This is a genomic window from Sinomonas gamaensis (assembly GCF_005876955.1).
In the GTDB taxonomy this organism is placed as follows: Bacteria; Actinomycetota; Actinomycetes; order Actinomycetales; family Micrococcaceae; genus Sinomonas; species Sinomonas gamaensis.
Genome location: NZ_SSCL01000001.1, coordinates 445414 through 539867, shown reverse-complemented (window position 1 = coordinate 539867; position 94454 = coordinate 445414). Strand labels below are relative to the sequence as shown.

The 94454-nt window shown below is 67.4% G+C and carries 90 protein-coding genes and 3 pseudogenes (1 of these 93 running past the window's edge); 50 read left to right on the top strand and 43 right to left on the bottom strand.

Features of this window, described 5'->3' with window-relative positions; all coding sequences use genetic code 11:
- The 5 genes and pseudogenes from E5679_RS02525 to E5679_RS02505 all read right to left on the bottom strand — a co-directional run.
- Window positions 1-124 (bottom strand): annotated as a pseudogene (locus E5679_RS02525) (pyridoxal 5'-phosphate synthase lyase subunit PdxS); the annotation flags it as partial.
- A 196-nt stretch (window positions 125-320) separates the two neighbouring features.
- Window positions 321-941 (bottom strand): phosphatidylinositol phosphate synthase, encoded by a 621-nt coding sequence (pgsA, locus tag E5679_RS02520; RefSeq protein WP_138413482.1) that lies wholly within the window; start codon window positions 939-941, stop codon window positions 321-323.
- Entirely contained in the window at window positions 931-1566 is a 636-nt protein-coding gene (locus tag E5679_RS02515; protein WP_249335908.1) for an HIT family protein, read from the bottom strand. The genes pgsA and E5679_RS02515 overlap by 11 nt, the downstream gene beginning before the upstream one ends.
- A 52-nt stretch (window positions 1567-1618) precedes the next feature.
- Window positions 1619-3640, bottom strand: coding sequence for a threonine--tRNA ligase (thrS, locus tag E5679_RS02510; RefSeq protein WP_138413481.1), 2022 nt, complete (start codon window positions 3638-3640; stop codon window positions 1619-1621).
- Window positions 3641-3740: 100 nt separating this feature from the next.
- A complete protein-coding gene (locus E5679_RS02505; protein ID WP_249335891.1) occupies window positions 3741-7172 on the bottom strand; it encodes a DNA polymerase III subunit alpha in 3432 nt (1143 codons plus the stop codon).
- Window positions 7173-7236: 64 nt separating this feature from the next.
- Here E5679_RS02505 and E5679_RS02500 point away from each other — a divergent pair, with 64 nt between their 5' ends.
- From E5679_RS02500 to E5679_RS02480, 5 genes are all read left to right on the top strand, one after another.
- Window positions 7237-7992, top strand: a complete 756-nt coding sequence (locus tag E5679_RS02500) for an SOS response-associated peptidase (RefSeq protein WP_338055878.1) — start codon at window positions 7237-7239, stop codon at window positions 7990-7992.
- A 10-nt stretch (window positions 7993-8002) separates the two neighbouring features.
- A complete protein-coding gene (locus E5679_RS02495) occupies window positions 8003-8413 on the top strand; it encodes a VOC family protein (RefSeq protein WP_138413478.1) in 411 nt (136 codons plus the stop codon).
- Window positions 8414-8502: 89 nt separating this feature from the next.
- On the top strand, window positions 8503-8763 hold the full coding sequence (locus E5679_RS02490) for a mycoredoxin (RefSeq protein ID WP_138413477.1): 261 nt from the start codon (window positions 8503-8505) through the stop codon (window positions 8761-8763).
- 108 nt (window positions 8764-8871) lie between these two features.
- Window positions 8872-9966 (top strand): S-(hydroxymethyl)mycothiol dehydrogenase, encoded by a 1095-nt coding sequence (locus E5679_RS02485; protein WP_138413476.1) that lies wholly within the window; start codon window positions 8872-8874, stop codon window positions 9964-9966.
- Window positions 9966-10595 carry an MBL fold metallo-hydrolase gene (locus tag E5679_RS02480; protein WP_138413475.1) on the top strand — a complete coding sequence of 210 codons (630 nt, stop codon included), beginning with the start codon at window positions 9966-9968 and terminating at the stop codon, window positions 10593-10595. Before E5679_RS02485 ends, E5679_RS02480 begins: the two co-directional genes overlap by 1 nt.
- Window positions 10596-10906: 311 nt before the next feature.
- On the opposite strand, the gene E5679_RS02470 is transcribed toward E5679_RS02480, so the two are convergent.
- Genes E5679_RS02470 through E5679_RS02455 form a run of 4 tightly spaced genes read right to left on the bottom strand, consistent with a single transcriptional unit; the run spans window position 10907 to window position 13555 of the window.
- Window positions 10907-11647 (bottom strand): lipoate--protein ligase family protein, encoded by a 741-nt coding sequence (locus E5679_RS02470; protein ID WP_420821029.1) that lies wholly within the window; start codon window positions 11645-11647, stop codon window positions 10907-10909.
- Window positions 11647-12483 (bottom strand): thioesterase family protein, encoded by an 837-nt coding sequence (locus tag E5679_RS02465; protein ID WP_138413473.1) that lies wholly within the window; start codon window positions 12481-12483, stop codon window positions 11647-11649. The genes E5679_RS02470 and E5679_RS02465 overlap by 1 nt, the downstream gene beginning before the upstream one ends.
- A complete protein-coding gene (locus E5679_RS02460; RefSeq protein WP_138413472.1) occupies window positions 12480-12977 on the bottom strand; it encodes a DedA family protein in 498 nt (165 codons plus the stop codon). Before E5679_RS02460 ends, E5679_RS02465 begins: the two co-directional genes overlap by 4 nt.
- Before the next feature lie 8 nt (window positions 12978-12985).
- Window positions 12986-13555 (bottom strand): hemerythrin domain-containing protein, encoded by a 570-nt coding sequence (locus tag E5679_RS02455; RefSeq protein ID WP_138413471.1) that lies wholly within the window; start codon window positions 13553-13555, stop codon window positions 12986-12988.
- Between the two features lie 112 nt (window positions 13556-13667).
- Here E5679_RS02455 and E5679_RS02450 point away from each other — a divergent pair, with 112 nt between their 5' ends.
- Entirely contained in the window at window positions 13668-14702 is a 1035-nt protein-coding gene (locus E5679_RS02450; RefSeq protein WP_138413470.1) for an NAD-dependent epimerase/dehydratase family protein, read from the top strand.
- Between the two features lie 3 nt (window positions 14703-14705).
- On the opposite strand, the gene E5679_RS02445 is transcribed toward E5679_RS02450, so the two are convergent.
- Window positions 14706-15779: an aromatic acid exporter family protein gene (locus E5679_RS02445; protein ID WP_138413469.1), complete on the bottom strand. Its 1074-nt coding sequence runs from the start codon at window positions 15777-15779 to the stop codon at window positions 14706-14708.
- Window positions 15780-16064: 285 nt separating this feature from the next.
- On the opposite strand from E5679_RS02445, the gene E5679_RS02440 reads away from it, so the two are divergent.
- Window positions 16065-16628, top strand: a complete 564-nt coding sequence (locus tag E5679_RS02440) for an AMIN-like domain-containing (lipo)protein (RefSeq protein ID WP_249335889.1) — start codon at window positions 16065-16067, stop codon at window positions 16626-16628.
- Between the two features lie 40 nt (window positions 16629-16668).
- Window positions 16669-18393 carry an alpha-amylase family protein gene (locus E5679_RS02435; protein ID WP_138413468.1) on the top strand — a complete coding sequence of 575 codons (1725 nt, stop codon included), beginning with the start codon at window positions 16669-16671 and terminating at the stop codon, window positions 18391-18393.
- A gap of 15 nt (window positions 18394-18408) precedes the next feature.
- On the opposite strand, the gene E5679_RS02430 is transcribed toward E5679_RS02435, so the two are convergent.
- Together E5679_RS02430 and E5679_RS02425 are read right to left on the bottom strand one after the other, a co-directional pair.
- The gene (locus E5679_RS02430; protein ID WP_138413467.1) at window positions 18409-20211 is read right to left on the bottom strand and encodes a glycoside hydrolase family 15 protein; all 1803 of its coding nucleotides are present in this window, start codon (window positions 20209-20211) and stop codon (window positions 18409-18411) included.
- 3 nt (window positions 20212-20214) lie between these two features.
- Complete coding sequence (locus E5679_RS02425) at window positions 20215-21264, bottom strand: glucose 1-dehydrogenase (RefSeq protein WP_138413466.1); 1050 nt, start codon at window positions 21262-21264, stop codon at window positions 20215-20217.
- 136 nt (window positions 21265-21400) lie between these two features.
- Here E5679_RS02425 and glgX point away from each other — a divergent pair, with 136 nt between their 5' ends.
- The 5 genes from glgX to E5679_RS02400 all read left to right on the top strand — a co-directional run bounded on the left by glgX (window position 21401) and on the right by E5679_RS02400 (window position 30060).
- Window positions 21401-23653: a glycogen debranching protein GlgX gene (gene glgX / locus E5679_RS02420; protein ID WP_138413465.1), complete on the top strand. Its 2253-nt coding sequence runs from the start codon at window positions 21401-21403 to the stop codon at window positions 23651-23653.
- A 20-nt stretch (window positions 23654-23673) separates the two neighbouring features.
- Entirely contained in the window at window positions 23674-25785 is a 2112-nt protein-coding gene (locus E5679_RS02415; protein WP_138413464.1) for an MDR family MFS transporter, read from the top strand.
- 82 nt (window positions 25786-25867) lie between these two features.
- The gene (locus E5679_RS02410) at window positions 25868-26479 is read left to right on the top strand and encodes a TetR/AcrR family transcriptional regulator (protein ID WP_212746896.1); all 612 of its coding nucleotides are present in this window, start codon (window positions 25868-25870) and stop codon (window positions 26477-26479) included.
- 144 nt (window positions 26480-26623) lie between these two features.
- Complete coding sequence (locus E5679_RS02405) at window positions 26624-27871, top strand: MFS transporter (RefSeq protein WP_138413463.1); 1248 nt, start codon at window positions 26624-26626, stop codon at window positions 27869-27871.
- A gap of 8 nt (window positions 27872-27879) precedes the next feature.
- Complete coding sequence (locus E5679_RS02400) at window positions 27880-30060, top strand: transglycosylase domain-containing protein (protein ID WP_138413462.1); 2181 nt, start codon at window positions 27880-27882, stop codon at window positions 30058-30060.
- Here the strand turns inward: E5679_RS02400 and E5679_RS02395 are convergent.
- Window positions 30047-32392: a family 78 glycoside hydrolase catalytic domain gene (locus E5679_RS02395; protein ID WP_338055877.1), complete on the bottom strand. Its 2346-nt coding sequence runs from the start codon at window positions 32390-32392 to the stop codon at window positions 30047-30049. The genes E5679_RS02400 and E5679_RS02395 overlap by 14 nt on opposite strands.
- A gap of 186 nt (window positions 32393-32578) precedes the next feature.
- Between E5679_RS02395 and E5679_RS02390 the strand changes: the two genes are divergently transcribed.
- Window positions 32579-33541 (top strand): NHL repeat-containing protein, encoded by a 963-nt coding sequence (locus tag E5679_RS02390; protein WP_249335888.1) that lies wholly within the window; start codon window positions 32579-32581, stop codon window positions 33539-33541.
- Between the two features lie 12 nt (window positions 33542-33553).
- On the opposite strand, the gene E5679_RS02385 is transcribed toward E5679_RS02390, so the two are convergent.
- The 3 genes from E5679_RS02385 to E5679_RS02375 form a co-directional block, all read right to left on the bottom strand.
- Window positions 33554-34183: a DUF2510 domain-containing protein gene (locus E5679_RS02385; protein WP_138413460.1), complete on the bottom strand. Its 630-nt coding sequence runs from the start codon at window positions 34181-34183 to the stop codon at window positions 33554-33556.
- 242 nt (window positions 34184-34425) lie between these two features.
- On the bottom strand, window positions 34426-34656 hold the full coding sequence (locus E5679_RS02380; RefSeq protein ID WP_138413459.1) for a hypothetical protein: 231 nt from the start codon (window positions 34654-34656) through the stop codon (window positions 34426-34428).
- Window position 34657: 1 nt separating this feature from the next.
- Complete coding sequence (locus E5679_RS02375) at window positions 34658-35980, bottom strand: PspC domain-containing protein (protein WP_138413458.1); 1323 nt, start codon at window positions 35978-35980, stop codon at window positions 34658-34660.
- A gap of 164 nt (window positions 35981-36144) precedes the next feature.
- Here E5679_RS02375 and E5679_RS02370 point away from each other — a divergent pair, with 164 nt between their 5' ends.
- Complete coding sequence (locus tag E5679_RS02370) at window positions 36145-36342, top strand: hypothetical protein (protein ID WP_138413457.1); 198 nt, start codon at window positions 36145-36147, stop codon at window positions 36340-36342.
- 3 nt (window positions 36343-36345) lie between these two features.
- Here the strand turns inward: E5679_RS02370 and E5679_RS02365 are convergent, their stop codons facing one another.
- Window positions 36346-36804 (bottom strand): hypothetical protein, encoded by a 459-nt coding sequence (locus E5679_RS02365; protein WP_249335887.1) that lies wholly within the window; start codon window positions 36802-36804, stop codon window positions 36346-36348.
- A 73-nt stretch (window positions 36805-36877) separates the two neighbouring features.
- Between E5679_RS02365 and E5679_RS20720 the strand changes: the two genes are divergently transcribed.
- Both E5679_RS20720 and E5679_RS02360 read left to right on the top strand, forming a co-directional pair.
- Window positions 36878-37102: a hypothetical protein gene (locus E5679_RS20720; RefSeq protein ID WP_171042214.1), complete on the top strand. Its 225-nt coding sequence runs from the start codon at window positions 36878-36880 to the stop codon at window positions 37100-37102.
- 164 nt (window positions 37103-37266) lie between these two features.
- Window positions 37267-37464 (top strand): hypothetical protein, encoded by a 198-nt coding sequence (locus E5679_RS02360; protein ID WP_138413456.1) that lies wholly within the window; start codon window positions 37267-37269, stop codon window positions 37462-37464.
- Between the two features lie 211 nt (window positions 37465-37675).
- On the opposite strand, the gene E5679_RS02355 is transcribed toward E5679_RS02360, so the two are convergent.
- From E5679_RS02355 to E5679_RS02345, 3 genes are all read right to left on the bottom strand, one after another.
- Window positions 37676-37897: a hypothetical protein gene (locus E5679_RS02355; RefSeq protein ID WP_138413455.1), complete on the bottom strand. Its 222-nt coding sequence runs from the start codon at window positions 37895-37897 to the stop codon at window positions 37676-37678.
- Window positions 37898-37987: 90 nt separating this feature from the next.
- Window positions 37988-38320, bottom strand: coding sequence for a branched-chain amino acid transporter permease (locus E5679_RS02350; RefSeq protein ID WP_138413454.1), 333 nt, complete (start codon window positions 38318-38320; stop codon window positions 37988-37990).
- Window positions 38313-39029 (bottom strand): AzlC family ABC transporter permease, encoded by a 717-nt coding sequence (locus E5679_RS02345; RefSeq protein ID WP_212746895.1) that lies wholly within the window; start codon window positions 39027-39029, stop codon window positions 38313-38315. Before E5679_RS02345 ends, E5679_RS02350 begins: the two co-directional genes overlap by 8 nt.
- A gap of 80 nt (window positions 39030-39109) precedes the next feature.
- On the opposite strand from E5679_RS02345, the gene E5679_RS02340 reads away from it, so the two are divergent.
- Window positions 39110-39550, top strand: coding sequence for an Lrp/AsnC family transcriptional regulator (locus E5679_RS02340; RefSeq protein WP_138413453.1), 441 nt, complete (start codon window positions 39110-39112; stop codon window positions 39548-39550).
- Window positions 39551-39620: 70 nt separating this feature from the next.
- Here E5679_RS02340 and E5679_RS02335 read toward each other — a convergent pair whose 3' ends face one another.
- The 5 genes from E5679_RS02335 to E5679_RS02315 all read right to left on the bottom strand — a co-directional run bounded on the left by E5679_RS02335 (window position 39621) and on the right by E5679_RS02315 (window position 44351).
- Window positions 39621-40091 (bottom strand): GyrI-like domain-containing protein, encoded by a 471-nt coding sequence (locus tag E5679_RS02335; RefSeq protein WP_138413452.1) that lies wholly within the window; start codon window positions 40089-40091, stop codon window positions 39621-39623.
- A 21-nt stretch (window positions 40092-40112) separates the two neighbouring features.
- Window positions 40113-41000: a diacylglycerol/lipid kinase family protein gene (locus tag E5679_RS02330; RefSeq protein ID WP_138413451.1), complete on the bottom strand. Its 888-nt coding sequence runs from the start codon at window positions 40998-41000 to the stop codon at window positions 40113-40115.
- 63 nt (window positions 41001-41063) lie between these two features.
- Window positions 41064-41999: a carbohydrate ABC transporter permease gene (locus E5679_RS02325; protein WP_138413450.1), complete on the bottom strand. Its 936-nt coding sequence runs from the start codon at window positions 41997-41999 to the stop codon at window positions 41064-41066.
- 2 nt (window positions 42000-42001) lie between these two features.
- A complete protein-coding gene (locus E5679_RS02320; RefSeq protein WP_138413449.1) occupies window positions 42002-43000 on the bottom strand; it encodes a carbohydrate ABC transporter permease in 999 nt (332 codons plus the stop codon).
- A gap of 61 nt (window positions 43001-43061) precedes the next feature.
- Window positions 43062-44351, bottom strand: coding sequence for an ABC transporter substrate-binding protein (locus E5679_RS02315; RefSeq protein ID WP_138413448.1), 1290 nt, complete (start codon window positions 44349-44351; stop codon window positions 43062-43064).
- Window positions 44352-44775: 424 nt separating this feature from the next.
- On the opposite strand from E5679_RS02315, the gene E5679_RS02310 reads away from it, so the two are divergent.
- The 10 genes from E5679_RS02310 (at window position 44776) to E5679_RS02265 (ending at window position 58451) form a co-directional block, all read left to right on the top strand.
- A complete protein-coding gene (locus E5679_RS02310) occupies window positions 44776-45786 on the top strand; it encodes a Gfo/Idh/MocA family protein (RefSeq protein ID WP_171042213.1) in 1011 nt (336 codons plus the stop codon).
- A gap of 47 nt (window positions 45787-45833) precedes the next feature.
- Window positions 45834-47489: an acyl CoA:acetate/3-ketoacid CoA transferase gene (locus E5679_RS02305; protein ID WP_138413527.1), complete on the top strand. Its 1656-nt coding sequence runs from the start codon at window positions 45834-45836 to the stop codon at window positions 47487-47489.
- A 49-nt stretch (window positions 47490-47538) separates the two neighbouring features.
- Entirely contained in the window at window positions 47539-49821 is a 2283-nt protein-coding gene (locus E5679_RS02300) for a GMC family oxidoreductase (RefSeq protein WP_171042212.1), read from the top strand.
- The gene (locus E5679_RS02295) at window positions 49818-50642 is read left to right on the top strand and encodes an enoyl-CoA hydratase/isomerase family protein (RefSeq protein WP_249335886.1); all 825 of its coding nucleotides are present in this window, start codon (window positions 49818-49820) and stop codon (window positions 50640-50642) included. Before E5679_RS02300 ends, E5679_RS02295 begins: the two co-directional genes overlap by 4 nt.
- 29 nt (window positions 50643-50671) lie before the next feature.
- Window positions 50672-52186, top strand: a complete 1515-nt coding sequence (locus tag E5679_RS02290; protein ID WP_138413445.1) for an aldehyde dehydrogenase family protein — start codon at window positions 50672-50674, stop codon at window positions 52184-52186.
- 13 nt (window positions 52187-52199) lie between these two features.
- Window positions 52200-53423 carry a glycoside hydrolase family 88 protein gene (locus E5679_RS02285; RefSeq protein ID WP_138413444.1) on the top strand — a complete coding sequence of 408 codons (1224 nt, stop codon included), beginning with the start codon at window positions 52200-52202 and terminating at the stop codon, window positions 53421-53423.
- Window positions 53423-55024, top strand: coding sequence for a GMC oxidoreductase (locus tag E5679_RS02280; protein WP_138413443.1), 1602 nt, complete (start codon window positions 53423-53425; stop codon window positions 55022-55024). The genes E5679_RS02285 and E5679_RS02280 overlap by 1 nt, the downstream gene beginning before the upstream one ends.
- Before the next feature lie 134 nt (window positions 55025-55158).
- Window positions 55159-56178, top strand: a complete 1020-nt coding sequence (locus tag E5679_RS02275; RefSeq protein WP_138413442.1) for a LacI family DNA-binding transcriptional regulator — start codon at window positions 55159-55161, stop codon at window positions 56176-56178.
- 190 nt (window positions 56179-56368) lie between these two features.
- Complete coding sequence (locus tag E5679_RS02270) at window positions 56369-57382, top strand: FUSC family protein (RefSeq protein ID WP_138413441.1); 1014 nt, start codon at window positions 56369-56371, stop codon at window positions 57380-57382.
- Between the two features lie 259 nt (window positions 57383-57641).
- Window positions 57642-58451, top strand: a complete 810-nt coding sequence (locus tag E5679_RS02265; RefSeq protein WP_249335885.1) for an aminoglycoside phosphotransferase family protein — start codon at window positions 57642-57644, stop codon at window positions 58449-58451.
- Window positions 58452-58503: 52 nt separating this feature from the next.
- Here the strand turns inward: E5679_RS02265 and E5679_RS02260 are convergent, their stop codons facing one another.
- Together E5679_RS02260 and E5679_RS02255 are read right to left on the bottom strand one after the other, a co-directional pair.
- On the bottom strand, window positions 58504-58944 hold the full coding sequence (locus E5679_RS02260) for a VOC family protein (protein ID WP_138413439.1): 441 nt from the start codon (window positions 58942-58944) through the stop codon (window positions 58504-58506).
- Window positions 58945-59064: 120 nt separating this feature from the next.
- On the bottom strand, window positions 59065-59328 hold the full coding sequence (locus E5679_RS02255) for a hypothetical protein (RefSeq protein WP_171042211.1): 264 nt from the start codon (window positions 59326-59328) through the stop codon (window positions 59065-59067).
- 391 nt (window positions 59329-59719) lie between these two features.
- Between E5679_RS02255 and E5679_RS02250 the strand changes: the two genes are divergently transcribed.
- The 5 genes from E5679_RS02250 to E5679_RS02230 all read left to right on the top strand — a co-directional run bounded on the left by E5679_RS02250 (window position 59720) and on the right by E5679_RS02230 (window position 63649).
- A complete protein-coding gene (locus E5679_RS02250; RefSeq protein WP_138413437.1) occupies window positions 59720-60151 on the top strand; it encodes an RbsD/FucU domain-containing protein in 432 nt (143 codons plus the stop codon).
- 496 nt (window positions 60152-60647) lie between these two features.
- The gene (locus E5679_RS21130; RefSeq protein WP_249335884.1) at window positions 60648-61022 is read left to right on the top strand and encodes an amidohydrolase family protein; all 375 of its coding nucleotides are present in this window, start codon (window positions 60648-60650) and stop codon (window positions 61020-61022) included.
- On the top strand, window positions 61022-62041 hold the full coding sequence (locus E5679_RS02240; RefSeq protein ID WP_138413436.1) for an aldo/keto reductase: 1020 nt from the start codon (window positions 61022-61024) through the stop codon (window positions 62039-62041). The genes E5679_RS21130 and E5679_RS02240 overlap by 1 nt, the downstream gene beginning before the upstream one ends.
- Complete coding sequence (locus tag E5679_RS02235; RefSeq protein ID WP_138413435.1) at window positions 62038-62913, top strand: fumarylacetoacetate hydrolase family protein; 876 nt, start codon at window positions 62038-62040, stop codon at window positions 62911-62913. The genes E5679_RS02240 and E5679_RS02235 overlap by 4 nt, the downstream gene beginning before the upstream one ends.
- The gene (locus E5679_RS02230) at window positions 62897-63649 is read left to right on the top strand and encodes an SDR family NAD(P)-dependent oxidoreductase (RefSeq protein ID WP_138413434.1); all 753 of its coding nucleotides are present in this window, start codon (window positions 62897-62899) and stop codon (window positions 63647-63649) included. The genes E5679_RS02235 and E5679_RS02230 overlap by 17 nt, the downstream gene beginning before the upstream one ends.
- Before the next feature lie 70 nt (window positions 63650-63719).
- On the opposite strand, the gene E5679_RS02225 is transcribed toward E5679_RS02230, so the two are convergent.
- The 4 genes from E5679_RS02225 to E5679_RS02210 all read right to left on the bottom strand — a co-directional run bounded on the left by E5679_RS02225 (window position 63720) and on the right by E5679_RS02210 (window position 69074).
- Window positions 63720-64928, bottom strand: coding sequence for a mandelate racemase/muconate lactonizing enzyme family protein (locus E5679_RS02225; protein ID WP_138413433.1), 1209 nt, complete (start codon window positions 64926-64928; stop codon window positions 63720-63722).
- Window positions 64929-64959: 31 nt separating this feature from the next.
- Window positions 64960-65964 (bottom strand): aldo/keto reductase family protein, encoded by a 1005-nt coding sequence (locus E5679_RS02220; RefSeq protein WP_138413432.1) that lies wholly within the window; start codon window positions 65962-65964, stop codon window positions 64960-64962.
- 200 nt (window positions 65965-66164) lie between these two features.
- Window positions 66165-67655, bottom strand: coding sequence for an FAD-dependent tricarballylate dehydrogenase TcuA (tcuA, locus tag E5679_RS02215; protein WP_138413431.1), 1491 nt, complete (start codon window positions 67653-67655; stop codon window positions 66165-66167).
- 36 nt (window positions 67656-67691) lie between these two features.
- The gene (locus E5679_RS02210; protein ID WP_138413430.1) at window positions 67692-69074 is read right to left on the bottom strand and encodes an MFS transporter; all 1383 of its coding nucleotides are present in this window, start codon (window positions 69072-69074) and stop codon (window positions 67692-67694) included.
- A 175-nt stretch (window positions 69075-69249) separates the two neighbouring features.
- Between E5679_RS02210 and E5679_RS02205 the strand changes: the two genes are divergently transcribed.
- Entirely contained in the window at window positions 69250-70173 is a 924-nt protein-coding gene (locus tag E5679_RS02205) for a LysR family transcriptional regulator (protein ID WP_212746894.1), read from the top strand.
- 168 nt (window positions 70174-70341) lie between these two features.
- Window positions 70342-70755 carry a VOC family protein gene (locus E5679_RS02200; RefSeq protein ID WP_138413429.1) on the top strand — a complete coding sequence of 138 codons (414 nt, stop codon included), beginning with the start codon at window positions 70342-70344 and terminating at the stop codon, window positions 70753-70755.
- A gap of 62 nt (window positions 70756-70817) precedes the next feature.
- Here the strand turns inward: E5679_RS02200 and E5679_RS02195 are convergent, their stop codons facing one another.
- Window positions 70818-71348 carry a hypothetical protein gene (locus tag E5679_RS02195; protein WP_138413428.1) on the bottom strand — a complete coding sequence of 177 codons (531 nt, stop codon included), beginning with the start codon at window positions 71346-71348 and terminating at the stop codon, window positions 70818-70820.
- A 307-nt stretch (window positions 71349-71655) separates the two neighbouring features.
- Here E5679_RS02195 and E5679_RS02190 point away from each other — a divergent pair, with 307 nt between their 5' ends.
- From E5679_RS02190 to E5679_RS02175, 4 genes are all read left to right on the top strand, one after another.
- Window positions 71656-72303, top strand: coding sequence for a bifunctional 4-hydroxy-2-oxoglutarate aldolase/2-dehydro-3-deoxy-phosphogluconate aldolase (locus E5679_RS02190; protein WP_138413427.1), 648 nt, complete (start codon window positions 71656-71658; stop codon window positions 72301-72303).
- Between the two features lie 56 nt (window positions 72304-72359).
- Complete coding sequence (locus E5679_RS02185; protein WP_138413426.1) at window positions 72360-73673, top strand: MFS transporter; 1314 nt, start codon at window positions 72360-72362, stop codon at window positions 73671-73673.
- Between the two features lie 10 nt (window positions 73674-73683).
- On the top strand, window positions 73684-74262 hold the full coding sequence (locus tag E5679_RS02180; RefSeq protein WP_138413425.1) for a P-loop nucleotide/nucleoside kinase family protein: 579 nt from the start codon (window positions 73684-73686) through the stop codon (window positions 74260-74262).
- A 105-nt stretch (window positions 74263-74367) separates the two neighbouring features.
- Entirely contained in the window at window positions 74368-75198 is an 831-nt protein-coding gene (locus tag E5679_RS02175) for a DeoR/GlpR family DNA-binding transcription regulator (RefSeq protein WP_249335883.1), read from the top strand.
- A 178-nt stretch (window positions 75199-75376) separates the two neighbouring features.
- Here the strand turns inward: E5679_RS02175 and E5679_RS02170 are convergent, their stop codons facing one another.
- Entirely contained in the window at window positions 75377-76282 is a 906-nt protein-coding gene (locus tag E5679_RS02170) for a sigma-70 family RNA polymerase sigma factor (RefSeq protein ID WP_138413424.1), read from the bottom strand.
- A gap of 85 nt (window positions 76283-76367) precedes the next feature.
- On the opposite strand from E5679_RS02170, the gene E5679_RS02165 reads away from it, so the two are divergent.
- Window positions 76368-77162, top strand: a complete 795-nt coding sequence (locus E5679_RS02165) for an SDR family oxidoreductase (protein WP_138413423.1) — start codon at window positions 76368-76370, stop codon at window positions 77160-77162.
- On the opposite strand, the gene E5679_RS20715 is transcribed toward E5679_RS02165, so the two are convergent.
- The 5 genes from E5679_RS20715 to E5679_RS02140 form a co-directional block, all read right to left on the bottom strand.
- On the bottom strand, window positions 77145-77408 hold the full coding sequence (locus E5679_RS20715; protein ID WP_171042210.1) for a hypothetical protein: 264 nt from the start codon (window positions 77406-77408) through the stop codon (window positions 77145-77147). The two genes, E5679_RS02165 and E5679_RS20715, sit on opposite strands and share 18 nt — an antisense overlap.
- Before the next feature lie 96 nt (window positions 77409-77504).
- Window positions 77505-78479, bottom strand: a complete 975-nt coding sequence (locus E5679_RS02155) for an NADP-dependent oxidoreductase (protein ID WP_212746893.1) — start codon at window positions 78477-78479, stop codon at window positions 77505-77507.
- 43 nt (window positions 78480-78522) lie between these two features.
- Entirely contained in the window at window positions 78523-78813 is a 291-nt protein-coding gene (locus tag E5679_RS02150; protein ID WP_138413422.1) for a hypothetical protein, read from the bottom strand.
- Window positions 78804-79622, bottom strand: coding sequence for an MFS transporter (locus E5679_RS02145; protein ID WP_138413421.1), 819 nt, complete (start codon window positions 79620-79622; stop codon window positions 78804-78806). The genes E5679_RS02150 and E5679_RS02145 overlap by 10 nt, the downstream gene beginning before the upstream one ends.
- Before the next feature lie 115 nt (window positions 79623-79737).
- Window positions 79738-80469, bottom strand: a complete 732-nt coding sequence (locus E5679_RS02140; RefSeq protein ID WP_138413420.1) for an HD domain-containing protein — start codon at window positions 80467-80469, stop codon at window positions 79738-79740.
- Between E5679_RS02140 and E5679_RS21505 the strand changes: the two are divergent.
- The 4 genes and pseudogenes from E5679_RS21505 to E5679_RS02125 form a co-directional block, all read left to right on the top strand.
- Window positions 80368-80877, top strand: a pseudogene (locus E5679_RS21505) (DJ-1/PfpI family protein); the annotation flags it as partial. The gene E5679_RS02140 and the pseudogene E5679_RS21505 overlap by 102 nt on opposite strands.
- 1 nt (window position 80878) lies before the next feature.
- A complete protein-coding gene (locus tag E5679_RS02135; protein WP_249335905.1) occupies window positions 80879-81592 on the top strand; it encodes a GlxA family transcriptional regulator in 714 nt (237 codons plus the stop codon).
- A gap of 109 nt (window positions 81593-81701) precedes the next feature.
- Entirely contained in the window at window positions 81702-81902 is a 201-nt protein-coding gene (locus E5679_RS02130; protein WP_138413419.1) for a hypothetical protein, read from the top strand.
- Between the two features lie 712 nt (window positions 81903-82614).
- A pseudogene (locus tag E5679_RS02125) lies at window positions 82615-82752 on the top strand (aldehyde dehydrogenase family protein); the annotation flags it as partial.
- 495 nt (window positions 82753-83247) lie between these two features.
- Here the strand turns inward: E5679_RS02125 and E5679_RS02120 are convergent.
- From E5679_RS02120 to E5679_RS02110, 3 genes are read right to left on the bottom strand one after another with little or no spacing between them, the layout of a single operon-like run.
- Window positions 83248-84729 (bottom strand): APC family permease, encoded by a 1482-nt coding sequence (locus E5679_RS02120; protein WP_138413418.1) that lies wholly within the window; start codon window positions 84727-84729, stop codon window positions 83248-83250.
- Between the two features lie 28 nt (window positions 84730-84757).
- Window positions 84758-86059 carry a flavin monoamine oxidase family protein gene (locus E5679_RS02115; RefSeq protein ID WP_138413417.1) on the bottom strand — a complete coding sequence of 434 codons (1302 nt, stop codon included), beginning with the start codon at window positions 86057-86059 and terminating at the stop codon, window positions 84758-84760.
- A 15-nt stretch (window positions 86060-86074) separates the two neighbouring features.
- A complete protein-coding gene (locus tag E5679_RS02110) occupies window positions 86075-86410 on the bottom strand; it encodes a cupin domain-containing protein (protein WP_138413416.1) in 336 nt (111 codons plus the stop codon).
- Between the two features lie 150 nt (window positions 86411-86560).
- Here E5679_RS02110 and E5679_RS02105 point away from each other — a divergent pair, with 150 nt between their 5' ends.
- Window positions 86561-87115: a TetR/AcrR family transcriptional regulator gene (locus E5679_RS02105; RefSeq protein ID WP_138413415.1), complete on the top strand. Its 555-nt coding sequence runs from the start codon at window positions 86561-86563 to the stop codon at window positions 87113-87115.
- Between the two features lie 94 nt (window positions 87116-87209).
- A complete protein-coding gene (locus E5679_RS02100) occupies window positions 87210-88634 on the top strand; it encodes an aldehyde dehydrogenase family protein (protein WP_420821028.1) in 1425 nt (474 codons plus the stop codon).
- A gap of 274 nt (window positions 88635-88908) precedes the next feature.
- Here the strand turns inward: E5679_RS02100 and E5679_RS21540 are convergent, their stop codons facing one another.
- Together E5679_RS21540 and E5679_RS02090 are read right to left on the bottom strand one after the other, a co-directional pair.
- A complete protein-coding gene (locus tag E5679_RS21540) occupies window positions 88909-89451 on the bottom strand; it encodes a HutD/Ves family protein (protein WP_171042209.1) in 543 nt (180 codons plus the stop codon).
- A gap of 5 nt (window positions 89452-89456) precedes the next feature.
- Window positions 89457-90746 carry an ammonium transporter gene (locus E5679_RS02090; RefSeq protein WP_138413413.1) on the bottom strand — a complete coding sequence of 430 codons (1290 nt, stop codon included), beginning with the start codon at window positions 90744-90746 and terminating at the stop codon, window positions 89457-89459.
- Between the two features lie 241 nt (window positions 90747-90987).
- Between E5679_RS02090 and glnT the strand changes: the two genes are divergently transcribed.
- The 4 genes in view from glnT to E5679_RS02070 are tightly spaced (at most 36 nt apart) and all read left to right on the top strand, a layout consistent with a single transcriptional unit that may run on beyond the window.
- On the top strand, window positions 90988-92355 hold the full coding sequence (gene glnT / locus E5679_RS02085) for a type III glutamate--ammonia ligase (protein WP_138413412.1): 1368 nt from the start codon (window positions 90988-90990) through the stop codon (window positions 92353-92355).
- Window positions 92356-92391: 36 nt separating this feature from the next.
- The gene (locus tag E5679_RS02080) at window positions 92392-93300 is read left to right on the top strand and encodes a class II glutamine amidotransferase domain-containing protein (protein WP_138413411.1); all 909 of its coding nucleotides are present in this window, start codon (window positions 92392-92394) and stop codon (window positions 93298-93300) included.
- A gap of 26 nt (window positions 93301-93326) precedes the next feature.
- Window positions 93327-94043 (top strand): GltB/FmdC/FwdC-like GXGXG domain-containing protein, encoded by a 717-nt coding sequence (locus tag E5679_RS02075; RefSeq protein WP_138413410.1) that lies wholly within the window; start codon window positions 93327-93329, stop codon window positions 94041-94043.
- A gap of 9 nt (window positions 94044-94052) precedes the next feature.
- Window positions 94053-94454, top strand: the beginning of a protein-coding gene (locus E5679_RS02070; protein ID WP_171042208.1) for an FMN-binding glutamate synthase family protein. It continues 975 nt past the right edge of the window; only the first 402 of its 1377 coding nucleotides appear in the window; its start codon is at window positions 94053-94055; its stop codon lies off the right edge, out of view.

Below are 94454 nucleotides of genomic sequence, written 5' to 3'. Positions count from 1 at the left end.
CGCGGATGTCCGCGGGGACGCGCTCGAGGGCCATCACGGCCACGGCGCCGGCGTCCTCGGCGATCTTCGCCTGCTCGACGTTGACGACGTCCATGATGACGCCGCCCTTGAGCATCTCCGCCATCCCGCGCTTGACGCGGTCACTGCCAGTGGTCGGAGCCGAGGAGTTTGCTTCAGTAGACACGTGCTCGTCTTTCTCTTGGCTACTCAAAGAGTGCTGAAAATCTTGGGGAGATGCCCAGTCTATCGCCGGAGAGGGCTCAATGTGACGGACCTCCCGACAGACTGCTCGCACGCGCGCTGGGCAGGTGCACAGCGAGTTAAACGGTCCCCGTCTCGGCTCTGGCCTGGTTGCGGACCGTCAGGACGCGCTGCACCACCGTCACGACGCTGGCCGCGGCGAGCACCGCAAGCGTCCAGAACAGGAAGGGCGTCGGCAGCCCGAGGCCGCAGAGGCCCGCGACCACAAGGACGGAAACCAGACGCTCCGCACGTTCGGCGATGCCGATATTCGCGTGGTAGCCGAGGGATTCAGCCTTAGCACGCGCATACGAGACCAGGTTGCCGAGCAGGATGCAGACGACGGCGAGGGCACCGATCGCTCCGTCATGCCCGCCGCCGTAGAACCAGAGAGCGAGGCCGAGGAAGATCGCATCGTCTTGGACCCGGTCAAGGGTGGAATCCAAGAAGCCGCCCCACCGCCCCTTGCGGTCCGTCAGACGGGCCATGATGCCGTCCATGACGTCCGAGAAGACGAAGAGCGTGATCGCCACGACGCCCCAGAAGAGTTGGCCGAGAGGGAACAGGATGAGCGCCGAGGCGCTGACCCCGGCTGTGCCGAGGAGCGTCACCGCGTCTGGGGACACGCCAAGCCGAAGGAGCACGCGGGCCAAGGGCGAGAACAGCCGGGTGAACAGCTCCCTTGCGTGTCTATTCAGCACGCGCGGCCTTCCCGCCGTCGCGCACGAGCCCTTGATCGCCGTCGCTCTCTTGATCGCCGTCGGCCGGCCACGCCTCGGCGAGGAGGCCGCGGGTCTCATCGAGGGTCTGCGTGATCTGCTTCGTCTGGGCGATGATGGGCAGGAAGTTCCCGTCGCCTCCCCAGCGGGGCACGATGTGCTGGTGCAGGTGCGCGGCAATCCCGGCGCCGCCGGCATTGCCCTGATTGATCCCCAGATTGAATCCCTGTGGACGCGACACCTGCCGGATGACCCTCATGGCGGTCTGCGTCATGGTGGCCATCTCCGTGGTCTCCTCGGGAGAGATGTCCGTGTAGTCCGCGACGTGGCGGTACGGGCAGATGAGAAGGTGCCCCGGGTTGTAGGGGTAGAGGTTGAGGATCGCAAAGCACGTCCTGCCCCGGTGCACGATGAGCGACTCCTCGTCGCTGCGGCTCGGGGCGGCGCAGAACGGGCAGGTCTCGTCCGTGTACTGGCCCTGACCGCCCTTGATGTACGCCATGCGGTGCGGAGTCCACAGGCGCCCGAAGGCGTCAGGGGTCCCGGGCAGCTCGAACGAATCCGTCACGTCATGGTCCGAGGCTTCGACATTGTCGGATGCTTCGATGCCCGCGGCCGGTTGCGCCCGCTCGCCCTCGGCGCCTGTGGAGTCCGCCACGTCAGAGCGCCCTCGTCCGGACGGCCTCGACGATCCGCTTCACGGCCTCGTCGACCGGCACGCCGTTGTCCTGGCTCCCGTCGCGGAATCGGAAGGACACGGCCCCGGCCTCGGCGTCCTCCCCGCCTGCGATCAGCACGAAGGGGACCTTGTCCTTGCTCGCCGTGCGGATCTTCTTCGGGAAGCGGTCGCTCGAGGCGTCCACCTCGGCACGGATCCCCTCCTTCTTGAGGCGATCCACGACGTCGTACAGGTAGTCGTTGAACGCCTCGGCGACCGGAATCGCGACCACCTGAACGGGAGCCAGCCATGCGGGGAAGGCCCCGGCGTAGTGCTCCGTGAGCACCCCCAGGAAGCGCTCGATCGAGCCGAACTTGGCGGCGTGGATCATGACTGGCTCCTGCCGGGTACCGTCGGCAGCCTGGTACTCGAGCCCGAAGCGGGCTGGCTGGTTGAAGTCGTACTGGACCGTGGACATCTGCCAGGTGCGCCCGATCGCGTCGCGGGCCTGCACCGAGATCTTGGGTCCGTAGTACGCCGCGCCGCCAGGATCCGGCACGAGCTCCAAACCGGTCTCGCGGGCCACCCGCTCGAGGACAGCAGTGGCCTCTTCCCACTGCTCGTCCGTGCCGATGAACTTGTCCGACTCGGGGTCGCGCGTGGAGAGCTCGAGGTAGAAGTCGTTGAGCCCGAAGTCCCGCAGGAGCGAGAGGATGAAGTTCAGGAGGTGCTTGACCTCGTCCGGGGCCTGCTCCTTCGTCACATACGAGTGCGAATCGTCCTGGGCGAAGCCGCGGACACGGGTGAGGCCGTGGACCACGCCGGACTTCTCGTAGCGGTACACGTGCCCGAACTCGAACAGCCGCATGGGCAGCTCTCGATACGAGCGGCCGCGCGAGCGGTAGATGAGGTTGTGCATGGGGCAGTTCATCGCCTTGAGGCGATAGTCCTGCCCGGGCTTCGTGATGTTCCCGTCCTCGTCGCGCTCCTCGTCGACGTGCAGCGGCGGGAACATCGTGTCCGCGTAGTACGGGAGGTGGCCCGACGTATGGAAGAGCCCGTCCTTCGAGATGTGCGGCGTCCCGACGTACTGGAAGCCCTCCTCGATGTGCCGGCGGCGGACGTAGTCCTCCATCTCCCGCTTGATGATGCCGCCCTTGGGGTGGAAGACCGGCAGGCCGGAGCCAAGCTCATCCGGGAACGAGAACAGGTCGAGTTCGGCCCCGAGCTTGCGGTGGTCGCGCCGCTCGGCCTCGGCGATGCGGTTCTGGTACTCCTTGAGCGCTTCCTTCGTAGGCCACGCGGTGCCGTAGATGCGCTGGAGCTGCTTGTTCTTCTCGCTCCCGAGCCAGTAGGCGGCCGCCGAGCGGGTGAGGGCAAACGCGTTGGAGATGAGCTTCGTGTTCGGAAGGTGGGGTCCGCGGCACAGATCGCACCACACGACGTCGCCCGTCTTGCGGTCGATGTTGTCGTAGATGGTGATCTCGCCGACGCCGACCTCGACGTTCGCCCCTTCCTTGGCGGCGCCCTCCGACTGGTTGTCCTTGGAGCCGAGGATGATGAGCTTGTACGGCTCGTTGGCCATCGCCGCCCCCGCCTCGACCTCTGTGACGACCCGGCGGCGGAACAGCTGGTTCTGGTTGACGATCTTGAGCATCATCTTCTCGAGGGTGCGGAGATCCTCGGGAGTGAACGGCTCCTCGACATCGAAGTCGAAGTAGAAGCCGTCCTTGATGTAGGGACCGATGCCGAGCTTCGCGTCGGGGCGGAGCTGCTGGACGGCCTGCGCCATGACGTGGGCGGTCGAGTGCCGCAGGACGTTGAGCCCGTCCTCCGACGAGATGTCCACGCCCTCCACAACAGCTGCGCCGGGGATGGGCTGGTCGAGATCTTTCAGCACGCCATCGACGCGGACGACGACGATCTCGCGCCTTCCGTCGAAGAGCTCGGCTCCCGTGGTGCCCGCCGCGACGGTACGCTCCTCGCCGTCGACGACAATGGTGATCTGCTGGGCATCTGACACGGGTGTCTCCTGTTCCTCTTCGGCTTCGTAGCTTGTGGCATACGGGGACCACAGCCAGCCATCGTCAAGACTATCGGAACCGGATTCGACCTGGCGCAGGCTAAGCGGCCGGTCGCGGTCCCGGCTCGGGGAGAACTGGGTGATCGGGGTCCAGCACCCGCTCGAGTTCGGCGAGGTCCCACGCCATGTCCGCGCTCAGGCTCAACCCCCGCGGCCCCGTCCTGCGCGTGGTGCCCCGTATCAGCAGGAGCCTCGTCCCGAACAGCAGCGGACCGGCCTTCTCCTGGGCCTCGCTGAAGAACACCGAGTCCACGCAGCCTGTGCCGTCGTCGACGCTGATGAACACCACACGTTTCCCGCCTCGCATCGGCGGCGTCTGTGTCGCGACGCGCACCCCCGCCACGAGCACCTGGGTTCCGTTGCGGAGCTCCAGCAGCCGGTCCGCCGTCGTCACACCGAGCCGCTCGAGGAGGCCTCGATGAGTGTCCATCAGGTGCGCGCTCGCGTCGACTGCCATGAGGTCCAGCTCGCGGCGCACCCTCTCCTCGAGGGCCGGTTCGGGGCGGTCGGCTGGGAGATTCGCCAGCTCCACGTCGCCGATCTCGAGGGCGAGCTGCCCGTCGATCGGCCGGTCGCGCCGCGCCGACGGAGGCGCGAGCTGGGCCAGATGTGCCACGAGGTCCGCCCGACTCCCGCGACTCGCGGCGGCGCGATGGAGCGAATCGAAAGCGCCCAGCTCCGCGAGGCGGCGGAGGGACGACCTCGACAGGCGCGCCCGATCCCGAACCTCGGCGATCGAAGCGTAGGGCTGGCCCGCGACGATCCTGCGAAGCTCGGCGTCGGACAGCCCGTAGATCCCCTTCAGCGTCAGCCGGATGCCAAGCTTGCCTGCTTCGGGCCCCGACCTGAGACGCTCGACGCGGTATTCGTCACGGCTCGCGTTGATGTCGACGGGCAGGATCGGGATTCCCATACGGCGCGCCTCGGCCACGAGGAGCCGCTTGGGGTACATCCCGGGGTCGTGTTCGAAGATTCCCGCGAGGAAGGCCTCGGGGTGATGGGCCTTGAGCCATGCCGACTGGTAGGTGGGAACGGCGAACGCGGCCCCGTGGGCCTTGCAGAAGCCGAAGCTTCCAAAGGCCTTGAGCGTTGCCCACACGGGGTCCACGACGTCCGGGGTGTAGCCCTTGGCCTTCGCCCCCGCCCTGAAGAAAGCCTCGACGTCCAGCTCGTGGGCCGCATCGCCCAGCTGGCGCCGGAGCTCGTCGGCCTTGGCGAGCCCACAGCCCGTGAAGAGGTCGAACGTGCGGAGCACCTGCTCGTGGAACACGGTGACGCCATGGGTCTCGGCGAGGAACGGCTTCATGTCCGGGTGCGGGTAGCGCTCCGGCGCGAAGCCGTGCCGGTACTCAAGGAACGGCCGAACCATGTCCGACTTCATGGGACCGGGCCGGAAGAGCGAGATGTCGATGATGAGGTCGTTGAAGGTGCGCGGGGCGAGCTTGCCCACGAGCTCGCGCTGCCCCGGGGACTCGATCTGGAAGCATCCCAGCGTATGGGTCGAGCGGATGAGCTCGAAGGTCGGCTCGTCGTCAAGCGGTACCGCGTCGAGGTCCACGCTCGTCCCGTCGATCCGCTCGATCTCCCGGACCGCGAACGCCATCGAACTCTGCATCCGCACGCCGAGCACGTCCAGCTTGAGCATGCCCATCGCATCCATGTCGTGCTTGTCGAACTGGCTCATGGGCAGGCCCATGCCGCTCGGCTGCACAGGCGTCCGGTCGAGCAGGCGAGCGTCCCCGAGGATCACGCCGCAGGGGTGCATCGAGATATGCCGCGGGAGCCGGTCGAGCCTCTCCGTCAGGTCCACCAGGAGTTCAAGCTGCTGGTCCCTCCCCACGTGCCCGGCCACGTCGCGCAGTTCCGGCTTCTCGGCGAGCGCCTCGCGGAACTGGCTCGCGGAGAAACGCCACAGCTGCTTGGCGATGTCGCCGACTTCTTCGTCGTCCAGCCCGAGCGCGAGGCCCGCGTCCCGGACGGCGCCGCGGGCCCGGTAGCCGTTCTGCATGCTCATGAGCGTGACCCGCTCCGCGCCGAAGCGCTCGAAGATCTTCCGGTACACGGAGTGCCGCTCGGCGCTCTCGACGTCGAGGTCAATGTCGGGCAGGGTCGAGCGGTCGCGCGAGAGGAACCGCTCGAACACGAGGTCATGGCGCAGGGGATCGACGTGGCTGATCCCGAGGGAGTAGTTGACCAGACTCGAGGCGCCTGAGCCGCGTGCTGCCGAGCGGACGCCCATGCCGCGGATCATGTCCGCGACCTCTGCCACGGTGAGGAAGTAGGAGGCGAAACCGAGATTGCCGATGATCTGCAGCTCATGGGACAGACGCCGAAGGACTTGCTCCTCCTCCTTGCCGCTGAGGCTCGGGAAGCGCCGCGAGATCCCTGCGCGTGCACGTTCTGACAGCTCCTGGAGCGGTTCCCCTGCGATGCCGATCACCGCGGCCTCTGGGACGACGGGCTGCTTCCAGCCGAGGTCGCCCGCCGGATCCAGCCGACAGCGGTCCGCAATCCGCTCGGTATTGCCCAGCAGGTTCGCAAGGTCCTGCCCACCCAGCCCCGCCGCCCTGATGATCTCCCGTCCCACCGTGTGCATGAGCGCGGACGGCTTGAGCCAGGCCTGCCCCGTCGGATGCAGTCCGTCGGCTCCCGGCGCGCCGCCCTCACCGTCGTGCAGGCGATCCAGCGGGGTGAGCGTGCGCGCAGCGTCCAGCACATCCGCTGTCGCGGCCCCGTCGGCATCGAGGTACCGGACGGCGTTGGTGAGGACCACCGGCACGCCGTGCTCGCTCGCGAGGCGCAGCATCCTCACCGCGTGACTCGTGCTGAGCGGCTCGCCCGGGGCGCTCAGATGCGTCACGAGTTCGACGGCGAGCACGCCCGCCGGCATCGCCTCGAGCCACTCGCGGAAGAGCGTGCGCGGACGCAGGAACCGTCGGCCTGACATCGCCCGCCCCACGTCCGAATCGGGGCCGATCAGGACCGTCAGGACGGGGCGCCCCGTGTCCGGATCCAGGCATCGGGCGGCGAGCTCGGAACGGAGCACGCCGACCGGAACGGGGCTGTTCGCCTTTCCCGTCGTGGCGGCGTGGGCGTCCGAGACGAGTCGGCACAGCGCCTTCCAGCCCGCCCCGCCGTTGCGCCCCTGCGCGAGGACGACGACGCGTCCCCCAATGCCAGCCGCACCGCGCCGAGTCCGGCGCGCACCCGGGCGAGTGCCGCCGTCGTGCTCGCTGCCTTCATGATCAGGTTCCGCAAGCACCGCGAGGTCGACGCCCACGATGGGATCGATCCCCGCGCGCTCGCACGCCGCGACGTGCTTCACGCTCCCGTACAGGCCGTCGCGGTCCGTGCACGCGAGGGCAGAGGCGCCGTCGGCAGCCGCCGCGTCGACGAGATCCCCGGGCCACGAGACGCCATAGTGAGCGCTGAAGGCGCTTGAGGCGTGCAGGTGGGTAAAAGCTTCCGCCACGTTCGAAAACGCTCCTGAATCGAATATATCTTCGAACTTCAGTGTAGCGAGGCCGCAGGCAATAATGGGCTCCATGTGTGGCAGGTATGTCATGGCGCGTGCGGTCGGGGACCTCGTGGCCGAGTTCGACGTCAACGAATCCCTCGTCGAAACCATCGAACCGTCCTACAACGTGGCCCCTACCGATCCGGTGCCGATCGTCCTCGACCGGCGGGACAAGGAGACCAAGGAGCTCTCCCGCAAGCTCGTGACTGCCCGCTGGGGTCTCGTCCCGGCCTGGTCGAAGGATACGAAAGGTGCCGCCCGGCTCATCAACGCCCGGCGCGAGACGGTGACCGAGAAGCCCTCCTTCCGAAAGGCTGCAGCTCAGCGGCGCGCCCTCGTTCCCGCGGACGGCTACTTCGAGTGGCAGAAGGAAGAGGTCGACGGCAAAGTCACGAAGATCCCCACTTATCTCCACGCCCCCGGCGACGACGTCCTGGCATTCGCGGCACTGTTCGAGAACTGGCCTGATCCCACGCTTCCCCAAGGGCACCCCGATCGCTGGCTCAGGACGTGCACGATCATCACCGGCCCGGCATCGGACACTTTGGGGTACATCCACGACCGCACTCCCGTCATCGTGCCGAAGGATCTGTGGGCCAACTGGCTCAACCCGGAGATCACCTCCGAAGACGACGTCCGCAGCCTCATCGACAGCATGCCCGAGCCTCACCTGATGCCGCGGGTGGTGAGCAATCTCGTGAACAGCGTGCAGAACAACGGGCCCGAGCTCATCGAGCCGGCAGAACCCAACGGGCGGGAGAGCCTCTTCCAGTAGGGTGAACAGCATGTCGACCCCGCCCACCCCCTATCTCCTGTTCGAGGGGAACGCCCGCGAAGCCCTGACCTTCTATCGGGACGTGTTCGGCGGGGAACTCACCCTCTACACGCGCGCTCAGTTCGGACGCGCTGACGAACCGGGCGACGCGATCGCCCACGGCATCCTGACCGGGGTCGTCGACCTCTTCGGCGCTGACGCCGACAACGGCTCGAGCGGGGTCCGCACGAAGGGGCTCATGCTCTCGCTCCTGGGCGCCTCCGACCAGGCTACGCTCCGGACGTGGTTCGAGCGTCTCGCAGCAGGCGGCAGTGTTGTCGACGAGCTGCAGGAGCGGCCGTGGGGTGCTTCGGACGGGCAGGTCATTGACCGCTTCGGACTCCACTGGCTCATCGGCTTCGAACCTGGAGACCGCGGCTAACGGCGTGATGTGCACGCCGCGCTTCAGGAATACTTGGATGTCGGGGCCCGTTGGACCCGAGGAAACACCCAACACCGAGGAGCACACCCATGGACGACTTCACCCCTGCCGACGGCACCGTCACGATGTTCTCGACCACCTGGTGCGGCTACTGCAACCGGCTGAAGAAGCAGCTGGATGCGAAGGGCATCGGCTACACCGAGGTCAACATCGAAGAGGTCGAAGGCACGGCGGAGCTCGTCGAGAAGCTCAATGGCGGCAACCGCACCGTGCCGACGGTCATCTTCCCCGACGGCAGCGCTGCGACCAATCCATCCGCCGCTCAGGTTCAGGAGAAGCTGGGGGTCTGACCCGAGATCCACATCGAATGTGATTTATGTCACCTCCGGTGGCCCTCCCCTAGGATGGCATGGGCATCATGGCTCAGTCATTCGTCGGGGAGACACCGGAGGTTTTTCATGTCCCAGACCGTCCACGAGGTCAAGGCAGTCGTCGTCCGAGAGAAGGGCGCACCCGCGACCATCGAGACGATCCTTGTTCCCGATCCCGGACCCGGCGAGGCTCTCGTCGACGTCCTCACCTGCGGGGTCTGCCACACGGATCTCCACTACAAGCTCGGCGGCATCGGCAACGACTACCCGTACTTGCTGGGCCACGAATCCACCGCCGTCGTGAGCGCTGTCGGCCCCGACGTCACTGACATCAAGCCGGGCGACCGCGTCATCCTCAACTGGCGCGCCGTCTGCGGCCAGTGCCGCGCGTGCAAGAAGGGGCAGCCGCAGTACTGCTTCGCCACGCACAACGCGACGCAGAAGATGACGCTCCAGGACGGCACGCCCCTTTCGCCTGCCCTCGGCATTGGCTCCTTCGCTGAGAAGACCCTCGTTGCCGCAGGCCAGTGCACCAAGATCGACGACGACGTCGACCCCGCCGCCGTCGGCCTCCTCGGCTGCGGCATCATGGCCGGCATCGGCGCCGCCATCAACACCGGTGCAGTCCAGCGCGGCGAGTCAGTGGCCGTCATCGGCTGCGGCGGTGTGGGGATCGCGGCCATTGCGGGCGCCAAGCTCGCGGGCGCGACGACGATCATCGCCGTCGACCTCGACCCCGCCAAGGTCGAACTCGCGAAGAGCCTCGGGGCGACTCACGGCGTCGTCTCCCGCGAGCAGGACCCGGTCGAGGCGGTCCGCGACCTCACGAACGGCTTCGGCGCCGACGTGGTGATCGACGCCGTCGGACGCCCGGAGACGTACAAGCAGGCGTTCTACGCGCGCGACCTCGCCGGCCGCGTGGTCCTCGTCGGTGTGCCGACGCCCGAGATGACGCTCGAACTGCCGCTCCTCGACGTCTTTGGTCGCGGCGGGTCCCTCAAGTCCTCGTGGTACGGCGACTGCCTGCCCAGCCGCGACTTCCCCATGCTCGTGGACCAGTACAAGCTCGGCCGCCTCCCGCTCGACGCTTTCGTCACCGAACGGATCGGCCTCGGCGATGTTGAGGCCGCGTTCGAGAAGATGCACCGCGGCGAGGTTCTGCGCTCGGTGGTGGAGCTCTGATGGCGGCCCGCATCGATCACCTCGTCACTTCGGGGACGTTTTCCCTCGATGGGGGCACGTGGGACGTCGACAACAACGTCTGGATCGTGGGCGACGACTCTGAAGTCGTCGTGATCGACCCTGCGCACGACGCCGTCCAGATCGCCGACGCCGTGGCCGGCCGGACTGTCACCGCCGTCCTGCTCACGCACGGGCACGACGACCACATCCGCCACGCCCGCGAATTCGCCGACAAGGTCGGTGCCCCCGTGCACCTGCACCCCGCCGACCAGATGCTGTGGGAGGCCGTCTACCCGGGCACTCGGCCTGATGCCGAGATCGCAGATGGCCACCGGTTCGCTGTGGGGGGCACCGAGCTCGTGGCACTGCACACGCCCGGCCACTCCCCCGGCTCGGTCAGCTTCCATGCCCCCGAGCTGGCGACGGTCTTCACCGGTGACACCCTGTTCCAGGGCGGTCCCGGGGCGACGGGTCGCTCATACAGCGACTTCCCGACCATCATCGAGTCGATCCGCGAGCGTCTCCTCACGCTTCCGGCAGAGACGGTGGTGAACACGGGTCACGGCGACTCGACGTCGATCGGGGCCGAGGCGCCGCACCTTCAGGACTGGATCGACCGGGGCCACTGACCCCCGCCTTTCCCCCCGCCGAAGTCGGGTCCCCCACCGCCGAAGTCGGGTGGTGTGCCGCCGAAGTCGGGTGGTGTGCCGCCGAGATCGGGTCCCCCACCGCCGACATCGGGTCCCCCACCGCCGAAGTCGGGTCTTCATGAGCACGACGACGGGTGGCGGCTTCTCGAAAGTCGCCACCCGTCGTCGCGCTTAACCCGCAGGGCCCGACCTCGGCACCACCCGCCCCGACCTCGGCACCACCCGGCCCGACCTCGGCACCACCCGCCCCGACCTCGGCACCACCCGCCCCGACCTCGACGGTGGGGAGCCTAGGCGCCCGGAGCCAGAGCGCCTCGCTCCCGGTACATCGCAAGAAGCGCCCGCTCAACGCTGGCGACGGTGAGCTCGGGAACCAGATCGTCTGCGGCCCCGGCGGTCGAGGGCTCGAAAGGCAACTCAAGCGCCCGATACACCTCGGTGAGGACCTTCCTCACAGGAGCGGCGTCGCTGACGACTATCACCGAGGAGAACAGCCATGCCCCCGCGACCACACGCTGCGCCGTGCCGACGAGCTTGACGGGAGGGGCATCCCGCGGAACGCCGTGCACGCTGTACTCCCCCGGGCAGTACTCTCCGGGGATCTCGCCGACCCGTGCGTCCACCCCGAGGCCTCGGAGCACCTCCGCGTAGAGCTCGCCGAAGACCTCGAAACGGTGACGGTGCCCCACCATAGCCTCGGCGGCGGGCTCGATATGGTCGACGATCAGGGTGCCTTCGTGGTAGGCCGCAGCGCGCCCCCCGGCTTTCCGCACCACGGGTTCGAAGCCAAGGGCGAGGGAAGCCTCACGCGCGGCCTCAAACCCGGGGAGTCGCGTGTCCCGCTGGCCGAACGCCATGGTCGGCCCGGGCCGATAGAGACGTAGAGTCGGGCCGCGGAGGCCTCGCTTCACCTCGTCGAGCAGCTCCGCTGCGCGCGCCAACTGCCCGGCAGGGTCCCCGGATGGCCCCTCCTCGATGACGGTGAGAGGGGGCACGAGCCCCTCGTTCCAGATCGCCTTCAATTCGACCATTACGTCCGCCGAATCGTGAGAATCTGCTCGGCGCGGCCGAAGGGACCCTCGTCGTCGTGCAGGACCGACGAGGTGAGGCCAATACCGTCCGCGCCGAACGTCACCGCGTTGTCGATCCCGAGCCACTCTCCGGACGGCTGCCTGTACAGGTGGATCTGCAGGTCCACGTTCGGGAAGGCCCAGCTTCCGGGGCCGGGCGGGACGCGGGTCGCGATGCCGTTCGCGGTGTCGACGAGGCCCATGAGGCGGACCCAGTCGGGGCTTTCGACCGAGTCGATGAGCGCGTAAGGGGTACGGATCCACACTGTTCCGTTGCCTGAGCGATGATGCGGCGCCGAGTACATCTCGAGGGAACGGATGTAGCCGCCAGGCCATTCGGTGCTGCCGTCCCAGCGCTCGCACTCCTCGCGGGGCGGGATCCGCGGATCCTCGTACGCGGCGACGGAGGTGGTGTCGCTCTGAATCAGGCGCCAGGCCGTCGCCCGGATCGCGACGCGTCCCTTCGCGGAGAGCTCCGCCTGGATGAGCTCGATCGTGCGTCCCGGCCGAATCGTGCTCGTCGAGACCTCGCACTCGCCCGCGTGGATGAGCCCGAGGATCTCGTAGCTGATGCGGGCGATGCGCATCCCCTCGCGCGGGTCATGGCGCTCGAGCGCGTGGGCGAGCAGCCCGGACGCGGGCGCCATGTGCTGCTCATGGGCGTTCCACGCGCCCTGCACGTGGATCGTGGAGCGGAAGCGGTCCACCCCGCGAACCTCGTCATAGCCCAGATGTTCGTAGTAGAAGTCGCCGTGGGCGAGCTCGAGGGGCTCGCTCTCCTGCTCCGTCTCAGTCACGCATCAACCCTAGTAGCCTCCGCTGTGCGCTTGCGCCGGCGGCGCGAGACGGCGAGGCGGACGACGACGGCGCCACCCACCGCTGCGGCGACCGCACAGGCCCACGGCGACGCGGCAGCCTGGTCGAAGATGAGGTCCATCACGGCGAGGCCCACTGTGGCGTAGAGAAGCGCCCAGGCTGTCGACCCGACGATCGTGGCCGGGATGTAGTAGCGCAGGCGCATCCGTCCAACGCCCGCGGCGAAATTCACCGCGGTCTGCAAGCCGACCGTCAGGAACGTCAGGACAACGGCGAATGGCCCGTATCGGTCGATGACGCGCCGGGCGCCAACCAGCCTCTCGGTGCTCCAGCGGTTCGAAAGGCGAGTCCGCCCATAGCCGGCCGACAGACCCCGGCCCACCCAGTAGATCGCGTTCGTCCGGCAGAAGACCACGACGAACAGGGCAGCTACGGCAACCTCGAAGGGCAGCTCAAGGATCTGATCCAGCGACACCTCTCACCCTACTCGTGCCGGCCCTTGAGCTTATCCAGGAGGCGATCGACCATGCCCACGCCGGGCCCGATCGTCTTGTGGAAGAGCTCTGAATGCGGGGCGTGCGGGTGAGGGCGTGTCGGCGCGAGCTTCTTGGCCGCCTGCACCTTCTCGCCGAGCTCCACGAGCTTGTCGCCCGGGATGTGCTCGCGGAGCTTCGGAAACTGCTCGGCCTCCTCGTCATGCGCGTGGTGGCTCAGCTGGGCCTGGAACTCGTGGACCAGGTCAAGGAAGGCTGGCTCGGCGGCGTCGAGGCCCTCAAGGCGTTTCATGAGCTCGACTATCTCCTGATGCTCGCGCTTGTCGTGCTCGACCTCCTCCTTGCCGTTCGGAACGTGCTCCTCGACGGCCGGGTACACGTACATCTCCTCGGCCACTGCATGCCGCATGACCTCAGCGATGACAGTGTCCGCCAGATCCCGGCGCTGCGCGGAGTCCGGTGACCCCTCGATGGCCGCGATGAGGTCGAGCATTTCCTGGTGGTCGGCTGTGAGGATGTCCACGACATCTTGGCGCTGTCCCGCGTTCGTCTCGCTCATGCGCCGACTCTAGGCGACGCGTCCGACAGGAACCAGAGCTCGCGCGTCTGCTTGCCTGGCTCCCCCAGTGGGCAGGAGCACGGGAGGAGAGCGATTTCGAAAAGGAGCGGACATGCGCATCGCCATCGTAGGTGCCAGCGGAAATGTCGGTACGGCCCTGCTGCGGGTTCTCTCCGCGGCGGGCGGCCACGAGCTCATCGGCGTGGGCCGCCGGGCGCCCGACGCCACGGCGGAGCCGTATCGGAATGCGACGTGGCACGAGGTCGAGGTGGGATCCGCCGACGCCCCCACGAAGCTGAGAGAAGCCTTCGAGGGGTGTGACGCCGTCGTCCATCTCGCATGGATCATCCAGCCCAACCATCGTGAGTCCACGCTCCACCGCGTCAACGTCGAAGGAAGCCGGCAGGTCTTCGAAGCCGCAGCAGCCGCCGGCGTAGGCCATCTCGTCTACGCCTCCTCGGTCGGCGCCTACAGCGCGGGCCCGAAGGATCGCCGCGTCACAGAGAACTGGCCTACGGGAGGGCTCCACACGTCGCACTACAGTCGGCAGAAGGCCGCGGTCGAACGGCTCCTGGACGACGTCGAAGCCGCGCACCCGAACATGGCAGTCGCCCGTTTGCGCCCCGGCCTCATCTTCCAGTCCGGCCAAGCCTCGGAGGTGGGGCGATACTTCCTGGGGCCGTTCATTCCGCAGCAGATCGCCCGAGTCCGCGTGCCGGTTCTGCCCATGCCGCGACAGATGATCTTCCAGGCGGTCCATTCCGAAGATGCGGCGGAGGCCTACGCCCTGGTTCTCGCATCCCGCGCGAAGGGTGCGTTCAACATCGCCGCAGAACCGGTCCTCGACCCTGCCACGCTGCCTCCCGTCGTCGGAGCCAAGCGGTCGGTGCCGATTCCGGGAGCGGCGCTCCGTGCCCTCGTGTGGGCTTCTTGGGAGCTGCGGCTCCAGCGCAGCGATCCGGGCTGGATCGATATGGCGCTGCAGGTGCCGGTTATGGACACCACCCGGGCGCGAACGGAGCTCGGCTGGAAGCCACGTCGCACCTCTCAGGAGGCCGTATCCGCGGTGATCGGCGGGATGCAGGAGGCCTCAGGCGTTCCCGCGTCGTCCGCGCTGCGGCCTGGGGAGCAGAGGGCGCAGAGCTGAGGGTCACGCCGCGGTCTTGGATTCCGCAGTCCTTCCCACGATTCCGATGATCCGCCGCAGGCTCATGGCCACCGATGCCGTCGCGTTGACCGATGCCTCGCGAGCGGCCGCCACCCGCAAGGCCGAACTCACGTCGTCGATCGCTGCCTGAGCCTCGTCCAAAAGCTCTGACAGCCGGTCGGGGTCGTTCCACCCGCGCACCAGCGCAGCGGTGCTGGCGAGGCCGCCCGCCAGTCTGTCCGCGAGATCCGGCGGCACGCTGGTCCCGGCCCGCTCCTCCCAGATCGCGCTGGAGAGCACGTCGGTGATGTCCTGCACCTGGAAGGTGACCCGTTCGACCGCCCGAAGGTGCTTCAGGTCCTGTGCGAGGTCCCGCGGATGCCGCTTTCGACGGTGGTTCGCCCGCGCGCTCTCCTCGGCCCGGTGTACGGCGCGACGCACGTCCGAGGCCGTCCGCCCCAGCAACGCGTCCCGCTCCGCCCAATCGCTGTGGTCCGGCGGCCATTCCTCCGTCATCGCGCTCGCCATGTCCTCGAGCTGGCCGGCGAGCGCGCTGCGCAGCTTGCCGAAGGCGGAGGTGACCGCGTCGAAGTGGAGCGCGGGCAGGATCAGCCAGTTGACAGCGAAGCCGATGCCGACGCCGATCGCCATCTGGAGCACGTACGCGAGAGAGAAGGTATCGGCGCTCTGGCCGCCGATGACGAGCACGAACAGCGCTGCCATGGGAACCCAGTCGCTCGCGGCGCCCATCTTGGGCAGGCCTCCGATGAGCACGCCGAGGCCGACGACGACGGCGACCGCGAGCGCGCTGGCCTGCGTGAAATTTGCGACGACGAGCGCGAGCCCCACGCCGAGGCCCAGGCCGAGGAGGCTCTGGAGGCCGTGGCGCGCCGAGTCCGCGACTGTGGGGTACATGCTGACGAGGGCACCGAGCGGCGCGTAGTAGGCGTAGTGTGCGGCGGGGCCCGGAACGAGGGGGGCAAGCGCCCAGGCGAGTCCCGCGGCCAAGGCGGTCTTGGCGGCGAGGCCGAGGCGGCTGCGGCTGACGACGGGCCGGAGACTTCCTGCTATGGCCATCACCCCAGCCTTGCATCCGACTGCCGCGTTGGGCCAATCGGCGGCGGGAAGCAGAATCGGGATCACAGTCCGGCCTCGGCGGTCTCGCCCGAACCAATCAGTAACGCCCGCCGAGTAACTTTCCGTGACCGCGGAGCTGGTCTTTGGGCCCCCGTTTCGCGACCGTCCTCACGGTTGGGGAGCAATGCGCGCAACCCCATTCCGGGCCTTGCGCGCCGGCTCTACGATCGCGTCATCCACTCGAGCCGAAGCACCCTGCAGAGGCCATCAACACGGGGATCCATCATGAACAAGACAATTGCGGCTCTCGGAGCCGCGCTCATCTCCCTCTGCCTCGGTCTGCCCGCGGCAGACGCCGCCTCGGCGGCAGCTCCTGCGGCGGCAGCGTCGTCGTGCGGCACGCACTGGGGGTCGCTCGACAAGTCCGTGCAGACGATGTCCGCGGCCACTGTCGAGAATGTCCGCGCTGGACGACACGGCTGCTTCGACAGGCTCGTCATCGACCTGCAGGGCAAGGTGGCCGGGTACAACGTCCGGTACGTGGATCAGGTCACCCAGCAGGGAAGCGGGGCGGCTGTGCCGCTGCGGGGCGGTGCCTTCCTCCAGGTCACCGTGACCGCACCCGCCTACGACTCGAGTGGGCATCCCACCTATCTCCCGGCCAACCCGGCCGAGGTGGTCAACGTCGCCGGCTTCTCGACGTTCCGGCAGGTTGCCTGGGCTGGAACCTTCGAGGGCTACACGAGCCTTGGGGTCGGCGTCCGTGCGCGCCTCCCGTTCCGAGTCTTCATCCTCGGCGGGCCCGACGGCGGCTCACGGCTGGTCGTCGACGTGGCCCATCGCTGGTAGCACCCTCGACACCCCGGGCTCGGCCTGCTAAAAGCCTTCCATGCGGATCACCGATACTTCGGACCTCTGGTGGAAGACAGGGATCATCTACTGCCTCGACGTCGAGACGTTCTTCGACTCCAACGGAGACGGCTGCGGTGATCTGGCCGGACTTGCTGAGCGCGTCGACTACATCGCCGAGCTCGGGGTGACCTGCGTGTGGCTCATGCCGTTCTATCCGACGCCCCATCGGGACGACGGGTATGACATCACCGACTTCTTCGGCGTAGATCCCCGGCTCGGCCACCACGGAGACCTCGTGGAGTTCATCCGCATGGCCCAAGACCGCGGGTTGCGGGTGATCGTGGATCTGGTGGTCAACCACACCTCCGACCAGCATCCCTGGTTCAAGGCCGCACGCTCCTCGAAGGACAATCCGTTCAGGGACTTCTACGTGTGGCGCTCGGATCCCCCGCCGGACACCTCGAAGGAAGTGGTCTTCCCGGACCAGGAGAAGTCGATCTGGACGTTCGATGACAAGACCGGCGAGTGGTATCTCCACCACTTCTACAAGCATCAGCCCGACCTCAATGTCGCGAATCCGCGGGTCCGCGACGAGATCGCAAAGGCGATCGGGTTCTGGCTGCACCTCGGGATCAGCGGGTTCCGGGTAGATGCCGTGCCCTATTTCCTCTCAATGGAGGGCGTCAGGAAAGACGAGCTCGAGAAGTTCCACAATCCCCACGACTATCTCCGGGCCCTGCGGAGGTTCATGGGACGCCGCGCGGGTGACTCGGTACTGCTCGGGGAAGTGAATCTGCCGTACAAGGAGCAGGTGGAGTATTTCGGCGGTGCGGATGGGGACGAGCTGACCATGATGTTCGACTTCGTCGCGATGCAGAACATGTACCTGTCGTTGGCCCGGCACGACGCTCGGCCCCTTGCGAAGGCGCTCCGGGATCGCCCTCCGCTGCCGCCTGACAATCAGTGGGCGACGTTCGTCCGAAACCACGACGAGTTGACCTTGGACAAGCTGACTGGGGAGGAACGCGGCGAGGTGTTCGCGGCCTTTGGGCCGGAGCCGGAAATGCAGGTCTTCGGCCGTGGCCTCAAGCGTCGCGTTCCGCCGATGCTCGACGGCGATCCGCGCCGGATCCGCTTGGTGTATTCGCTCCTCTTCACGCTGCCCGGCACGCCAGTGCTGTACTACGGCGAGGAGATCGGCATGGGCGAGGACCTCTCGGCGGAGGGACGCATGGCGGTCAGGACTCCCATGCAGTGGACGTCTGAGCCCGGCGCCGGCTTCTCCACCGCGCCCCCGAAAAAGCTGGTGAGCCAAGTACCCCAGGGAAGTTACGGGCCACGCTATGTGAACGTCGCGGCGGCCCGCCGCGACCCCGACTCGCTCCTGGCCTTCATCATGCGGCTTGCGCAGCGCTACCGCGAATGTCCCGAGCTCGGCTGGGGTGCGCACGAGATCTTGGACCACGACGTGGACTCCGTGCTGGCCCATCGCGTCACGTGGGAGGACGCGAGCATGCTCGCCGTGCACAACCTCTCCCCCGATGCCGCGACCGTTCCCCTGCGCCTCGGCCAGCCGCAGACGGGGCTCGACGCAGACGATGGATCGTGGGCTGGCACCGTGCTGTTGGATCTGCTGCGCTCGGGCATCTACCCCGACGACGGTATTCCGGTGGGCGACGACGGCCGAGTCGAGGTGCCGATCGAAGGCTACGGACACGCTTGGCTGCGGATCCAGCGCCCGGGGCAGCGCCGTATGCTCTGACTCGCTTGCGGTCGGCTATTCCTGGCCGTGCCCGTGCAGGGGCGCGTTGCTGTGGCGGGCCTTGCCCTGGTGGAGCTGGAGGGCCGTGTTGATGAAGGCGAAATGGCTGAAGGCCTGAGGGGTGTTCCCGAGCTGCCGCTTGGCACTTGGGTCCCATTCCTCGCTGAACAATCCCACGTCGTTCCGGAGGTCCACCAGCCGTTCGAAGAGCTCGGTGGCTTCGTCCGTTCGCCCGGCACCGAGGAGTGCGTCCACGAGCCAGAACGAACACGCGAGGAACACCCCCTCCTTGCCGGGAAGACCGTCCTCGCTGTCCTCTGGCCGGTAGCGGAGCACGAAACCGTCCTGAGTGAGCTCGCGCCGGATGGCCTCGATCGTTCCGATGACCCGGGGGTCGTCGTGCGGGAGGAAGCCCACGCGCGGGATCAGCAGCAGGCTCGCGTCGAGCTCCTTGCTGTCGTAGGACTGGACGAAGGTGTTCCTCTCCTTGTCGAAGCCCCGTTCCATGACGTCGGCGCGGATCCTGTCGCGAAGGTCCTCCCATCGGTCCGCCGGGCCGCGCAGCCCCGATTCCCTGACGCCCTTGGCCATGCGGTCCGCGGCGACCCACGCCATGACTTTGGAGTGGGTGAAGTGACGTCGCGGGCCTCTCATCTCCCAGAGCCCGTTGTCCGGCTGGTCCCAGATCTTCTCGAGGTGCTCCATGATCGCCGTCTGGAGGTCCCAGGACTCGTCGCCGTCCTTCAGGAGGGCGTTCCGAGTCAGGGCCAGGCCGTCGAGGACCTCGCCCCAGACATCCAGTTGGAACTGGCCGGCCGCCGCGTTCCCCATGCGCACTGGTTTCGATCCCTCGAACCCGGACAGCCAGTCCAGTTCCGTCTCGGGGAGCCTGCGCGCCCCGTGGAGGGAATACATGATCTGCAGGTCCGCAGGGTCTCCGGCCACGGCGCGCAGGAGCCAGTCCCGCCAAGCGGCTGCCTCGTCGGTGTAGCCCGCAGCCATGAGAGACTGCAGCGTCCACGTTGCGTCTCTCAGCCAGCAGTAGCGGTAGTCCCAGTTCCGGGGGCCGCCAATCTGCTCGGGGAGCGACGTGGTGACCGCTGCCACGATGCCCCCGGTGGGCATGTAGGTGAGGGCCTTGAGCGTGATGAGCGAGCGCTGGATCGCGTCTCTGTGCCGGCCGGTCGCGTTGGTCCGCGAACTCCACTCCTTCCAATAGGACATGGTGCCCGCGAGGACCTCTTCGGCATCGACGTCGCGTGGCCGGGGCTCGTGGCTGGGCGCCCACGTCAGCACGAAGGGGACACGCTCGCCCTCGGTCACCGTGAACTCGCTCACGGTGCGCATGTGCTCGCCGTGGAGCGGTGCCGTGCTGCTCACGTACACGGAATCCGGGCCCGCAACGGCGTGCATGCCGGTGTGGTTCCTGCGGACCCAGGGGACGATGTGCCCGTAGTCAAACCTCAGGATGAGCTGGCTGTGCATCTTCACGGAACCGCGGAGGCCCTCCACGATGCGCACGACGTCGGCGACGCCGTCCCTCGGCGGCATGAAGTCGATGATGCGGACTTGGCCCTGCTCGGTCTCCCACTCGGTCTCGAGGACAAGGGTGTCCGGCCGGTACCAGCGCCTCGTGCAGTTGCCGCCCGTCTCGGGGGCAAGCAGCCATCTGCCGGCCTTGGGCTCGTCGAGCAGCGCCGCGAAGCACGCGGGCGAGTCGAAGTTCGGCAGGCACAGCCAGTCGATCGACCCATCCTTCCCCACGAGCGCAGCCGTGTGAAGGTCGCCGATGATGGCGTAGTCCTCGATTCGGCCCATGCCTCAGGCCTCCTTGACCTCGAGGACGACCTTGACATCGGTGGGCTGACGCTCGAACGCCTTGTCGAAGTCGGAGAGGGCGACGCGGCGTGTGATGAGACGTTCAAGCCACTCGGCATCTGCCTCCTTGAGCGCCTTGGCTGCGGCCTCATAGTGTCCGCGGTTGGCGTTGACGCTGCCGAACACCACGTCGTTGCCGAGCACGGCCTCCCGGTTGGCCGCGCCGACGTCGACCGGCAGCTTCTTCCCCGTGGACGACACGCCGGTGAGGCAGGTGACCGCATTGAGGGCGTGGACGGTGATGGTCTCCATGACGACGGAGGGAACGCCCGTGCATTCGATGAGGACGTCGGCGAGGACACCCGACTCGGTCAGGCTCTCGGTGTGATACGTGGCGCCGAGGCTCTGCACGAGCTGCGGCTTGGGGCCGTCCTTCACCACGTCGAAGACGTGGACGTCCAGACCGCGCTGCGCCCCCAGGAGGGCCGCGAGCAGCCCGACCGGACCGGCCCCGGTCACCACCGCCGTCGTGGGATCGAAGAAGGCACGCTGCCCGATCGATTCGGCGTGCTGCCAGGCCTTGGCCACGATGGTGGTGGGCTCGAGGAGGACGCCCACATTCGAGAGAGCGGAATCGAGCTTCACCACCGCGTCGGGCTCTGTGCGGTACCGCTCCCGCGCGAAACCGTGCAGCCCCTTGATGCCGTGTTCGGTATAACGGCCGGTCGTGCACATGTCCCACTGTCCCTGGGCGCAGGCAGGGCACGGCTCGGGGTCTGGCCGGCGGACAATGCCGACGACGAGATCGCCCTCCGAGAGCCCCGAACCTTCCGGCGCGGACAGCACGCGGCCGAGGTTCTCATGCCCCAGGACGAGCCGGTCCTCGCCCGGAGGGGCCTCGCCGTATTCAGCCCGGATGATCTCCGCATCGGTACCGCACAGGCCCACCGCCAGGGATTCGACCAGAACACTTCCGTCGGCTTCGCGCGGTTCATCGAAATCGATCAGTTCCAATGAGTCCTTCGTGCCGGGCTTGACCGTCAGTGCCTTCACGCGTCCTCCTTGAATTCAGATTCTCGACGCTCAGCTACTCCCCTGCCACCCCTCGAAGAAACGCTATTGTCAGCATTTCCCCAGCGTCCGACGCCCTAGCCGTTTGTCCCTACTCGAGTCTGGGGACCAGAAGCGTGTGGAAGTCTGGAGCGGCACCCCCTATCCCCTCGGGGCCACCTACGACGGCAGCGGCACGAACTTTGCGATCTTCAGCGAAGTCGCCACCCGCGTGGAACTCTGCCTCTTTCAGGACGCCGGAACCGAGCTCCGGATTCCGCTCGAATCGGTCGATGCCTTCGTCTGGCACTGCTACTTGCCCCACGTCCTCCCAGGGCAGATGTATGGCTTCCGCGTCCACGGTCCCTACGACCCGTCGCAGGGCCTCCGGTGCAATCCGGCGAAGCTGCTCATGGACCCGTATGCCAAAGCGCTCGCGGGCGACATCCGATGGGACCAGGCCATGTTCTCCTACAACTTCGGCGATCCTGCATCCCTCAACAGCACGGATTCCGCGCCTTTCACCATGCGCTCCGTGGTCATCAGCCCGTTCTTCGATTGGCAGGGCGACAAGCGCCCCGGAATTCCCTATAGCGACTCCCTCATCTACGAGGCGCATGTCAAAGGCCTCACGAAACTCCATCCGGACGTCCCGGAAGAGCAGCGTGGCACCTATGCCGGAATGGCCCACCCGGCGATCATCGAGCACCTCCTCAAACTCGGGGTCACCGCCGTCGAACTCATGCCGGTCCATCAGTTCGTCAACGACAGCCAGCTGCAGTCTCGGGGGCTTGCGAACTACTGGGGCTACAGCACCATCGGCTTTCTGGCGCCCCACAACGGCTACAGCTCCACCCACGAACCGGGCCTCCAAGTGCAGGAGTTCAAGGCCATGGTGCGATCCCTGCACTCCGCAGGGATCGAAGTCATTCTCGACGTGGTGTACAACCACACGGCCGAGGGAAATCACCTCGGTCCGACGCTGTCCTTCAAAGGGATCGACAACCGCGCGTTCTATCGCCTCGCAGAAGATCCGCAGTTCTACGCCGACTACACGGGGACGGGCAACACCGTGAACGTCCGCCACCCACACGCACTGCAGCTGCTCATGGACTCGCTGCGATATTGGGTGACCGACATGCACGTGGACGGTTTCCGCTTCGACTTGGCCGCGACGCTTGCGCGGGAGTTCTACGACGTGGACCGGCTGGCGAGCTTCTTCGACCTGGTGCAGCAGGATCCTGTGGTCTCACAGGTGAAACTCATCGCCGAGCCGTGGGACGTCGGACCCGGCGGTTATCAGGTGGGCAATTTTCCGCCCCTCTGGACCGAGTGGAATGGAAAATATCGCGACGCAGTCCGCGACTTCTGGCGGGGTGCGCCCGCGACACTCGGGGAATTCGCATCTCGGCTCGCCGGTTCAGCCGACCTCTACGAATCCTCGGGAAGGCGGCCTGTTGCCTCAGTGAATTTCGTGACCGCCCACGATGGCTTCACTCTTCGCGATCTCGTCTCCTACAACGAAAAACACAATGAGGCCAATGGCGAAAGCAATATGGACGGCGAGTCCTACAACCGTTCGTGGAACTGCGGTCATGAAGGCGCTACTGATGACGAAGCAATTCTCGCGCTGCGCGCCCGCCAGCAGAGGAATTTCATCGCCACCTTGATGCTCTCCCAGGGAGTGCCGATGCTCCTGCATGGAGACGAGCTCAGCCGATCCCAGCTCGGCAACAACAACGCCTACTGTCAGGATTCCGACTTGACGTGGGTGGACTGGGAGGGCGCGGACCTGCCTCTCGTGGAGTTCACGTCCGCGGTCAGTCGGCTACGGCAGCGCCATCCCACGTTTCGGCGCAATCGCTTCTTCCAAGGCCGTCCCGTCGAGCGCGGCGTCGGAGATCCCCTTCCGGATATCGTCTGGCTCAATCTGGACGGTTCCCCCATGCTGCCGAGCAACTGGGATGAAGAACTCGCGCGGGCAATCGCGGTCTTCTACAACGGCGGAGGAATCGGCAAGGACTCCCGTGGCCGTCCGATCGAGGACGTCAATTTCCTCCTCTGCTTCAACTCGAACAGCCATTCGGCAACGTTCACCCTGCCCGGGGAGGAGTACAGCCCGGAATGGGAGCTGGTTCTCGACACCGCCGGGGTGCTGGTCGAAGAGTCGCGGCACGCAGCGGGCGAGCAGCTCGCCGTCTCCGAGAAATCGGTGATCATCCTGCGCGCCTACCTGCCCCCGACCAGTCATCCCGATCGCTCCGCGGCGGCGTCGGTGGCCATGCTCACATCTGGTCGATCCGCGGCACGACGCCTCCTTGCAGATACTGTAAACTTGCAGAGCCTGCAAACTTCTGGCCACTCACCTGGGCCCCCCGGTTTGTTCCTCTGAGAGATTCGGATTCTCCTTCCATGTCCAACGCATCGGTCGGCTCCGTCGCGAGCCCGGTGATGACCCACCGGCAGATCCAGCTTGTCATCTACGGCCTCATGGCCGGGATGTTCCTCTCGTCGCTCGACCAGACGATCGTGGGCACCGCGATCCGCACCATAGGCGACGACCTCCACGGCCTCGACCAGCAGGCGTGGGTCACCACGGCCTACCTCATCACCTCGACGATCGCGACGCCGATCTACGGCAAGCTGTCGGACCTCTTCGGCCGCCGCCCGCTGTACATCTTCGGCCTCGGCGTCTTCATCGTCGGCTCGCTGCTCTCATCGTTCTCCACGTCCATGCTCATGCTCGCGGGTTTCCGCGCCTTCCAGGGCATCGGAGCAGGCGCCCTCATGTCGTTGCCGCTCGCCATCATGGGCGACATCCTCGCACCGCGTGAGCGCGCCAAGTACCAGGGGTATTTCCTGGCGGTTTTCGCGGTCTCCTCAGTCGTGGGCCCGCTCGTCGGCGGCGTGTTCTCCGGTGCGAGCCAGATCCTGTTCATCTCCGGCTGGCGCTGGGTGTTCCTCGTGAATGTGCCGATCGGGCTCATCGCGCTCGCCATGGTGCTCGCGTTCCTGCACCTGCCAAAGTTCCATGACCGCTCCACCTCGCGCATCGACTGGTGGGGCGCCACGGCGGTCATCGCCACGCTCGTCCCGCTCCTCCTCGTCGCGGAACAGGGCCGCGAGTGGGGCTGGACCTCTGCGGGCTCGATCGTCTGCTACGTGATCGGCGGCGTGGGGCTCGTCTCGTTCATCCTGATCGAGCGGGCGATGAAGGAGAACGCGATCATCCCGCTGCGGCTGTTCCACTCGCACACGTTCTCCATGGCCACCGTGCTCGGCTTCCTTGTGGGCTTCGCCATGTTCGGCGCCATGCTGACGCTTCCGCTGTACCTCCAGCTGGTCACGGGACTGACCCCGACTGAATCCGGCTTCGCGACGCTGCCGATGGTGGGCGGCCTCATGATCGCCTCGGTCGTCTCCGGCCAGATCGTGGCCAGGACCGGGAAGTACCGCATCTTCCCCATCACCGGGACGTTCGCCACGGCGTGCGGATATCTGGTGCTGACCTTCATGACCATCGACAAGCCGCTGTGGTACCTCATGATCGCCATGTTCCTCATCGGCCTCGGCCTCGGGCAGCTCATGCAGTCCCTCACGCTCGCTTCGCAGAACTCGGTGCAGCCTCAGGACATGGGCGTCGCGACGAGCTCGGCCACGTTCTTCCGCCAGATCGGCGGCACCCTCGGCACGGCCGTGCTGCTCTCGGTCCTGTTCGCCGTCATGCCGCTGAACATCACGACGGCGATGACGAACAAGGCGGACCTGACCTCGGCCCTCGATGCGGCGCTCACGCCGTCGGTGGCCAACAGCCCGGCGAACGCCGGGATCATGCAGCAGCTCTGGAACCCGATCGTCACCCCGGTCAAGACCCAGATGCAGGCGAGTCTGGATCAGGGGACGACGGCGGCCAAGCAGGCCGCTGACCAGGCGGTCACGCAGCAGGTGACCACCGCTGTACAACAGCAGGTGGCAGCGGGGCGCGTTCCTGCGGCTGCCGCGCAGTCGATCATCGATCAGCAGGTGGCCGCGGCCAAGCCGGCAGCGGAGCAGCAGGCGCTCAGCGTCGCCGCGCAGAAGGCGGGCGCCTCCGTCGTCGACGGCAAGCTCGCCGTCGATTTCTCCGACCAGGCCCAGCGCTCCGCCGTCGTGGACAAGCTCGTCCCGACCATGATCGACCAGCTCAACAGCGCGAAGTCGAACGGATCCTCCTCTTCGTCGTCCGCGACGTCGGATACTTCGTATCTCAAGGGCGCGGACGCGCGCCTCACCCGGCCGTTCATGGTGGGCTTCAACTCCTCGGCCGTGAGCATCTACTGGGTGGGCCTCGGCGTCATCATCCTCGCGTTCATCCTGGCCTGGTTCTTCAAGACGCCGCCGCTGCGCCAGCGTTCGGCCCTTCAGGAGCAGGCGGACAGGCAGCAGACCGCCGAGGACCTCGAGGTATACGTCGCCGCAGCGGCCGCTGAGACCGGCGCGCAGGCGGCCCCGGCTACCGGTACCATCCGGGTCCACCGGCCATAGGACCCAAGCTGGGCTCCCACCACAAGGCGGGAGCACCGCACGGCGGGAGCCCAGCACCCTCGAACCAGCCCAGGAATCCAGCGTGACCACCAAGCCGTTCCTCACCGGCAAGACCGACTCCCTGCGCGAACGAAAGAAGCAGCAGACGCGGCGCGCCATCCATGACGCCGCATATTCGCTCGTTGCCGACCGCGGTCTCGCCCACGTCACCGTCGCCGACATCTGCGCCACGGCGGAGATCTCGGAGCGGACCTTCTTCAATTACTTCCCGTCCAAGGCAGCGGCAGCGATGGGATTGCCGACGACGGCGATCCCCGAGGAGAGCGAACAGCGGTTCCTTTCGAGCGACGGGCAGCTCGTGGACGACCTCTGCGAGCTGATCGCGAGCCTCTCGAGCCCCGACGAGGACGGCGTGGAGCGTATCAGGGAGCTGGTCCGGGCGGAGCCAGACCTCCTTGCCGCCCTGCACCAGTGGACGTCCGGGCTCCGCCGTCGTGTGATCCAATTGGCGGAGGAACGAACGGGCGCAGCAGAGGACGACGCGTCGGGTTCGACGGCGCGGCTCGCCGTGGCGCTAGTCTTCGCTGCGCTGTTCCTGCACACCGACAGCGGGTACACCCTGCGCCCGGGCCGGGCAACGGCCCACGACCTCCGCACCACGGTCTCCCGGCTCGGCGCCGTAGCACACGGTTGACTCCTCGAGGAGCACAGGTGTGCCTAGGTCCATCAGTGCCACCCGTCAGGCGTGCACATGCGACGCCAGCGTGATTGTCTAGAAGAACACGTTGAAAGACCAGCGGGGCGGCCCGCGGGCGAGCCCTGCGGAAGGGACCCGCCCATGGCTGCCGAGAAGCAGCCCCTCGCCCCGGCTTCGCCCGCCAGCCTCTCCGCAACCGGTCGACGGAAGAAGATGCCGTGGCCGGCACTGCTCGTCCTCGCGGCACTAGGGTTCACGGCCGTGACGACTGAACTGCTGCCCGCCGGACTCCTTCCGCAGATCAGCCACGATCTGGGTGTCGAGGAATCGGCCGTCGGCTCGCTCACGGCGGCCTACGCCGTCGTCATCGTCGTGACGGCGGTGCCCCTCTCGAAGTTCCTGGCGGGGCGGCTGCCTCGGAAGCGCCTGCTGATCTCCGTCGTCGTGCTCTTCGCCCTCAGCAATGTGCTGCTCGCCCTGAGTCCGCAGCTCACGTTCGCCGTGGGGGCCCGCCTGCTCGGCGGCGTGGCACACGGGCTGCTGTGGTCGAGCATGGCGCCTTATGTCGCGAGAATCGTGCCACCTGAGGCGATGGGGCGCGGCATGGCAGTGGTGTTCAGCGGCAATAGCATCGCGATGGCAGTCGGCGCACCGCTCGGAACCCTGCTCGGCGGGATGATGTCCTGGCGGACCTCGTTCCTGGTGCTGGCCGCTGTCGCCGCCGTTCTGGGCGTCCTTGCCATGCGGCTGCTTCCTCCGGTCCCCCTCAGCGCCGCCGCGGCGAGGCCGTCGATCCGCAAGGCCGTCCGGCAGCCGGGAGTCGTAGCCGTCGCCACGGCGTGGCCGCTCCTCCTGTTCGCGCACTTCGCCCTGTTCACCTACATCGCGCTGTTCGTACGGGCCGAAGGGATCCCCGAGGCCGGTACCGGCATTTCGCTGTCGATGGTGGGCATCGCCGGCCTCCTCGGGATCTGGGCTGCGGGTCTGACGGCAGACCGCTTCCCGCGGCGGTCCCTGCTGGTGACCATCGCCGTCATCGTGGTCGCCTACTGTCTGATGCCGCCCCTCGCCACCACGTGGCCGGGGCTCCTCGGTCTCACGGCAGCATGGGGAGCTGGGGTGGGCGCCCTCGGCATCTACAACCAGGCCGCCATCCTCCGCGCTGGACGCGACCACGGCGAGGCCGCGAATGGGCTGACCGTGGTGACCATCCAGCTCGGCATAGCCCTCGGCGCGTGGTACGGCGGGGCTGCTCTCGGCGTCATCGGCGCCCAGCTCCTGCCGCTGGCGGCCGCGATCCCCGCGGCGGCAGCGCTGGTCATCACCTTTGCCGGCCGCCGCCATGCATACCCTCCGGGACCGAGCGAACGTCAGCAACGGTCTCTATAATCCGCTGTATGGCCTTTGTCGCGGACGCGGCGAAAGCGATCGGACGGCTCATCGCCTTCCTGATCGTCAGCGTCCTCTGTGGCGTGTTGGTGGCAGGTCTCGTACTGCCGGCCGCGGCCGTGACCGGCGGGGCGACTCTGGGGTCGACGCAGTTCTTCGACAGTCTGCCGAGCGACCTCTCGGTGACCCCTCCTGGCCAGGTGACGAAGATCCTCGCCGCCGACGGCTCCGAGATCGCCACGCTCTTCAACGAGAACCGCACGCAGGTCCCGCTCGACCAGATGTCCCCCAACATCAGGAACGCCATCGTGGCCGTCGAGGACTACCGCTTCTACGAGCACGGCGGCGTAGACCCGACGGGCATCGTGCGGGCGCTGGTGGCGAACTTCCAGGGCGGACGGCAGGGGGCGTCGACGCTGACGCAGCAGTATGTGGCGAACGTGCTGAAGGAGAACGCGATCGCTTCGGGTGCCGATGCCCAGACCTATCTGAACGGCGACAAGAGCGTAGGCGACAAGCTCCGCGAGATGAAGCTCTCCATCGCCCTCGAGAAGCAGTACACGAAGGACCAGATCCTTCAGGGCTACCTCAATATCGTCTTCTTCAATACGAACGCCTACGGCATCGAGGCCGCGAGCCAGTATTTCTTCTCAGTCGACGCCAAAGACCTCACGCTCCCACAGGCGGCCCTCCTCGCCGGCGTGGTCAATGGCCCCTCCGTGTACGACCCGACCGCTCATCCGGACAATGCAATCCAGCGGCGCAACCTCGTGCTCGATGCCATGCTCGAGCACGGCTACATCAACAGGCAGCAGCACGACGAAGCCGTCAACACCCCCATTCAGCTCAAGCTGAACCCGCCGAAGCAGGGCTGCGCCTACGCGGGGCAGGCGCAGTACTTCTGCGATTACGTCCTTCATCAGATCCTGAATGATCCTGCGTACGGCGCAACGCAGGACGACCGCCTGCAGAGGGTCATGCAGGGCGGGCTCACCATCAAGACGACCCTCGATCCGCGGCTCCAGGGACCGGCTCAGGCGCAGGTCGACGCCACCGCCGGCGCCAATCCGGACAAGTGGGGCACCTCGCTCGTCACCGTCCAACCGGGTACCGGCAAGATCCTTGCGATGGCTCAGAACACCCGAATGCTGCCCGGGCAGGGCAAGGACTTCGTCACGTCCTACAACTTCAACGTGGACAAGGCCGACGCCAATGGGAATGCCCTTGGGGGTGCCGGAGGCATGCAGCCGGGGTCGGCGATGAAGCCGATCACGCTCACGGCATGGCTCAACGAGGGGAAGACCACGAACACGGTGGTGGATGCGGCGCGGCGCGTGTACCCGCTGAACTTCCCTTGGAAGGACAGCTGTGGAAAGGTCATCGGCGCCTACGACAACGCCACCGTTGCCCTGGGAACCGCTCCGGATCTGCAGAACGACGAGCCCGGCTGGTACTTCCCGATGTCCGTCCGCGAGGGGATCTACCAGTCGATCAACACCGCGCTGTTCGCCACCGCCGCGGGCCTCAACGACTTCTGCGACATCCAGCGCGCGGCGGACAGCCTGGGCCTGCACGACGGCGCGGGCGGCGGCCGGAAGCTCGACCTCTCCACCCTCGGAAACCTGCTCGGTGGAGCGAACGTCGCGCCGTTGACCATGGCGAACGCCTACGCGACCTTCGCGAGCAACGGGACGTTCTGTGCGCCCATGTCCATCACCGATGTCATCGACTCGCAGGGCAAGAAGATCGGCGGCCAGGCACCCACATGCCAGCCGAACGCTATCAAGCCGGACGTCGCCAAGGCCGTGACGAACGTCCTTCAGGACGTGCTCACGAAGGGCTCCGGCTACAACATCAAGGACGACGCTGGCCATACGATCTCCCTCGGCGTCCCGGACGCCGCCAAGACGGGAACCAACCAGTTCAACAGCGAGACCTGGCTCATCGGCTACACGCGGGGGCTGTCAACCGCCTCCTACTTCGGGGAGGCGCTCGGCAACCCCGAAGACCATCTGGGACGCAACGTCATGGTCAACGGCAGGTTCTGGCCCGTGATCGACGGGGCGTACATTGCCGGACCCCAGTGGGCGTACTACATGCAGAAGGTGCTGGGCCTCTTCGACCACGGCCCGTTCGACCCGCCGCCGCCGGCGCTCATCGGCCCCCCGCCTCCCCCTACCCCGAAGTAGCCCGACTCCGAGAAGTGGCCCCGTGCCGCCCCACCGGCGCGGCGCGCTCGTGGTGCCCCGGCCCGACGACTTCTTCTGGCGTGCCCGGCAGCCGCAACACGGCTTCAGTACCCTGAGGGACGACGACGGCGATCCTCACCTTTCCGCCGTCGAGCTCCCACCGCACCGAGGCGAGACCCTGCGGGGTCTCGAGACTCGTCTGGGCCCACTCCAGGTTCCCTCCGGGTTGAGGCGCGACGAGGATGCGCCGGTAGCCGGCCTCGAGCGGGGCCAGGCCTCCGACGGTGCGGTGGAGCCAGTCGACCACGGCTCCAAGAGCGTAGTGGTTGAAGCTCGTCATCTCCCCCGGGTTGATCGTCCCGTCGGGAAGCATTGAGTCCCAGCGCTCCCAGATCGTGGTCGCGCCCATCGTCACCGGATACAGCCAGGACGGGCACTCGGTCTGCAGCAGCAGGCGGTACGCGTCGTCGAGATGCCCGGTCGCGGTGAGGGCGTCGGTGACGAAGGCGGTTCCGGCGAAGCCAGTGGAGATCCGATGACCGGCGGCTCGGACGAGTTCGGCCAGGCGCCGGCCAGCGAACTCGTGGTCCCCTGAGCCCTCTCGGTCCTCGGGGTCGAGGATGCCGAAGACGATCGCGAGCGCGTAGACCGTGGCGCAGTCGCTTTCGATCACCCCACCCGAAACGTAGTGCTCCCTGAAGGCAGAACGCAGAGACCCGGCCATCTCACGGAACTCTGCCACGGCCTGTTCATTGCCGAGAACTGCGGCGGCCCGAGCCACGAGATCGGCCGTGCGATAGGCACACAGGGTAGCCACGACGCGCTTGTCCGCCTTCGCAGCACCCGGGTCCTCGGGCGGCGCGTCCGGGTCGAGCCAGTCGCCGAACTGGAAGCCCGTGTCCCATAGCCCGTTTCGCGAGAGCTTGCTCCGCACGCGACGCGCATGGGAAGCCATCGAGGGGAAGGCCTCCTCGAGCACGCGCGGGTCTCCGTACGCCGTCCAGACAGCCCACGGGACCCACACCGAAGCGTCGCTCCACAGAGCGGTCGTATCCGGCGTGCCGGCCCCAGAAGATCGGCGAACATACTTGAGGACGTCTGGAACCACGTACGGCACGATGCCGTCCTGGTGCTCCTGCTCGAGAGCCAGATCCCGGAGCCAATCGCGAAGGAAGTCCCGCACGTCGAAGAGGAAGCACGCGCTCGGCGCGAACGCGGAGAGGTCCCCGGTCCACCCGAGCCTTTCGTCGCGCTGGGGGCAGTCCGTGGGCACGTCCACGAAGTTCCCCCGCATGCCCCAGACGGCGTTCTCGTGCAGTCGATTGAGGAGCGGATTCGACGTCTCGAAGCGTCCGATGCGACGCAGGTCCGAGGAGATGACGACGGCGGTCAGGCCGCCTCCCGCTGCCAGCGAAGCGCGCAGCCCCTCGGTCCCCCCGGGCCACCCCTCCACCTCGACATAGCGGAAGCCGTGGAACGTGAACGTCGGCTCGAAGACGTCCTCGCCGCCTGAGAGCGTGAAATGATCCGTGGCCTTCGCGCTGCGCAGGGGTCGAGTGCCCAGCTCGTCGTGCTCGAGAACCTCCCCGTGCCGCAGGGTCACCACCGACCCGCGGCTTCCAACCACCTTCGCGCGGACCCAGCCGACCAGGTTCTGCCCGAAGTCCACCAGCGTCTTGCCGGACGGTGCATCCCACACCTGCGGTGGCGTCAGTTCCGCGATCCGGCGCACGGCGGGCCCGACGTAGGGCTTGAGGCGGGACAGATCGTCGTCGAGCTCGTGGACGCCCACCCACTCCGGCGAGGTGAAGGCGGGAGCGAGCCAGCCGTCGTCGTACCTTCGTGCATCGATGTCCTGGCCGTCGTAGAGGTCGTTCGCGGTGGTTGCCGAAGGTCCCGCTATCCAGGTGGAGTCAGTTCCCACGATCTGCTCGTGCCCGTCCGCGAACCGGACCCGAAGCTCGGCGAAACCGGCCAGCTCCTTCCCGTAGAAGCCCGATCCGCCGGACCACGTCAGGCGGCCGCGGTACCAGCCGTTGCCGAGTGCGAGACCGAGTACGGTCGCGGAGCCGGCGATGGGTGGACCGACCAAGGAGGTCACGTCCAGCTCCGCGTAGCGCACTCGCCATTCGTACGCCGTCCATCCCGGGGTCAGCAGGTCCTGGGAGGCTCGGTGCCCATTGATGAAGGCCTCCACGACCCCGAACGCAGAGACGAAAAGCGCGGCGGACTCGACCGTCCCATGTCCCTCCTCGAGATGGAACTCGGCGCGCAAAAGGGGCGAGCCGCCGAAGTCGGAATCCGGCGCGATGAAGCGTGCGTGCCAGGACATCATGCGGTCCTCCCAAAGGCGAAATTGAACCGATTCAGAAGGTCTCACGTTAGCATGATCCGTATCACATTTCGACCGACTGCACGACGATCAAGGACTGGCACTGCCCGCACTCACTGCTTAAACTGACTGCGCCATCGCGATGAGCTGGGGCTCGCACTTCACAGTCACCCTGAGGGAGCACCGATGTTTCGCGAACATGCTCATGCACCCCTGCGAATCCGCCCATTCCGACTCGCAGCCATCGGGCTGGCGCTGTTGGCCGGCTTCTCCGTCGGCACGCCGGCCGCGCTGGGGACGCCGCCGTCGGATACCAGCTTCACCATTCCCGTGAATTCAGCAGAGGGAATTGCCGCCGGGCCGGGAATGACCTTCTACGTCGGCGAACTCAACAGTGGAGACATCTACCGCGGAGATATCGGAACTGAAACTGCGCGGCTTTTCATTGACGCGCCAGCAGGCCGACAAGCGGTGGGCATGAAAGTGGACCTTGCCCATCAACTGCTCTTCGTGGCCGGAGGAACCACCGGACAGGCCTACGTCTACAACACCCTGACCGGAGGAAATGTCGCCGCCTTCCAACTCACCTCCGGGCCCGCCTTCATCAACGATGTGGCGCTGACCAATGACGGGGCGTGGTTCACCAATTCCGCCGCGGCGGAACTCTATTTCGTCCCCGTGAGCCCCCAGGGTCAACTCGGAACAGTGCGAACGTTGCACCTGTCGGGACCCGCCGCCGACACAAGCTCTTCGTTCAATCTCAACGGGATCCTCGCGAGCCCTAACGGCAAGACGCTGATCGTGGACCACACCGGACTGGGCACGCTCTACACCGTTGACCCCATCACCGGCGCAAGCGCACGCATCCTTGTGAATGGCGATCCGAATACCCTGTTGACGTCGCCGGACGGTCTTGTCCTCCAAGGCCACACGATGTGGGTCATGGAGAATTTCGCGAACCGCGTCACACGCCTCGCGCTGTCTGCTGACCTCTCAACTGCGACTATCGAAGCTTCTGATGCCAGCCCGCTGTTCCAATCCCCGTCGACTGCTGCGCTGATAGGAAATACCCTCGCGGTCGTGAATTCGCAATTCGGCACCGGAGCGGGAACGCCGTTCGAGATCGTGCTCAGCGACGCGCGGCGGTGATGACCAGCCAGCTCAGGCAGAAATCACCGGTGAAACGGCAGAGAAAACTGTTGCGGCCTTCCACACAAGAAGGATCGAGGTGACGAGCGTGGCGCCGGCAAACACCCAGACCGGGGCAAGCCCTCTGGGACGCGCCACCGTGAAGACAATGACGGAACGCCCAATGCAGTAGACCGCCGGCGAGAGGAAAGCCCAAGCCCAATGGAACGGGCGCACCACACCGAGCCGCTCGAGCCTCTTCCAATCCACGTAGGCGAACCAGACCGAAAGGCCCCATGCCGCATAGGCCGCAACGAACACGAGAATGAACCCGATCAAGAACGAGGGTGTCAGCACAGAGGTGGTGTCCGGGACCAAGCTTCGCTGATTGCCGGTACCGACATACCTGTAATGGAACGTCGGATACCACAGCACTTCGAGAAGGCCCGCCGCGAAAGGAAGGAGCGTCGTGGCCCACATCGCCCAGTTATAGACAGCAGCTTCCGGCGCAAGTCTTGGCCGCTCCGCGATAGCAGCTCGGCCTGGTGACTGATAAAAAGGCGGCTGGTAATAGCCACTCCACGCGCGTCCGTCCCACCACCGCAGTTGCCCGGGAAGGTCTGGGGCCGAGTACCATCCCGGCCCCGGCTTGCTCTGCTCCATCACTATCCCCCATCACGGCACGTGCCCAGCGATGCATACGTCCAGGCAGGCTGATCATAACGGTCTACAGAAGGGGCGAGATAGGACGGAATTGAGCTGCCCAGCCGGTCGCACACCCCTTTTTCAGAATGGGGTGGGGCAGCACGAATCGGGCATCGCGACAGTGTTCGCTCACGAGTCGACCGCAGGTTATGCAGAATTCGCTCGCCTGCGGTCGACTCGGCTCATTCATGCGGCAGGGGTCAGAGCCTTTCGTTCCGACTCCGCAGCGATGCCAGAAAGCCCCCGACGAGGAGCCCGAGGCCGGCCAGAACGAGCAGCGTGACCGCCGCGACGCGGGGCTCCAGGACCAGCCAGCCGAGCCGGCTGAGTCCGAGGAGCCCGGCGAGGATCGCCAGGATGCCTCCCCAGACAATCGTTCCAACACTCGGTCCCTGCAGGTTCCCCAACGGCTCGGGATGAAGGCTGCTCATCTCACTGCTCCTGATCAATCTCGACGTTGCTCATGGTGGCGTGCACGGCAACCACGAGGGTTGCCCCGGGACTGCCTTGGTTGTACGTCTGGGAGTCACTCGTAGTCAGGCCCGCCGACGTCCGATTGCCGAACTGCACGTTGCCCATCGTCACGTCTGCTTGGACCCGCACCGGAACACCTTTGGGAATTTCAATGCGGACCTGACTCATGGTGGCATCCACGGGGACCACGGAATCGGAGCTCAGAGGGCCGGCATTGTCGAGGGCCCTAAGGTCGAGCAGCCCGGACGCAGCGGTGATGGTGTAGCCCTGAGCTGCCTCTTGTACGGTCGACGGCGAGGAGGTCACCGACCGCGGCGTGCGGCTGATGTCATAGGCAGGCTGGGTGATGACGCCCGCCACGAGCGCGAGAACCGCGAACAGGGAGAGGACCCCGGAGGTCCTGCCGTTGATTCCCGCGATGATGATGCCCAGCGCGATGATGCCGGCCGCGAGGGCCCACAGAACACCAGTGCTCGGGTCGATGACGGCGAAGCCCGAAACCTGGAGCCCCAGCAGAACGCCCGGAACGAAGACCGCGAGGCCCATGACTACGGCCACAAACGAGCCGCTCACGCTCTGCCGGTGCTGCCCGCCAGCTTGAGGAGGCTGCGTTCGCGGCGGTACCTGCGGGGTCGTATAGCCATACGAGGCGCGCGGCGGGGTGGGAGGCTCAGCCGGAGGGAGGGGCAGGCGGTCAGGGGCCGACTGATCTGAAGGGGGCGCCGACTGATCATACAGATACGGTGAGCCCAGCGGAGATTGAGCGTCCGGCGGGGCTCCTGCGAACGAGGCCGGCCTGGCTCTGTGCATCCGTCGCGAGGAGGTGATCCCATAGACGACCAGGAAGGCAACGCCGACCCACAGGAGAATCCAGACCGGCCCGGTCCAGCGCGTGTCGCCGAACCAGACGACCGGCGCGCCGCCCAGTCCCACGATTGCCGCGACGAGGGCCCCCGTCATGCCGCTCGTCCACCGCCCGTGCATAGCGTCCTGGAGGTGGATCCGGCCGTCGGGCTCCGGCAGGATCATCCACAGGATGCCGTAGGCCAGAACGCCGATCCCGGGGAACAGTCCCACGATGATGAAAAGACCCCTCACGAGGATCGGGTCTATCCTCCAACGATGCGCAAGACCGGAGGCCACGCCCCCGACCCACCGGTCCGATCCCCGGACGATGCCGAGTCCGCGGACCCACGCGAAGAAGTCAGAGTCTGAATGCCCCGAGGGGCCAGCATGGGGAGCGTTACGGTCGCTCCCTCCCGGAGAGAATTCCGTGCTCATGCTTCAATGCTCAGAGTCCGTGGTTGCTCTGCCTACGGCACAAAGCCCTGTGCTCAAGAGTTGCTTCGGGAGACCCCCAGTGACGTGGGCACACGGAGGCGCCCGGCGCTCCTCGGCATAGGAGCAGGGTGACTGGGTAAGGGGCAGTAGGAGGAAGGATCCGTATGCCCGTGGTCTCTCAGCGCACCGTCGTGCCGCCCCGATGGATGCGCATCAGCTGGTGGCGTCTCGGCTTTGTTGCGTTCGCGATCGTCTGCTTCGGCGGCGAAGTCGTCTTCAAGTTCTCCGTGTTCCCGCTGATCTTCGCCCTTGGCCTGGCATGGGTGCTCTGGCGCAACGAGCGGGATAACGGACGGTTTTAGGTTTCACCTGAGGCTCAGGACCACGTCGATGGGCTTGCCGTCAATATAGACGGCTGCACGAGAAGCCCCGGCGGCAGCCATCGCGGTGTATTCGAGCTGCGCCTTCGCGCGCGGAATGTCGCATTCGCCCGCAAGATTGAATTGGCCGGTGAGGTAAATGGTGATCGTCGTGCCATCGAAGCTGCCGCCCAGATAGCTGAGCGAGGACTGGGACAGGACATTGATCAGCCCGGACATCCCTACGGTTCTGCTGTGGTTGTCGAGGAGTGTCCGGATGGCGGGACCGACCTGGTCAGTGAAGCGGACCGGCTGGGTGGCCGTCGCGACAATGCTGTCGCCGCAGCCGATGAGCGGTCCCGAGACCCCGTTGTCGCCCACGGCCACGTAGTAGATCGCCAGTTGCGCGACCTGCTCGGGCAGCCCGCCTCCCGCAGCTGGGGCGGTGCTGCTTGGCGTCGACAAAGCGGACGACGACGGCGCGCTCGCCGCCGCGCTCGGCTGGCCGGGTGCGCTGGACTGCTGAGGGGGTGTGGAAGTGGCGGAACTGGAGGCCGATGTCCTCGGCGAGGAAGCGCTCAGGGAGGGCGTGGGCGAGCTTGCGGCTGCGGACGATGAGGGCGCGGCCGAACCGCCGCCGAAGCAGCCCGAGAGGGCGAGCAGCAGACCAAGCCCGAGGGCGATGGGGATGGTGCGTGAGACGCCGATGGGCGCCCTCTTCGACGAACGCCCACGGGGCCACGCGTTCATGAGGCAAGGGTAGGACCCTGCTGTCGCCTAGGACTTGGGCCGAAAGTCCGATTTCCGTCGAAGCGATCTGTACGACCGTCACCGTCGGTCTTGACGAGGGGACCTTAGGCTCTGCAGGAGCGCGCGCGTCGGCAGGATGCTGGTGGCACAACGTGGCTTGACGCACGAGGATCAACGATGTCCGCTCCCACACCCCAACGACTTGCTGTCCGTCGGCGCCTTTACATCCGCCTTCGGATCGCAGTGGTCCTCTCCGTCGGTGCCTTCGCCCTCTCGTGGTGGCCCGCGTTCGGCCCCGTGATCCTCCCACTCACCATGGCTCTGGGGCTTGCGTGGTTCCTGTGGCGCAGCGACTTCGAAAGCGGCCGGAACTGACCGCAAGCAGAAAAAGGCCCGAAGCGACGATGATACGGCCAGATTTGTCGGCGGACGCTTCACGATCACCCACGAACACTCTCCAGGCAATCCTCCGGGTGTACTAGAGGTGCGTTCGCCTGTACCGGAGGCGCGTTCGCCTCTCCCAGAGCACGCTTCCGCGGGAGGCCTCCCCTCATCCGGGAGCCCTAGGTGGAAACCCGCAAACGCCTCAGTGGCCCTTCTTCTCCTCCAGGCGCAAGGCGATTCCGATGGCGAAGAAGGTGGGGGCCCAGTGGCCTACGAAAATCCCCCAGCGGTCCGACTGCGCCCGGTCATGACGGGGGTTGACACGGCTGAGCGCCCACGAGGCGAACGAGAGACCGATGGACCCGAACCCCGCCATATACGCATATTCGCTTTTCACACCCATCTCCTGAAGCTTCTCCAGCATGACGGCATCCTCCTGTGTGACTGCAATGGACGAGGTTCCGGCTCGGAACCTCGCAGCCCTATTGCCCCCCGCGTGGCGAGTGAACCCGAATCATGAAGGAAGGACGTTCGCGATCACCAAGCACACCACCGCTCCGAGAACTATGCTCAGGACTGCGTTGCGGCGCCAGATATGGGCTCCCACCGTGACAGCGACGCCTGCCAGCTCGCCGAGGCCCTCTCCCGGCACACCGCTGGCCCCGATGCGAGCCACACAGTAGGTGGCCAGAATCGCGACCGCTCCGAGGGGCATCCACCGCCCGAGGTTCGTCACGAGCGCTGATTCCCGCACGAGCGCTTTCAGGCCGAACGGGATAGCGCGGAGGGTCACCGTGATGGCGACGGCGCTCGCGAGGGCGGCGGCGATGTAGCCGGCGTCAGGCACGAAAGTCCCCGAGGACGTGGCCTGGGCGAGCAGACTTGCTCCGGGCGATGAGGGCGATGGCGAAGAGGCTCATCGCAAGCAGAACCATTGACCCCGGGAGGACCACCTGGGCCACGAGCGCGGCACCCAACGCGAGGCCCAGGACGATTCGGTCCGGGTTCTCACGGTAGGCGTCCATCGTGAGCACGATGAACAGAGCGGTGAGGACGAACCCCATCCCCTTCAATCCGCTGAGCAGGTAGGCTCCCGCAACTCCGCCGCTGAGCGCGCCGAGGGCCCACGAGGCGTGGAGTCCGAACTGGGTCCAGAGAATGCTTCCGCTCGTGAGCGTGTTCGGGTCTCTGTTGGCAGTGAGCGCGTAGGCCTCGTCGCAGAGCGCGAAGACGCTATAGGCCTTTCGCATCCGCCCGCGGACCAGATGGAGGGGGAAGGAGAGTCCGTAGAACAGATGGCGAGAGTTGACGAGCAAGGTCGTCAGGGCCACCGCACCCAACGGGGCACCGGCGGCGAGCATCCCCACGAGAATGAACTCGACGGATCCGGCGAACATGGTCGCCGACATGAGGGGCGCAAGCCACCAAGGGAAGCCGTGCCCCGTGACGAGAACGCCGAAGCCGATCCCCAAGGCGAAGAGCCCGGCCCAGATGACCCACGTGCGTTGCGCAACCTCAGCGAGCTCGGACGGCTCCCTGACCATCAGTCTTTTCACATCGCAATGATATTTTTAACCGCTTGCAATGTGATTGCCCTTTGTTGCCCACTAAGCGTGGTTTGCGCAAGGATCAAGGTATGGATTCGCTAGATCTCGCAATTATCGATCAGCTGGAGCAGGACGGTCGATTGACCAACCAAGAGCTGGCCTCGCGCGTGGGCCTCACCCCGGCGCCGTGCTTGCGCCGAGTGCGCCGCCTCGAGGCCGAAGGCGTCATCACCGGGTATGCGGCGACGGTCGACCCGACGGCGCTCGGGCGGGGGTTCGAGGTCATCATCCACGCCGATCTCGTGGCGAAGGACCTTGCCACCGTGGAGGCTTTCGAATCCCGTCTGACCGCCATGCCTGAAGTCGCTGAGCTGCGCCGGATGTTCGGCCTCCCCGACTACTTCATCCGCGTCCAGGTCACCGATTCAGCAGCCTTCGAACGCTGGCTCACCACGCAGCTGTTGGGAGATCCCGCCATAGCCCGCGTCGATTCCCGTATCACCATGAAGCTGCTGAAACTCCGGCGCTGAGATCTGCCCGCTGGTCCGCCGGCAAGACCCAGCGCTCCGTGTCCATGCCGGGATTTTCTTCCGACTACGCTCACCGTCTCGCCTTCAAGAGGCATACGACCGTCGTCTCGGTGTCCTCTGGATCCGGCGTCGGGTCCCCGTAGATCTCCCAAGAGTGCCCGGCGGGCTCCCGATGGTTGCTCGCCATCCACTTGTCGATCGCGAGGTAGGCCTCGTTCATGCGCTCGTACGGGCCGTGGTGAACTGCTAGGGCCGCCTCGCCCTCCGGCGTTTCGGTCGCGTAGACCTCCCCCACCGCCTCGAACTTGTGCGTGACCTCGACGCCGAACTCGCAGAGCAAAGGCGCGCCCGGTTCCGTGGCCCGGTGGTACACGAAGATGTTGTGGCCGCCGGCCCACAGACCCGGCCGACTCCTGATCAACTCCCACACCTTGCCCAGTGTGGGACCCCACGCCGAGGCGACCTCCTGCGGAGCGGCCTCACGCGCGACGGCCGCCAGCTTGCGGGACTGAACAGTGTGAACGACGACGGGAACCGTCATGCCGGGATTGTACGACCCGTCTCAGGGAACCCGGACCGCAAGCGCCCCCTTGTCGACCCGGATGGAAATGACCTTGCCCTCGCCCAGGTGATCGCCGTCGATCTGGATGTCGTGCGGGCGGCTCGCCTCAACCCGCACGCTCGTCCCGGTGAAATGACCGAGCTCAGGAGGGGAATGCCGCCGAAACCGGCTCAGAAGCGTTGTGGCTACCCGAAACCAGCCGACGACGCCCCGAGGGGCGACGGCGAGCACATCCAAGATGCCGTCGTCAGGCTTTGCTCCCGGAAACACTTCGACGTTCCCTTGGATTCGCCCGCAGTTTCCGACCATGACTCCGCGCTGACGCCGATCCATGGCAACGCGGCCGTCCACCTCGACGCGCATCCTGTAGGAGTCGCCGATGATGTTCTGCCCGGCGGAGACGACGTAGGCGAGCCAGCCCGCCTTCGCCTTGAGATTGTCGTTGGTGTTCGCCATCACCGTTGCATCCAAGCCCATGCCGGCCATCACGATGAAGGCGAGTTCATCGCCGTCGTCCATCGCTGCCCAGGCGACGTCGATGCGGCGCTCCTTCGCCGACGTGGCCGCGGCGAAAGCCTCGGCGGGGGCATCGACCGGGATACCGAGGTTCCGCGCGAGCAGGTTCCCCGTGCCGACGGGCACCACGCCCAGCGGCACGTCAGTGCCTGCGAGTTCGCCCGCAACGGCTCGGACCGTTCCGTCGCCGCCGGCCACCACCACGAAATCGACGCCTTCTTCGAGTGCCCGGCGTGCCATGCCGCCACCGGGATCCTCTACCGAGGTTTCCAGCACAAGCGGATCTGTGCCCCGCTCGGCACAGTGCCGGCGGTACAGCTCCACAACATCTTCTGCCCCCTGCTTGACCGGGTTGACGATCAGCGCTCCCATGTGCCCTCCCGTGCTCGGTCGCCCTCCGCACGAGGATACAGAAGGGGACTGCTTACAACTCGGTCACTTCACGGATCCTGCTGTGAGGCCTCGGACGAAGTACCGGCCGAGGAACAGGTACACGAGGACCGTGGGCGCGGCCACGAGCACGGCCCCCGCCATGAGCTGGGCGTAGTTTACTGTCGTGGTGCCGATCATGTTGTTGAGGCTCACGGTCGCCGGCCAAGCGGCCGGGGAGGTGAGGATGAAGCCGAAGAGGAAGTCGTTCCAGATGTTGGTGACCTGGAAGATCGCGGCCACGACGAAACCCGGCAGCGACAGCGGGAGCATCACGTGGGTGAAGGTCTTCCAGATCCCCGCGCCGTCGATGGCGGCCGCTTCGACGATCGCGCTCGGGATGCCCTCGTAGTAGTTGCGGAAGATCAGGGTCGTGATGGGGATGCCGTAGATGATGTGCACGATGGTCACCCCGAGGATGCTGCCCTGCAGGTGGAGCATGTTCAGGAACTGGAACACCGGGATGATGACGGCTTGGAACGGGATGAACATGCCGACCAGCAGGATCGTGAACAGGGCGTTCGACCCCCGGAACGGGAACTTCGAGAGGATGTAGCCGTTCAGGGAGCCGATGAGGCACGAGATGGTTGCGGCGGGAACGGTGATCTGCAGGGAGTTGATCAGTGATCCGTGGAGCTGCTGCCACGCACCTTTGAACGCGTCGAGGCTGGGCTTGTCGGGGAAGGCGAGGAAGAACGACGGCGCGCTGGTGCCGCCGGAGAGTGCAGTGGCGATGATGACGTACACGGGCACGAGCATGAAGGCGGTAGCCAGGCAGCAGACTGCCAGGATCGCCCACCCGCCCCAGGTTGTCGGCAGGGTGGCCCGTCGGGCCCGCTTGGCTCTTGCAGGCGGGCCGAATCCCGACCCGTCCTTTGAACGCAGCACCCGGGACACCCCGATGGCCGACTTGGAGGTGTAATCGGCAGTTTGGATGCTCATGGCTAGGCCTTTCGCTCGCGGCGGTAGCCGCGCATGAGGTAAGGGACAACGACCAGCAGCGTGAGGCCGAGCAGGATAAGCGCCATGGCGGAGGCCTTGTCATAGCGGCTGGTCAGGTAGTTGTAGATGTAGATGCCTGGCACGTCGGTGACGAAGCCGGGGCCTGACCCGGACATGGCGACGACGAGGTCGAAGATCTTGAGCGCGACGTGCAGGAGGAGGACGAAGCAGGTGATGGTCGAAGGCCACAGCTGGGGCAGCACGATGTGACGCAGGCGCTGCCACGCGTTGGCGCCATCCACGCTGGCAGCCTCCAGGTGCTCCTCGGGTATCGAGGCGAGCCCAGCAAGGTACATGGCCATGGCGAAGCCGACGAGCTGCCAGGCTGCGGCGAAGATGATCGGCAGGAGTGCGACGGGGATTCCGAGCTGGATCTTCAGGGGGCTGCCGATGTCGATGCTGTTGATCGCGCCGACGATGCCGGGGTCGGTGGTCCATCCGGGCGGGTTCTGGATCCCGATTGCCTTGAGGAAGACGTTGATGCCGGTGGACGGGGCGAAGATCCAGCGCCAGACCACGCCCGTGACGATGAAGGAGAGGGCGTAGGGCAGCAGGAAGACCGTTCGGAACAGGCTCCTGCCGATCGCCACATGATGGATGAAGAGTGCCGCCACGAGTCCGCCGACGATGGCGAGGACGAGGAATACCACCGTGAAGATGATGACGTTGCGGTAGTCGGCCTGGAACCGCTGCTCCCCGACGATCTCCCCGTAGGTCGCCCCGAACGGCTGACGGAGGCTCAGGTCGGGCGAGGTGCCGACCTTCCAGTTGGAGAGCGAGATGTAGCCGGTGATTCCAATGAACACGTAGACGAACAGGAAGCTCACCAGAAGGCTGGGGGCGAAGATCAGGCGCGCGCGCCGAGAGGTCTTGACGCCATGGGGAACGGCGACTGGCGGACGCCGCCGCAGCCAGGCACGGTCGATTGCTGGAGCTGTCATGTCATGAATCCTTTGGGCGGGGCGGGACAGCCTGCGCTGCCCCGCCCCATGGTGGAGATGGCTACTTGAGCTGGCTCGACTGGGCCTGGACCATCGTCGAGACGAAGGCGTCGATGCTCCCGCCGCCGTTCAGGGCGGTCACGGCGTCGGAATAGGTCTGGGCGAACTCCGCCGTCGTCACCTGGCCGTGGGCGAGCGAGGAGACCACAGGAACCGACTTGAAGGCCGTCGCTGCCTGCTGCTGGTACTCCGAGAGCGAGGAGATGTCAGCGTCGGTGCGGGCCGGGATGGATCCCTTCTTGGCCGCGAAGTCCGTCTGCACCTTGGGGTCCATGAGCGTCTTGAGCCAGGCCTTGGCCTCGTCGGGGTGCTTGAGGTTCGCTGCGGGGATCGAGAAGCCGTCGCCGACGTAGTCGAAGACCTCATCCTGGCCGGGGAACGTGACCCACGAGAAGTCCTTGCCCGGCTGCTTGCCGGCGTTGCCGAGCTCGCCGAAGGCCCAGTCGCCCATCAGGTTCACTGCGCACTTGCCGTCGGCCATGTTCTTTGCCGCCTCGTCCCAAGTGAGGGCGGAGTGGTCCTTGTTGGCCAGGCCGAGGATGGTGGTGTAGTCGTTGAGGGCCTGTTTCACCTCGGGAGCTCCGAAGGAGTAGCTGTTGGTGAACAGCTTCTTCCAGTTGTCCGCGCCCGTGCGGGCCATGATGAGGGACTCGAGCAGCTCGGCTGAGGCGAAGACGTCCTTGTCGCCGAGGCAGACCGCTGTCGTGCCCGTGGCCTGGACCTTCTTGAGGCCGGCGATGAGGGAATCGACGCCGCCCTTGGGGTCGATCGTCACCCCTGACTTGGAGAGGACCGCCGGGTTGGTCCACAGGACGTTGCCGCGGTGGACGCCGATCGGGACGGTGTAGTACTTGCCGTTGACCTGCTGGGCATCGGCGACGTCCTTCGGGAGCTTGGACGCCCAGCCGTTGTCCGACCAGAGCTGGCTGATATCGGCCACCTGGCCGCCGTCGACGTAGGCCTTGAGCTGCCCGGCTGGGTGCAGCTGCCAGGTGTCGGGCGGGCTGCCGGCCTGGAGGCGGGCAGCGAGGGCCTGGCGAGCGTTCGCCCCTCCTCCGCCCGAGACTGCTGCGTTGTCGACGCTGAGCCCCGCGTCAGCGGCTTTTACCGCCGTCGTGAGGACGCCGAGGGCGTCCGCTTCGGAGCCCGACGTCCACCAGGACGTGATCTCGAGGCTCTTTCCGCCGCTTGCGCCCGAGTTCGCCTGCTCGTTGGCCGCGCATGCCGCGAGGGAGCCCACCAGAGCTGCCGATGCTATGGCGGCACCGGTGATCTTCAGGGGTGAACGCATGACCACTCTCCTTTGGGTTCTGCCGGGCTTGACCGCGCCGGCTGTCTGCGTTGTGGTCTAGGTTACGCCGGTTTGGTAGATCGATGCAATGGCTTTATGTGAAGGAGCTTCTTTGACCAAGGAGGACGAAGCAAGGCATGAACCAGATCCTTGCTATTAGGCGATTCCTGCGTCACACTCGCTAGTACACCGATCTACCAAAGCGACCTTGAGCGGAGAAGGGAAGGTGAACCAACCAGTGGCAAAAGTGACCTTGGAGACCGTGGCCACCTGCGCTGCGGTGTCTCGATCCACCACCTCATTGGTCCTGCGCGGGAACTCCCCCCGGCGCCGTCCCCGCCCTTTGGAAACCTCCCTCCGCATCCCCGCCTCGACCCGCCTCGCGGCGCCCGTCCATCCGCCATCGAGCTTGAAGGAGCAGCACGTGAACACCATCGCCTGGGGCCTGATCGGGGCGAGCGACATCGCCTCGACCCGCATGATCCGCGCCTTGCGCGGCGAGGGACACAAGGTCGTCGGTGTTGCCTCGGGGGACACAGGGCGCGCTCGCGCCTTCGCAGATGCGAATGACCTCGCCTTCGGCACCTCCGACCTCGACGATCTTCTGGCCTCCGACATCGACGCCGTCTACATCTCCTCCACCAACGACCACCACTACCAGCAGGCACTCGCCGCCATCGCTGCCGGCAAGCACGTTCTCTGCGAGAAGCCGCTCGCCCTCACCGTCGAGGACGCCGAGGCCATGGTCCGCGCCGCCGAAGACGCCGGCCTCCTGCTTGCGGTCAACCACCACCTGCCCGGCAGCCCTCTGCACCGCAAGGTCAGGGAACTCGTCGCCTCCGGCACCATCGGCCAGCTCGTCGCCGTCCGGATCGACCACGCCGTCCTGCTGCCGGAGCGCCTGCGCGGCTGGCGGCTGGGTACCTCCGTCCCCGGAAGCGGTGTCCTGCTGGACATCACCTGCCACGACGCGTCCGTCCTGAACCCCCTGCTCGGCCGGCCCACCGCAGTGACCGCCCTCGCAGTCCAGCAGGCCGCTTGGAACACCGGCGGCCAGCACGATGCGGCGATGACCGTCATCGAATATGCGGGGCCCGACGGGCGACCGGTCCTGGCCCAGACGCACGACGCGTTCACCGTCGCGTTCAACCGGACCTCGCTGACCGTGCATGGGACCGAGGCCAGCGTCACCGTGCTAGACGCCATGACCCAGGACGCCCCCGGCCAGATCCTCCTCACCGACGCCCACGGCACCCGCGAAGTCGACGTCGACTGCTCCGAGGACCTTTACAGCATCGTGGTCCGCCACTTCGCCACCGCAGTTGCCGGCCGCGGCCGCCCCACCGCCACCGGAGGCGACGGCGTCCTGGCGCTCCGGGTCGCCCTCGCCGCCGAGGAATCCGCCCGCACCGGCCGTATGGTCCGGATCGACTGACCCGCGGTCCACCGCAAAGACGTCCAAGAGAACAACAAGGAACACCCATGCAGAAAGTCGCAGTACTCACCCCCCGTCAGGCCGCAGACCTCGTGGACGACGGGGATGTCGTCGCCGTCAGCTCCTCCAGCGCACTCGGCTGCCCCGACGCCATCCTCTCCGGCCTAGGCCAGCGCTTCGCCGAGACCGGCCATCCCCGCTCGCTCACCAGCGTGCACCCGATCGCCGCCGGGGACATGTACGGGGTCTTGGGCATCGACCACATCGCCCAGCCCGGCATGCTCCGCCGCGTCGTCGCCGGCTCCTACCCCTCCGGTCCCTCCTCCGCCGAGCCCCCGAAGATCTGGCAGATGATCACCGGCGGCGAGGTCGAGGCCTACAACTTCCCCTCCGGCGTCGTCTACCAGATGCACCGCGCCGCCGCCGCCCACCAGCCCGGGGTCTTCACCCAGGTGGGGATCGACACCTTCGTCGACCCCCGCCAGCAGGGCGGGCGCATGAACGACGTGACGCCAGCCGAGAACGTCGAACTGATTGAGATCAAGGGCCAGGAATGGCTCTTCTTCCCCTCCATCGTCCCCGACGTCGCCATCATCCGGGCCACGACCGCAGACGAGCACGGGAACCTCACGTTCGAGGACGAGGGTTCCCCGCTCGGTGCCCTCGACCTCGCCTACGCCGCGCACAACAACGGCGGCATCGTCATCGCCCAGGTCAAGCGCCTCGCCGAGGAGGGCAGCCTCCACCCCCAGGAAGTCCGCGTCCCCGGGATCCTCGTCGACGCCGTCGTCCTGGCCGAGGACCAGCTCCAGACCACCCTCACCCAGAACGACCCGGCGATCTCGGGCCAGCTCCGCCGCCCACTCTCCGTCCTGCCCCCGGTGCCGTTCTCCCTGGAGAAGATCATGGCCCGCCGCGCCGCCGCCGAGCTGCATGCCGGGGAGACCGTGAACCTCGGCTTCGGCGTCTCCGCCCTCGTCCCGCACGTGCTGCTCGAGGAAGGCCAAGGCAGGGAGATCAGCTGGGTCATCGAGCAGGGCGCCGTCGGCGGGGTGCCCCTGCTGGACTTCGCGTTCGGCTGCTCGCAGAACCCAGACGCGATCATGCCCAGCATCGACCAGTTCACGCTCCTGCAGGGCGGCGGCTTCGACCGCTCGCTCCTGTCCTTCCTGGAGATCGACCGCGAGGGCAGCGTCAACGTCCACTACCTGCCGAAGCGCCGGCACGTCACCGCCGGAGTGGGCGGCTTCGCGGACATTACGACGGCGGCCCCCGAGATCGTCTTCATCGGATCCTTCACGGCGGGGCGGCGGGACATCGGACTCGACGGCGGACGGCTCGAGATCCGCGCCGACGGCGCGCACACCAAGCTCGTCGAACGCGTCGCCCAAGTGACCTTCTCCGGCAAGCAGGCCTTGGCCCGCGGCCAGAAGGTCACCTACATCACCGAGCGCGCGGTCCTCCGGCTCACCCCCGAGGGCCTGATCGTCACCGAGATCGCCCCGGGAGTCGACCTCCAGCGCGATGTCCTGGACCGCAGCGACTTCCCGCTGCTGGTTTCCGACGGGCTCAGGACCATGGACGCCGCGCTCTTCTCTCCCGAGCGCCTGGGCCTCGCCCTCGACCCCGCACCCCGGCACCCGCGCCTGGAACGGCAGAGCGCAGCCCGCACCGCCGATCCAGCCGTCGCCGCCGCCCGCTGACGCGCGGCACACCCACGAAGGAAACACCCAGATGGAACAGAACAGCCGAATGGAAAAGAACAGCAGGGCCCTGCGAGTCCTCACCCCGTACCAGGCTGCCCAGGCCGATGCCCTCTTCGAGACGATGTTCCCCGGCGGCGAAGGCACCCCCGGGGCCGTCGAGACCGGCGTGACCGAGTACCTCGACCTGACCCTCGAGGGCCACGGAGCCGACGAGCTCCCCCGCTACCAGTGGTTCCTCGGGGCTCTGGACGAGGCCGCCCGGGCCAAGTACGGCCACGCGTTCGCCGAGGCGACACCCGACGAGCGGCATGAGATCGTCTCGCTCGCCGAGCAGGGACAGCTCTCCGACCGGCTCCCGGCCGAAAACCAGCGCGACTTCTTCGGCCTCCTCGTCGCCCACCTCCAGGAGGGCCTCTTCGCCGACCCCGTCCACGGGGGCAACAAGGACGCCCTCGGCTGGAAGTTCCTCCGCCACCCTGGGGTGTGGCTGGAGAATTCCGCCGAAGAGAACCTCAGCACCGAGCACGTGCTCAAGGACCGGATCAAGACCCTCGCCGACGCGACGGCCGAGATCCCCCGGGACGAGGAAGGCCACCGGCTCAAGCAGCTCGGCTACGAGAATGCGGTGAACCCGCAGTTCACCGACGAGGTCGACGTCCTGCTCGTGGGCGTGGGCGCCATGGGCGGAGTGAGCGCACAGGTCTTCGCCGAAGCCGGGCTCACAGTGGTGGGCCTCGAGGCGGGCCCCTTCCGCCCGCTCGACGAGTTCCTGCCCGACGAGCTCGAGCACGCCTACTACACCCGCGGCGGCCTCGGCCCCAAGTTCCAACTCGAGACCCCGCGCTGGCGCGAAGACCCCTCCGAGCCCGAGACGAAGGCAGCGACCTTCTCCCTGGGCCGGATGGTCAACGGCGTCGGCGGATCCGCCGGGCACTACGGTTCCTGGTTGCGCCGCTTCCACGAATGGCAGTTCGCCCCGAAGTCCCATTACGAGGACCTCTACGGCCGCAACGTCCTGCCCGAGGACTGCTCCCTGGCCGACTGGCCGGTCACCTACCAAGACCTCGAGCCCTACTACACACGCCTCGAGCACCTCATCGGCATCGCCGGCGACGACACCAACCCCTTCGTCACCCGTTCACGCCCCCTCCCCCTTCCGCCGACGCGCCCGTTCGTCCTCGGCCAGAAGTTCACCGAGGCCACCCGCGCCGCAGGCTTGCATCCGCACCCTGTCTCCGTCGGCTTCACCACGGAGACGTACGACGGGCGCCGGGCAACAGGCTACAGCGCGTGGAACAACGGCCTGGGCTCGTTCCTCGGCGACCGCTGGCACCCCGGCCTCGGCCCAGTCCCCGCCGCGATCGCGAGCGGCCGCTTCGAACTGCGCACCCACTCCCGAGTCACCCGCATCATCACTGACGAGACCGGCGCCGCCCGCGGCGTCGAGTGGGTCGACCCCACCGGCCGGGTCCGCACCCAGCACGCCCGCGCCGTAGTCCTCTCCGCCTACACGTACGAGAACCTGCGCCTGATGTTCCTCTCGGCCGACTCCAAGCACGCCGAAGGGCTCGGGAACAACAGCGGCCAGCTCGGCCTGCACTACATGACCAAGATGTTCGGACACGTGGACGCCATGTTCCCCGACGTCAACTTCAACCGGCACACCGGCCCGGCCGCCCAGGGCGTGGTGCTGGACGACTTCCTGTCGAAGGACTTCCGCTCCCTCGATCACGGCTTCCTCGGCGGCGCCACGCTGGGCGCCGAGCAGCAGGCCCTGCCACTGCAGATCGCCCGCGAGACCCTCCCCCCGACCGTGCCGTCCTGGGGCGCCGCCTACCGGGATCACCTCGCCAAGTGGCCGCACCAGGGAGTGATCCGCATCCAGCCCGATGCCCTCCCCTACGCCTCCCACCGGATCGACATCGACCCCCGGCACCGGGATCGCTCGGGTCTGGGTATGCCGCTCGTGCGCGTGACGTACCGGCTCCGGGAGAACGAGCGGAAGCTCGCGGCGTGGATGGCGCAGAAGGCCACCGGGCTCCTGCGCGACATGGGCGCGACCGAGACCTGGGAAGGTCCCTACTTCACCGGAGTCGGCTCCAGCCACGACCTCGGCGGTGCCCGCTTCGGCCACAACCCCGCCAGCTCGGTCTTGGACGAGCACCTCGCCGTGCACGACACCAAGAACCTCTACCTGTACTCGGGCGCGGCCTTCCCCAGCTGCCCGGGCATCAACCCGACCCTGACCATCTGGGCCGTCGTCATGCGCGCCGCAGAGCACCTGGCTGGCGAACTCGGCGGCGCCCCTCAGGAAGGAGCAGCACAGTGACCGTGACAGCCAGCACCGAGACGACGACGGCGACCGACCCCGCCGCGGGGAGCGTCGCCTTGGAGTACAGCGAGGACGGGTTCACCGCCACGCTCATCCTCGACCGGGCCTCCAAGCTGAACACGCTGACCGTGCCCCTGCTGCGGCGGCTGCGCGAGCGGATCCTCGAGGTCAGCGCCTCGCGGGCCCGGCTGCTCGTGCTGCGCACCGCGGGCGAGAAGGTCTTCTGCGTCGGAGCGGACATCAACCAGTTCTCGGTCCTCGAGCCCGCACCGATGTGGCGGGAGTGGATCGAGACTGGGCACCAGGCCTTTGACGCCCTCGCCCGCCTGCGCCAGCCCAGCATCGCGATCGTCGACGGCCTCGCCGTGGGCGGCGGATTCGAACTCGCTCTCGCCTGCGACTTCCGCGTCATCGCGGACGAGGCCCGAGTCGCCCTCCCCGAGGTCGGCCTGGGCACCGTCCCCGGATGGGGCGGCACCGAACGGGCCACCGAGCTCGTCGGCCGCGCCCGCGCCAAGGAGCTCGTCCTGACCAGGCGCCAGCTCGGTGGAGCCGAGGCCGTCGCGTGGGGTCTTGCCACCGCCCACGCGCCGAAGGAACGGCTCGGCGAGGAAGTCGCCCGCCTCTCGCAGGAGATCCTCGCCGGCGCCCCCATCGCCGTCCAGCTCGCCAAGCAGATCATCGACGCGGCGGCCGACGGCGCCCCCTCCCGGGTGCTCGAAGCCCTCGCCGGGGGCCTGACCTCCGCAACCGCCGACCTGGCAGAAGGGGTCGCCGCCTTCCGCGACAAACGCGCCCCGAACTTCACAGACCACTGACTAACCCATTCACCCAGAGGACAACCGCCATGTCACACAGCTACACCCTCGACGACATCAAGCCCGTCTACCGCCCGATGGTGATCGACGGCGCCGACGCCGAAGCAGCGTCGGGCGAGACGTTCACCCGGAACAGCCCGGCCCACGAAGTCGAGGTCGGCTCATACCCGCTGGGCGATGCGGTCGACGTCGACCGCGCCGTCCGGGCGGCCCGCCGCGCCCTCGACGCCGGCTGGCGCACCACGAGCGGCAGCCACCGCGCCAAGCTGCTCCACCGCGTCTCCGAGCTCATCCGCCGCGACGCCGAGCAGCTGGCCCTCGCCGAGACGCTCGAGACCGGCAAGCCCATCACCCAGTCCCGCGCCGAGGTCGCCTCCACCGCGGAGCTCTGGGAGTACGCCGCCACGCTTGCCCGTGCTACCCACGGCGACGCGCACAACGGCCTGGGCCCGGACACTCTTGCCCTCGTCGTCCACGAGCCCCTCGGCGTGATCGGCATGATCACCCCCTGGAACTTCCCGCTCCTGATCGTCAGCCAGAAGCTCCCCTTCGCCCTTGCCGCGGGGAACACTGCGGTCATCAAGCCCAGCGAGAGCACCTCGGCGACCACCGTGATGCTCGCCGGGCTCGTCCGCGAGGCGGGGTTCCCCGACGGCGTCGTGAACGTCGTCACCGGCAACCGCCATGTCGGCTCCGCGATCACCGCCCATCCGGGCATCGACATGATCAGCTTCACCGGCTCCACTGGCGTGGGACGCACCATCGCCGAGATCGCCGGTGCGGACCTGAAGAAGGTCGAGCTCGAGCTCGGGGGAAAGAACCCGCAGATCGTCACCCCTCACGCGGACTTCGCCGCGGCCGTGGACGCCGGGGTCTTCGGCGGCTACTTCAATGTCGGCCAGTGCTGCAACTCCGGCAGCCGGCTCATCGTGCACCGCTCCATCGCCGACGAGTTCGCCGACGCCGTGACCGCGCGCGCGAAGACCATGCGGGTCGGGGACCCCCTCGACGCCGACACCCTCGTCGGCTCCCTGGTCAACGACGCCCAGCTCGCCGTCGTCGAGCGCTACGTCGGCGAGGGACGAGAGGCCGGCGCCCGCCTCGTCACCGGCGGCGAACGCCTTCAGAACGCCGTCGGCCCCCGGTTCTTCGCCCCAACCGTCTTCGCCGACGTCACCCAGGACATGTCCATCGCCAAGGAGGAGATCTTCGGCCCCGTGCTGTCGATCCTCCCCTACGACACCCTCGGCGAGGCTGTGAAGATCGCCAACTCCACCTCCTTCGGGCTCTCCGCCGGGATCTGGAGCACCAACATCGAGGAGGCCCTTGTCGCCGCCCGCGACCTGCGCGCCGGCACGATCTGGGTCAATCGCTGGATGGACGGCTACCCCGAACTCCCCTTCGGCGGCTACGGGCAGAGCGGGATCGGCCGCGAGCTCGGCCGCCAAGCCCTCGCCGAATTCAGCGAGCTCAAGACCATCCAGCTCCAGGTCGGCCCCCGCACCACCCGCTGGGTCCCCACGCCCGACGCCCCCCGCGCCTGAGAAGGAGAATCCCATGACCATCACCGCAGCCCGCACCGCAGGCACCAGCGCCGTCCTGCCCCACCTCCTGCCTGTGCGGCTCCCCACCGGCTACCGGGTCCCCGGGAGCTTCGACGGTGCCGCAGCAAAGGCTTGGGCCACCGCCTCGGCCAAGCTCGCAGGCCTCATCACCCGCCACCCCGACGCGTTCCCCCTCTACACCGAGGGCGGAAAGTGGGCGGTGGGCGCCGAGGCCTGGACAAACTGGTGCGAGGGCTTCCTCGGCGGCCAGCTCTGGATGCTCTCCCAGCGCGCCGAGCCCGGGCGCCGCGCCGAGTTCCGCGCTGCCGCCGAGCACTACTCGGAGCTCATCGAGCACCGCAAGACCGACAACACCGTGCACGATCTCGGCTTCCTCTTCTGGTCCACCTACCGGCGCTGGCTCGACGCCACCGGAGACGACGCCAAGCGGCAGGTGCTCATCGAGGCCGGGCGCACCACGGCCAGCCGCTACCACGCGCGGGGCCGCTACATGCCCAGCTTCCGCCAGCCCGACAGCCTGTTCATCGACATCATGATGAACATTCACATGGCCCTCTACGCCGCCCAGCAGACCGGCGAGGACGACCTGGCACGCCGCGCCGTGGAGCACTGCCTCACCACCCGCCGCTATCTCATGCGCGGAGACGGCTCCGCCTCCCACGAGGCCATGTTCGACCTCGAGACCGGAGCATTCCTGCGCCAGACCACCCAGCAGGGCTTCTCCGACGACGGGTCGTGGGCGCGCGGGCAGGCGTGGGCTTTGTACGGGTTCGGCACCGTCTACCGGTTCACCGGAGATCGCCGGTTCCTCGACACCGCCGTAGCCGCTGCCGACTTCTACCTCGAGCAGACCGGCAACCGCCTCGTCCCGCCCAACGACTGGGCCGAGCCCAACCCGATCAGGCCGTACGAGAGCTCTGCGGCCGCCGCTGCGGCAGGCGGATTCTGGCAGCTCGCCGGGCTCGTCGAGGAGCCGGTGAAGGCCCGCGCCTACGCGGACTACGCCGTCGCCATCGTCGAACGCCTCTGCCAGGACGACTTCCTCGCCTCGCCGGACGAGGAGTGGGAGGGCGTGCTCAAGCACGGGTCGTACCACGAGGGCAAGGGACTCGGCGTCGACGAGTCTGTCATGTGGGGCGACTATTGGTTCCTCGACACCGTGGACCAGATCCAGCGGTACGTGGAGCAGTCCGAGCCCCATGAAGGGAGGCAGTGATGCCGTACGCGTCCATCGACGAGGCCCCGGCCCCGGCGACCACCGACGCGCCTGCGCACGACGAGGTGATCACCGCCGACACGGTGATCGTCGGCTCGGGCATGGGAGGGGGCACCATGGCCTACGCCCTCAAGGACAGCGGCCAGCGGGTCCTGATCCTCGAACGCGGCGAGCATCTCCCCGCCGAGCCTGAGAACGCCGACCTCGAGGAGGTCTACGTCAAGGGCCGGTACAAGAACGCCGAGCACTGGGTGGACGGCCGCTCGGGCTCCCAGTTCAAGCCTGGCGTCTACTACTGGGTAGGCGGCAACACCAAGGTCTACGGCGCGTGCCTTCCCAGGTTCCGGCGCAGCGACTTCGAGGAGACCGCGCAGGAGGACGGCATCTCCCCTGCCTGGCCGTTCACCTACGACGAGCTCGAGCCGTACTACACGCGCGCCGAGAAGCTCTTCCGTGTCCGCGGCGTCCTCGGCGAAGATCCGACCGAACCGCCGCACTCCGAGCCGTACCCGTTCCCCGCGCTCGAGCACGAGGACACCGTCGAACGCCTCGCGGCCTCGTTCCGTCGCCAGGGGCTGCACCCCTTCCACATGGCCAACGGCCTCGCCGCCGAGACCGCCGAGGACCGGCGCCGCATTGCCACAGTCGATGGCGCGCCAGACCAGACCGGCATGAAGTCCGACGCCGAGAGGGTCGCCGTCGACCCCGCCGTCGCCTCCGGCGTCGAGCTCATCACCGGTGCCAAGGTCTTCCGGCTCCTGACGGACGACGGCGGCACGCGGGTGATCGCCGCCCTCGCCGAGCGCGCGGGGAAGGTCGTGCGGATCGAGGCGGAGCGCTTCATCCTCGCCGCCGGGGCAGTGAACTCCGCCGCGGTCCTGCTCCGATCGGCATCGTCCCAACATCCCGACGGCCTGGCGAACTCCTCTGGGCTCGTGGGACGGAACTACATGGTGCACAACAGCACCTTCTTCATCGGCATCAACCCGGCCCGGATCAACCGGACGCAGTGGCAGAAGACGCTCGGCCTCAACGACTGGTATGAAGCCGGACCCACCACCCCCGTCCCCCTCGGGAACCTGCAGATGCTCGGAAAGCTGCGCGCGGCCATGCTCAAGATGGCCAGGCCCTGGGCGCCGAACTGGCTGCTGAAGGCCATGAGCGACCGCAGCATCGACATCTACCTCACCACCGAGGACCTCCCCCGCCGCGAGAACGGAGTGCGACTTGTCGACGGACAGATCAACATCTGGTGGAAGCCCACCAACCTCGGAGCCCACCGCGAGCTCGTCCGGCGCATCACTCGAGCAGTCCGACGAGCCGGATACCCTGTCGTCTTCACCCAGCGGATGGGCATCGAGACGAATTCTCACCAGTGCGGTACAGCGGTGGCTGGACTCGATCGTCGGACCAGCGTCCTGAACAAGGACTGCCGCGCGCACGACGTCGAGAACCTCTGGATCGTCGACTCGTCCTTCTTCCCGTCCTCCGCCGCCCTCAACCCCGCCCTCACCATTGCCGCGAACTCGCTGCGCGTCGCCGACGCCATCCTCCGCGACGCTCACCGCGCCATCGAATTCCCCCAGGAGCAATCTGCATGACCAGCCCCATCGCCACAGCCAGCAGAGCCGACGTCGACGCCACCTAGGCCCGACGGGCGGCGTTGCCGTGCCCGGACCCTTGACGTTGATAGGCTCGGTGACCACCACAGCCCCTCGCAGCTCCCAGGAGAACCTTGGCCCGCATCACCCTCGACGACGTCAGCCGCGCCGCGGGCGTGTCCCGATCGACGGCCTCCCTCGTGCTGAGAGGCAGCCCGAAGATCCCCGCGGCGACGGCCGAGAGGGTGCGCAAAGTCATGGCCGACCTCGGGTACGTGTACAACCGGAGCGCGGCGAACCTGCGGCAGAGCCGGAGCATGACCTTGGGCCTGATCGTCACCGAGATCATCAACCCCTACTTCGCCGAGCTTGCAATGGCCGCCGACGAAGTCGCCCACGAAGCGGCATACACCATCTTCATCGGCTACAGCCACGACGAGGCCGATCGCCAGCACGAGCTCATGACCTCAATGATCGAACGCCAGGTGGACGGCTTCATCCTCCTCCCTGCTCCCGACTCCGATCCCGAGAAGATTGCAAGCCTGGTCGCCGCGGCGAAGACGCCGACCGTCACTGTAGCCCGGCGCATCGAAGGCCTCGACTACGTCGGCAGCGACAACGTCGCCGGCGGAGAGCTCCTCGGCCGCCATCTGGCAGCGATCGGATGCCGGACGGTGGCATTCCTCGGCGGATTGCAGGCCTCGTCGACCACGGAGCGGTCAGAGGGCCTCGCTCGGTCCCTGGCAGCACGGGGGCTTGAATTCTGGAACGATGCGGAGCAACGTGCGCACATCACCCCGGCCGGGGGCGTCCAGGCCACGGCTGCGCTCCTCGACCGGGGCCGGCTCCCCGACGCCGTAGTGGCCTACAACGACATCGTCGCCCTGGGCATCTACGAGGAACTGCGCCGCCGCGAGCTGCGCCCGGGAGAGGACATGGCTGTCGCCTCGTTCGACGACACACGCTTCGCGGCCACCCAAGCGCCCCCGCTGACCTCCGTGGCGGGATTCCCCGACGAGATCGGCAGGCGAGCCGCCGGTCGTCTCCTGCAGCTGTTGGACGACGGCGAGGACGGGCCGCTCAACGACTTGGTTCCCCCGAAGCTCAGACTGCGTTCGTCGACGGTGGCTTGGAGGCCTCGAGGCTCGCGCTGACCGAGCTGCACCAGCTTCTCGACGAGACGGCCTATGGCACTGCCGATCGAACCACTCCCCCGTCGATGCCCATGCACTGTCTCCGGACGGCCCGCACGTATGCTGAAATGCAGCAGGGGCCCAGTGCCCGCGTCAAACGCAGGTGTTCGTCCCCGCGTGCGGCGCGGCGGCGCCCGAAGGGAGAACTCAAGTGCGGCAGCTGGTGTCCCGCGTCCGCGGCTTCGCCGCCCTCCGACCCTCGGAGCAGGACCACTGGCCGGCCCTGAGGATGGTGCTCGGCGTCGGCATCCCCACCGTCGTCCTGTTGCTCGTGGGACGCCCAGAACTGGTGATCGACGCGGTGTTCGGCGGTTTCGCCGGGATGTACGGACGGGGCGCCGACCGTGCTACCCGCCTCCGTCACCAATCCGCCGCCGCTGCCCTCCTCGTGGCCGGCGTCGGGCTCGGGTCGGCCCTCTCCGCATTGGAGGCGCCCGAGGTGGTCCTCGTGCTTGGAGAGGCGCTGTTCGCAGGGCTTGCGTCCCTGGCCGCAGACCGGGCCGGCTTCCGCCCGGCCGGGCCCTTCTTCGCCCTGTTCGCCTTCGGTGCCTGTGCCGCCCTGAACCGTGCCGACCCCTTCACGGCCTCCGCCGTCGCCCTGGCCTCAGCGCTGTTCGCCCTCGCCATCGGCGCATCCTCGCCGCGGGCTCGATTTCGGCCACCCCAATCTTCGCGGACGGCGCTCCCGTCCTTGAAGCGCGCCGGCGGCTATGCGATCGCCGTTGCCACCTCAGGACTGGCCGCACTGGCCATCGGCATCGGGCACCCGCACTGGGCGATGGCCGGCGCCGCCGTTCCGCTCTCGGCGCCCGGTATCTCCGGGCGGCTCACGCGCGGCGTCCACCGAGTCGTTGGTACGTTGGCCGGGCTCTGCCTGAGCGCGGCGATTTTCGCATTCCACCCGTCCACGCTGGCGATGGGCGTCCTGGTCGTGGCCCTGCAGTTTCCGACCGAGCTGTTCATGGTCCGCCACTACGCCCTGGCGCTGATCTTCTTCACCCCACTGATCCTGCTCATGACCAGGCTTGCCCTGCCCGGCACGGCGCAGGCGATGATCACGGATCGGGCCGTCGAGACGGTTCTCGGGGTGCTAGTCGGGTTCGCTGTCGTGCTGGCCGAGGCGCGCGTCCTGCGGCGCGTGCGCTCGGCGCCCGCATCGAACTGAATCAGCCTGGGGTTGTCTCCGGAAGGCGACCCAGCGTACGAGTAACAGAGCCGCGAAAAATGATGGCCGCGCTGGTTCTCGGCGAGATCGTGGACGGCAGAGCTTTCAACGGCGGAAAGACGGGTATTCCCACGTGACGGCCCTATGGGGCATCCTTCTTCGGGTGATCGCTGCGAGCCAAGACGGACGCGCCGGGGTTGACGCCGGACTAGTCAGGCGTCTGGTTGCCGCCCAGTTTCCACAATGGGCGGACCTTCCCGTGAAACCTGCCGAATTCGAAGGCTGGGACAACCGGACCTACCGTCTCGGAGAGTCGATGACGGTGCGTCTGCCCACAGCCTCCGGCTACGTTCCCGCGGTGGCCAAGGAGAGCGAGTGGCTTCCTCGACTCGCACCGTGCCTGCCAGTGCCGATCCCGACCGTCCTGGGCGTGGGTAGCCCAGGCGAGGGGTATCCATTCCCGTGGTCGATCCGGCGTTGGATCGAAGGCGAAGCGGCAGACCGGGCTCAGATAGGCGACCTAGCAGAATTCGCGGAAGCGATTGCCGAATTCCTGCGTGCCCTGCAGGCCTGCGATACCGACGGCGCCCCGGAGGCCGGCGAGCACAGCTGGTTCCGTGGCGCCGCTCCTGCCCATTACGACGAGGAGACCCGGCGCTGCCTCCGCACCCTTGAAGGACGCATCGACACAGCGACTGCCGAGGCTGTGTGGGACAGCGCTCTTGAGGCGAACTGGACTGGAAACCCAGTCTGGTTCCACGGCGACATCGCAGCGGGGAACCTTCTCGTCTCAGGCGGCCAGTTGGCGGCCGTGATCGACTTCGGGACCTCCGGGCTGGGGGATCCGGCTTGCGATCTTGTCATCGCCTGGACGATGTTCGACGCCGAGAGCAGGGAAGCCTTCCGGCGGGCGGTAGCCCACGACGACGGAATGTGGGCCCGAGCGCGAGGGTGGGCGTTATGGAAAGCGCTCCTCGGCCTCGCAGAATCCGACGGCCGCGATCCGCGCGATGCCTCGAACCTGCGGATTGTCCACGACCTGCTCAACGAACATGCCCGCATGAGCTAAGAGGCTTCCTGTGGCCGGGCCTCTGGCCCATCGGCACCAACGAGCTCGTTGTTCACGATGTCTGCTTGAGTTCCTGGGCGAACATCACAAGGATTCCGCTCGGACCGCGGAGATATGTGAGCTTGTAGATGCCCTCGTAGGTGGCCACGCCGCGAAGCGGGCGATAGCCGTGTTTTGCGGCAATCGCCAAGGCATCTTCGATGTCGTCGACCTGGAAGGCGACGCGGTGCATGCCGATCTCGTTTGGCAGGGTAGGTTCGGTCTCGATCGCATCCGGGTGGATGTATTCGAAAAACTCGAGGCGCCCGTGACCGTCTGGCGTCTGGAGCACCGCGATCTTGGCGTGATTTCCGTCGAGGCCGACGGCGGTGTCGGCCCACTCGCCACTGATGGTGTCGCGGCCGACGACCGTGAGACCAAGGTCGGTGAAGAATGAGATTGCGGCTTCGAGGTCGCGAACAGCGATCCCAACGTTGTCGAGTTTGATGGCCATGTGGTGAACGCTACCAAGGCGAAGACTTCACATAGATCGGCTACCGCCTGACGCGGAACTGAACCAGATCTTGCCGCAGCCATCGTGACGCAGTGGTCGCACTACCGGTCCTATCGAGACTCAGAGGGCTGCGGTGATTGCGCATTCGTCGACGTAGACCAGGTGGGCAGCCTCGACGAGTTCCCGGAAGCTGGCGGAGTCGGGAGCTGGGTCGCGCCAGACGGCGCTGACGTTATGACGTCTCCCGAGATCGATCAGGTGCGGAAGCTCGGCAAGCGGGCGGTGGACATACAGGATGTCTGCGTCGAAGTCGGCCACTTGGACGTGATCGCCCGAGGGCGACCACTCGACGAACTTGTCGTCGGGGCCGCCCTTGACGATCACTCGAAAGCCAGCCTCGACCAAGGACCTCGGCACGTCAGATGACGGCCAATCCGCGAGGAGGACCGTGCTGATCTGCCCGAGGTCAATTGGGATTGAAGGATGGTGTTTGCTCACGCCAAAGAACAGGTGTTTGCGAGGCCATTGTTGGCTCCCACTATTCCAAACGTCGGGCCTTCGGCCAAGCCTTGCCGTGGAACGTCAACAGCATTGCCGCGCGCGACGGCGGCCAGATGGCGAAACCGCGATATTCTCTGCCTGGTGCGGAGGACGCAGCCCCGTGCCGTGTCATGTTGGTGCCGTGGCGAGTGGAGCTGTGGCGCGAGACGGAGCTGAGCGGGAGCTACGGGATCGTCGTCGCCAGCAGCGTAGAAAGCGTAGAAGAGGAGCTTGCGTGATCAACTATTCGCTCACCCACCCTGTCCTCCTCCGGGCCCTCGCAGAATCCGGGCACGGCTCCCAGATCCTGATCGCGGACGCGAACTATCCGCACAACACCGGGGCCGCAGCCTCGGCCGTGCGCGTCCCGCTCAACCTGCGGCCCGGGTTGCTCACGGTGGACCAGATCCTCGAAGTGCTCGTCGAGGCCGTGCCGATCGAGGCCGCGGCAGTGATGGCCACGGCGGACGGGACCACATCCGAGGCTTCGCGGGGCTACGAGGACGTCCTCGGGCAGGGCGTGCCGTTCACGATGCACGAGCGCTTCGCCTTCTACGAGGCGGCCTGCCAGCCGGATGTCGCGATCGTGATCGCCAGCGGGGACGTGAGGCCATACGCGAATCTCCTGCTCACAATCGGCGTCCGCACGGTAGGGCCGGTGAGATGAGCGGGACCCCCCACTTCGTCGACGCCCACCTCCACGTGTGGGACCCGGCGAGGCTCGACTACGAGTGGCTGAAGGCTACGCCTGAGCTGAACCGGGAGTTCCTCCCGGAGGACCTCCCGGCGGCGCACGGGCGGCGAGCCGGGGCGGTGTTCGTCCAGGCTGACTGCGGAGCGGAACAGGGCATCGCCGAGGTCGACTGGGTTCTCGGCCACACCTGGCCTGAGCTCTCGGCCATCGTCGCCTTCGCCCCGCTGGAACTCGGCGCCGGCATCGGATCGCATCTCGAGGCTCTCGCCGAAAGGCACCTGGTCAAGGGCGTGAGGCGCCTGCTGCAGGACTGCGATCCCGCCTTCATCACCGCCGAACCCACCATCGCCGGAGCGCGCGCCGTGGCCCGCGCCGGACTGGTCTTCGACGCCTGTATCCGGTGGCAACAGCTCGGAGCGCTCACCCGGTTCGCCGAGCGCCTGCCTGAGCTGCCGATCGTGCTGGCCACATGGGCAAGCCCCCCATCGCCGACGGGGCCCTGGCAGAGTGGCGTGAGGGGATGCGGCGCTTGGCGCGTCTGGAGAACGTTTCGGTCAAACTATCCGGCGCCGCCCCGGAAGCCGCCCCCCACCGCCCCCTGTCCGAGCAGGCTCTCCCCTACCTCGCGGAGACCCTCTCACTCTTCGGAGCCCACCGGTGCATGCTCGGCAGCGACTGGCCCGTCTCCTCACAGACGAACGAGCAGTACATGGCATGGGTGGACCTTGTCCTCGGGCCGGCCCTCGAAGGGGCCACCGCTGAGGAGAGGACAAGCGTGGCAGCCCGCACGGCTGGCCAGTTCTACGGATTCGAGCCCGACCTCCCGCACGAAAGGACCGATTGATGGAGAAGCGCACCATCCCCGGCACAAACGTCGCCCTGACTTCCCTCGGCTTCGGCGGCGCTCCCATCGGCAACCTGTACCGGGAGGTCAGCGATGCGGACGCTATGGCAGCGGTTGATGCTGCTTGGGAGCACGGCGTCCGCTACTTCGACACTGCCCCCCACTATGGGCTGGGCCTGTCCGAGAGACGGCTCGGCGAAGCGCTGCGGGGCAGGCCCCGCGGGGATTACGTCCTCTCGACGAAGGTCGGCAGGCTCATCCGCCCCAACCCGAGAGCAGCAGGCAGGGACACGGAGGGGTTCGACGTCGGCGCTGAGCTCGTGCGCGTGCGCGACTACTCCCGCGATGGAGTGCTACGCTCGATCGAGGAGAGCCTCGCGCGCCTCGGGACGGACCGCATCGACATCGTCTACATCCACGACCCGGACGACTACTGGGCCGAGGCACTCGAGGGCGCCGTCCCGGCACTGTCCCAGCTGCGGGACGAGGGCGTCATCGGCGCCTATGGGGCCGGCATGAACCAGTCCGCGATGCTGCACCGGTTCGTGACCGAGACCGACGTGGATGTCGTCATGCTCGCCGGCCGCTACACACTCCTCGAACAGGGGGCACGGCAGGACCTCCTGCCGGCCTGTGCCGAACGCGGAGTCGCCGTCGTCAATGTCGGAGTGTTCAATTCCGGGCTCCTCTCCAAGGACAGGCCGGCCCTGGGCGCGACCTACAACTACGCTCCGGCTCCCGCGGAACTCCTCGATCGCGCCAACCTGCTCGCCGAGATCTGCGAGCGGCACGGCACGACCCTGCCGGCGGCGGCCCTTGCATTTCCCTTCCGAGAGCCCGTGGTGATCGGTGTGGCGGTGGGAATGCGCACAGCTGCCGAAGTGGAGCGGAACGTTGCCCTGGCGTCCCACGAGGTCCCGCAGGCCCTGTGGAAGGAGCTGGAGGAGCGCGGACTGATCGACACCGTCCCCACTCCCGCCACGACAGAATCCTCCAAACAGAAGGGAGCAGCCCGATGAAATTCATGCGGATCGGAGAAGCCGGAAGCGAGCAGCCCGTCGTCGTCCAGGACGGCCATGCCTACTCGCTCAGCCCTCTCACCCGGGATTTGGACGGCGCCTTCTGGGCAGATGGGCCGCGCAGGGCCGCTGAGGCCCTCGCCCAGGGAGCACTCCCAGAAGTCGATATTGAGGGGATACGGGTCGGGGCGCCCATCGCCCGCCCGGGTGCGGTGGTGTGCATCGGGCAGAACTACGCGGCCCACGCCGCGGAGTCAGGCTCCGCCCCACCTGCGCGGCCGATCATCTTCTTCAAGACCCCCAACACGGTCGCGGGGCCCTTCGACACCGTCACCATTCCCGAGAACTCCGAGAAGACGGACTGGGAGGTCGAACTCGGCGTCGTCATCGGCAAGCCTGCTGCCTACCTCTCCTCCCCGGATGACGCGAGAGAGTGCATCGCCGGCTACGTCACGGCAAACGACCTCTCGGAGCGCACCTACCAGCTCGAGGAATCGGGCGGCCAATGGAGCAAGGGCAAGTGCATCAAGGGCTATCTTCCGTTGGGCCCGGTACTCGTGACTCCTGACGAAGTAGATCCATCGGGTCTCCGCCTCCGGAGCTGGGTCAACGGCGAGCCGCGTCAGGATTCCTCCACTGCCGACATGATCTTCGACGTCACCCACCTCGTGCACGACCTCAGCCAGTACATGGAACTCGAGCCCGGGGACTTGATCCTCACGGGAACCCCCGAGGGCGTGGCCCTGTCCGGTCGGTTCCCTTACCTGAAGGACGGGGACGTCGTCGAACTCGAGATCGAGGGACTCGGCAGGCAGCGGCAGAACTACACCCAGCGAGCCGGGAAGGAAGCCCAAATTGGCAGCCGAGTTTGACGGCCTGAAGGCGATCGTCACCGGCGGTGCCTCGGGAATCGGCGCGGCGACCGCGTCCTACCTCATGGAGCGCGGCTGCGCGGTTGCCGTGCTGGATCTGGCTCCCGCCTCCGCCCCCGAAGGGGCCATCAGGATCACGTGCGACGTCGCCGACGCGGCCTCCGTCGAGACAGCAGTCGACGAGGCCGTCCGCACCCTGGGGGGCCTCGACATTGTGGTGAACAACGCGGGCATCGGCGCGCAAGGAACCGTCGAAGACAATGACGACGACGAGTGGCGGCGGGTGTTCGAGGTGAACGTCCTCGGGATTGTCCGGGTGTCCCGAGCAGCACTCCCCCACCTGAGGAAGTCCGACCATGGTGCAATCGTGAATACCTCCTCCATCGCGGCTACCGCTGGGCTTCCCCAGCGCGCCCTCTACTCCGCCAGCAAGGGTGCCGTCTACTCCCTGACGCTCGCCATGGCCGCAGACCACATCCGAGAAGGCATCCGGGTCAACTGCGTGAGTCCTGGCACGGCGGATACTCCATGGGTCAGCCGGCTCTTGAACAAGGCGCAAGATCCGGCGGCCGAGCGGGCGGCACTCAACGCACGACAGCCCCACGGCAGGCTCGTCTCTGCGGAGGAGGTCGCCGCCGGAATCGCCTATCTGGCCAGTCCGCTCAACGGCTCAACAACTGGCGTCTCCTTGGCGGTCGACGGCGGAATGAACGGCCTGCGCCTGCGCCCAGCCTGATGGCGGTGTCCGGTGGAGGGACCGGGTCCGCGAGCGCTCGGGCCGGCGTCGTCCCGCGGAGCCGGTGGAATCACTTCAGCAGGGTCTTCCTCCTGGAAGTTCCGGGGTGCTGCAGCCATTCGTCCGTGAGCTCGATCCCGTGGCCGGGCGCTTCGGCAAGAGAGAGGCGACCGCGCTCGAGATGCGGCAGTCCGCTGGCTATCTGCGGATACCAGCCGTGGTAGAAGGCTCTGGCCACTTCCTGGACCTGGATGTTCGGTGCTGTAGTGGCGAGGTGGGCGGCGACCGCGAGTGAGACCGGTCCGGTGCAATCGTGCAGGGCGACCGCGAGCCCGTGGTGGTCGGCCAGGGCGACCAGATCAGTGCCCGCGGTGATGCCCCCACACCATCCGAGGTCCAGGATCGCGACGTCGAGTGCCTTCTTCTCGAACAGCGACGTGTACCCGAGATACCCTGCTCCGACGCTCTCCCCACCGGCAATGGGAACGGAGGTCTGCTCCCTGAGGGCGGCGAGCGAGTCGGGTCGATCCGACCGGACGGGATCCTCCGCCCACTCCAGCTCGAAGGGCTCGACCGCACGGAGCAGACGCTCGGCTCCGGCGAGGGTCCACAGGGAGTGCAGTTCCAGGTACACCTTGATACCGGTCCCGACCTCGTCCCGGATCTGCTCGAGCACGTGCAGCCCGTCCCTGAGGTCCGCGGCCCGGCTTCCGCCGCTTTCTTCGGCTGCCCTGTCGAAGGGCCAGATCTTCATTCCCGGATAGCCCGCGTCCATCAGCTCCCTTGCCAGCTTCGCCGGTTCGCGGTGGAAGGCCCAGAGGTCTTCGTACTCTCCGTTGGGGCGTTCGCCCGTGACTCCGGTTCCCCAGTTGGAGGAGGACTGGCGGGACTGGGCGTTGATGTATGAGTAGCCGGCGCAGGTGTTGTAGACGGGGATGCTGTCCTTGCGGGGGCCTCCCAGAAGCTCGTTCAGGGGCAGACCCGCGCGCTTGGCGAGCAGGTCCCAAGCCGCGATGTCCACAGCGGAGTTCGCGCGCGTCTCGGTGCCCGAGCCGGTGTAGCCGACGTACGAGGACAGCGCCGCGGCGATGGCCTGCGGAGCAGACGTGCGCGTCTCGGCGAGGATGGGCGCGAGGACCTCGTGGATGTGGGCTTCGACGCTTCCAGCGCCGAAGAACGTCTCCCCTATTCCGACCGCACCGCTCTCATCCTCAAGGGCGACGATGACCAGATTCGGCTGGATCTCGGTCCGGATGGTCTCTATGGAGCGGATGCTCAAATCTTCCTCCCAGGCTCAGGGTTGTGATGCTTCAGGCCACCCGGCCCGCTGGGGACTGCGTCAGCGCGGGGTCGGTTTCGGCGACCGAACCGATGGCCTCGTCGATCTTCGCCAGCACGGTAGCCTCGAGCGTGACGCCCGCCGCTGCGGCGTTCGACGCGATCTGCTCGGGGCGGCTCGCCCCGACGATGGCTCCAGCCACGTTGGGGTTCTGCAGCACCCAGGCCACCGCCAGCTGCGCCAGGGTGAGGCCGAGCTCGTCCGCGATTGGCTTCAGGTTCTGCACGGCGGCGAGGATGTCACCTCGCATCCACCGCGAGATCATGTTCTTGCCGCCCTTCTCGTCCGTGGCCCGCGATCCCTCCGGCACCGGCTGGCCCGGCACGTACTTGCCAGTCAGGACGCCTTGGGCGATCGGCGAGAAAACAATCTGAGAGAGGCCGAGCTCCTCGCAGGTGGGAACGACCTCCTTCTCGATGACGCGCCACAGCAGGTTGTACTGAGGCTGGTTCGAGATGAGCTGGAACCCAAGCTCGGTGGCCAGCTTGTGCCCGGCGCGGATCTGGTCCGCGTTCCACTCGCTCACCCCGATGTAGAGCGCCTTGCCCTGACGGACGATGTCGCCGAAAGCCTGCATCGTCTCCTCGATCGGCGTCTCGTAGTCGAAGCGGTGCGCCTGGTACAGGTCGACGTAGTCGGTCCCGAGCCGCTTCAGCGACCCGTTGATCGACTCCATGATGTGCTTGCGCGACAGACCGGTGTCGTTCTTGCCGCCCGGGCCCGTCGGCCAATAGACCTTGGTGAAGATCTCGATGCTCTCGCGGCGCTCGCCCTTGAGGGCGTTGCCGAGCACGGTCTCGGCCGCTGTGTTGGCGTAGGCGTCGGCAGTGTCGAAGCTGGAGATGCCCGCGTCGAGAGCCGCGTGGATGCTCTTGCCCGCAGTATCGTCGTCGACCTGGGAGGCGTGGGTGAGCCAGTTTCCGTAGATGATCTCGGAGATCTTGAAACCGGAGTTACCGAGGTATCTGAATTCCATCGCTTCTCCTACGTCACTCCCATCGAAGGGGAGGTCAAATTAGTATGTGTCCTGAACTATAGGTGGCGGCCCGCCCAGATCAAAAGCTCACACGACGCCTCGCAGCGGCGACCCCGGCCTACCATGGTTCCGGCGCCGGCCCTCGGCCTTCGAGGTGCCTGTTGCGAGCTACCGTGCATGCCGGCGCCGGAAGTCCTCGTTCAGGCCAGCGAGCCTGCCCGGCGGCCGAAGACGACTCCTGCTGCCAGCCCGGAGCCTCCTGGATAATTGCCGGCGAAGAGGCCGCCGAGCATCTCACCGCAGACGAACAGGCCCGGGATGGGCGCGCCGGACGTGTCAAGGACCCTTCCGTCGGTGTCGGACTTGAGGCCGCCGAAGGTGAAGGTGATGCCGCAGGTGACCGCGTAGGCGTAGAAGGGGCCCGTGGCCAGGGGCGTGGCCCAGTTGCTCTTGACCGGCTTCGTGTCGGCCCTGCGCCCGTCCTTGATGTTGGGGTCGAAGGGGATCGTGAGGTCGATGGAGTTGTTGTAGTCGTTGACGGTCTTGGCCAGCGCCTCGGGGTCGAGGCCGATCTTCTCGGCGAGCTCTTCGACGGTGGGGGCCGAGGCTACGGACACTCCTGGCATGTCGTATTCCTCGGTTCGCAGCATCGGGCGCAGGGCGTCGTCGAAGATCTGGTAGGCAATCGAGCCGGGCTGCTGGAGGATGTGCTTGCCGAACTTGGCGTAGGTGTAGTTCCTGAAGTCCTCCCCCTCGTCCACGAAGCGCTCTCCGTCGCTGTTGACGATGATGCCGAGGGGGTAGCTCTGCCGGGTGAGCCGGTTGGTCAGTTCGCGATTGGATTCGTTGTCGGGGGTGAAGGCGTCCCACTGGGTCGAGTGGCAGCTGCCCCAGTCCCCGCCGCGGGCGGCACCGATCTCAAGGGCGGCAAGGAGCATCTGGCCGGTGTTGAAGGGAGTGCCCCTGACCTTGGCGTTCTCCCAGCCCTCGCCGAGGTGCGCGCGGCGCAGATCGCGGTTCGCCTCGAACCCGCCGGCGGCGAGGACGACGGAGTCGGCGCGCAGTTCCAGCATGCTCCCGTCCTGCTGGCGCACCTTCACTCCGCGCACCTTCCCGCCCTCGGTCAGGAGGCCGGAGACGTCCTGGCCGTAGCGGACCTCGGTGCCGAGCTTCTCGGCGACCTTCAGGTGGTCGTGCATCAGGCCCTCGCCGCCACCGACGTTGCCCACGTGCAGCCCGCCCCAGAAGAGGTAGGTTCCATCGGGCCGTTCGTAGGCCTGGCGTTCGTACATGAGCCGGTACTTCAGGCCCAGGGAGTTCAGCCATCTCAGCCCCGGGCCGGCCTCGTTGACGAGCACCTCGGTCAGCTCGGGGTCGTTGCGCCCGTCTGTGACCTTCTCCAGGTCCCGGCGATAGTCGGCGGCCGAGTACGGGGGGACCTCGGTGAGCGGGTGGCGTTCGTCCGGCTCGATCAGGTCCTGCAGATCGGCGAGCCCGTCATGGGCGATGCGGGTGGCGCCGGCGGTGTAGTAGCTGTTGCCGCCGAAGAGATCGCGGGGTGCTTTCTCCAGGAGCAGGACGTTCCGCCCACGCACGGCTGCGGCATGCGCCGCAGTGAAGGCTGCGTTGCCGCCGCCGACAACGATGACGTCGGCGGCCTTGTCCTGGCGGGTTTGGTTCGGTTCATTCACGGGAGCGCCTTTCGCTTGAGGGTGGGGTCGAGGGGGTCAGGCCGAGGCCGAATTTGTGCGGGTGGTCTGGCCCGTGGGCGTTCCGTCCTCGGCGACGGTTTCGAGCGGCCGTCTTCCGGTGCGGGGCCCGAAGGCTGCGATGGCGACGGCGACGACCAGCCAGCACAGCGCGATATAGACGAAGACCGCCTGGTAGCCCAGGCTCGCGAAGATCGCGGCGACGATCATGGGGCCGAAGATGTTCGCCAGGCGCCCTGTGCCGTAGACGAGCCCGTGCCCAGCGTTGCGCACCCCGGTCGGGAACAGCTCGGGGCTGTAGGTGTAGAGAAGGGTGGCGAAGGTCTGGATCAGCAGGTTCACGCAGAAGCCGAAGACGACGATGGCCACCGGGTTGAAGGTCAGCCCGTAGGCGAGGCCGCTGGCAGCGGTAGCGAGGGAGACGACGACGAGCGGAACCTTCCTGCCCAGCCGGTCGGTCACCGGCCAGGCGAGCAGGGCCCCGGGCACGGCGCCGATGGTGGTCAGGGCGGAGAACCCGAGGGACTCGGCAACGCTGAAGCCGTGCTGGGCCAGGAGAGTCGGCACCCACGCGACGAACCCGTAGAAGCCCAGCGTTTGGAAGACCCACACCACAGCCAGAAACGCCGTCGTCCGGCCGGTGCGGCCGATGAACAGATGCCGGTAGCGCGAATCCCCTGTCTTGGGCACCGCCGGCTTGGCCTCCTCCTGGACTGGCTCAAGCGGCCCCGCGCCAGCCTCGAACCGGGCGATGGCGGCCTCGGCGGAGTGAGGGCGTTGCCTGTGCACGAGCCAGCGCGGGCTCTCCGGGAGGGCCAGGAGCGCCGGGACGGCCAGCAGTGCCCCGGAGCCGAGCACGAAGACCAGCCGCCAGGCGTCGCCACCCAGAGGGATGATGGCCCGGGCTGAGAAGGACATGCAGGGGATCCCCGCAAGGCCGACGGCCATGACTGCAGACTGCATGCGTCCTCGCCGGGGTGCAGGCATGACCTCCGAGATGTAGGTCGTGGCGGCGACAACCATCGCCGAGAGGCCGATGCCCGTGAAGAAGCGACACACAACGAAGCTGGGCACGTCGAAGCCGCCGGCGTTGGCGAGGGAGCAGACGGAGAACGTCAGGGTTGCGTACAGCAGCGCGCGCTTGCGGCCGATCAGGTCCGAGACACGCCCCCCGAAGATCGCCCCCATGGCCATCCCGAGGAAGGCGGACGAGGTGACGAGGGCGACGTCCTGGACGGAGAATCCAAGATTCTTCACCAGTGCTGGCGCCGCATAGGCGAAGGTGTTGAGGTCTCCGAACTCGAACATGAAGACGAAGGCCAGGGCAACCAGGGCGATCCTGTGCGCCCTCGTGATAGGCAGGCGGTCCATGCGCGCGGCCGCCAAGGATGGGGTCAGCAATCTATCCTCCTCGATAGACGGCACCGACGGGGTCGTGATGCCTAGGAAAGCAGGGGGCCCGATGTCCTGGGCCTCGGTCTCGAAGGAACCTTCCCCAACAACTGTGCCGCCCCTATTGCCTGTGCACCAGCTAAACCTTCTGAAGTCTCCTTTAGTACAGCTGTAGGCTGATGGTATGCCGATGGACATCCGCCGCATGCTGGTGTTGGTCGAGGTGGCCCGCGCGGGATCGCTGACTGCCGCGGCGGCTAGCCTCAACTACACCGTCTCTGCCATCTCCCAGCAGATCGGCCAGCTCGAGGACGAAGCCGGCCAGCCTCTGATCGAGCGCAGGCCCAGGGGCGTGACCCTGACCGAGGCCGGGCGCGCCGTCGCCCGCCACGCCGAGAGGATCGAGAGGTCCCTGACGGCTGCCCACGAAGAACTCGCCGACCTCGCCGGGCTCCACACCGGCACGCTCCGGCTCGGCACGATTCCGACGGTGACTGAGTCTTTCCTGCCCATCGCAATCTCGGCGTTCCGTGGGCAGAATCCGGGGGTTGACCTGCGGATCCACAGTGAGCAGATGACAGGTCTGGAGCGCCTTCTGGAGTCCCGCGAGATCGAGCTCGCCATCACCTGGGACCGCGAAACCTCTGGTACCAGGCCTGACACGGGCAGGACGACAGAGCTGATCATCCGCGATCCGAACGTTCTGCTCGTCCCCTCCGGCCATCGCCTCGCCGACAAGTCGTCGGTGCGGATGGAGGACCTCAGGCACGAGCCATGGATCATCCGGAGCGCCCCCAAGGTCCTGGCCCTGCTCCAGGCCGCCTGCGATGCGGCGGGCTTCGACCCGATCGTCACCTTCGAGGCCCGCAGCTACCAGGAGGCGCAGGCGATGGTCGCCGTCGGGATGGGCATCGCCCTAGTGCCCCAGCTCGCCCTCCACAGTCTCCGGAACGACCTCACAGTCCTCACGGTCGTCTCCCCCGCCCCTCCAGCCCGGCGCATCCTGCTCACCCACAGGCTGGGCGAGCGCCTCTCGCCTGCGGCCGACGCGATGCGGAAGATCCTCATTGCCACCGGCAGGGCATGGAGGCCCCCGGATCCACAATGAACCTCGGCCCAGGAGCGAAGGGCTCACCGCGCCGGCCTAGATCTTTGGCTTCCGCCGCATTTCCTGGCTCTCCACCCCGACGATCAACAAACTCTGTAGATTGCCACCCACCTGGATTAGTGGCGCGACGGCTTGATGCGGCACAGGGGCGGTCGCGAGAATCAGGGGATGGAACCTGCCGCGAAGGTCACTTCGACAGTCCTCTTTGTCCGGGAACTGGACAGATCCGTCCGGTTCTACACGGGCATCTTCGGCTGCCGGACGGAGCTTGATGCGGACGGCGGGGCGCTCCTGCTGGCCCCGGGAGGGTTCCAGATCTATCTCGTCGAGAAGGGGCGGGAGGCACCTCATCCTCTGGAGGGCATCGGCACCCAGTACCTCATGTGGGGTGTGGACACCCTCGAGGGCCTTCATCGTTTCGAGGAAGCCCTGAAGTCGGCCGAGGGCTACACGGACACCCATACCTCGGGCGGCGTGACCTTCGTCGAGGGGCAGGATCCCGACGGCATCCGCGTGGTGATCGCCCACCCGAGCCCGCTGCAGCTGCCTCGTTCGTCTCTGGACAGCCGCATCTACCACTGAGCGACCGCCGCTCCCAGGAGAGGCTGCGGGGATCTTCCCCTGCGGCAACGAGGCCGCACACCTCAGTAGGCAGTCTCGTACGGAACCGGCTCCTTCTTCATCCGCAGGATGCCGATCGAGCGCAAGATAATGAACACGTTCGTGATAACTCCGCCGAACTGCGGGACGCCTCCGGTCGAAGCGGACCGGATCAGCAGGAGCACGACGAGGACCATGACGACCGAAGAGAGCACGAGGCTGGCGATCACGGGGCCGGACGACATTCCTCGGCGGGCGATGATGTTCCAGACGCCCACCGCGAGGTATGCGAGTGCGACGAGGACGTAGACGGCGATGATGAGCACGGCATTCGTCAAGGCGCCCTGAGAGACGTACCGGCCCTGCGCCTCGATGGCGTTCAGGGCTCGGATGACCGAGGCGATGTTCTCATAGGCATAGAAGGCGACTCCACCCCCGAGGATCAGCCCCGCGATCCCGATAAAGAGGCGCCACCTCCGGGAACGCTCGGCCTCATGGGCGCTCAGGAACCGCATCCCCGCGTGTGCGGGGTTGAACTGGGTCGGCCACGACTGGCGCCGGGCGGGAGGTTGCACCTGCCAGAGGGTCGGCGTTGGATTCGGCTGGGCTGTCCACGGGGCGACCGGAGGTTTCGGGGGCCACGGCAGCGGTTCTGATTGCGGGTGCTGCTCGCTTACGGTGTGCTCCTTCACGTGTATTGGAGCACTGCCTGCGCTCCCCCAATGGCGCGAGCATACTCGCCGGTACCTAAAAGCAAAATCGTCACGCAGGCAGGATCGCGTCCAAATCGGGGCATGCAAGCACCTAGAAGAGCCGCTGGTAGATAAAATTTTCACATACCGCTGGAACATGTGTGAATTTTAGTGATAACATGGGAGCGTGATGTTAACCAAGCACGCTGTCATGGACAGCATCGTGAGCACCGGGGCTGTCCTGATCGTCCGGCTGGAGTCTGCAGAAGAGGCCTTGGCAGTCTCCCGCGCGGCAATCGAGGGCGGGATTAGGGCGCTCGAGATCACCCTGTCGGTCCCCGGCGCCTTGGACGTCATCCGGTCGCTGTCCTCTGACTACGGGTCGGAGGGCATCGCGGTCGGAGCCGGGACGGTACTCGATGAGGCCGCGGCGTTCGCCTCCCTCCAAGCAGGTGCCCGCCTTCTTGTGAGCCCCAATGTGAGCCTTCCGATGATCCGTACGGCCAACCGCTACGGAGCCGTGTCCATCCCAGGCGCGTACACGCCGTCGGAGGTTGTCTCCGCCCTCGAGGAGGGGGCCGACCTCGTCAAGCTGTTCCCCACGGAGAGCATCAACCCGGCGCACGTCAGGGCCATCAAGGCCCCCCTGCCGCAGGCGGCCCTTCTCCCCGCGGGCGGGGCCAACGCGGCCAACGTGGCCGAGTGGTTCGGCGCCGGGGTGACAGCAGTGGGCGTGGGAAGCAGCGTCACGAAGGCCGCCCGCGTCGACGGCGACTACAGCAGGGTGACCAGGGCGGCCAAAGAGCTGCTCTCGGCCATCGCAGCGGCGCGCGCCTGAGGGCCCGACCTTTCTTCACCCGCGGCGTTCGTCGCACACAAACAAAGGAGTGAACCATGACCCCTTCAACGTCGAATCTGGGGGCGACGAACCCCGAGGCCGCGGTGGACGCGGAACCCGCCTCGGCCACGATCCGGATCCGGTGGGTCTTCGTGGCCCTGTTGGTCATCGGCGGCGTGGTCAACTATCTCGACCGCAGCAACCTCAGCATCGCTAACACCACCATTGCCAAGGAGTTCAGCCTCAACCCGGTGCAGATGGGCCTGCTGCTATCGGCCTTCTCCTGGCCATACGCGATCGCGAACCTGCCCGCCGGCTATCTCGTGGACCGGTTCGGCCCGAAGAAGACGTTCGCGTGGGCGGCCGGCCTCTGGTCCCTCGTCTCGGCGGTCTCCGCCGCCGCCAACACGTTCGGCCTCCTCTACGCGGCCCGCGTGGCCCTCGGGGTTGTCGAATCGCCGTTCTTCACTGCGAGCCTGAAGGTCACCGACCGCTGGTTCAACAGGACTGAGCGGGCTCTTCCGGTGTCCATCGTGAACACCGGCTCGCAGATCGCCAACGCCATCGCGCCCCCGCTCCTGACATTCCTGCTGATCACCATGTCCTGGCGGGGCATGTTCGTCTTCATCGCCGCGCTCGGGCTGATCATCGTGCTCGTGTGGCTGCGCCTCTACCGCGACCCGTCGTTCCAGGAACAGCTCCGTATCAAGGGCGCAGCCGAGGAGGAGCCCGCCGACGCCAAGGTCAAGCAGGTCGGCTGGGGAGAGCTCTTCCGCCACGCCAACACCTACTTCATGATCCTCGGCGCGTTCGGCATCTTCTACACCGTGTGGGTCTACCTCACCTGGCTCCCGAGCTACCTCCAGACCGCGCGCGGCTTCAGCCTCTCGCAGAGCGGCTGGCTGGCCGCCCTCCCCTTCCTCTGCGGCGTCTTCGGCGTCCTCGTCGGCGGTTACATCTCGAACCGCCTCGTACGCCGCGGGGTCAACACCGTCCTGGCCCGAAAAGTGCCGATCGTGGGCGGGGCAGTCCTCGCCGCCGCGGCGGTACTCCCGGTCGCCTACGTGGACAACTCGGCGCTGGCGATCACGCTCCTGTCCGTGGGCTACTTCGCAGCCCAGGTTCCGATCGGGTGCCTCTGGACCCTCGCCGCCGACATCGCCAGGCCCAACCAGGTCGCCTCGCTCGGAGCCATCCAGAACTTCGGCGGCTTCCTCGGCGCGGCGGTGGCCCCCGTCGTAACGGGGGCGATCCTCGCGGGCACAGGCGGCAACTACACGCTCGTCTTCGTGATCGGCGGGGTACTCCTCCTAGTCGGCGCTGTCGCCTACGGCGTCTTCGTCAAGGACCGCTCGGCCGTCCAGGGATGACACTGGAGACGTGGCAGTGAAGCTCTATTTCGTCATCGGCCCCGCGGGGTCCGGGAAGTCGACCCTCTCGGCCCTGATCGCCGAGCGCACCGGCGCGGTCTACCTCGACAAGGACAGCCTCGCGACTCCCTTCACCGAGGCTCTGCTCGAACAGGCCGGCACGGATAAGCAGGCGCGGGACAACAACGAGTTCTACCAGCGCGTGGTCATGGACCTCGAGTACTCCGCGCTCCTGCAGGTCGCCGGAGACAACCTCAGACTCGGGAACTCCGTCGTCCTCGACGCCCCCTTCGTCCGCTACTTCCCCGACGAGGCGTTCCTCGAGAAGGCGGCCCAGCGGCATCGCTGGCCTGAGGACACCGCTGCCACCGTGGTCCACGTGACCGTCGAAGGCTCGCGGGTGAGGCAACGGGTCGAGGGCAGAGGGTACGAGCGCGACGCCTGGAAGCTGTCGCACTGGGACGAGTTCTGGGCCTCGGCGCAGGCGGCGGACTGCAGGTGGCGCGGCGCGCACCACGTGCTCTTCGACAACAGCCGCGAGGGCGTCACGCCCGAAGCACTGGACCGGGCCATCGGAGCCCTGGCGTAGCCACAGCCGGAAGGCCGGGCGGGCGAATGGCCCGCCCGGCCTTTTGTGCGCGGAGGCGCCCAGCGGCCATGATGAACGGGCACGAACGGAAGGAACCTCCAGGCAGTGACCAGCCCCATGATCCCAGAGCAGCGGCAGCAGGAGCTGCTGCGGCTCCTCCGCTCCGCCGGCGTGCTGAGCATACGGAGCCTGACGGACCTGATGCACGTCTCCCACATGACCGTCCGCCGCGACATCGCAGCCCTCGAGGACAGCGGACAGGTCGTCGCCGTGCAGGGCGGAGTGCGGCTGTCCGAGCGGGGCGGAGTCGAGCCACCGCCGGAGCGGAGCTCCCGCGCCGAACTCGAACTGCCGCGCAAGCACGCGATCGGCGAGGCCGCCTCAGAGCTCGTGGCGGACGGCGCCGTCGTCTTCCTCGACGCAGGCACCACCTGCGAATCAGTGGTGCCGTTCCTCGCCGCGCGCCGGGAGGTAACGGTTGTGACCAACGACTACTACGTTGTCACCGCGCTCTTCGACTACCCCCACATCGAGGCCATCCACACCGGGGGGACCGTCGACGTCGAAAGCAGGTCCAGCAGCGGCCCACTCGCCGCGGCGACCCTCGAGTCCATCAACCTCGACATCTGCTTCCTGAGCACGGGCACCTGGGACCTCGAACACGGGGTCACCACCCCCTCCACCGAGAAGGTGGTCCTCAAGCGGGCTGCGATGCGCGCCGCATCCACCTCCGTACTACTGGCCGACAGCACCAAGTTCGGCACCTTCGAGCGCTTCAAGGTGACCCCCCTCGAAGCCCTCGACGCCATCGTCACCGATTCCGAACTTCCCTCCGAGCAGCAGGACGCCGTCAAAGAGCTCGGCGTGGACCTGCGGATCGCGGCCGTCGGAGGTCAGGAGACCGGCCCGTCCGCCGGAGCGCCGCTGCGTCCATAAGTCCATAAAGGCGAAAGCGGCCGCTGATGTTGCCGCAGGAGCTCGAGCAGAGGCAGCCGGTATCCCGCCTAGCTGGGATTCCGGGCTCAGCTCGCCCCGCCGATCGAGCGGCAGGTGCGTCGAGCGCTCAAGCGAGCGGAGGAGCGCGGTGAACGACCGGGATGGCCGAGGACGCAGCCTATGAGCGGGCGGCCTGACGAGGACCTCGTTCAGCGTCCACAACCGCCACCTCGAGGGCCCGGAGCCGCGCGGGCTCCGCGACGACGTCGATGTGGGTGATCTGATCACCGTCGACCGTGAACGCGAGCACGAGCCGCAGGCGGCCCCTCGGCGCGACGACGAGCGCTACCCGCCCGTTGACGAGGGCCACCCTGGCGAACGGCGCGCGGACAGCGGATGCGACGGCTGCGTGCGCGACCTGCTCGGCGCCGCGCAGCATCACGGCGAGGCGCGAGGGGGACGCCGCGGCGTCCGCATTGATCACGACGTCGGGCGCGAGCAGCTCGACGAGCGCGTCGAAGTTGCCCGAGCGGACCGCAGCAAGATAGGCCTCGACGGCGCGCCGCTGCCGCTCGCGGTCGGGATCGGGCGCCGCGGAGCCGCGGACCCGCCGCCGTGCGCGGCTTGCGAGCTGGCGCGTCGCCTCGGGCGACTTGCCGAGGATCGGCGCGATGCGGTCGAACGGGACGTCGAACATGTCGTGCAGCACGAACGCAAGCCGCTCCGCGGGCTGGAGCGTGTCGAGCACCACGAGGAGGGCGAGCCCGACGGCGTCCGCCATGACCGCCTCCTCTTCAGGGCCGTCCGCGGATCCGGCACGGAGCGCGTCCTCGAGCTCGTCGATCGGCTCCTCGCGCCGCAGGGCGCGCGCCCGCAGGATGTTGAGGCAGATCCGAGCTACGACGGTCGTGAGCCATGCGCCGAGGTTCTCGATCGCCCCCGCGTCGGTGCGGGCGAGCCTGAGCCACGTCTCCTGCACGGCGTCGTCCGCCTCGGGAAGCGAGCCGAGCATGCGGTACGCGACAGCGCGCAGGCGCCCGCGCTCGGACTCGAATCGGCTCGCCAGGAGATCTTCGACATCCACGGCTGTCACATTCCTGCACTCGAGGGGGTCATGACAAGTAGAGGCGCTCGAAACCGCGCCCGGTCACTCGAGGAAGGGATAGGTCATGGCATCGACGATTCTGGTCACGGGCGGAACGGGCGTCCTGGGGCGGCAGGTGGTGACGCGTCTCCGCGCCGCGGGACAGCCCGTGCGCGTCCTGAGCAGGCACGTGCGGCCGGCGCACGACGGCGTCGAGTACTTCGCGGCCGACCTCTCCTCGGGCGAGGGCGTCGGCCCCGCAGTCGAGGGCGTCGCGACGATCGTGCACTGCGCCGGCACTCAGAAGGGCGACGGCGACAAGGCGCGGCACCTCGTCGAGGCGGCCAAGCGGGCCGGTGTGGGCCACATTGTCTTCATCTCTGTCGTGGGCGCGGACACGATCCCCGTGGAGAGCGGGATCGACCGCGCGGCGTTCGCGTACTTTGCGTCGAAGCGCGACGCCGAGCGGGTCATCGAGTCCTCGGGGATCCCGTGGTCGATGCTCCGCGCGACCCAGTTCTTCGAGCTCACGCTCCTGACGGCCCAGGCAATGGCCAAACTGCCGGTCATCCCGGTGCCCGCCGGCTTCCGGTTCCAGCCGGTCGATTCGGGCGAGGTCGCGGACCGGCTCGCCGAGCTCGCACTCGGCGCCCCGGCCGGCCTCGTGCCCGATCTGGCCGGGCCCACGGTGCACAGCATGAAGGACCTCATCCGCTCGTACATCGTTGCGGCCGGACTGCACCGGCTGCTCCTACCCTTGCCGATGCCGGGCGGCGCCGCGCAGGCCATCCGCGCGGGCGCCAACATCGCCGCGGACCGTACCGTGGGGCGAGCAACCTGGGAGGACTTCCTAGCCACCAGGTCACTGGCCCGGGTGTGACGGCTGAATCGAGGAGCGCCTCGGCACAGGACGCGCGACCGTGAGAAGGCGCTCGACTTCGGAGCGCACGAGTTCCTCGACCTCGACAACGATGCGCTCGACGCTGTCGGCGGCATCGACCTGGTCTTCGATGTCATGGGAGGCGACATCCAGAAGCGGTCCGCGGCCCCGATCAACCCCGGGCGAACGCTGATGTCCATCAGTCGGGCTCAACCCCACCGTCCGCCGCAAGGGAAAGACGATCATCAGCATCCGCCCCCAAGGGGCGAAGTCCGCGTGGACTGCATCGACGGACCCGTAAGGTACGGCAGCCCCTCTGCACCGGCCCGACGGCCGGTGCAGCTAGTGCGTCGCTACCTCCAGAACGGTCTTTCCTGGCCTTTGAGCCTGTCCCTTGCCGGCGTAGGCGGCACGACCCTCGGAGAGAGGGTAGGTCTGGGCCACGGCGACCTCGACGTCGCCGGCGGCGAGCATGGCACCGAGCCTTTCGAGGCTCTCGGTGCGTGCACTGACCACGAAGAAGCGTGCGTCGACACCGAGGTTCTGTGCGAGGTCGGCGTCGGGGAGCTCCTGAAGCGTGATGACGCGCCCGGCGGGTCGGACCGCCCGATAGAGCCACTCCGGTGTTCCCGCCCCGGCGGCATCGATGGCCGCATCGAAGGTGCCTGCCGCGACTCCGGCAGCCTCTTCGGCCACGAGAACCTCATCCGCGCCGAGCTGCTTGGCGCGCTCGACCGCTGTCGAGGCCCTGACTGTTGCCGTGACAGAAATGCCCATGCCGTGGGCGAACTGGGCCAGGAAGGAGCCCACAGCGCCCGTGCCACCGCGAATGAGCAGTCGCTGCCCGGCCACGAGTCCAAGATGCTCGTCGAGGGCCTCCATTGCCGTGAGCGCCGGGAGCACAGCGGCTGCGGCCACGACATCCGAGACGCTTGCCGGCCTGCGGGCGACGTGGGTGGCCGGCACGAGGGCATACTCAGCGGCGGCGCCATCGCGGTTGAACGGCACGAGCCCGAAGACCTCGTCACCGATCGAGAGGCCTTCAACGTCAGACCCCACCGCGGAAACTGCTCCGGCAAATTCGTGCGAGGGGATGATGGGAGTCCGGTCAACGCCGTCCCGCTCCCAGGTCTCCGGCCAGGTCAGCTCATCGAAGGTAATGGCCGCGGCCTTGACCCGGACGCAGACCTCGGAGCCGCTGGGGGCGGGCGGCTTGGGCGCGTCTTCGTAGACCAACTGCTCGGCCCCGCCACGAGCATGGGCGCGCAGTGCCTTCATCTGTCGAGGCAGGCGGTTCGGGGTTTCGGTGATGTTCATGGAGTCTTCTTTCGGTGTGTCTCGGTGCGCGTGCCGCGCCCTGTCAACCATCCGTCACACCGCCCGCACGGTGCCGCCTCGGCATGGACGTGAACCACCCATTTCTGGACATGGCACGGGCTGCCGCAGTCAGGGCGAGGAGCGCGACGAAGGCCAGATAGCAGTCTGCCGTTGCCCTCAGCCCCCAGAATGGTTCCGCGATGCCCGCGAGCAAGGACGGCAGGCTCAGCGATGTGTAGCTGATCAGATAGACGATGGCGAACGTTGCAGACCGATTCTCGGCGTTGGTCGCGGCTCCGACTGCGCGAAGATTGCCGCTGAAGGTCAGGCCCACGCGAGTGCCCCGAGGCCCATGAGGACACTGCCGAGCAACGTGACCGTGGCGAGGCGCAGACGGCCTGCCCACAGCCCGCCCGCGGTCACCGCGAGGTAGAGGCATGTGATGGAAAGGCCTCCGATGGCAGGGATTTCAACGTGGACAACCGCTCGGACGAGCGAAGGGACAAGGGCGAGGAAGAGCCCCGTGGCTGCCCAGCCCGCGACCGTCGTGGGAACCGTAGCCAGGAAAGTGCTGCGCGCCGCGGGATCGATGCCGATTCGGGGTCGCAGCGCCGCCCAGCCGAAGGGAAGCGGGGTGCTCACCTCAGGAAGGAAGAGCATTGCGGCGGCCAGGCAGACGAACAGTGCTGCTAGCAGAGGGAAGGCGTAGCGGTCGGGACGGCTTGAGCTTTCGAGCAGCAGGCCCATGCCCCCTGCACCGAGAGCCATCCCGGCGCTGGTGGCGATCGCTGTCACCCTCGCGCCAGCGTGAGCGCGGACGGCGGGCAGCATGTCCAGGAGGCCGGCGGCGAGACCGCTCATCGCTGTCCCGCTTGCCACGCCCTGGACGAATCTGGCGATCAGCAACGCGCCGAGGCCGTCGGCGGCCCAGAAGATCGCCATGCTGAGGGCGGCCAGGAGCAGCGCCGAGAAAAGAACCCGGCGGCGTCCGAGCCTGTCGCTGAGGGACCTCATGGTGAGAAGCGCCCCGAGCAGGCCGGCAGCGTAGACCACGAAGACCACCGTCAGCATCGCCATCGAGAAGTCCCAGCGTTCCCGATACAGCGGGTAGAGGGGGGGGGAGGGTGCGCTAGCGGATGCCATGAGGCTGCCAGTCGCGGCAGTCAGCACGGCGAATGCGGCCCGTCTGCCGAGCGTCCTCCGGCCTGCGGGCACTTCGACGGGAGGCCTCGTCCTTGTCTGGTTCGTCTCCCCCACCTCAGGCCGACCAAGGAGAGTTGAGGATTCGCTCGACCATGCTTCCGCGGCGGAAGTCCGGCACGAAGTGCTCCAGCACGTCGGCGTTGACCGTGCCGTACGTGGTGTGGGGCCGGTCCTTGAGTCCCTCGCGGAAGGCATCGAGGAAGCCTTTCTTGAAGTCCCCGCGCGGGTGGACGGCCGTGATCTCCTCCACCGCATCCGGGGACAGATCGTCCAGACCGATTCCGATCACGTCGGTGAGCACGCCGAGATTGGTGGCCGCGATCTCGGGGCCCATGCGCCCGGGGACTTCTGGGGTGGTGGGGGGGGCGGGGGGGGGCCCAGCCCCCGGCCCGGGCGGGGGCGGGGAGACGGCGCACGGGGGGCCCAGGCCCCGGGGGCCTTCGGGGGTGGTGTGGCGGGCGTGGGCGCCCCACACCACGTCAGCGGACTGGGCGGAGAAGCCTCGCTCGAGAAGGAAGCGGCGGGCGTGGTCGGCGCCGTCGAGCTCGAAGCGCTGAGCCGCTGTGGAGAACGGAGTCAGCAGCCCGGCGTCGTGGAACATCGCCGCCAGGTACAGCAGCTCTGGATCGGGTTCCAGGCCGAGCCGGCGCGCTTGGAGCGAGCCCAGGAGGAAGACGCGCCGGGAATGGTGAAAGAGCAGGGGGTTAGTCATTTCCGCGACGAGGCGCGTGGCCTCGGTGGTCGCCTCGGTGTCGGGAAGCTCGACTCCTGCGATGATGTCGTTCATGGCAGCTCCGCTTTCTGTTCAGGGTGTCTGGAAGGACGGACCGTCCGACTTCCACACTGGTCCGGGGCCGGGCCTGCGCGCCGCGCGAGAGCGGCCATGAAGTACCCGATTCCGGACATGCGCGAGCGGGCGGCGACGCCCCGCGAGCATCGAGTGGTGATCCTGGTCTTCGACGGGGTCAAGCTGCTGGACGTGGCAGGTCCGGCCGACGTGTTCTCGGAGGCAAACCGCCTCGGGGCCGGCTACGGCGTCGAACTGGTCTCCCCGACCGGAGCCGACGTGACCACCTCGATCGGCATCAGGCTCTCCGTTGGCCTCGCTCCCGGTGATGTGACGGCCGCCGACACGCTCCTCGTGACCGGTGGCGACATCTATCCACGCCTGAGCGTCGCTCGGGAACTCTCCGATGCTGCAGGCGAGCTGGCCGCGCGCTCAACCCGAGTGGCCTCGATCTGCACCGGCGCCTTCATCCATCCTCGCTGCCGCTGGCCAGCTGCACGGCAAACGGGCGACCACGCACTGGAAGGTCGCCGACAAGCTCGCCGCACGCTATCCCGACATCGCTGTCGAGGCCGACGCCATCTACACCCGCGACGGCACGACCTACACCTCCGCAGGAGTCAGCGCAGGCATCGACCTTGCCCTCGCTCTCGTGGAGGAGGACCACGACGCCGAGCTCGCCCGTCATGTGGCCCGGGCGCTGGTCGTCTACCTGCAACGCGCAGGGGGCCAATCGCAGTTCTCAGCGCCTCTTGCCGTGGCACCGCCGCGGACCCCCGCGCTGCGGCGCATCCTGGACATCGTCACCGCCGACCCGACCGGGGACCATTCGCTGGCACAGCTCGCCCGCCACCTGAACCTGAGCCCCCGCCATCTCACCCGGCTCTTCAGAGACGAGCTGGCGACAACGCCCGCCCGCTACGTCGAATCGATCCGGTTCGACATCGCCAAATCGCTGCTCACCCAAGGCCATACAGCGACCACTGCAGCCGTCCAAGCCGGATTTCCCAGCTACGAGAGCCTTTCGGAGAGTCTTCGCCCGCGAGCTCAAGATGTCCCCCGCGGCCTACCAGCGCAGGTTCCGGAGCGCCCTCGGCCAGGCTATGGCAGAGGACCTCCCTGAATGACTCCGGACCCGTTGGCACCTCCCCGTCGACGAGCACAGGCCCACCTACCGCGAGTTCGTCGGCATCGCCGCAGCCGCCTTCGGCCGCGAGCCGAGCTATCGGGCAGTGCCCGAGTGCGCACTGCGCGCGGCGGGAATCCTCTCTGCGCCGGCCCGCGAGATCCGCGAGCTGCTGCCCCGGTACCGCCACGACAACGTCTTTGACTCCACCAAGTTCACGGCCCTGTTCCCAGACTTCCACGTGACCAGCTACCGCGAGGGCCTCGACGCCATCGCCCGCGAGATGCCCCACGCCGAGCCCGCCTGAGGCGTCGACCTGGGCCAGACCCCCGTGCCGCCCGTCCACCGTGCAAGGCGTTCCCTTCAGCATTCCCGGAGGGCTCGGCCCAGCCCGAGGTGCGGATACCCCGCACGATGAAATGCCCTTTGAACGTACGACAGCGGCAACATCCAAGTCACGGACACGGAGCCGCCAGTGGTTCTGGGTCCAGCTGCCATCCTGGCCCTCGTTCTGGTTGACATGACCAGCTGTGGCTGGCGGCGCGCGAGCCGTGCAGAAGATCTCTTCGCCGCCCCGTGCTCCGGCCAAGGACTGAGGGCCGCACCAGAGGGACTACTGGTCTGGACAGGAGTCTGCGTGTTTATTAGCATCCTTTACTGCCAAAACCGTTGTCGGCCTTGCCTGGCCGGGAGAGGAGGAGCACGTCAGAAACGACCGACACCAAGCACCAAGTGTCCAATCCGTCGAAAGCCCCTCTCGCGAGGGGCTTTCCCTTTCCTGACGGTAGGGCTCTCGATGCGGCCAAGATCCGGAGCCTTGGGACGTGTCCTGCCACCGATCAAGGCGGAAGACAGAGCGTCGAGAAACGATCGTTCGCGAAGACCTCAGGACGCACCACGCCTCTGCACGAGGTGAGCGCCGACTACACCTCGGTCGACGCCGATTCCGGCTTCGGTCAGGGCGGCGGCAACCACGGGCACGGCGGGACCGCTCCGTCGAGCACGCCCAGCGGCACCACTGCCCTCTAGGCGTGGTCGGGGCGATCTGTCCGTGGAACTGGCCCATGATGATCACCGTCTGACAACTGGGCCCTGCCCTGCGGATGGGCAACGCCGTCATGGTCAAGCCCAGCGAGTACACGCCGCTGAGCGTTCTACCCCCGCATCCCCTTCGGCGGAGCCCAAGCAGTCCGCTACGGCCTCGAATCCGGCACCGAGGGGCTGAATCACCTCGGCAGCCCCAGATCATCAACAGCTGAGCCGCCCACAGACAGAGCGATGTTCCCCGCGTTCGTGTGCTGAGAATGAACGAACCCGGGGAACCAGCCGTTTTCTGTAGCGGCGATCTGCCAACGGCCGGGAAGCTCGGCAAGCGAAGGATGAATCGCCTGGGTTCGGTGCCGCCCTTTGGTCCGGCCGCTCACGCCCAGATCTAGTAGGCGGGGTCGTCGACACGCACGTAGCGTCGCTGGTGGATGCCGACCAGCTTGATCCAGAAGCCGGAGCCGTCCGGCATGACGGCTTCAACCTCCTCGGCCTTGCACCGGCCTGCCGGCGCGTCGGATCTCGATCTGGTCTCCCCTGCGTGGAGTCCACGGGGGAAGGCGCGGCGTGAGGAGCTTCTCCCCTGCCCCACCGGTCATGTCCGGCTCCTAGAGCCTCGGCGTGAGTTCCTCTCTGACCTTCTTGCGTTCGAAAATGATGCCGAGGATGAAGAAGACCGGCACGACGGCGAGGAGGACGATTGCGGTGGTCTCGTCGCCGCCGATGAGCTGGTTGAAGTTGGCCACGACCTGGCTGAGCAGTCCGATCAGGAGCACTGTGGAGACGGCGGGCGAGACGAGGGTTTTCCAGATGCTCCCGTCGCTGCGGTTGCGGCGGAAGAAGACGACGACGGCGACCGAGGTGAGCACATAGACGACCAGGAGTGACGCGACGGAGAGGCCCGAGAACCAGGAGAAGAGGGTCAGGACCGGGTCGAGTCCGAAGATCGCGAACGGCACGATGAGCACCACAGTCAGGGCCGTCTGCGCGATCGCGGCCCGGGATGGGGCTAGATGCCGGTTGGTCCGGGCGAGCACTGCAGGGAGGGAGCGGTGCAGGGCGAGGGAGTGGAAGTAGCGGTTCACGCTGTTGTGCAGGGCCATGACGCCTGCGAGCAGCGAGGTCAGCAGCAGCACCTGGGCGGTGACCCCGGCCCAGGGCCCGAGGGTCTCCACGAGGGCGCCGAAGACGAACGAGGTCGTGTCCCCGGACTGAATGGCAGACCCTGCCGCGTCGCCGACCTTGCTCGCCCCGTAGAAGCTGACGATGGTCCAGGAGACGAAGGCGAAGAACCCGGCGATGAGGCAGACAGAGAGGTAGGTGGCGCGGGCGACGGTGCGCTTGGGGTCCTTGGCCTCCTGAGAGTAGATCGCGGTGGACTCGAAGCCGAACATCGAGGCGATGGCGAACATGATGGCCACGCCCGGAGCGCCGGTTATGACGGCGGAGGGGCTGAAGCTTGCGGCAATGTTGAGCCCTTCGGGACCGCCGCCTGTGAAGACGACCTTGAGGGCGAAGGCGAGGAGCACGGATGTCTCGAGGCCGACGAGGACGGCGAGGACCTTCGCGCCAAGTTCGATGTTGCGGGTGCCCATGAAGTGGACGAAGGCCACTGTCGCGAGAGTGGGAATCCACCACGGGACGCTGATTCCCATTGTGCCGAGCAGACCGGAGAACGAGGCTCCGTACAGCCCGTACATGCCGGCCTGAACCGAGACGTAGGTGAGGATGGCCAGCCACGCGGCGGCGCCGCCGAGCCGGCGCCCGAAGGCGGCCTTGACGTAGGCGTAGAACCCGCCGTGGGTGTCGACGCTGCGGCTCATCGCGACGAATCCGACGGCGAAGAGCATGATGACGAGGCCGACGACGAGATAGGCTCCCGGTGCGCCCGCGCCGTTGCCGAGGCCGACGGCGAGGGCGCTCGCGCCGGCGATGCCGGTCAGCGGGGCCTGGGTGGAGAAGACGAAGAAGACGATGCCGAGGACGCCGACAGTCCCGGCTCGCAGGGACGTGGAGTGGGTGGTGCGGGCTGTGGTCTGGGACGATGCCGGGTCGTCGCGGTCGCCAACCCTTGCTTCAATGCTGTTCATGGTGGTCCTCCCTTGAGTATGGCGGGTGTCAATGCCGGATGTGGAGTTGCTCTGCGATGCTGCGGGCGGCGGTGTGGCCGCTTTCGATGGCGCCGTCGATGAACCCGCCCCAGCCGTTGGCGTAGTCGGAGCCGGCGAGGTGGATCCGGCCTTCGGGGCGCTGGAGCTCGGGGAGGGACTCGGAGAGGTAGCCGGTGCGGTGCATGGGCCAGGTCTGGCGGGCGTATTCGTCATGGACCCAGTCGTGGCCGAAGACGTCCAGGACTTCGATGTCCGGGATCCAGCGGCGCAGGATCTCCTGGGCCGCGGCGGCGTCCTCGACGTCGACCGCTGCCGCGTCCGGGCCGAATGCGACGAGTGTGGTGCTCTCGGCGTCGAGGTATTCGGCCTGGACGAAGTTCAGCGGCCATCCCTGTGGTCCCATCGCGATGAAGCGCTCGTGGCGACCCTTGACCTTGATCCAGAGCTTGGCGCCGAGGCCGAGCTGCCCTCGTGCGGCGGCCTCGCGCTTGCCCGCCGAGAGCTCGGGCTCGAACCGGACCGTGTCCAGCACGTGCAGGGGCAGGGTGACCACCATGGCCCTGGCGGCGTATTCGGTGCCGTCGCGGCCGGCGGCGATGATTCCCTCGTCGTTATGGCGCACCTGGGCGACGGGGGTGTTCAGGGTCAGGGCCGCGCCGGAGTCGTCGAGGATGGCCTGGGCCAGGGCCCTCGTGCCGCCCTGGATCTTGTAGGTCGCGCAGGTCTCGAACATGACCGGCCACTCGTGGAACGCCGCAGCTGACCACCGCAGCGCCTGGGTGTAGGCGGCGTCGTCGATGCGGCCGTTGAAGTTCAGGGCCCAGAAGCTGCGCATGACATCGTCCGAGACCGGGTCGAGTTCGAGCTCGTCGATCTTCCCGGCCACGGTCAGCTGGTCCGCTTCCTTGATCGCCGGGTTGCTCAGCGGCTCGTACGGGAGCGGGACGAGCTGCCGCGACGGCGCCAGGAAGTCGCGGTTGGGGCCATCGAGGATCATCATCAGCTCCTCGGGCGAGCCCTCCTGGAGCTGGCCGTCCGCGTGCCAGTAGGCCTTCTCGACCTCAGGCGCAGTGACGACGCCGATGCCGTACCGCGTAAGCTCGGCCCACACGTGGGGCTGGCTCCAGTGGACCCAAGTCCCCCCGAGTTCGAGGCTGCGACCCATCCGCGGCGCGAGCCAGGTACGTCCGGCGATCCGGTCGCGGGCTTCGAGGATCCGCACGCTCAGGCCCTTCCGGCTCAGCTCCCGCGCGGCGACGAGGCCGGCGAAGCCTGCGCCGATGACGAGGACGTCAGAGGTGTTCTGCACGGTGATTCGAACCTCTCAGCTGTAGACGAAGAACTCGGTGGTCGGCTTGACCACGGTCCAGCGGGTCTTGGCGCCCTTGTTGAACGAGGCCATGCTGCCGTCGGTGAGGTCGAAGGTCTCCCCGCCGATGACCTCGATGCGGAGGTGGCCTTCGACGATGTACAGCGTCTCGTCCTCCTCGAAGGCGAGGTCGAACGTCTCGGGGGCCTCTTCGGGGGTGACGGTCCAGATGCCGCCGGAGAGGGCGGGGCGGTCGCCGTCGCCGGGCCTGCGGAGCCACTGGACCTGCCCGACGGCGAACGGCGCGGCAAGCTCTCGGTCAGTACTGGCGTGGAAGATGGGTGCGCTCATGGTCGCTCCTTTGGGAGGGGATGACTTGGGGTGGGCGTTGGGCGCCGGGTGGCGTGCATCACGTGGAAACTACTCTGCGATCGCTTAGTTCGCAGTGTCAAGCTCTGCGGGTGCAGAGTTTTCTTTGAGTTTCCCGCTAGGATTTTGTCCATGACGATCAGCGAGGTCAGGTACGGCACGGGCCGGGAGGCGCTCATCCGGGCCGTAGTGGACGTCGTGGCCGAGGAAGGCCTGGACGGACTGAGCTACCGGAAGGTCGCGCAGCGTGCCGGGGTGAACAACACGCTCATCTCACACCACTTCGGATCCAAGGAGGCACTGCTGGAGGCCGCGACGGTCTGGGCAGTGCAGCGCACCCAGCAGCTGGCGGACCTCACGCTCGCATCGGCCCTCGACCACGACTTCGCAGAGACGCTCACGCGCGTCGTCGGCGAGGAGCCGAACTTGCAGATCTTTCAGTACTACATGATCCTCGCCTCACGGCGGAGCCCGGAGCTGCGCCGGATCGCCGGGAACCTGTACGAGAGCTACATCGGCATGGTCCAGAACGTCCTGGTCCGCTATGGGCACAAGCCCGACAGGGCGGCGGCGCGAGCCGTCTTCGCCGCACTGGACGGGCTCGTCATGCAGCAAGTCACCGTGGCAGAGCGGGACGAGGTCCTCGCCGCCGTCGTGCGGCTGGGCGAGCTGATCGACCGCCGCTGAGGGGACAGTCGCGCGCCCCGAAAAGGTCTTGACTTCGCAACTAAGCGCTCGCATAGTTATGCAAACGCTTAGTGATTCTCAAGGCGGAGGACTCATGGACACCACCCTGCAGCAGACAGATTCCCTGCTCGACGCGATCGCCCCGGCCCCCGGCGAGCCACGCCGCGAGATCCTGGACCCGGCCACGGGAGAGCTGGTCGGGCTCGCCCCGGTGCATGGGCTCGCGGAGCTCGAGGCCGCGGTCGCCGCGGCGAAGGCCGCCCAGCCCGCCTGGGCCGCTGCGGGGCACGAGGCCCGGTCGGCCGCGTTGAACGCCGCGGCCGAGGCGGTGGAGGCCGACGCCGAGGAGCTCGCCCGGATCCTCTCCCGCGAGCAGGGCAAGCCGCTCAACGGACCGAACGCGCGCTTCGAGGTCGGAGCGTGCGCGGCGTGGCTGCGGGCGGCCGCCGCCACGCCCCTGGAGCCTGAGACGCTGGTCGACGACGGCCAGACCCGGGCGGTCCTGCACTACCGGCCCATCGGCCTCGTCGGGGCGATCGGCCCGTGGAACTGGCCGATGATGATCACGGTCTGGCAGATCGCCCCCGCCCTTCGGATGGGCAACGCCGTCGTGGTCAAGCCCAGCGAGTACACCCCGCTCTCGGTCCTGGCCCTGGTGCGGGTCATCAACGGTGCGCTGCCGGAGGGCTTGGTCTCCGTGGTCTCGGGCGATCGCGAGGTCGGCGCCGCGATCACCACCCACCCCGCGATCGGGAAGGTCATGTTCACCGGTTCCACAGCGACCGGCAAGGCCATCATCCGCTCCTCCGCCGACACGGTGAAGCGCCTGACCCTCGAGCTCGGCGGCAACGACGCCGGCATCGTCCTGCCCGACGCCGACCCCCAGGCCATCGCCGAGGGCCTGTTCTGGGGCGCGTTCATCAACACCGGCCAGACCTGCGCCGCCCTCAAGCGCCTCTACGTCCACGCCGACATCTACGAGTCGGTGTGCGAGGCCCTCAGCGAGTACGCCGCCCAGGTGCCCATGGGAGTGGGCCTGGAGGAGCAGAACGTGCTCGGCCCGCTGCAGAACAAGGCGCAGTACGAGATCGTCGCCGGTTTGGTCGAGGCCGCCAAGGCCTCCGGCGCGCGCGTCCTCCTGGGCGGCAACCCCGACGAGACCCAGCCCGGGTTCTTCTACCCCACCACCCTCGTCGCGGACATCGACAACGAGAACCCCCTCGTCGCCCAGGAGCAGTTCGGCCCCGCCCTGCCGATCATCAAGTACTCCACCGTCGACGAGGCCGTTCAGATGGCCAACGCCCTCGAGGTCGGCCTCGGCGCCTCGGTATGGTCCGCCGATGCCGAGAAGGCCCGCGAGGTCGCCGCCCGGATCGAGGCCGGCACCGTGTGGATCAACGCCCACGGCGCCGTCGACCCCCGCGTCCCCTTCGGCGGCGCCAAGCAGTCCGGCTACGGCCTCGAATTCGGCGCCGAAGGACTGAAACACCTCGGCCAGCCCCAGATCATCAACGGCTGAGCCGCAGCCGAAGCAGAGAGCAGACCCGGGCGAGTCGCAAAATCCTTCTACGCGCCCCCGGTACCCGCGCAATTTCCTGACATTTGTTCTTTGGCTAAATGCCGCCTTCCCACCGATAGGAATTGAAGGGCGAGGCGGTTGAGCGCGCTGGAAATGACGCGCCATTTCAGTGGCAACGAGTGCTGTTACAACGAGGTCCAGGCAAAATCGCGCAACGGAACGCCGGACGACCGGCGGTGAGCCAGCAAATCTGCCAGCCCACCGCCGTCGTCCTTCACACTCGAGGTCCCACAGTGATCCGAGCCAGAAGGCCTCGACCGTGCACGGTAGGGGGCGGAGAACCACTCAGGACAGTGTCGAAGGGCGCGAGCCCAAAGCCGCCGACGCTGAGGTCGCCGCCCAGGGCGACAGCAACATCTTCGGTCGCCAACGAAGTCCGCCCATCCAGCCGCCCGACTTCAACGTGTGCCCGAACGGCTACGGGGTCGAAGATCACATTGAGCGCTCGGGCTGGACCGGAGCCATGGAGCGAAGCAGCGGCTGGGGCGGCGCCGTCGAAGGCCAGCGGCTCATGGCGACGTGCCCTATGAGCCTTGTTGCCGATCCTGAGATCGAGTTCTGCGCCATCGACCACGGTGAGAATACGGTGCATCCCAGGGAAGGCAGAAAAGGGCCCAGGGCGTGCAACCGTTGCGAGACTGATTCGCCATCTCCAGCCCCCATCCGGGTCTCCTCCTGTTTCGGAGGCTATCTCGACGGTTTCGCCTCCTCCATTGCGCCAGAACGCAGCATGGAGAGTGGAGAACCGGATGATCACGCCGTTCACCTGAGGGTGGGGGCGCCCAGTTCCACGGGCTCTTCGTCTACCAGGTAGGCCTCCTCCGCGTGGGCGGCAAGGTCGATCCCGCGAAGCTCGCCGGCCGGGTCGATCCGGAGGCCTACGGTGCGCTTGACGACGACTGCGATCACCCACGTGAGGGCGAAGGAATACACGAGCACGGCGGCGACGGCGAGGGCCTGGACGCCGAGCAGCTGGAGTCCGCCGCCGTAGAAGAGCCCGCTGACCTTGTTGGGGGCGGAGTCGGTGGCGAACAGCCCGATCAGGAGCGTGCCGATGATGCCGCCGACGAGGTGGACGCCGACGACGTCGAGCGAGTCGTCGAAGCCCAGCCGGTACTTCCATTCGATGGCGAGCGAGCAGACGGCTCCAGCGATGGCGCCGATCGCGATGGCACCGACGGGGTTGACGGCGCCGCACGCAGGAGTGATGGCAACGAGGCCTGCGACGAGCCCCGAGGCGGCGCCGATGCTGCTGGAGCTGCCGAGCCGGATCCGCTCGAGGGCGATCCAGCCGAGGAGGCCGGCGGCGCCGGCGATGGCGGTGTTGAGGAAGACGACGGCGGCGCTGTTGCCGGCCGTGAGAGCGGAGCCGGCGTTGAACCCGAACCAGCCGGCCCACAGGAGGCCAGCCCCGACCAGGACGAGCGGACGGCTGTGGGGCCGAACATGCTCGCTCTTCGGCCAGCCGGCGCTGCGGCCGAGGACCAGGGAGAGGGCGAGGGCCGCGACGCCGGAGTTGATGTGCACGGCGGTCCCGCCGGCGAAGTCGACGGCCTTGATGCCGTTGAGGATCCAGCCCCCGACGACGCTGCCATCCGCCGAGCTCGCGGCGAAGACCCAGTGGGCGACCGGGAGGTAGACGACAGTCGACCAGATCCCGGCGAAAAGCATCCACGCGCCGAACTTCATGCGGCCCGCCGCCGCCCCGGCGATGATCGCCGTCGTGATTCCGGCGAAGAAGAGCTGGAAGGCCGCGAAGACCGCGGGCGGTATGGGAGCCTTCGGATCCTCGGGCAGGACCTGGCCGAGACCGAGGTATTGCGTGACGTCTCCAATGAGCCCGAGGCCGCCGACCGAGCTCCCGAAGACGGCCGAGTAGCCGAACAGTGCCCAGAGGACGGCGACGACGCTCACGCCGCCGAAGCACATCAGCATCATATTCAGGATGCGCCGGGAGCCGACCATGCCCCCGTAGAAGAGAGCGAGCGCTGGGATGAGCATGCAGACCAGGGCCGAGGCGGCCAGAATCCACGCGGTGTGTCCGGTGTCCATGGGACTCCTATCCGGGAAAGGTTGGAATGGGATGAAACAAAGATGACCCACGTTCAACCCGCACGGGTTTCCGGCCCGTTAAATTCCCCTCCCCCGCCAGATGGCCGACCTGCAGAGAGGTTGCGGCAACGCAGCATTTACATTCCCTGCACGCGGTCGAAACGAACTGTATGCGTAACTGGATTCAACATAGTTTCCTACCAGGGAACGAATGAGAACGAATGAGCAGATTGGATCCTCGATGACAGCCCTCGCCTCAGATCCCCCCGCTCTCGACCTTCAGGCGGCCCAGAGCCCGCTCGCCGAGTTGGCGGAGGCCCACGGCACGAAGTTCATCCTCGCCACCTTTGTCGACATGAACGGCAAGCCCTGCGCCAAGCTTGTCCCAGTCTCTGCACTGGCCGAACTCGAGGCCGGCAAGCTCGGCTTCGCAGGCTACGCCGCCGGGCTCGTCGGCCAGAAGCCCCAGGACGGGGACCTCTGCGCGATTCCGGACGCCTCGAGCTTCACACCTCTGGACGCGGTCCGATCCGGTCTGGCGCTCGTGCACTGCGATCCGTACGTCGACGGCAAGCCCTGGCCCTACGCCCCGCGCGTCATCCTCAAGAATGCCCTCGCCCGTCTCGCGGAAAAGGGGATGACGGCGAAGGCTGGCGCGGAGGTGGAGTACTTCCTCGTCACGAAGGGCGACGACGGCTCACTCGCCCCGGCAGATTCGAAGGACGATGGAGCGCACCCGTGCTACGACGCCCGAGGCGTCACCCGCATGTACGAGCACCTCACCGAGGTCTCCGAGACCATGAACGCCCTCGGGTGGGGCAACTATGCGAACGACCACGAGGACGGCGCGGGACAGTTCGAGCAGAACTTCGACTACGACGACGCGCTCGTGACCGCCGACCGCGTGGTCACCCTGCGCTACCTGCTCAACGTCCTCGCGGAACAGCGGGGCATGGTGGCCACGTTCATGCCCAAGCCGTTCACGAACCGCACAGGAAACGGACTCCACTTCCACCTCTCGCTCTGGAACGAGAGCGGTGAGGAGCTCTTCCCGGCGGACTGGGACGATCGCCATGGGCTCGGCTTCTCCGAGACGGCCTACGCGTTCGTGGCGGGGATCCTCGACCATGCCCCCGCCCTCCAGGTGTTCCTCGCCCCCACGGTCAATTCGTACAAGCGCACGGGCGCCACAGCGACCGAGTCCGGGGCGACCTGGTCGACGAACAAGGCCTCCTACGGCGGCAACGACAGGACCCACATGATCAGGGTCCCCGACCCGCACCGCATCGAGCTGCGCTCCGGCGACGGCTCGGCGAACCCCTATCTCGCGATCGCCGCCGCGGTCACCGCGGGCCTGGACGGCATGGACCGCGGGCTCGACCCCGGTGCCCCCTGCGCCCCGGGCGAGCGTGGGCTCGACGCCAAGGCACTCCCGCCCACGCTGCTCCACGCGGTCCAGGAACTCCGCCAGGACCCGGTCATGCTCACCGCGCTCAGCGGCTCGGCCGAGGTCGGCAGCTACTACGCGGCCGCCAAAGAGGCCGAGTTCCTCGAATGGCACAGCCACGTCACGTCCTGGGAAGTCAGCCGCTACCTCACCGCTGTTTGATCGCCTGCCACGGCCACCGAAAGAAGAGGAATCACTATGTGCGGAATTGCCGCCCTGCAGCTGCGCAACCCAGAACTGCGCTCAAGCATGGGTTCCCTGCTCACCACCATGCTCTGCGAGATCGTCGACCGGGGACCCGACTCCGCAGGCCTCGCCGTCTACGACAACCCCGCCCTCACCGCAGAGGGCCTCTCCACCCTGAGCCTCCTCGGAGGCGACCTCGGGATCCGCGCGGACGACGTCGACGCCCTCCTGGGCGAACTCCTCCCCGAGAGCGGCGGTACAGAGATCAAGGTGGTCGGCGACACGACGTTCATCTCGGCCGAAGTCCCAGCCGAGGACCTCGCGAAGATGATCGCCAAGGCCTACCCCGAGGTCGTCGTCGCCGGTCGCGGCGAGCGCGTGGCGGTGATGAAGAGTGTCGGACACCCGGTCGAGGTTGCCGAGCGGCACGGTGTCAAGGCGATGCGCGGCACGCAGGCCGTGACCCACACGCGCATGGCCACCGAGTCAGCAGTCACAGCTGGCGGCTCGCACCCGTTCTCCGTCGCCGACGACCTGTGTCTCGTCCACAACGGCTCGTTCTCGAACCATGCCTCCGTCCGCCGCGAGCTGCAGCGCCTCGGCGTCCACTTCGACTCCGAGAACGACACCGAGGTCGGCGCCCGCTACGTGGCACACCGCCTCGAGCAGGGCGACGACCTAGAGACCGCACTCGTGAACCTCGGAGAAACCCTCGATGGGTTCTACACACTCGTCGTGACCACCGCGGACAGCATGGCTGTGGTCCGTGACCCCATCGCGTGCAAGCCGGCCATCATCGCCGAGACCGAGGACTGGGTCGCCATGGCCTCGGAGTTCCGCGCCCTGGCCGAGCTGCCGGGCATCGAGAACGCCCGCATCTTCGAGCCTGAGCCCGGCAAGGTCTACACCTGGTCGCTCTGAACACCCCACGTCCCAAAGGAACTCCCATGACAACAACTCTCGAGAGCCGCGAATCCCAGCGGACCGCTCCCCGGGCCTTCGACCTCAAGCTCGGCGGCGTCCGCGAGCTCAACAGGACCCTCCACCACGCCGCGGACGGCGACGCTTTCGCCGTCGACCATCCCGGCGGGAAGCACAGCATCGCCGTCGGCGTGAACTCCGAAGTCGAGATCGAAATCAACGGCCACGTCGGCTACTACGCGGCCGGAATGAACCAGGGCGGGCGCATCACCGTCAACGGCAACGCCGGGGTCGGCGTCGCCGAGAACATGATGTCGGGCACGGTGCACGTCACCGGCGACGCCTCGCAGTCCGCAGGCGCCACGGCGCACGGCGGGCTGCTCGTCATCGACGGGAATGCCTCCGCCCGCTGCGGCATCTCGATGAAGGGCATCGACATCGTCGTCGGCGGGAACATCGGGCACATGTCGGCCTTCATGGCCCAAGCCGGGCGGCTCGTGGTCTGCGGCGACGCCGGAGAGGCCCTCGGCGATTCCATCTACGAGGCCCGCCTATACGTCAGGGGCAAGGTCGCCTCCCTCGGCGCCGACTGCGTCGTCAAGGAGATGCGCGAGGAGCACCTGGCCGAACTCGGCGAACTCCTGCGGGCCGCCGGCCGCGACGACGACCCAGTCGACTTCACCCGCTATGGCTCCGCCCGCACCCTCTACAACTTCCACGTCGACAACTCCAGCGCCTACTAGGAGACGGCCATGACCCTCACCGCACCAGACCAGACCGTCGCACCTGCCCTCCCCGCGCCCGCCCTGGCCGAGCTCGGCCTGCGCGAGTCCGCGACCTTCGACCGCGCCACGATAGCCGACATCCAGCGCGCTGCCGAGACCGGCATCTACGACATCCGGGGCTGGGGCGCCAAGCGCAAGGTCCCTCACTTCGACGACCTGCTCTTCCTCGGCGCCTCCATGTCCCGCTACCCCCTGGAGGGCTACCGTGAGAAGTGCGGCACCGACATCGTCCTCGGCGACCGCTACGCGTCCAAGCCGCTCCGCCTCGACATCCCCGTCACCATCGCCGGCATGAGCTTCGGCGCGCTGTCGGCCAACGCGAAGGAGGCGCTGGGCCGCGGCGCGAGCGCCGTGGGCACCTCCACGACA

What these genes read in the sequence shown, in the direction of transcription:
- E5679_RS02500 (WP_338055878.1), top strand. Translation starts at nt 7,237, where the DNA reads ATGGGCTCCATGTGTGGCAGGTATGTCATGGCGCGTGCGGTCGGGGAC.
- E5679_RS02080 (WP_138413411.1), top strand. Translation starts at nt 92,392, where the DNA reads ATGTGCGGAATTGCCGCCCTGCAGCTGCGCAACCCAGAACTGCGCTCA.
- E5679_RS02360 (WP_138413456.1), top strand. Translation starts at nt 37,267, where the DNA reads ATGTCCGCTCCCACACCCCAACGACTTGCTGTCCGTCGGCGCCTTTAC.
- E5679_RS02155 (WP_212746893.1), bottom strand. Translation starts at nt 78,479, where the DNA reads ATGAACATCACCGAAACCCCGAACCGCCTGCCTCGACAGATGAAGGCA.
- E5679_RS02455 (WP_138413471.1), bottom strand. Translation starts at nt 13,555, where the DNA reads ATGAGCGAGACGAACGCGGGACAGCGCCAAGATGTCGTGGACATCCTC.
- E5679_RS02290 (WP_138413445.1), top strand. Translation starts at nt 50,672, where the DNA reads ATGTCACACAGCTACACCCTCGACGACATCAAGCCCGTCTACCGCCCG.
- E5679_RS02090 (WP_138413413.1), bottom strand. Translation starts at nt 90,746, where the DNA reads ATGGACACCGGACACACCGCGTGGATTCTGGCCGCCTCGGCCCTGGTC.
- glnT (WP_138413412.1), top strand. Translation starts at nt 90,988, where the DNA reads ATGACAGCCCTCGCCTCAGATCCCCCCGCTCTCGACCTTCAGGCGGCC.
- E5679_RS02480 (WP_138413475.1), top strand. Translation starts at nt 9,966, where the DNA reads ATGGCGGCCCGCATCGATCACCTCGTCACTTCGGGGACGTTTTCCCTC.
- E5679_RS02240 (WP_138413436.1), top strand. Translation starts at nt 61,022, where the DNA reads ATGGAGAAGCGCACCATCCCCGGCACAAACGTCGCCCTGACTTCCCTC.
- E5679_RS02405 (WP_138413463.1), top strand. Translation starts at nt 26,624, where the DNA reads ATGGCTGCCGAGAAGCAGCCCCTCGCCCCGGCTTCGCCCGCCAGCCTC.
- E5679_RS21130 (WP_249335884.1), top strand. Translation starts at nt 60,648, where the DNA reads ATGGGCAAGCCCCCCATCGCCGACGGGGCCCTGGCAGAGTGGCGTGAG.
- E5679_RS02470 (WP_420821029.1), bottom strand. Translation starts at nt 11,647, where the DNA reads ATGGTCGAATTGAAGGCGATCTGGAACGAGGGGCTCGTGCCCCCTCTC.
- E5679_RS20715 (WP_171042210.1), bottom strand. Translation starts at nt 77,408, where the DNA reads ATGATCGTCTTTCCCTTGCGGCGGACGGTGGGGTTGAGCCCGACTGAT.
- E5679_RS02200 (WP_138413429.1), top strand. Translation starts at nt 70,342, where the DNA reads ATGGAACCTGCCGCGAAGGTCACTTCGACAGTCCTCTTTGTCCGGGAA.
- E5679_RS02075 (WP_138413410.1), top strand. Translation starts at nt 93,327, where the DNA reads ATGACAACAACTCTCGAGAGCCGCGAATCCCAGCGGACCGCTCCCCGG.
- E5679_RS02415 (WP_138413464.1), top strand. Translation starts at nt 23,674, where the DNA reads ATGTCCAACGCATCGGTCGGCTCCGTCGCGAGCCCGGTGATGACCCAC.
- E5679_RS02440 (WP_249335889.1), top strand. Translation starts at nt 16,065, where the DNA reads ATGAACAAGACAATTGCGGCTCTCGGAGCCGCGCTCATCTCCCTCTGC.
- E5679_RS02495 (WP_138413478.1), top strand. Translation starts at nt 8,003, where the DNA reads ATGTCGACCCCGCCCACCCCCTATCTCCTGTTCGAGGGGAACGCCCGC.
- E5679_RS02185 (WP_138413426.1), top strand. Translation starts at nt 72,360, where the DNA reads ATGACCCCTTCAACGTCGAATCTGGGGGCGACGAACCCCGAGGCCGCG.
- E5679_RS02370 (WP_138413457.1), top strand. Translation starts at nt 36,145, where the DNA reads ATGCCCGTGGTCTCTCAGCGCACCGTCGTGCCGCCCCGATGGATGCGC.
- E5679_RS02340 (WP_138413453.1), top strand. Translation starts at nt 39,110, where the DNA reads ATGGATTCGCTAGATCTCGCAATTATCGATCAGCTGGAGCAGGACGGT.
- E5679_RS02395 (WP_338055877.1), bottom strand. Translation starts at nt 32,392, where the DNA reads ATGTCCTGGCACGCACGCTTCATCGCGCCGGATTCCGACTTCGGCGGC.
- E5679_RS02190 (WP_138413427.1), top strand. Translation starts at nt 71,656, where the DNA reads ATGTTAACCAAGCACGCTGTCATGGACAGCATCGTGAGCACCGGGGCT.
- E5679_RS02380 (WP_138413459.1), bottom strand. Translation starts at nt 34,656, where the DNA reads ATGAGCAGCCTTCATCCCGAGCCGTTGGGGAACCTGCAGGGACCGAGT.
- E5679_RS02145 (WP_138413421.1), bottom strand. Translation starts at nt 79,622, where the DNA reads ATGGCATCCGCTAGCGCACCCTCCCCCCCCCTCTACCCGCTGTATCGG.
- E5679_RS02300 (WP_171042212.1), top strand. Translation starts at nt 47,539, where the DNA reads ATGGAAAAGAACAGCAGGGCCCTGCGAGTCCTCACCCCGTACCAGGCT.
- E5679_RS02385 (WP_138413460.1), bottom strand. Translation starts at nt 34,183, where the DNA reads ATGGAGCAGAGCAAGCCGGGGCCGGGATGGTACTCGGCCCCAGACCTT.
- E5679_RS02205 (WP_212746894.1), top strand. Translation starts at nt 69,250, where the DNA reads ATGCCGATGGACATCCGCCGCATGCTGGTGTTGGTCGAGGTGGCCCGC.
- E5679_RS02105 (WP_138413415.1), top strand. Translation starts at nt 86,561, where the DNA reads ATGACGATCAGCGAGGTCAGGTACGGCACGGGCCGGGAGGCGCTCATC.
- E5679_RS02280 (WP_138413443.1), top strand. Translation starts at nt 53,423, where the DNA reads ATGCCGTACGCGTCCATCGACGAGGCCCCGGCCCCGGCGACCACCGAC.
- E5679_RS02315 (WP_138413448.1), bottom strand. Translation starts at nt 44,351, where the DNA reads ATGCGTTCACCCCTGAAGATCACCGGTGCCGCCATAGCATCGGCAGCT.
- E5679_RS02140 (WP_138413420.1), bottom strand. Translation starts at nt 80,469, where the DNA reads ATGAACGACATCATCGCAGGAGTCGAGCTTCCCGACACCGAGGCGACC.
- E5679_RS02375 (WP_138413458.1), bottom strand. Translation starts at nt 35,980, where the DNA reads ATGAGCACGGAATTCTCTCCGGGAGGGAGCGACCGTAACGCTCCCCAT.
- E5679_RS02120 (WP_138413418.1), bottom strand. Translation starts at nt 84,729, where the DNA reads ATGAACAGCATTGAAGCAAGGGTTGGCGACCGCGACGACCCGGCATCG.
- E5679_RS02355 (WP_138413455.1), bottom strand. Translation starts at nt 37,897, where the DNA reads ATGCTGGAGAAGCTTCAGGAGATGGGTGTGAAAAGCGAATATGCGTAT.
- E5679_RS02435 (WP_138413468.1), top strand. Translation starts at nt 16,669, where the DNA reads ATGCGGATCACCGATACTTCGGACCTCTGGTGGAAGACAGGGATCATC.
- E5679_RS02325 (WP_138413450.1), bottom strand. Translation starts at nt 41,999, where the DNA reads ATGAGCATCCAAACTGCCGATTACACCTCCAAGTCGGCCATCGGGGTG.
- E5679_RS02330 (WP_138413451.1), bottom strand. Translation starts at nt 41,000, where the DNA reads ATGGGAGCGCTGATCGTCAACCCGGTCAAGCAGGGGGCAGAAGATGTT.
- E5679_RS02260 (WP_138413439.1), bottom strand. Translation starts at nt 58,944, where the DNA reads ATGGCCATCAAACTCGACAACGTTGGGATCGCTGTTCGCGACCTCGAA.
- E5679_RS02490 (WP_138413477.1), top strand. Translation starts at nt 8,503, where the DNA reads ATGGACGACTTCACCCCTGCCGACGGCACCGTCACGATGTTCTCGACC.
- E5679_RS02235 (WP_138413435.1), top strand. Translation starts at nt 62,038, where the DNA reads ATGAAATTCATGCGGATCGGAGAAGCCGGAAGCGAGCAGCCCGTCGTC.
- E5679_RS02165 (WP_138413423.1), top strand. Translation starts at nt 76,368, where the DNA reads ATGGCATCGACGATTCTGGTCACGGGCGGAACGGGCGTCCTGGGGCGG.
- E5679_RS02445 (WP_138413469.1), bottom strand. Translation starts at nt 15,779, where the DNA reads ATGGCCATAGCAGGAAGTCTCCGGCCCGTCGTCAGCCGCAGCCGCCTC.
- E5679_RS02335 (WP_138413452.1), bottom strand. Translation starts at nt 40,091, where the DNA reads ATGACGGTTCCCGTCGTCGTTCACACTGTTCAGTCCCGCAAGCTGGCG.
- E5679_RS02485 (WP_138413476.1), top strand. Translation starts at nt 8,872, where the DNA reads ATGTCCCAGACCGTCCACGAGGTCAAGGCAGTCGTCGTCCGAGAGAAG.
- E5679_RS02390 (WP_249335888.1), top strand. Translation starts at nt 32,579, where the DNA reads ATGTTTCGCGAACATGCTCATGCACCCCTGCGAATCCGCCCATTCCGA.
- E5679_RS02110 (WP_138413416.1), bottom strand. Translation starts at nt 86,410, where the DNA reads ATGAGCGCACCCATCTTCCACGCCAGTACTGACCGAGAGCTTGCCGCG.
- E5679_RS02320 (WP_138413449.1), bottom strand. Translation starts at nt 43,000, where the DNA reads ATGACAGCTCCAGCAATCGACCGTGCCTGGCTGCGGCGGCGTCCGCCA.
- E5679_RS02220 (WP_138413432.1), bottom strand. Translation starts at nt 65,964, where the DNA reads ATGGAATTCAGATACCTCGGTAACTCCGGTTTCAAGATCTCCGAGATC.
- E5679_RS02100 (WP_420821028.1), top strand. Translation starts at nt 87,210, where the DNA reads ATGGACACCACCCTGCAGCAGACAGATTCCCTGCTCGACGCGATCGCC.
- E5679_RS02450 (WP_138413470.1), top strand. Translation starts at nt 13,668, where the DNA reads ATGCGCATCGCCATCGTAGGTGCCAGCGGAAATGTCGGTACGGCCCTG.
- E5679_RS02285 (WP_138413444.1), top strand. Translation starts at nt 52,200, where the DNA reads ATGACCATCACCGCAGCCCGCACCGCAGGCACCAGCGCCGTCCTGCCC.
- E5679_RS02400 (WP_138413462.1), top strand. Translation starts at nt 27,880, where the DNA reads ATGGCCTTTGTCGCGGACGCGGCGAAAGCGATCGGACGGCTCATCGCC.
- E5679_RS02430 (WP_138413467.1), bottom strand. Translation starts at nt 20,211, where the DNA reads ATGGGCCGAATCGAGGACTACGCCATCATCGGCGACCTTCACACGGCT.
- E5679_RS02305 (WP_138413527.1), top strand. Translation starts at nt 45,834, where the DNA reads ATGCAGAAAGTCGCAGTACTCACCCCCCGTCAGGCCGCAGACCTCGTG.